This window comes from Stenotrophomonas sp. P5_A9 (assembly GCF_056400525.1).
This window is the reverse complement of the sequence record NZ_JBFULC010000017.1, coordinates 56653-152107: the sequence shown is the minus strand read 5'-3', so window position 1 is coordinate 152107 and position 95455 is coordinate 56653. Positions and strand designations below refer to the sequence as shown.

The 95455-nt window shown below is 66.8% G+C and carries 90 protein-coding genes, 1 tRNA gene, 1 pseudogene and 1 riboswitch (1 of these 93 cut by a window edge); of the genes and pseudogenes, 54 read left to right on the top strand and 38 right to left on the bottom strand.

What is annotated here, in order from left to right; genetic code table 11:
- Window positions 1-129: 129 nt before the first annotated feature.
- A complete protein-coding gene (locus AC1DR7_RS07835; protein WP_457319164.1) occupies window positions 130-579 on the bottom strand; it encodes a 3-dehydroquinate dehydratase in 450 nt (149 codons plus the stop codon).
- A 3-nt stretch (window positions 580-582) separates the two neighbouring features.
- Window positions 583-999 carry a hypothetical protein gene (locus tag AC1DR7_RS07830; RefSeq protein WP_457319163.1) on the bottom strand — a complete coding sequence of 139 codons (417 nt, stop codon included), beginning with the start codon at window positions 997-999 and terminating at the stop codon, window positions 583-585.
- Window positions 1000-1176: 177 nt separating this feature from the next.
- Between AC1DR7_RS07830 and lepB the strand changes: the two genes are divergently transcribed.
- Together lepB and AC1DR7_RS07820 are read left to right on the top strand one after the other, a co-directional pair.
- Window positions 1177-1800, top strand: a complete 624-nt coding sequence (lepB, locus tag AC1DR7_RS07825) for a signal peptidase I (protein ID WP_478051001.1) — start codon at window positions 1177-1179, stop codon at window positions 1798-1800.
- Window positions 1801-1932: 132 nt separating this feature from the next.
- Window positions 1933-3210 (top strand): MFS transporter, encoded by a 1278-nt coding sequence (locus AC1DR7_RS07820; protein WP_457319161.1) that lies wholly within the window; start codon window positions 1933-1935, stop codon window positions 3208-3210.
- On the opposite strand, the gene AC1DR7_RS07815 is transcribed toward AC1DR7_RS07820, so the two are convergent.
- Window positions 3200-4102 carry a LysR substrate-binding domain-containing protein gene (locus AC1DR7_RS07815; RefSeq protein ID WP_457319160.1) on the bottom strand — a complete coding sequence of 301 codons (903 nt, stop codon included), beginning with the start codon at window positions 4100-4102 and terminating at the stop codon, window positions 3200-3202. The two genes, AC1DR7_RS07820 and AC1DR7_RS07815, sit on opposite strands and share 11 nt — an antisense overlap.
- 14 nt (window positions 4103-4116) lie before the next feature.
- Window positions 4117-5085 (bottom strand): LysR family transcriptional regulator, encoded by a 969-nt coding sequence (locus tag AC1DR7_RS07810; RefSeq protein WP_457319159.1) that lies wholly within the window; start codon window positions 5083-5085, stop codon window positions 4117-4119.
- Between the two features lie 107 nt (window positions 5086-5192).
- Between AC1DR7_RS07810 and aceB the strand changes: the two genes are divergently transcribed.
- The 4 genes from aceB (at window position 5193) to AC1DR7_RS07790 (ending at window position 12085) form a co-directional block, all read left to right on the top strand.
- Window positions 5193-6842 (top strand): malate synthase A, encoded by a 1650-nt coding sequence (gene aceB / locus AC1DR7_RS07805; RefSeq protein ID WP_457319158.1) that lies wholly within the window; start codon window positions 5193-5195, stop codon window positions 6840-6842.
- Window positions 6843-6905: 63 nt separating this feature from the next.
- On the top strand, window positions 6906-8198 hold the full coding sequence (gene aceA / locus AC1DR7_RS07800; RefSeq protein WP_256775257.1) for an isocitrate lyase: 1293 nt from the start codon (window positions 6906-6908) through the stop codon (window positions 8196-8198).
- Between the two features lie 272 nt (window positions 8199-8470).
- Window positions 8471-9517 (top strand): GGDEF domain-containing protein, encoded by a 1047-nt coding sequence (locus AC1DR7_RS07795; RefSeq protein WP_478051004.1) that lies wholly within the window; start codon window positions 8471-8473, stop codon window positions 9515-9517.
- A 15-nt stretch (window positions 9518-9532) separates the two neighbouring features.
- The gene (locus tag AC1DR7_RS07790) at window positions 9533-12085 is read left to right on the top strand and encodes a putative peptide modification system cyclase (protein ID WP_478051005.1); all 2553 of its coding nucleotides are present in this window, start codon (window positions 9533-9535) and stop codon (window positions 12083-12085) included.
- Here the strand turns inward: AC1DR7_RS07790 and AC1DR7_RS07785 are convergent.
- Window positions 12048-12326, bottom strand: a complete 279-nt coding sequence (locus AC1DR7_RS07785; protein WP_256775254.1) for an NHLP-related RiPP peptide — start codon at window positions 12324-12326, stop codon at window positions 12048-12050. The genes AC1DR7_RS07790 and AC1DR7_RS07785 overlap by 38 nt on opposite strands.
- A 191-nt stretch (window positions 12327-12517) precedes the next feature.
- Here AC1DR7_RS07785 and AC1DR7_RS07780 point away from each other — a divergent pair, with 191 nt between their 5' ends.
- Complete coding sequence (locus tag AC1DR7_RS07780; protein WP_256775253.1) at window positions 12518-13696, top strand: putative peptide maturation dehydrogenase; 1179 nt, start codon at window positions 12518-12520, stop codon at window positions 13694-13696.
- Between the two features lie 521 nt (window positions 13697-14217).
- On the opposite strand, the gene AC1DR7_RS07775 is transcribed toward AC1DR7_RS07780, so the two are convergent.
- The 3 genes from AC1DR7_RS07775 to AC1DR7_RS07765 all read right to left on the bottom strand — a co-directional run bounded on the left by AC1DR7_RS07775 (window position 14218) and on the right by AC1DR7_RS07765 (window position 19048).
- Window positions 14218-16200 carry an acetyl/propionyl/methylcrotonyl-CoA carboxylase subunit alpha gene (locus tag AC1DR7_RS07775; RefSeq protein WP_457319565.1) on the bottom strand — a complete coding sequence of 661 codons (1983 nt, stop codon included), beginning with the start codon at window positions 16198-16200 and terminating at the stop codon, window positions 14218-14220.
- A gap of 64 nt (window positions 16201-16264) precedes the next feature.
- Window positions 16265-17875: a carboxyl transferase domain-containing protein gene (locus AC1DR7_RS07770; RefSeq protein ID WP_256775251.1), complete on the bottom strand. Its 1611-nt coding sequence runs from the start codon at window positions 17873-17875 to the stop codon at window positions 16265-16267.
- Window positions 17876-17884: 9 nt separating this feature from the next.
- Window positions 17885-19048 (bottom strand): isovaleryl-CoA dehydrogenase, encoded by a 1164-nt coding sequence (locus AC1DR7_RS07765; RefSeq protein ID WP_457319564.1) that lies wholly within the window; start codon window positions 19046-19048, stop codon window positions 17885-17887.
- Window positions 19049-19188: 140 nt separating this feature from the next.
- On the opposite strand from AC1DR7_RS07765, the gene AC1DR7_RS07760 reads away from it, so the two are divergent.
- The 3 genes from AC1DR7_RS07760 (at window position 19189) to AC1DR7_RS07750 (ending at window position 21967) form a co-directional block, all read left to right on the top strand.
- Window positions 19189-19794 (top strand): TetR/AcrR family transcriptional regulator, encoded by a 606-nt coding sequence (locus AC1DR7_RS07760; RefSeq protein WP_256775249.1) that lies wholly within the window; start codon window positions 19189-19191, stop codon window positions 19792-19794.
- A 114-nt stretch (window positions 19795-19908) separates the two neighbouring features.
- The gene (locus AC1DR7_RS07755; RefSeq protein ID WP_256775248.1) at window positions 19909-20427 is read left to right on the top strand and encodes a c-type cytochrome; all 519 of its coding nucleotides are present in this window, start codon (window positions 19909-19911) and stop codon (window positions 20425-20427) included.
- 94 nt (window positions 20428-20521) lie between these two features.
- Window positions 20522-21967: an ExeM/NucH family extracellular endonuclease gene (locus AC1DR7_RS07750; protein ID WP_457318268.1), complete on the top strand. Its 1446-nt coding sequence runs from the start codon at window positions 20522-20524 to the stop codon at window positions 21965-21967.
- 15 nt (window positions 21968-21982) lie between these two features.
- Here the strand turns inward: AC1DR7_RS07750 and AC1DR7_RS07745 are convergent, their stop codons facing one another.
- Window positions 21983-22183: a DUF3011 domain-containing protein gene (locus AC1DR7_RS07745; protein ID WP_478054967.1), complete on the bottom strand. Its 201-nt coding sequence runs from the start codon at window positions 22181-22183 to the stop codon at window positions 21983-21985.
- A 321-nt stretch (window positions 22184-22504) separates the two neighbouring features.
- A complete protein-coding gene (locus tag AC1DR7_RS07740) occupies window positions 22505-23371 on the bottom strand; it encodes an EamA family transporter (protein WP_457318270.1) in 867 nt (288 codons plus the stop codon).
- Window positions 23372-23427: 56 nt separating this feature from the next.
- On the opposite strand from AC1DR7_RS07740, the gene AC1DR7_RS07735 reads away from it, so the two are divergent.
- Together AC1DR7_RS07735 and zapE are read left to right on the top strand one after the other, a co-directional pair.
- Complete coding sequence (locus AC1DR7_RS07735) at window positions 23428-24102, top strand: alpha/beta hydrolase (protein ID WP_457318271.1); 675 nt, start codon at window positions 23428-23430, stop codon at window positions 24100-24102.
- A complete protein-coding gene (zapE, locus tag AC1DR7_RS07730) occupies window positions 24099-25199 on the top strand; it encodes a cell division protein ZapE (protein ID WP_256775244.1) in 1101 nt (366 codons plus the stop codon). The genes AC1DR7_RS07735 and zapE overlap by 4 nt, the downstream gene beginning before the upstream one ends.
- Before the next feature lie 12 nt (window positions 25200-25211).
- On the opposite strand, the gene AC1DR7_RS07725 is transcribed toward zapE, so the two are convergent.
- Window positions 25212-26033, bottom strand: a complete 822-nt coding sequence (locus AC1DR7_RS07725) for a DUF2884 family protein (RefSeq protein WP_457318272.1) — start codon at window positions 26031-26033, stop codon at window positions 25212-25214.
- A 573-nt stretch (window positions 26034-26606) separates the two neighbouring features.
- On the opposite strand from AC1DR7_RS07725, the gene AC1DR7_RS07720 reads away from it, so the two are divergent.
- The 5 genes from AC1DR7_RS07720 to AC1DR7_RS07700 all read left to right on the top strand — a co-directional run bounded on the left by AC1DR7_RS07720 (window position 26607) and on the right by AC1DR7_RS07700 (window position 33234).
- On the top strand, window positions 26607-29018 hold the full coding sequence (locus AC1DR7_RS07720; protein ID WP_256775242.1) for a ribonucleoside-diphosphate reductase subunit alpha: 2412 nt from the start codon (window positions 26607-26609) through the stop codon (window positions 29016-29018).
- A gap of 234 nt (window positions 29019-29252) precedes the next feature.
- Entirely contained in the window at window positions 29253-30272 is a 1020-nt protein-coding gene (locus AC1DR7_RS07715) for a ribonucleotide-diphosphate reductase subunit beta (protein ID WP_256775241.1), read from the top strand.
- A 455-nt stretch (window positions 30273-30727) separates the two neighbouring features.
- A complete protein-coding gene (locus tag AC1DR7_RS07710) occupies window positions 30728-31141 on the top strand; it encodes an acyl-CoA thioesterase (protein ID WP_478076438.1) in 414 nt (137 codons plus the stop codon).
- A 40-nt stretch (window positions 31142-31181) separates the two neighbouring features.
- Window positions 31182-32003, top strand: coding sequence for an NAD-dependent protein deacetylase (locus AC1DR7_RS07705; RefSeq protein ID WP_478051846.1), 822 nt, complete (start codon window positions 31182-31184; stop codon window positions 32001-32003).
- Between the two features lie 121 nt (window positions 32004-32124).
- Window positions 32125-33234: an NADH:flavin oxidoreductase/NADH oxidase gene (locus AC1DR7_RS07700; RefSeq protein ID WP_256775238.1), complete on the top strand. Its 1110-nt coding sequence runs from the start codon at window positions 32125-32127 to the stop codon at window positions 33232-33234.
- A 48-nt stretch (window positions 33235-33282) separates the two neighbouring features.
- On the opposite strand, the gene AC1DR7_RS07695 is transcribed toward AC1DR7_RS07700, so the two are convergent.
- A complete protein-coding gene (locus AC1DR7_RS07695; RefSeq protein ID WP_457318275.1) occupies window positions 33283-34215 on the bottom strand; it encodes a LysR family transcriptional regulator in 933 nt (310 codons plus the stop codon).
- 180 nt (window positions 34216-34395) lie between these two features.
- Between AC1DR7_RS07695 and aceE the strand changes: the two genes are divergently transcribed.
- The 3 genes and pseudogenes from aceE to purU form a co-directional block, all read left to right on the top strand.
- Entirely contained in the window at window positions 34396-37068 is a 2673-nt protein-coding gene (gene aceE / locus AC1DR7_RS07690) for a pyruvate dehydrogenase (acetyl-transferring), homodimeric type (RefSeq protein ID WP_478051844.1), read from the top strand.
- Window positions 37069-37177: 109 nt separating this feature from the next.
- Window positions 37178-38089 (top strand): hypothetical protein, encoded by a 912-nt coding sequence (locus AC1DR7_RS07685; RefSeq protein WP_457318277.1) that lies wholly within the window; start codon window positions 37178-37180, stop codon window positions 38087-38089.
- Window positions 38090-38156: 67 nt separating this feature from the next.
- Window positions 38157-38993, top strand: a pseudogene (gene purU / locus AC1DR7_RS07680) (formyltetrahydrofolate deformylase); the annotation flags it as partial.
- 98 nt (window positions 38994-39091) lie between these two features.
- On the opposite strand, the gene pncA reads toward purU, so the two are convergent.
- The 5 genes from pncA to AC1DR7_RS07655 all read right to left on the bottom strand — a co-directional run bounded on the left by pncA (window position 39092) and on the right by AC1DR7_RS07655 (window position 43961).
- Window positions 39092-39721 (bottom strand): bifunctional nicotinamidase/pyrazinamidase, encoded by a 630-nt coding sequence (gene pncA / locus AC1DR7_RS07675; protein WP_457318279.1) that lies wholly within the window; start codon window positions 39719-39721, stop codon window positions 39092-39094.
- 57 nt (window positions 39722-39778) lie between these two features.
- On the bottom strand, window positions 39779-40465 hold the full coding sequence (locus AC1DR7_RS07670) for an epoxyqueuosine reductase QueH (protein WP_478050950.1): 687 nt from the start codon (window positions 40463-40465) through the stop codon (window positions 39779-39781).
- Between the two features lie 70 nt (window positions 40466-40535).
- Window positions 40536-42830, bottom strand: a complete 2295-nt coding sequence (metE, locus tag AC1DR7_RS07665) for a 5-methyltetrahydropteroyltriglutamate--homocysteine S-methyltransferase (RefSeq protein ID WP_457318253.1) — start codon at window positions 42828-42830, stop codon at window positions 40536-40538.
- A 214-nt stretch (window positions 42831-43044) separates the two neighbouring features.
- A riboswitch (cobalamin riboswitch) is annotated at window positions 43045-43279 on the bottom strand.
- Between the two features lie 92 nt (window positions 43280-43371).
- Window positions 43372-43668, bottom strand: coding sequence for a HigA family addiction module antitoxin (locus tag AC1DR7_RS07660; protein WP_457318252.1), 297 nt, complete (start codon window positions 43666-43668; stop codon window positions 43372-43374).
- A gap of 11 nt (window positions 43669-43679) precedes the next feature.
- Window positions 43680-43961 carry a type II toxin-antitoxin system RelE/ParE family toxin gene (locus AC1DR7_RS07655; protein ID WP_457318251.1) on the bottom strand — a complete coding sequence of 94 codons (282 nt, stop codon included), beginning with the start codon at window positions 43959-43961 and terminating at the stop codon, window positions 43680-43682.
- Between the two features lie 365 nt (window positions 43962-44326).
- On the opposite strand from AC1DR7_RS07655, the gene AC1DR7_RS07650 reads away from it, so the two are divergent.
- From AC1DR7_RS07650 to AC1DR7_RS07595, 12 genes are all read left to right on the top strand, one after another.
- Window positions 44327-45106, top strand: coding sequence for a hypothetical protein (locus AC1DR7_RS07650; RefSeq protein ID WP_457318250.1), 780 nt, complete (start codon window positions 44327-44329; stop codon window positions 45104-45106).
- A gap of 70 nt (window positions 45107-45176) precedes the next feature.
- Window positions 45177-45746, top strand: coding sequence for a sigma-70 family RNA polymerase sigma factor (locus tag AC1DR7_RS07645; protein ID WP_256775228.1), 570 nt, complete (start codon window positions 45177-45179; stop codon window positions 45744-45746).
- A complete protein-coding gene (locus AC1DR7_RS07640; protein WP_457318249.1) occupies window positions 45743-46528 on the top strand; it encodes an anti-sigma factor in 786 nt (261 codons plus the stop codon). The genes AC1DR7_RS07645 and AC1DR7_RS07640 overlap by 4 nt, the downstream gene beginning before the upstream one ends.
- Before the next feature lie 82 nt (window positions 46529-46610).
- Window positions 46611-47570, top strand: coding sequence for an acyl-CoA desaturase (locus tag AC1DR7_RS07635; RefSeq protein WP_457318248.1), 960 nt, complete (start codon window positions 46611-46613; stop codon window positions 47568-47570).
- Window position 47571: 1 nt separating this feature from the next.
- Window positions 47572-48852, top strand: a complete 1281-nt coding sequence (locus tag AC1DR7_RS07630; protein ID WP_457318247.1) for an NAD(P)/FAD-dependent oxidoreductase — start codon at window positions 47572-47574, stop codon at window positions 48850-48852.
- Complete coding sequence (locus AC1DR7_RS07625) at window positions 48849-49616, top strand: DUF1365 domain-containing protein (protein ID WP_457318246.1); 768 nt, start codon at window positions 48849-48851, stop codon at window positions 49614-49616. Before AC1DR7_RS07630 ends, AC1DR7_RS07625 begins: the two co-directional genes overlap by 4 nt.
- Window positions 49613-50869, top strand: a complete 1257-nt coding sequence (locus AC1DR7_RS07620) for an SAM-dependent methyltransferase (protein ID WP_256775223.1) — start codon at window positions 49613-49615, stop codon at window positions 50867-50869. Before AC1DR7_RS07625 ends, AC1DR7_RS07620 begins: the two co-directional genes overlap by 4 nt.
- Before the next feature lies 1 nt (window position 50870).
- Window positions 50871-51428 (top strand): DUF2878 domain-containing protein, encoded by a 558-nt coding sequence (locus AC1DR7_RS07615; RefSeq protein WP_457318245.1) that lies wholly within the window; start codon window positions 50871-50873, stop codon window positions 51426-51428.
- Window positions 51425-52222: a DUF1295 domain-containing protein gene (locus AC1DR7_RS07610; protein ID WP_256775221.1), complete on the top strand. Its 798-nt coding sequence runs from the start codon at window positions 51425-51427 to the stop codon at window positions 52220-52222. Before AC1DR7_RS07615 ends, AC1DR7_RS07610 begins: the two co-directional genes overlap by 4 nt.
- Window positions 52219-53292 (top strand): cyclopropane-fatty-acyl-phospholipid synthase family protein, encoded by a 1074-nt coding sequence (locus AC1DR7_RS07605; protein WP_457318244.1) that lies wholly within the window; start codon window positions 52219-52221, stop codon window positions 53290-53292. The genes AC1DR7_RS07610 and AC1DR7_RS07605 overlap by 4 nt, the downstream gene beginning before the upstream one ends.
- A gap of 28 nt (window positions 53293-53320) precedes the next feature.
- Window positions 53321-53860, top strand: a complete 540-nt coding sequence (locus AC1DR7_RS07600) for a lipocalin family protein (protein WP_256775219.1) — start codon at window positions 53321-53323, stop codon at window positions 53858-53860.
- A gap of 142 nt (window positions 53861-54002) precedes the next feature.
- The gene (locus tag AC1DR7_RS07595; RefSeq protein ID WP_478050949.1) at window positions 54003-55928 is read left to right on the top strand and encodes a patatin-like phospholipase family protein; all 1926 of its coding nucleotides are present in this window, start codon (window positions 54003-54005) and stop codon (window positions 55926-55928) included.
- Window positions 55929-56146: 218 nt separating this feature from the next.
- On the opposite strand, the gene AC1DR7_RS07590 is transcribed toward AC1DR7_RS07595, so the two are convergent.
- Entirely contained in the window at window positions 56147-57517 is a 1371-nt protein-coding gene (locus AC1DR7_RS07590; RefSeq protein ID WP_457318242.1) for a helix-turn-helix domain-containing protein, read from the bottom strand.
- A gap of 111 nt (window positions 57518-57628) precedes the next feature.
- Between AC1DR7_RS07590 and AC1DR7_RS07585 the strand changes: the two genes are divergently transcribed.
- From AC1DR7_RS07585 to mmsB, 5 genes are read left to right on the top strand one after another with little or no spacing between them, the layout of a single operon-like run.
- Window positions 57629-59134, top strand: a complete 1506-nt coding sequence (locus tag AC1DR7_RS07585) for a CoA-acylating methylmalonate-semialdehyde dehydrogenase (RefSeq protein ID WP_457318241.1) — start codon at window positions 57629-57631, stop codon at window positions 59132-59134.
- Between the two features lie 19 nt (window positions 59135-59153).
- A complete protein-coding gene (locus AC1DR7_RS07580; protein ID WP_256775215.1) occupies window positions 59154-60320 on the top strand; it encodes an acyl-CoA dehydrogenase family protein in 1167 nt (388 codons plus the stop codon).
- Window positions 60317-61114 carry an enoyl-CoA hydratase gene (locus AC1DR7_RS07575; RefSeq protein WP_457321617.1) on the top strand — a complete coding sequence of 266 codons (798 nt, stop codon included), beginning with the start codon at window positions 60317-60319 and terminating at the stop codon, window positions 61112-61114. Before AC1DR7_RS07580 ends, AC1DR7_RS07575 begins: the two co-directional genes overlap by 4 nt.
- The gene (locus AC1DR7_RS07570) at window positions 61111-62286 is read left to right on the top strand and encodes an enoyl-CoA hydratase/isomerase family protein (RefSeq protein ID WP_457321619.1); all 1176 of its coding nucleotides are present in this window, start codon (window positions 61111-61113) and stop codon (window positions 62284-62286) included. Before AC1DR7_RS07575 ends, AC1DR7_RS07570 begins: the two co-directional genes overlap by 4 nt.
- Window positions 62283-63173, top strand: a complete 891-nt coding sequence (gene mmsB / locus AC1DR7_RS07565) for a 3-hydroxyisobutyrate dehydrogenase (RefSeq protein WP_478050947.1) — start codon at window positions 62283-62285, stop codon at window positions 63171-63173. The genes AC1DR7_RS07570 and mmsB overlap by 4 nt, the downstream gene beginning before the upstream one ends.
- 219 nt (window positions 63174-63392) lie before the next feature.
- Here mmsB and AC1DR7_RS07560 read toward each other — a convergent pair whose 3' ends face one another.
- The 3 genes from AC1DR7_RS07560 to AC1DR7_RS07550 all read right to left on the bottom strand — a co-directional run bounded on the left by AC1DR7_RS07560 (window position 63393) and on the right by AC1DR7_RS07550 (window position 66212).
- Entirely contained in the window at window positions 63393-65165 is a 1773-nt protein-coding gene (locus AC1DR7_RS07560; RefSeq protein ID WP_457319023.1) for a peptidoglycan-binding protein, read from the bottom strand.
- Window positions 65166-65205: 40 nt separating this feature from the next.
- Window positions 65206-65640 (bottom strand): lysozyme inhibitor LprI family protein, encoded by a 435-nt coding sequence (locus AC1DR7_RS07555; protein ID WP_478050946.1) that lies wholly within the window; start codon window positions 65638-65640, stop codon window positions 65206-65208.
- A 146-nt stretch (window positions 65641-65786) separates the two neighbouring features.
- The gene (locus tag AC1DR7_RS07550) at window positions 65787-66212 is read right to left on the bottom strand and encodes an organic hydroperoxide resistance protein (RefSeq protein ID WP_306175506.1); all 426 of its coding nucleotides are present in this window, start codon (window positions 66210-66212) and stop codon (window positions 65787-65789) included.
- A 112-nt stretch (window positions 66213-66324) separates the two neighbouring features.
- Here AC1DR7_RS07550 and AC1DR7_RS07545 point away from each other — a divergent pair, with 112 nt between their 5' ends.
- Window positions 66325-67152: a cupin domain-containing protein gene (locus AC1DR7_RS07545; protein WP_457319021.1), complete on the top strand. Its 828-nt coding sequence runs from the start codon at window positions 66325-66327 to the stop codon at window positions 67150-67152.
- A gap of 72 nt (window positions 67153-67224) precedes the next feature.
- On the opposite strand, the gene AC1DR7_RS07540 is transcribed toward AC1DR7_RS07545, so the two are convergent.
- The 3 genes from AC1DR7_RS07540 to AC1DR7_RS07530 all read right to left on the bottom strand — a co-directional run bounded on the left by AC1DR7_RS07540 (window position 67225) and on the right by AC1DR7_RS07530 (window position 69251).
- On the bottom strand, window positions 67225-67680 hold the full coding sequence (locus tag AC1DR7_RS07540; RefSeq protein WP_457319020.1) for a hypothetical protein: 456 nt from the start codon (window positions 67678-67680) through the stop codon (window positions 67225-67227).
- Window positions 67681-67838: 158 nt separating this feature from the next.
- The gene (locus AC1DR7_RS07535; protein ID WP_457319019.1) at window positions 67839-68798 is read right to left on the bottom strand and encodes a cation diffusion facilitator family transporter; all 960 of its coding nucleotides are present in this window, start codon (window positions 68796-68798) and stop codon (window positions 67839-67841) included.
- A 78-nt stretch (window positions 68799-68876) separates the two neighbouring features.
- Window positions 68877-69251: a hypothetical protein gene (locus AC1DR7_RS07530; RefSeq protein WP_457319018.1), complete on the bottom strand. Its 375-nt coding sequence runs from the start codon at window positions 69249-69251 to the stop codon at window positions 68877-68879.
- 320 nt (window positions 69252-69571) lie between these two features.
- Between AC1DR7_RS07530 and AC1DR7_RS07525 the strand changes: the two genes are divergently transcribed.
- From AC1DR7_RS07525 to AC1DR7_RS07510, 4 genes are all read left to right on the top strand, one after another.
- Window positions 69572-70192, top strand: a complete 621-nt coding sequence (locus AC1DR7_RS07525) for a lysozyme inhibitor LprI family protein (protein WP_457319017.1) — start codon at window positions 69572-69574, stop codon at window positions 70190-70192.
- A gap of 182 nt (window positions 70193-70374) precedes the next feature.
- Window positions 70375-70974, top strand: a complete 600-nt coding sequence (locus AC1DR7_RS07520) for a lysozyme inhibitor LprI family protein (protein ID WP_457319016.1) — start codon at window positions 70375-70377, stop codon at window positions 70972-70974.
- A 53-nt stretch (window positions 70975-71027) separates the two neighbouring features.
- Window positions 71028-72944 (top strand): peptidoglycan-binding domain-containing protein, encoded by a 1917-nt coding sequence (locus AC1DR7_RS07515; protein ID WP_457319015.1) that lies wholly within the window; start codon window positions 71028-71030, stop codon window positions 72942-72944.
- Window positions 72845-73414, top strand: a complete 570-nt coding sequence (locus tag AC1DR7_RS07510) for an XVIPCD domain-containing protein (RefSeq protein WP_457319025.1) — start codon at window positions 72845-72847, stop codon at window positions 73412-73414. Before AC1DR7_RS07515 ends, AC1DR7_RS07510 begins: the two co-directional genes overlap by 100 nt.
- Window positions 73415-73688: 274 nt before the next feature.
- On the opposite strand, the gene AC1DR7_RS07505 is transcribed toward AC1DR7_RS07510, so the two are convergent.
- The 4 genes from AC1DR7_RS07505 to AC1DR7_RS07490 all read right to left on the bottom strand — a co-directional run bounded on the left by AC1DR7_RS07505 (window position 73689) and on the right by AC1DR7_RS07490 (window position 74648).
- A complete protein-coding gene (locus AC1DR7_RS07505) occupies window positions 73689-73910 on the bottom strand; it encodes a hypothetical protein (RefSeq protein WP_478050944.1) in 222 nt (73 codons plus the stop codon).
- Window positions 73907-74179: a hypothetical protein gene (locus AC1DR7_RS07500; protein ID WP_457321555.1), complete on the bottom strand. Its 273-nt coding sequence runs from the start codon at window positions 74177-74179 to the stop codon at window positions 73907-73909. Before AC1DR7_RS07500 ends, AC1DR7_RS07505 begins: the two co-directional genes overlap by 4 nt.
- Window positions 74180-74251: 72 nt before the next feature.
- Window positions 74252-74443, bottom strand: a complete 192-nt coding sequence (locus tag AC1DR7_RS07495) for a hypothetical protein (protein ID WP_457321553.1) — start codon at window positions 74441-74443, stop codon at window positions 74252-74254.
- Window positions 74436-74648 carry a hypothetical protein gene (locus AC1DR7_RS07490; RefSeq protein ID WP_457321551.1) on the bottom strand — a complete coding sequence of 71 codons (213 nt, stop codon included), beginning with the start codon at window positions 74646-74648 and terminating at the stop codon, window positions 74436-74438. Before AC1DR7_RS07490 ends, AC1DR7_RS07495 begins: the two co-directional genes overlap by 8 nt.
- A gap of 225 nt (window positions 74649-74873) precedes the next feature.
- Here AC1DR7_RS07490 and AC1DR7_RS07485 point away from each other — a divergent pair, with 225 nt between their 5' ends.
- Together AC1DR7_RS07485 and AC1DR7_RS07480 are read left to right on the top strand one after the other, a co-directional pair.
- On the top strand, window positions 74874-75842 hold the full coding sequence (locus AC1DR7_RS07485; protein ID WP_478050952.1) for a phage portal protein: 969 nt from the start codon (window positions 74874-74876) through the stop codon (window positions 75840-75842).
- Window positions 75843-76156: 314 nt separating this feature from the next.
- Complete coding sequence (locus AC1DR7_RS07480; RefSeq protein ID WP_478052802.1) at window positions 76157-76543, top strand: DUF805 domain-containing protein; 387 nt, start codon at window positions 76157-76159, stop codon at window positions 76541-76543.
- A 211-nt stretch (window positions 76544-76754) separates the two neighbouring features.
- Here the strand turns inward: AC1DR7_RS07480 and AC1DR7_RS07475 are convergent, their stop codons facing one another.
- Window positions 76755-79139 (bottom strand): autotransporter family protein, encoded by a 2385-nt coding sequence (locus AC1DR7_RS07475; protein ID WP_478050943.1) that lies wholly within the window; start codon window positions 79137-79139, stop codon window positions 76755-76757.
- 249 nt (window positions 79140-79388) lie between these two features.
- Window positions 79389-81749, bottom strand: a complete 2361-nt coding sequence (locus AC1DR7_RS07470; protein WP_478076437.1) for an autotransporter family protein — start codon at window positions 81747-81749, stop codon at window positions 79389-79391.
- A gap of 900 nt (window positions 81750-82649) precedes the next feature.
- Between AC1DR7_RS07470 and AC1DR7_RS07465 the strand changes: the two genes are divergently transcribed.
- Complete coding sequence (locus tag AC1DR7_RS07465) at window positions 82650-82973, top strand: hypothetical protein (protein WP_457322435.1); 324 nt, start codon at window positions 82650-82652, stop codon at window positions 82971-82973.
- A gap of 19 nt (window positions 82974-82992) precedes the next feature.
- Here the strand turns inward: AC1DR7_RS07465 and AC1DR7_RS07460 are convergent, their stop codons facing one another.
- Both AC1DR7_RS07460 and AC1DR7_RS07455 read right to left on the bottom strand, forming a co-directional pair.
- The gene (locus AC1DR7_RS07460) at window positions 82993-83571 is read right to left on the bottom strand and encodes a hypothetical protein (protein ID WP_478051868.1); all 579 of its coding nucleotides are present in this window, start codon (window positions 83569-83571) and stop codon (window positions 82993-82995) included.
- Window positions 83568-84656: a tyrosine-type recombinase/integrase gene (locus AC1DR7_RS07455; protein ID WP_478051867.1), complete on the bottom strand. Its 1089-nt coding sequence runs from the start codon at window positions 84654-84656 to the stop codon at window positions 83568-83570. The genes AC1DR7_RS07460 and AC1DR7_RS07455 overlap by 4 nt, the downstream gene beginning before the upstream one ends.
- 125 nt (window positions 84657-84781) lie before the next feature.
- On the opposite strand from AC1DR7_RS07455, the gene dusA reads away from it, so the two are divergent.
- The 4 genes from dusA to AC1DR7_RS07435 all read left to right on the top strand — a co-directional run bounded on the left by dusA (window position 84782) and on the right by AC1DR7_RS07435 (window position 88548).
- Window positions 84782-85777: a tRNA dihydrouridine(20/20a) synthase DusA gene (gene dusA / locus AC1DR7_RS07450; protein WP_457318547.1), complete on the top strand. Its 996-nt coding sequence runs from the start codon at window positions 84782-84784 to the stop codon at window positions 85775-85777.
- Window positions 85778-85989: 212 nt separating this feature from the next.
- Window positions 85990-86352 (top strand): hypothetical protein, encoded by a 363-nt coding sequence (locus AC1DR7_RS07445; protein WP_256775201.1) that lies wholly within the window; start codon window positions 85990-85992, stop codon window positions 86350-86352.
- A gap of 72 nt (window positions 86353-86424) precedes the next feature.
- Window positions 86425-87108, top strand: coding sequence for a response regulator transcription factor (locus AC1DR7_RS07440; protein ID WP_038691087.1), 684 nt, complete (start codon window positions 86425-86427; stop codon window positions 87106-87108).
- A gap of 21 nt (window positions 87109-87129) precedes the next feature.
- Window positions 87130-88548 carry an ATP-binding protein gene (locus AC1DR7_RS07435; protein WP_457318546.1) on the top strand — a complete coding sequence of 473 codons (1419 nt, stop codon included), beginning with the start codon at window positions 87130-87132 and terminating at the stop codon, window positions 88546-88548.
- A gap of 42 nt (window positions 88549-88590) precedes the next feature.
- Here AC1DR7_RS07435 and AC1DR7_RS07430 read toward each other — a convergent pair whose 3' ends face one another.
- A complete protein-coding gene (locus AC1DR7_RS07430; RefSeq protein ID WP_478051428.1) occupies window positions 88591-89382 on the bottom strand; it encodes a M90 family metallopeptidase in 792 nt (263 codons plus the stop codon).
- A gap of 8 nt (window positions 89383-89390) precedes the next feature.
- Window positions 89391-89666 carry a hypothetical protein gene (locus tag AC1DR7_RS07425; protein ID WP_457318544.1) on the bottom strand — a complete coding sequence of 92 codons (276 nt, stop codon included), beginning with the start codon at window positions 89664-89666 and terminating at the stop codon, window positions 89391-89393.
- Between the two features lie 116 nt (window positions 89667-89782).
- Between AC1DR7_RS07425 and birA the strand changes: the two genes are divergently transcribed.
- The 4 genes from birA (at window position 89783) to AC1DR7_RS07405 (ending at window position 92464) form a co-directional block, all read left to right on the top strand.
- Window positions 89783-90760: a bifunctional biotin--[acetyl-CoA-carboxylase] ligase/biotin operon repressor BirA gene (birA, locus tag AC1DR7_RS07420; RefSeq protein WP_457318543.1), complete on the top strand. Its 978-nt coding sequence runs from the start codon at window positions 89783-89785 to the stop codon at window positions 90758-90760.
- Complete coding sequence (locus tag AC1DR7_RS07415; protein ID WP_256775196.1) at window positions 90757-91494, top strand: type III pantothenate kinase; 738 nt, start codon at window positions 90757-90759, stop codon at window positions 91492-91494. The genes birA and AC1DR7_RS07415 overlap by 4 nt, the downstream gene beginning before the upstream one ends.
- Window positions 91495-91503: 9 nt before the next feature.
- Window positions 91504-92346 (top strand): SPOR domain-containing protein, encoded by an 843-nt coding sequence (locus tag AC1DR7_RS07410; RefSeq protein ID WP_478076436.1) that lies wholly within the window; start codon window positions 91504-91506, stop codon window positions 92344-92346.
- A gap of 42 nt (window positions 92347-92388) precedes the next feature.
- Window positions 92389-92464: transfer RNA gene (locus AC1DR7_RS07405), tRNA-Thr, on the top strand.
- 44 nt (window positions 92465-92508) lie between these two features.
- On the opposite strand, the gene AC1DR7_RS07400 is transcribed toward AC1DR7_RS07405, so the two are convergent.
- From AC1DR7_RS07400 to AC1DR7_RS07385, 4 genes are all read right to left on the bottom strand, one after another.
- Entirely contained in the window at window positions 92509-93048 is a 540-nt protein-coding gene (locus AC1DR7_RS07400; protein WP_457318541.1) for a GTP-binding protein, read from the bottom strand.
- Window positions 93045-93989, bottom strand: coding sequence for a hypothetical protein (locus tag AC1DR7_RS07395; protein ID WP_457318540.1), 945 nt, complete (start codon window positions 93987-93989; stop codon window positions 93045-93047). The genes AC1DR7_RS07400 and AC1DR7_RS07395 overlap by 4 nt, the downstream gene beginning before the upstream one ends.
- Before the next feature lie 103 nt (window positions 93990-94092).
- Window positions 94093-94452 carry a roadblock/LC7 domain-containing protein gene (locus AC1DR7_RS07390; RefSeq protein ID WP_256775192.1) on the bottom strand — a complete coding sequence of 120 codons (360 nt, stop codon included), beginning with the start codon at window positions 94450-94452 and terminating at the stop codon, window positions 94093-94095.
- A gap of 74 nt (window positions 94453-94526) precedes the next feature.
- Entirely contained in the window at window positions 94527-94979 is a 453-nt protein-coding gene (locus AC1DR7_RS07385; RefSeq protein ID WP_256775191.1) for a roadblock/LC7 domain-containing protein, read from the bottom strand.
- Between the two features lie 322 nt (window positions 94980-95301).
- Between AC1DR7_RS07385 and rocF the strand changes: the two genes are divergently transcribed.
- A protein-coding gene (rocF, locus tag AC1DR7_RS07380) for an arginase (RefSeq protein WP_457318538.1) crosses the window boundary here: on the top strand, window positions 95302-95455 show its 5' portion. It continues 767 nt past the right edge of the window; the window shows 154 of its 921 coding nt (coding positions 1-154); the start codon lies at window positions 95302-95304; the stop codon falls past the right edge of the window.

Genomic DNA, 95455 nt, shown 5'->3' with positions numbered 1-95455 from the left:
CCCCATGCCCTTGGAGGCGAAATAAAGGAGGAGGGGGCGGCCGCAGGCCGACACCGGGGGACATTCGCCGGAAAGGGCATGGGGCCCAGYGCCCGACCCACCGACCGCCCCGCGTGGCGGCAATACCCCTCACGTCCCCACGTGCACGCCTTCCACGATCTCGCTGCACCCAAGATGGTCCAACGCGATCTCCAGTGCATGCATGTAACTCTGCGCGCGGTACCCGTGCGCCACACCGATACGCTGGCCCACGTCCGCCGGCAGGCACGCCTCCGGCGTCCGGGTGTCATCGTCGTGCACTTCCACGTAGACATTGTGCAGATGCGGCAGCAACCGGTGCAGGCGCACGCTGCCTACGCAGGCGCCCGGATCGAGCAGCGTCACCTCGCCGCGGCTGTGGTCGGCCACGCGCAGCGCGTCCAGCAGTTCCTGTTCGGAGCCGCAGGCGCGGATTGCCACCGTGGTGCCGGCATCGATCGCACGGTGCACCAGCGATTTCAACACCGGTGCCGGCAACGGCTGCGCGGTGCGGATCAGCGGACCGGCTGCTTCCGGCCCGCGAATGATGAAGATCGACATGGCTCAGGCCCCCTCCGGCACGACCTGCAGGCGACGCGCGGCGATCGCCAGCGACAGCCGGCAGGCATCGTCGCGGCCGCTGCTGCACACCACCCGCGCGGTCGGTGCGTGCTGCGGGTGCAGGTGGTCATCCAGCGCGTCGTCGTCGTTGCTGGCCATCTCGATGTACGGCGCCGGCAACGCCTCCAGCGCACTGCGCAGCGCCTGGCCGTAACGCGCCCACTGATGGCCATCGACGGCGGTCGTGGCAATCAGCACCAAGGCAGGACGGCTGCGCTGGGCCCGCTGCAGGCAACGCACCAGCGCCGGCAGCGAGTCGCAATCGCGGCAGGCCAGGCGGTGCCCGGCGACCCGGGCAGGCACCGGCGCGGCATCCGGCGCCGCGCCAGGCGGCGTGTGCCGGATCATCAGGATGGTCATGGAACACCTCGAACAAGCGCCCTGCGGCGCGGTGACGCCACGATGCGACCGGGGCCCGTAAAACCGCCATGCCGGTGGCCGCTTCCGCGCGTAAATATCGCGTAGCTTCTGCACCAACCACCGGGAACTTGGCCACCGCCGGCCGGTCACAACCAGACCCCTTGAGAGCGCCCTGCCATGGATAGTTCCACCGCTGCTGCCCCGAACCGGATGCTGCATTGGCTGAAGAAGGAAGCGCTCCCGCTGGCGGTGATGCTCGGCCTGCTGCTGGCCGCACGCGACTCGCTGGCCAACCACTACCAGGTGCCCAGCGGCTCGATGCAGCACACCCTGATGCCGGGCGACCGGGTGGTGGTGGACATGCGCGCCTACGGTCTGCGCCTGCCGTTCACCTCGGTTGAACTGCTGCACACCGGCCAGCCGCAGCGCGGCGACGTGGCGGTGTTCGACTCGCCGGTGGACGGCATCCGCCTGATCAAGCGCATCGCCGCCGTCGGCGGTGACCGGGTGGAACTGCACGAGGGCCACCTGAGCATCAACGGCCAGCCGCTGGCCGAGGCCGGCGCGGGCGAGATCGAGGACTTCGGCCAGCACCTGGCCCAGCTCGACCTCGGCCAGGGCGGCGGTCCGGACATCAGCGGCCTGACCGTGCCGGCCGGCAAGGTGCTGATGCTTGGCGACCACCGTGGCAACAGCGCCGACGGTCGCTATTTCGGTCTGGTGGATGCCTCCGCCCTGTATGGCAAGGCCGCGCGGGTCTACTACCGGCGCGGCGAGGGCCTGACCTGGCAGTCCCTCTAACCCGGCGCGTGATCTGAATCGAGATGTCGGACGTCTCGATCCAGACAGTCCAGGTTATGGATCGACCTGTCGGCGCTGCCTATCCTGAGCGCTGACTCTTCACTCCGGCCCGGACACACGGGCCTTACCGGCATGAATGGCGACACCGCAGCGGTCCCCGCCCGCAGCCCCCAGGCCCCCGCCACGGCAGCGGCTGCGGACCACATCCAGCAAGGCACGCCGGCGTTCCGGCGCACCGCCGCGGCACTGTTCCTGGCCGGTTTTTCCACCTTCGGCCTGCTCTACACGGTGCAGCCGCTGCTGCCCGAGTTCAGCCGGCACTTCGGCGTCTCGGCAGCCAACAGCGCGCTGACCCTGTCGCTGAGCACCGGGCTGCTGGCGGTGTCGATGCTGATCGCCGGGCTGATCTCCGACCGCATCGGCCGCCGCGGGGTGATGGTCGCCGCGCTGCTGGCCTCCAGCGTGTTGTCGGTGGCGACGGCGATGGTCGATGACTGGTCCACCCTGCTGGTGCTGCGCACGCTGCTGGGCATCGCGCTGAGCGGCGTGCCGGCGGTGGGCATGACCTACCTGGCCGAAGAAATGGACAGCCGCGCGCTGGGCCTGGCCATGGGCCTGTACATCGGCGGCAATGCGATCGGCGGCATGAGCGGCCGTCTCATCGCCGGCATCGTGGCCGACCACTGGGGCTGGCGCTGGGGCATCGGCGTGGTGTCGTCGATCGCGCTGCTGAGCACCGTGCTGCTGTGGTTCCAGCTGCCGCCCTCCCGCCACTTCCAGAGCCGTCGCGGCGGCCTGCGCGAACTGCCGGCACGCTGGCGCAGTCTGTTCGCCGATCCCGGGCTGCCGTGGCTGTTCGCCACCGCGTTCGTGCTGATGGGTGTGTTCGTCACCCTCTACAACTACCTGGGCTACCACCTGCTCGCCCCGCCCTATGGGTTGAGCCAGACCGTGGTCGGGCTGATCTTCAGCGTGTACCTGGTGGGCACCTTCAGCTCGGCGTGGATGGGGCAGCAGGCCAACCGGCATGGTCGCAGCCGCGTGCTGGCGATCTGCTACGGGCTGATCGCGCTGGGCATCGTGCTGCTGGCGCTGCCGTGGCTGGGCTGCATGGCCCTGGGCATCGCGCTGGTGACCTTTGGTTTCTTCGGTGGGCACTCGGTAGCCAGCAGCTGGGTCGGCAGCCGTGCCGGGGCGATGCGCGCGGAAGCCTCGGCGCTGTACCTGTTCGCCTATTACCTGGGCTCCAGCGTGGCCGGCGTGATCGGCGGCGTGTTCTACACGCACTGGGACTGGCTGGGCGTGTGCGGCTTCGTCGGCGTGTTGACCGTGGCCGGCGGCGCGATTGCCTGGCGGCTGCGGCAGCGCGTGCAACCGACCGCCGCCGCCGCGCTCGCGCTCAGCCGCTGACGCCCTGCAGCAGCCGGGTGAAGTGCGCGATCAGCGGCGAGGCCGCACCGCGCCGGCAGGCCACGTGCACTTCCGAACTGGCGGCGCGGTCGCTCAGGGCGACAAAACGTGCACCGTCGACCTGGATATGGCTGCACGAGGATGGCAGCACCGTCACGCCCAGCCCGGAGGCGGCCAGGCTGATCAACGTCGAGGCCTCACCGGCTTCCTGCACGATACGCGGGGTGAAGCCGGCGCTGCGGCACAATGCGATGAAATGATCGTGGATGCCCGCGCCGACCTCGCGCAGGAAACCCACGAACGGCTCATGGGCAAACAGCCGCAATGCCACTGGTGCGTCGGCGGCCAGACCGCGTACCAGCGGATGCTGGCCATGCACCACCAGCGCCAGTGGATCGCTGAACAGCTTGCGCGACATCAACGGTGCCGGCAAAGCACGTTTGCGGATCAGCCCGACGTCCAGCTCGCCGGCCATCAGCGCATCGATCTGCTGCAGCGTGTTCATCTCGCGCAGCTTCAACTGCACCTCCGGAAACTGCTGGCGGTAGGCGAAAATCGCCCGGGGAATCTGCGTGGACAGCGGCGTGGCACGGGTCAGCCCGATGCGCAGCTCGCCGGTTTCGCCGCGTTGCGCGCGCTGGGTCAGATCAATCGCGGTGTCGACCCGGGCCAGCACCTCACGTGCCTGCTCCTGCAGGACGCGGCCGGCATCGGTGAGTTCCACGCGGCGATTGGCGCGCAGGAACAGGCGCGCACCGAGCAGGGTTTCCAACTGGCGGATCTGTTGGCTGAGCGGCGGCTGCGACATGCCCAGGCGCTCGGCCGCGCGGCCGAAATGCAGGGTGTCGGCGACGGCCAGGAAGTAGCGCAGGTGGCGCAGTTCGATCGGCATGGAAGGGGCCTGCGTCAGCGCTCGGAATGACCGCTTTCATCATAGCTGCGCGGCGTGAACAGGTCCGGCTGGATCAGGTCGATGAAGGCGCGCGCCTGCGGCGACAGGAAGCGTCCACGGCGCACGATCACCCCATAGCTGCGCTCGGGGAACCAGGCGCTCATCGAGCGCGTCAGCAGCTTGTCGTGGTCGGCATCGTTGAGGCACAACGCCGGCACGATCGAGATGCCCATGCCCATCGCCACATACTGCTTGATCACCTCCCAGCCGCCCACTTCCAGCGCCACGGTGTAGGGCATGCGCTGGCGCTGGAACACCTGGTCCACCAGTCGGTAGGTGATCTGGCGCTTGGGTGGCAGGATCAGCGGATAGGCGGAGATCGCCTCCAGGGTCAGTTCCTTCACCCGTGTGAGCGGGTGGTCGGGCGGGGTGATCAGCACCTGCTCGAAACGGTAGGCCGGCGCATAGCTCAGGTCGGCCGGGACGTCGGTCATCGAGCCCACCGCCAGGTCGGCCGCATCGCTGCGCAGCAGTTCCGTGCCGTCGGCACTGATCGCGTTGTGCAGGGTCAGGCGCACGTCCGGGTGACGCTGGCGGAAGCGCTCCACGATGCGCGGCAGCAGGTACAGGATGGTCGAGCTGTTGGCGGCGATGTTGAGTTCGCCCGCGTCCAGCCCCTTCACCTTGTCGCGAAAGCTGGCCTCCAGCCCGTCCAGGTTCTCCACCAGCGGCTGGGCCATCTCGAACAGCAGCTGGCCTTCGCGGCTGGGCACCAGCCGGCGCCCGCTGCGCTCGAACAGCACCACCCCCACTTCGCGCTCCAGCGCCTGCAATTGCTGGCTGATGGCCGGTTGGCTGACGAAAAGCGCCTCAGCCGCACGCGAGACCGAACCCAGCCGGACGGTCTGGCAGAACGCCCGCAGCGGCTTGAGCCGATCGGATTTGTAGGAAAACCGGGGACTTGGCGGGCGCGGTGTGGGCATGGTGTCACGAGTATAAGCTCACCTTATGTAATGCATTGCGATAACTGTTTTGTCAAATACGGTACGGCGGCGCACGGTGAAGCCCTACCGCATTGCAGGAGCCCGCCATGTCCGCCGTCGCCGCTTTCGCCACTGCCCAGCCCACCCCGGCCGATGCCCCCGCCACCCCCGGGATCACGCTGACCACCCAGCTCGCCGGCCAGTCCGCGTTGCTGCCGGCGGGGGTACTGGCCTTGCTGGTGTCGCTGCACCGTGCGGTGGAGCCCGAGCGCCAGCGCCGGCTGCAGGCCCGGGTGGCGCGCCAGGCGTTCTTCGATGGCGGCGGGCTGCCGGACTTCCGCGCCGACACCGCGCAGATCCGCAATGAAGACTGGACCGTCGCCCCGCTGCCGGACGCGCTGCAGGACCGCCGCGTGGAGATCACCGGCCCGACCGACCCGAAGATGGTCATCAACGCGCTGAACTCCGGGGCCAAGGTGTTCATGGCCGACTTCGAGGATTCCACCGCACCGGCCTGGCGCAACCTGCTGGCCGGCCAGCAGGCGCTGATCGGCGCGGTGCGCGGCGATCTGACCCACACCGGCCCGTCGGTGGACGGCAAGCCGGGCAAGCAGTACGCGCTGCGTCCGTTCAACGAACAGGCCGTGCTGATCGTACGTCCGCGCGGCTGGCACCTGGACGAAAAGCACGTGCGCATCGACGGCCAGCCAATCGCCGGTGGCTTGTTCGATGCGGCGGTATTCGCCTTCCACAACGCGCGCACGCTGATGTGCAAACAGCGCGGCCCGTACTTCTACCTGCCCAAGCTGCAGAGCATGGAAGAGGCGGCGCTGTGGGAGACCGCGCTGTCGCACATCGAAGGCATGCTCGGCCTGCCGCACGGGCAGATCAAGGTCACGGTGCTGATCGAAACACTGCCGGCGGTGTTCGAGATGGACGAGATCCTGCATGCGCTGCGCGACCGCATCGTCGGCCTGAACTGTGGGCGCTGGGACTACATTTTTTCCTACATCAAGACCTTCCGCCGCCACGCCGACAAGGTGCTGCCCGAGCGCGGCCAGGTGACCATGACCCAGCCGTTCCTGAAGGCTTATTCGGAACTGCTGATCCGCACCTGCCACCGCCGCGGCGCGCATGCGATGGGCGGCATGGCCGCGCAGATCCCGATCAACCACGATGCCGCCGCCAACGAACAGGCGATGGCGCGGGTGCGGGCGGACAAGCTGCGCGAAGTCACCGCCGGCCACGACGGCACCTGGGTGGCGCATCCGGCGCTGATCCCGGTGGCACAGGCGATCTTCGACGAACACATGCCCGGGCCGAACCAGCACGCGGTACTGCGCCGGGATGTGCAGGTGGGGCGCGATGCGCTGATCGCCGCGCCCACCGGCACCATCACCCGCGCCGGTTTCGAGGGCAACGTGGAAGTCTGCGTGCGCTACCTGGCCGCGTGGCTGGACGGCAACGGCTGCGTGCCGATCCACCACCTGATGGAGGACGCGGCCACCGCCGAGATCAGCCGCAGCCAACTGTGGCAGTGGCTGCACGTGCCCGGCCAGCAGCTCGACGACGGCACCGCCATCGACCTGCCCCTGCTCGACGCCACCCTGGCCCAGCTTCCCGCACGCCTTGGCGACCGCAGTGCGCTGCCCGGTGCCGCCCGCATCGACGAAGCCATCGCGCTGCTGGCGCAGCTCAGCCGCCGCGATGAACTCACCGATTTCCTGACCCTGCCCGCTTACGACCGTCTGGACTGACCTGTACCGCCCGCCTCCAGCATCGCTTCACCCATTCAACGTATTCCCCCCTGGAGAAACGCCATGAGCACGCTGCCGACCGCCGAACAGATCCAGCACGAATGGAACACCGACCCGCGCTGGGCGGGCATCCAGCGCAACTACACCGCCGCCGACGTGGTGCGCCTGCGCGGCACCGTGCACGTGGAGCATTCGCTGGCCCGGCTGGGCGCGGAAAAGCTGTGGACCTACCTGCAGGAAAAAGACTTCGTCAACGCGCTTGGCGCGCTGACCGGCAACCAGGCCATGCAGCAGGTCAAGGCCGGTTTGAATGCCATCTACCTGTCCGGCTGGCAGGTGGCCGCCGACGCCAACCTGGCCGGCCAGATGTACCCCGACCAGTCGCTGTACCCGGCCGACTCGGTGCCGGCGGTGGTCAAGCGCATCAACAACACGCTGCTGCGTGCCGACCAGCTGCACCATGCCGAGGGCAAGGACGATATCGACTTCCTGCAGCCGATCGTGGCCGATGCCGAAGCCGGTTTCGGCGGCGTGCTCAACGCCTTCGAACTGATGAAGGCGATGATCGAGGCCGGCGCGGCCGGGGTGCACTTCGAGGACCAGCTGGCCTCGGTGAAGAAGTGCGGGCACATGGGCGGCAAGGTGCTGGTGCCCACCCGCGAGGCCATCGAAAAGCTCAACGCCGCGCGCCTGGCCGCTGACGTGATGGGCGTGCCGACCCTGCTGGTGGCCCGCACCGACGCGGAGGCCGCCGACCTGCTGACCAGCGACATCGACCCCAACGACCAGCCCTTCGCCAGCGGCGAGCGCACCCCGGAAGGCTTCTACCGCACCCGCAACGGCCTGGACCAGGCGATCAGCCGCGGCCTGGCGTATGCGCCCTATGCCGACCTGATCTGGTGCGAGACCGGCAAGCCGGACCTGGAGTTCGCGCGCAGGTTCGCCGAGGCCATCCATGCCAAGTTCCCCGGCAAGCTGCTGGCCTACAACTGCTCGCCCAGCTTCAACTGGAAGAAGAACCTGGATGACGCCACCATCGCGACCTTCCAGAAGGAAATCGCCACATACGGCTACAAGTTCCAGTTCATTACCCTGGCCGGCTTCCACGCCCTGAACTACTCCATGTTCAACCTGGCCCACGGCTACGCGCGCCGCCAGATGAGCGCCTTCGTGGAGCTGCAGGAGGCCGAGTTCGCCGCCGCCGATCGCGGCTTCACCGCGGTCAAGCACCAGCGCGAGGTCGGCACCGGCTACTTCGACGCGGTCACCCAGGCCATTCAGCAGGGCCAGTCCTCGACCACCGCGCTGACCGGCTCGACCGAGGAAGAGCAGTTCAACGCCGAGCGCGCGGCCTGACCGGCGCCTGCAGCTCCCCTAAGGGCGGCCAGGGAAGGCCGGCGTGACGGGCGGCAACGAGACCGCCCGTCGCCTTGTTCGGACCGCTCGACGGCCGGCGCCGCGTGGATCCGGTGGCCGCTGGCCGATCCGGAGCGCGTATGGAAGGGGGATGTGCCGGGCCGGTCGAAAAAGTACGGCGTCCGTGCTCTGAAATGGGATGAGGCGCACAGTTTTTAGGGGTGCTATCCTCATCCGCTCACCGGGGGAACGCTGGGAAGCGGGTGCACGGGATGACCGGCAAGGTTGCGGCGGCGAATGTGTGCGAACAGGAACCAGGCATCGCCCAGACGGCGATGGCTGAGATCGTGCACGCCATCCTGAGCCCGAGCGAATTCGACCTGTTCGCCGAGTTCGGCCAGGAGCGCCTCCTGCCCCAGGGTGACCACCTGTTCCATCGGGGTCAACCCGGCGACACCATGTATGTGATCGTCAGCGGTTGCATCGAACTGGACTTCGGCGAAGACCTGCTGGTGAAGTCGCTGGGGCGCAATGAATTCTTCGGTGAACTCGGCCTGCTGATCGGCGACCACCCGCGCAGCGCCGATGCCCGCGCCGTGGCCGACAGCGTCGTGCTGGAGCTGGGCAACGGCGATTTCCAGCGGCTGGTCGAACGCGACCCCGGCCTGATCGCCTATTTCCTGCGCCGCACGATCATGCGCGTGGTCAGCAACGAACAGGTCCTGATCCGGCAGCTGCGCCGGCGCAACCACGACCTGGAAACCGCGCTGGACAACCTCTACGTCACTACCCACCAGCTCACCCACACGCGCGAGCTGGTGCGCACCGACGAGCTGACCGGCCTGCACAACCGCCGCGGCCTGGCGCTGTACCTGCAGGAATGCCGCAGCCACGACGACGGCCCCCCGCAAGGCCTGCTGCTGATCGACTGCGACCGGTTCAAGCAGGTCAACGACGAATACGGCCACCAGGCCGGCGACCGCGTGCTGCAGAGCGTGGCCAATATCCTGCGTTCGGTGGCCACCGAACGGGACATGGCCTGCCGGCTGGGCGGCGACGAGTTCTGCCTGCTGCTGCGCAGCGCCGACCAGGACAGCCTGCAGCACGCCGCCGAGTTCATCCTCAGCGCCGTGCACGGCCTGATGGACCGCGCCCACGGCGTGCCCCACGTCTGTCCGGTCAGCATCGGCGTGCGCCTGCTCGAGCCCCATACCGACTGGAGCGAGTGGTACGCTCGCGCCGACAACGCGCTGTACCAGGCCAAGCGCCTGGGCGGCAACCGGCTGCACTGGTCGCGTGCCGCGACCGTCATACCCTGACGCGGGAAGAACGGCATGAATGGCGACAACGGAACGTCGACCCAGGCACCGCAGATGCGGGCGTTGTTGTTTACCGACCTGTGCGATTCGTTGATCCTGGTCGAGCGGATTGGCGATGCGGCCGCCGCCGAGCTATTCCAGCAGCACGACCGGTTGGTGCTGACGTTGCAGCAGCAGTGGAATGGGCAGCAGATCGACCGCTCCGATGGGCTGTTCCTGTTGTTTGATCGGGCGATTGATGCGCTGGGGTTTGCGCTGGATTACCAACACAACCTGCAGCGGTTGGGCGATCAGTGCGGCATCCCGATACGCGCGCGCGCAGGCCTGCATGTGGGCGAGGTGATCCTGTGGAACAACAGCGCTGAAGCCGTGGCGTTCGGTGCCAAGGCTGTCGAAGTGGAGGGCCTGGCCAAACCGATGGCGGCCCGGCTGATGCAGCTGGCGCGTCCCGGCCAGATATTGGTGTCCTCCACTGCCGAGTCGATGGTGCGACGACTCGTGGACAGACTAGGAGAGACCGGCAATGGCTTGAAATGGAAGTCGTTTGGACGCTGGCGCTTCAAGGGCGTTCCGCAGCCACTCGAAGTATTTGGCGTCCATGGGCCGTCGCTTCCGCCGCTCCAGCGTCCTCGGGCCTCTTCCAAGGCGATGCGGGATATCCCGCTTTGGCGTCGCCCGATCGCGATGGCAGCGCAGGCCACGCTGATCGTGACCACAATTCTGACCATCTGGCTGATTGCCCGTCCTGAGCCGGCGATCGCTTTTGCCGAGCGAGACTGGGTGGTGTTGGCCGATATCGAGAATGCGACCGGCAATCCGCTGTTGAATGATGGGCTCGGACAGGCGTTTCGGATCAGCCTTGAACAGTCCCGATACGTGAACGTGCTCAGCGATCTCAAGACCCGCGAYACGATGGGGCGGATGATGCGCGCGCCAGGCAGCATCATCGACCGGGCCGCCGCGGTCCAGATTGCGTCACGCGACGGTGCCAGGGCGGTGCTTGTACCGTCCGTCCGCGAAATCCACGGAAAGCTCCGGGTCTCGATTGACGTGATCGATCCGGTGAGCAAGAAGTCTGTCTATAGCGTATACGCCGATGGAAGGGGCTACAGCTCGGCGCTGTCCTCCACCGATGAGGTAGTCGCTCAATTGCGCGGCCGCCTGGGTGAAGCCCTGTCGGACGTGCAGCGGGCCTCCAATCCCCTGCCGGAAGTTGCGACGGCAAACCTGGATGCCCTGAACGCATATGCCAAGGGCCAGGCAATGTATGGCGACGACCAGGTGAGAGAGTCGCGAAAGTACTTTGAGATAGCCACCAACATCGACCCCGAATTTGCGATGGCCTGGCTTGCGCAGATGCGCGTGCTGGTTAGCCTCGGCAAGCGGGATGAAGCGCGGGACATCCTGGCGAAGGTTGACCGCCTGCGCAGTCGCCTGACGACGAGGGAACAGTTGTATCTGGACGCATGGAAGCTGGACCTGCTCTCGAACAATGAGTCCGCATCGCTGGATGCCTGGGCGACGATGGAGAATCTCTACCCTGACCATCATGGGGCACGGGTGAACCATGCCTGGGCGGCATTCCTGCTGGGGCGGTACGCAGAAGCAGAGAGTGCCGTTGCAGCTGCCGACGTTCAACAGAACCCGCTGAGGCCGGTGACGCTGCATCTGCTTGGGCGCATTCAATTGGCACAAGGAAAATTGAACGCCGCGTTGGCCACCCAGCGCCGCGCGTTGACGATGTCAAACGGTGAGACAAACAGACATATGGTGGCGGCGATCGCCGCGTCCGGTGATGTTGAAAAGGCCAGCAAGATGCTGGCGGCCATTCCAGGCCCCGGGCCTGCACAGTGGCTGGAAGGGGTCTCGCTGGACTTGGATCGCGGGGACACGGAGGCTGCTGCAGCGGCGGCAGTAGAGGCGGCTGCAAACTGCAAAGATTCTGCTTCGGTGTGCGAGTTCCTTTCCGTGGTTGCCGTCGTCACCCAGGCGGCATCGGGAATGTGTGCGTCTCGCGTTCGGGTGGAGAAGACGTTCGGGTCCCTGCTTGCCCTTGCCGGTGATCCCTCTGCCGATGATCGCGGGCAGCGGCTATTCTTCGCCGCATCGATGATGTATGCGGCACAACGGATGGGGTTGGGCGACGCATTCGCCCGTCACACGCCGCAGATGCAAACACTATCCAGTGAGATAGGCGATGCGAAGACCACTGAGCTGTTAGCTGTCGTCAAGGCCAATCAACAACGCATGGCTGGCGACCCGGCCGGCGCGGCACGTCAGCTAAAGGTGCTCATCAATGGCAATGAGCTCTTCCAGGCGCACAGTGTATTGGCGTCCGCGCTACGCGACGCCGGTGATACCCAGGGAGAGGCAGCGCAGCAGGAGTGGTTGCGAAGCCAGCGTGGGCTGGCCTATGGCGAGGTTGCAGGATCTGCGGTGCTTCGCTCGTTGAACGTCCGTGACAGCGTGGCCTATCCGCCCCGGTCGGGGTGTCCCGTCGCCAAGGCGGCGCCGGGACGAGATCCTCGTATTACTGGCCGCCCGCAACGAAGCAATGCGGCACGGTGAACATACCCTTCTCGGTGAGATGACCGGTGAGATGAGCGCGCGAAGCCAGCAGCTCTTCCACTGATGCGAGCTGGCCCGGCATGGCGCACTCGACCGCCGCTTCCGCCGCAGCTTCACTCACCTGCTTAAGCGCTTCTGCCGGGTTTGCTTGAAATGCGGCGCGGAACGCATCGTCGGTTGTCAGCAGATCCAGAAGTGCGGCAGCATCGGAAAGGGAAAGCGGTACTTTGTGATTCGCCATATGCAGAAGGTCCAGTTGTGTATGTCAGGAAGTAATGCGCAGCATCGGATGTCACGGTATCGGTATCCATAGCGGCCAGCTCTTGCCGGTCTTGAGAACGCTGCCGTCGGAAGGAGCTTCATTCAATATCCATGTGCATCCCGATTCGGTATCTTTGAAAATCGGCCAGACCTTCAGCCAGCAGGATACGCATGAACATCTCAAGGTATCGTCGGTGTTACGCCGTGGCCGTCCTCCCAGATGAGCAGCCGGTGTTCTCGCTCGACAACTTGCTGGCAGGTGGCACAGGCATCGGGTTCGAACGCCGCTTGCTGGTGCGCGCAGCCCATCTGGACGAACCTGTTGCCTTGGCGGTCCCCGCCTGCATGTTCCTCCTTCAGAGCAGTGCGGAACAGTGGCAGGCATTTCCCGAGGAGCCCGAGGAGCTTGCCTTGGTGCTGGGATTGCGGGACGTAGGTCTGCTGATCACCGAGCGGGGTGAGCCGGTCGCGGCGAGGCAGGCCGATCAGCGTGTGCGTGATGGGCATTGGTGGGCGCTTTCCGCGATCCATCACCGGCACTCCCGCTGGTCGGGCGTAGACAGCGCCGGCGAGATGGAGAAAAACCGGCTGGTCACCGCGCAGGAGCTGGTCCAGCAGTTGGGCAAGCCGCCTGCCGAGGCACCCGCCCGGGTGTCTGGTGCCATAGCACTCCCACGGCCAGCGCCGGACGCCGTCGCAGAACTGCTCGCAGGCCGCACTACCTGCCGCAACTACGCGCGTGATCGCCCGGTGCCACTGAGCATGCTGGCCGGCATGCTGCAGAACGTACTGATGGCGCAGGCCCAGGTGGAGACCGAGCCGGGCGTGCGATTCCTGAAGAAGAACGTGCCGTCGGCAGGAAGCCTCCACCCTTTGGAGGCCTACGTCATCGCTCGGGATGTGGAGGGACTCTCGCCGGGTATCTATCACTATCACGCCATCGCACACGAGCTGGGACGCCAAACCACCCAACCCGACGACCTGGACGCGCTATGCCTGCGCCTGCTGTCGGGGCAGTACTGGTTCGCCTCCGCGCATGTCATGGTGGTTCTGGTCTGCCGGTTTGGCCGCAACTTCTGGAAGTACCGCAATCATGTCAAGGCATACCGCGCCGTCACCCTGGATGTCGGGCATGTCTCGCAGGCGTTGTACACCGCCGCCACGGCGCAGGGGCTCGGTGCCTTTGTCACCGCCGCCATCAACGAATCCGAGATCGAGGGATTGCTTGGTTTCGATCCGATGGTTGACGGGGTGCTGGCCGTGTGCGGATTTGGTTGGCGCGCCGAGGCCATGACCACCGCCGAGTTGGATCCGGTGGGGCGTGTATGGGTGTCGACGGACCGGGCCTGACAGGAACAATCTACTGCGCTGCCAGGATGCTGGACGGCGAAGCAGATCTACGGCTCTTGAGGCGTGTAGCGCGATGCGCTCAGAACAGCAGAGGTGCTATTTGATGACTCTGTGGACCTGCCCAGCTTCAAACGGAAATACCACGGTCATCGCGGCCCTGTGGCTGGACGGATAGTTCACCAAGGCGTCTCGAGCCAGTTGCATTTCCGCCATGCTGGCGAGGTTGCTCATGCACAGCCAGTCGGGGCATGTATGCATCGGTATTCCAAGCCAGGCCTATCTATCGGCACGCCTGCGTTGGCTGTGGCACAAACCGGGCGCGGAAGACATCGTCCGCGCACGGGCGGTCCAGAAGTGTGATGGTCATGTGTGGAAGCACTCTCGGCGGTGCAGCAGACGTAGCGTTGGGCGCGGTCGGGGATTGATCCATCGACCGTGCACCGCTGGCTGGGTTGCACAACGCGAAGAATCAGACGCCTCAGCCGCACACTACTGGATGCTTGGCCCACCGGCAGTAACGCTTACTCCGCCTCGAAATCCACCAGCACCGCTCCATCCCCCACCTGATCGCCCGCCTTCACCCGGTACCCCTGCACCACGCCATCGGCCGGCGCCTGCAGGGTGTGCTCCATCTTCATCGCTTCCAGCACCAGCAGCGGCGCGCCGCGCTTGACCTTCGTGCCCGGAGCCACCGACGTGGCGACGATGCGGCCGGGCATCGGCGCGAGCAGGCTGCCGGCGTCGGCGACGCCCTGGTTCGCTTCGCTGACCGGATCGTGCAGGGTGAAGCGCTGCGCGCCTTCGCTGCCGAACAGATACAGCGCATCGCCATCACGCACCACGCGGGCGCGGTGCAGTGCATCACCGCTCTGCACGCGCAGGGCATCGCCCTCGAGGCCGCCGTGGGCGATCACGCGCGCATCGCCGACGGTCACCGACCACGCGCCGTCCTGCTGCTGCACCGTCACCGACTGTTGGGTGCCGCGGTGCTCCAGCGTCAACGTGCGCGGTGCACGTGCACCCAGTCGCCAGCCGTCCTGCTGCTGCCAGGGCGAATGCGGGTCACGCGCGTCGATGCGGGCCGCACCCTGGCTGCTGATCGCGGCAATGGCGGCCATCGCCCACAAGGCCGGATCGCTATTGTCCGCGTTGGGTGCCAGCGCAACCTGCTCGCGCTCGATCAGCGCGGTGTCCAGGTTGGCGGTGGCGAACGAATCGGTCATCACCAACCGGCGCAGGAACGCGGCATTGGTGGTCACGCCGACCACTTCGCACTCGGCCAGGGTCTGCTGCATGCGGCGCAGCGCGGCATCGCGGTCCACGTCCCAGACGATCAGCTTGGCGATCATCGGGTCGTAGAACGGGGTGATCGCATCGCCCTGCTCGACACCGGCGTCCACGCGGACATGCGCGCTGCCCGACGGCAGTCGCAGGTGGTGCAGGGTGCCGGTGGACGGCAGGAAGCCGCGGTCGGCGTCTTCGGCGTACAGGCGCGCTTCCAGCGCATGGCCGCGGATCTGCAGCTGCTCCTGCTGCAGCGGCAGCGGTTCACCGCTGGCCACACGCAGCTGCCATTCCACCAGGTCGGTGCCGGTGATGCACTCGGTGACCGGGTGCTCCACCTGCAGGCGGGTGTTCATTTCCATGAAGAAGAAATCGCCGTTCGGCGCGGCGATGAATTCCACCGTGCCGGCACCGACATAGTTGACCGCGCGCGCCGCATCGACGGCGGCCTTGCCCATCGCCGCGCGACGCTCGGGCGTCATGCCCGGGGCGGGGGCTTCTTCCAGCACCTTCTGGTGGCGGCGCTGCACCGAGCAGTCGCGCTCGAACAGGTAGACCACGTTGCCGTGGCTGTCGCCGAACACCTGGATCTCGATATGGCGCGGACGCTCGACGTATTTCTCCACCAGTACATGCGCATTGCCGAACGCCGACTGCGCCTCGCGCTGGCAGCTGGCCAGCGCGTCGATGAAGTCGGCACTGGCGTCGACGCGGCGCATGCCCTTGCCGCCGCCGCCGGCGCTGGCCTTGATCAGTACCGGGTAGCCGATCGCATCGGCCTGGGCACGCAGGAAGTCCGGAGCCTGGTCGTCGCCGTGGTAGCCGGGCGTGAGTGGCACGCCGGCCTTGTGCATCAGCGCCTTGGCCGCGCTCTTGTCACCCATCGCGCGGATCGCGTCGGCCGAGGGGCCGATGAACACGATGCCGGCCTCGGCACAGGCCTTGGCGAAGCCGGCGTTCTCGGACAGGAAGCCGTAGCCGGGGTGGATCGCCTGCGCGCCGGTGCGACGTGCGGCCTCCAGGATGGCGTCGCCGCGCAGGTAGCTCTCGCGTGCGGGCGCCGGGCCGATCGCGATGGCCTCGTCGGCCAGGCGCACGTGGCGCGCGTTGCGGTCGGCGTCGGAGTACACCGCCACGGTGGCGATGCCCAGGCGCTGGCAGGTTGCGATGACACGGCAGGCAATTTCGCCGCGGTTGGCGATCAGGATCTTGGTGAACATGGAGGTCTCGTGGCGCGGGCCAATGGCGGAGCAGGGGGCGGCACCTCGCGGTGCCGCGCGTGCCTTACATGCGGAACACACCGAACGCGGTCTTCTGCGCCGGCGCGTTGAGGCTGGCCGACAAGGCCAGGCCCAGCACGCGGCGCGTATCGGCCGGATCGATCACGCCGTCGTCCCACAACCGCGCGCTGGCGTAATACGGGTGGCCCTGCTGCTCGAACTGGTCGCGGATCGGGGATTTGAAGCCGTCCTCGTCCTCGGCCGACCACTGCCCGCCCTTGGCTTCGATGCCGTCGCGCTTGACCGTGGCCAGCACGCTGGCGGCCTGCTCGCCGCCCATCACGCCGATGCGCGCGTTCGGCCACATCCACAGGAAGTTGGGCGAGTAGGCGCGGCCGCACATGCCGTAGTTGCCGGCGCCGAACGAGCCGCCGATCACCACGGTGAACTTGGGCACCTTCGCGCAGGCCACCGCCATTACCAGCTTGGCGCCGTCCTTGGCGATGCCGCCGTGTTCGTACTTGCGGCCGACCATGAAGCCGGTGATGTTCTGCAGGAATACCAGCGGGATGCCGCGCTGGGTGCACAGTTCGATGAAGTGCGCGCCCTTCAGCGCGGACTCGGAGAACAGGATGCCGTTGTTGGCGATGATGCCCACCGGGTAGCCGTGCAGGTGCGCGAAGCCGGTGACCAGGGTGGCGCCGTAGCGCGGCTTGAATTCGTCGAATCGCGAATCGTCGACGATGCGCATGATCACTTCGCGCACGTCGTAGGGCTTGCGGGTGTCGGCGGGAATCACGCCATACAGCTCACTGGCCGGGTAGCGCGGTTCAACCGGGGCCTGCACGGCCAGGGCCGGCTCGGGCTTGCGCCAGTTGAGCTGGGCGATGATCGCGCGGACCCGGGCCAGCGCCTGCAGGTCGTTGTCGGCCATGTGGTCGGCAACGCCGGAGATGCGCGTGTGCACGTCTGCGCCGCCGAGTTCTTCGGCAGTGACCACTTCGCCGGTTGCCGCCTTCACCAGCGGCGGACCGCCGAGGAAGATGGTGCCCTGTTCGCGCACGATGACCGTTTCATCGCTCATCGCCGGCACGTAGGCGCCACCGGCGGTGCAGCTGCCCATCACGCAGGCAATCTGCGGAATGCCCTGCGCTGACAGGTTGGCCTGGTTGTAGAAGATCCGACCGAAATGATCGCGGTCGGGGAAGACCTCGTCCTGCAGCGGCAGGAACGCACCGCCCGAATCGACCAGATAGATGCACGGCAGGCGGTTCTGCTCGGCCACTTCCTGCGCGCGCAGATGCTTCTTGACCGTCATCGGGTAGTAGGTGCCGCCCTTGACCGTGGCATCGTTGGCCACGATCACGCATTCCACGCCCGACACCCGGCCGATGCCGGCCACCACGCCGGCACTGGGGATCGGATCGCCGTACATGCCGTGCGCGGCCAGCGGCGCGATTTCCAGGAAGGCACTGCCCGGATCAAGCAGGGCATCGATGCGATCGCGCACCAGCAGCTTCCCGCGCGCGGTGTGCTTGGCGCGGGCGGCCTCGCTGCCACCCAGCGCGGTGCGCGCCAGGGTGCTGCGCAGGTCATCGACCACCGCCTGCAACGCAGCGCGGTTGGCGTCGAAAAGTTCGCTGCCCGGTTGCAGCTGGGTGCTCAAGACGGTCATGGCGTGCCCTTACTTGGTGCGCTGGAACAGTTCGCGGCCGATCAGCATGCGGCGGATCTCCGAGGTGCCCGCGCCGATTTCATACAGCTTGGCATCGCGCCACAAACGCCCGGTCGGGTAGTCGTTGATGTAGCCGTTGCCGCCCAGTACCTGGATGGCCTGGCCGGTCAGCCAGGTGGCCTTCTCGGCCGAGTACAGGATCGCACCGGCGGCGTCCTGGCGGGTGGTGCGGCCCTGGTCGCAGGCGCGCGCCACCGCATACACATAGGCGCGGCAGGCGTTGAGGCCCACGTACATGTCGGCCAGCTTGGCCTGCATCAACTGGAAGGTGCCGATGGCCTGGCCGAACTGCTTGCGCTCGTGCACGTAGGGCATCACCACGTCCATGGCCGCGGCCATCAGCCCCAGCGGGCCACCGGACAGCACCACGCGCTCGAAATCCAGGCCGGACATCAGCACGTTGACGCCGCCGCCGACCGCGCCCAGCACGTTCTCTTCCGGCACTTCGCAGTCCTCGAACACCAGCTCGCAGGTGTTGGAGCCACGCATGCCCAGCTTGTCCAGCTTCTGCGCGGTGGAGAAGCCCTTCATGCCCTTCTCCACCAGGAACGCGGTGATGCCCTTGGCACCGGCCTCCAGGTCGGTCTTGGCGTAGACCACCAGCACGTCCGCATCGGGGCCGTTGGTGATCCACATCTTGTTGCCGTTGAGCACGTAGTGGTCGCCACGCTTGTCGGCGCGCAGCTTCATCGACACCACGTCCGAGCCGGCGCCGGGTTCGCTCATCGCCAGCGCACCGACCTTCTCGCCGCTGCACAGGCCGGGCAGGAAGCGCTGCTTCTGGTCTTCGGTGCCATTCTTGCGCAGCTGGTTCACGCACAGGTTGGAGTGCGCGCCGTAGGACAGGCCGATGCTGCCGGAGACGCGCGAAATTTCTTCCATCGCCACCACGTGGGCCAGGTAACCCATGCCGCTGCCGCCGTATTCTTCCTCCACGGTCAGCCCGAGCAGGCCCTGCTCGCCGAGCTTGCGCCACAGCGCATTGGGGAACAGGTTCTCTTCATCGGCCTGGGCCGCCAGCGGCGCGATTTCCACCGAGGCAAAATGGGCCACGCTCTGGCGCAGCAGGTCGATCTCTTCGCCGAGATCGAAATTCATGGTCGGGACGTGCATGGGGCGACTCCGCAACAGCTGGAAGGGACGCGCCGGTTGAGGTGGACGGCAAGGACCGTCCCGCGGGCGATTTGGCCCAGCGTAGCGGGGTTTGCAGAAGAAGTGAACACAAATTCAAAAATTGAACATAGAATCAACAAATGGCCTACAAACGCTCCGCACTGATGGAAGAACGCCTCGCCGGGGCCCGCGAACGGATCCTGCTGGCGACCCGTGCGCTGGTGGCCGCCGGCGGCTACCGCAACGCCCCGGTGACCGCCGTGGCGGCGGAGGCCGGGGTCTCCACCGGGTTGATTTACCGCCACTTCCCGTCCAAGGCCGAGCTGTTCGTGGAGGTGCTCACCGCCGCGGTCGAGCACGAACTGCGCATCTTTGAAGCCATTGCCGCCGAGCCATTGCCCGCCCCCGAGCGCCTGCGCCGGGCGATCACCGCCTTCGTCCGGCGGGCGCTGGCCGGCCCCGGCCTGGCCTACGCCTTCATCGCCGAGCCGGTCGATCCGGAGGTGGAAGCCGAGCGCATCCGCTGTCGCCGCTTGTTCGGTGAGGTGTTCCGGCGCATCGTCGCCGACGGCATCGAGGACGGCACCTTTCCGCCGCAGGACACCCACGTGGCGGCGGCCTGCATCGTCGGTGCGTTCACCGAAGCGCTGGTCGGTCCAACCGCGCCCAGCCGCGACGCGCACGGCGACGAACACGCGCTGGTGGAGTCGATCTGTGTTTTCTGCCTGCGGGCCGCGGGCGGCTGAGCCATGCCCATGCTGCATTGCGATAGAAAGTGGCAGCTTGCAGAGCCCCGCTGACGCTGGTCATACTCGACCGACAAGCCGTGGTCCAACGACTACCAGCCAGGGGTATAGAGAGTGCGGAATTACGACCTCGAGTTCCTGAAACGCTTTTCCATGGTCATCGCGCTGTTGATGGCCATCACGCTCGGCCTGATTCTGTTCGCTGCCTACCTGCACACCAGCATTCCCCCGGAAGTCTCCCCGTTGGCCGCCAAGCGCACTGAACAGCGCATTGCCCCGGCCGGCGCGGTCTATGCCGGCAGCACCGGCGCCGCCGCGCAGGCCTCGGCCAAGGCTGCGGCCCTGGCCAAGGCCGCCTCGCAGGTGGCCTACGGCGGTACCACCGACGGCAAGGTCATCTTCGACAACCTGTGCACCGCCTGCCATACCAATGGCGTGGGCAAGGCACCGACCCTGGACCACAGCCACTGGGATGCGCGCATCGCCCAGGGCAAGGACACGCTCTACAAGCACGCGGTGGAGGGCTACACCGGCCCGGACGGTGGCATCATGCCGCCCAAGGGCGGTAATCCGGCGCTGACCGAGGAGCAGATCCATGCCACGGTCGATTGGATGCTCGCCAACCTGAAATGACGGCTTTGCCGGATCAGGCCACCGACGCCGCCGAAGGGCGGCGTTTCACTTTATGTGGTTAGCCTTGTCGCACTTTCCTGGAGTCCTGCTTCCGATGCGCCGTACCCCCCTCGTGTTCGCCCTCGCGCTGGCGTTGTCCGGCGCGGTCCATGCCGCCCAGCCGCAGCCCGCCACCTCGCCGCAGGTGCGTCCGGCGCCGACCACGTCGGCCACGGTCACCCTGACCGCGCCGCCGACCGACTGGCGCACGCTGGATGGCCAGCAGGTGCGCATCGCCGCGCCGCTGACCCTGGCCGGCACCGATGGCCTGTCGCGCTTCGGTGAGCTGACCGTGGCCTTCGGTGGGCGTCTGTGGCAGCCGAGTGAAGTGGCCGCTCCCGGTACCGCGGGGCACGCGCAGGTGATGGCCGACAACCTGCATCGCCGGCTGGTGCTGGACGATGGCAGCGATGCCCGTGATCCTGGCCCGGCCGCCTACCTGCCGGCGGCCGCGAACCTGCGCACCGGCATGGTCCTGCGCAATATCGAAGGCATCGTCCGCATCGATCCCAAGGGCAACACCCGTCTGCAGGTGACCCGCCCGCTGAACCTGCCGGCGCTGGAACGCCCGGCGGTGCCGGTGGTGGCGGGCGCCCTGCACGTGGCGGCGTTCAACCTGGAGAATTTCTTCAACGGGGATGGTCAGGGCGGCGGTTACCCGACCCTGCGCGGCGCCCGTACCCTGGCCGAGCATCAGGCGCAGAAAGCCAAACTGGTGGCGACCATCAACGCCCTCGGTGCCGATGTCGCCGCGCTGATGGAACTGGAGAACGATGGTTACGGTCCGCAGTCGGCGATCGCCCAACTGGTCGATGCCCTCAACGCCGATCGAGGCGAGGGGGCCGACTGGCGTTTCATCGATGCCCGGCAGGGCCCGGGCGACAACCCGATCCGGGTCGGCATCCTCTATCGTGCTTCCCGCGTGACCCCGGTCGGGGCCCCCGCAGTGCTGGCGAAGGAGCCCTTCGGCGAGCGCAGCCGCGTGCCGCTGGCGCAGGCCTTCCGTGCGGGCAAGGGCGCGCCGTTCGTGGTCGTGGCCAATCACTTCAAATCCAAGGGCTGCTCCGACGCCACCGGCGCGGACGCTGACCAGAAGGACGGCCAGGCCTGCTGGAATGCCACCCGGGTCGCCTCGGCCACGCTGCTGGACCAGTGGCTGGCGACCGATCCCACCGGCGCGGGCACCCGCGATGCGGTGCTGCTGGGCGACTTCAACGCCTACGCGATGGAAGACCCGATCCGCACCCTGCACGCGGCCGGCTGGCGGGATGCGTTCGCCGTGGCCAAGGTTGAACGGCCTTACAGCTATGTCTACAACGGTATGACCGGCCGGTTGGACCACGCGCTGTTGAGCCCGGGCATGGCCAAGCGCCTGCGCGCCGCTGCGGAGTGGCACATCAACGCCGACGAGGCCGACGATGTCGGCTACCGCGACCGCAACGAAGCCGGCCCATGGCGCAGCTCGGACCATGATCCGCTGCTGCTGGGGTTTGATCGCTGATCCTGCATCGTCACTTCATCGCCAGTAGTGGCGTTCGATCCGGAAGGTGGCGCGGCACCCGTTGTCGACCCAAAGGTCGCTGTGGTCCTGGCCCCAGTCACGGCCGAACTCGCACGGCGAGCGCGAATCCCGGCTGATCAGGTGCACCGTGTCTTTTGCCGAAATCTGTACGTTGCAGCGTTGGAAGCGGTGGTCACTACTGTGGCAGCTCACCACCTCTGAATCCGGTCGGTCGCCCCCAACGGGATACGCGGGGGGATAGGTCGGGTAATGGGATGGTGGCGGGTAGGCCGGTGCGGTGAAATCAGGGAATCCCCCCAGGCTCGCACAGCCGCCCAAGGCCAGGCATGCCAGTGATGTCAGGAGTCGCGCAGAGGATGGTCGTGTCACAGGAGGCTTCCTGGCCAGTGGAGACCCGCGAGTCTATGTAGTGGGGTCCACGATCTGGCAGGTGCGAATGTGATCTCCGTCGGCGTATCAATCGAAACATCGCGTCGCGACTGCGCGGTTTGTTGCGTCAATGAGGCTGGTCGCTGCCTACCACGTGCCCCACGCGATCAACCCGATCGCGACCACGGCCAGCGCCAGGCCCACCCGGTTCCACACGCTGGTGCGCTCGCCGAAGCCGAGCATGCCCACCAGCGCACCCAGCACCACCACGCCGATGTTCATGCCGGCAAACACCACCGCCGGGCTGTCCGGCAGGTGCTGGTGGGCGCGCACGTAGAACAGGATGTTGCCGAAGTTGAGCAGGCCGAGCAGGGCGCCACCAACCCCGTTGCGCCATTGCAGGCGGGCGATCCCGCGCAGGTGGCGCCATAGCTGCAGGGCAAGCATCAGCACGAAGGCCAGGCAGAAGCTGGCCAGCAGCGCCGCCATCGAGGGCGTACCCGACAACGCCACCTTCTTGAGCAGGATGTCGACCAGGGCATAGCCCACCCACACTGCCAGCAGCCACGGCCAGGCCCGCCCGCCGGTGGGCTCGGCCGCACCGGCCCGCGGGCGCGCGCTGATACCCAGGATCGCCAACAGCCCCAATCCCAGCCCGGCCAGCTTCCAACCGTTGGCCGTCTCGCCGAACACCAGGAACGCGGCCAGCAGCGAAAGCAGCAGTGACAACCGCTGGGCCACATCGCTGCGCACGATCCCGGCGCGGGTCACCGCGCCGCCCATCATCAGGAAGATGGCCGGCAGCGCCACGGCCAGACAGAGCAGAGCGGCCCACGGCGCATGCGCGGTCTGCAGCGAGGCCAGCGAGGGTTGCAGCAGCACTGCGCTGAGCACGCTGGCGACCAGGTAATTCCAGGTCACCACCTGGGGCATGTCCAGCCGCCGGCGCGGCGCCAGCTTCAGCAGGACCGAGACCAGCACGCTGCAGAGAACGCTGAAAACCAGATAGTGCATGTACGGACCTGGCAGGGGCGGCGGTGAAGCACGCGGAGGGACGGTATTATGACGCCATGCACAATCCCCCATTTCCCCAAGAAAGCGGTGCGCTGACGCTGGACGGACCGGTCGGTCCGCTCGATGTCGTGGTCGATCTGCCCGAGGCCGATGTCGCCGTGCAGCCGGTGGTGGCGATCGTCTGCCACCCCCTGTCCACCGAGGGCGGCAGCATGCACAACAAGGTGGTGACCATGGCGGCGCGCGCGCTGCGCGACCTGGGCATCGCCACCGTGCGCTTCAACTTCCGCAGCGTCGGCGACTCGGCCGGCAGCTTCGACAATGGCGTGGGCGAGCAGGACGACCTCAAGGCCGTCGCCGCCTGGGTGCGTGCGCAGCGGCCGGGCCAGGCGCTATGGCTGGCCGGTTTCAGCTTCGGGGCATACGTCTCGTTGCGCGCGGCGGGCGACCTGCAGCCGACCACGCTGATCTCGATCGCGCCGCCGGCCGGGCGCTGGGACTTCGAGGGCATGCAGCCGCCGGCCCAGTGGCTGGTGGTCCAGGGCGAGGAAGACGAGATCGTCGATCCGCAGGCGGTCTATGACTGGCTGGACGGTATGGATGCACCGCACGAACTGGTGCGCATGCCCGATACCAGCCACTTCTTCCACCGCAAGATCGTCGACCTGCGCGGCGCGCTCATCCATGGCGTCAAGCAGTGGCTGCCCGACGCGGCCCCCGACGCGGCATGAGCGACACCGTGATGACCCCGTCGCAGCGCTACGCCGATGGCGTGGCCCGGGGCGAATGGCAAAACGACCCGGCCCAGCACGCCGCCCTGGCCGAGCTGGATCGCATCCATCTCGCGCTGGTCGACAGCGCCCAGGACGGCTGGCTGGACCGCCTCTCCGCATTCTGGAAGAAGCCCGAGCCGGTCAAGGGCCTGTATTTCTGGGGCGGGGTGGGACGCGGCAAGACTTTCCTGGTCGATCTGTTCTACGACGGGCTGCCGATCGAACAGAAGTACCGCACCCATTTCCATCGCTTCATGCGCGGCATCCACGAGCGCCTGCGCGAGCACCAGGGACAGAGCGATCCGCTGGCGAAGATCGCCCAGGAATGGCGCAGCAAGCTGCGCGTGCTGGTGCTGGACGAGTTCTTCGTCACCGACATCGGCGATGCAATGCTGCTGGCGCGCCTGCTCGAGCGCATGTTCGCCGAGGGCGTGACCCTGGTGACCACCTCCAATACCGCCGTGGAAAACCTGTACCTCAACGGCCTGCAGCGCGACAGCTTCCTGCCCGCCATCGGCCTGCTGCAGACCTACTGCGTGGAGCTGTACGCCGAAGGTACCGAGGACTACCGGATGCGGGCGCTGACCCGCTCGCCGGTGTACCAGGCCCCACGCGATGCCGGCAGCGATGCCTGGCTGGACACGCGCTGGGCCGAGCTCAGCGGTGGCCAGCCCGCCAAGCCGGGCAACATCGAGATCGAAAGCCGCAAGATCCCGGTACGCGGGCGCGGCAAGAGCATCGTCTGGTTCGACTTCAAGGCGCTGTGCGAAGGTCCGCGCGGGCCGTCGGACTACATCGAGATCGCGCACGAGTTCAACACCGTGCTGCTGGGCGACATTCCGCATTTCGACACACTCAACGAAGATGCCGCGCGTCGTTTCGTCAACCTGATCGACGAACTCTACGACCGCCACGTCAACCTGGTCTGCACCGCCACCGACTCCCCGGTCGCGCTGTACTCGGGCACGCGCCTGCAGGGCGCCTTCGAGCGCACCGCCTCGCGCCTGATCGAAATGCAGAGCGCCGAGTACCTGGGCACGCCGCACCGGGCGTGACCGGGCGGCGGTTTACGGTTTCGGCAGCGCCAGGGCATCGCCGCGCGGCTGCTCATGGGCGATGACCGGGGCGGCGTCCTCGTCGCGGTCCATCACCATCATCGCCAGGGCCTTGCCCTGGTAGCGCACTTCCAGCGACTGCTGCAGCGCATCCAGCGCCAGCACCTGGCTGCACAGCGACTGGGCCTGCGCCTCCAGCGCCTGGCCGCGGGCCTCCATCCGGCGGTCCAGGTCGGCCTCCATCTTCTCGGCGCGGGCTTCGATGCGGTCCGCGCCGCCGGTCAGCGTCGACCACATCACCCCGCGGGCCAGCGCGCCGGACATCGATTCGGCGGCCTGTTCGATGCGGGCCTCGAACTGTTCGCCGAACAGGTCCTGCTCCCAGATGCCACGGCCCAGCGTACGGCCCACGTAGTCGTGGGCATCCTTGCGCAAGGTTTCCACCTGGCGCGCCTTGCCGCGGCTGCCGGTCATGATCTCCACCGTGGCCCCCAATGCATCAAAGGCGATGTCCACCGACTCGCCGGCCACCCCGGCCACGGCCGGGACCAGCTGCCGGGTGCCCCACTCGAGCTGGCGCAGGCGCTGGGCATCGGCGGCACTGACCGGGATCGGCTGGCGGTCGATATTGAGCTCGCCGTCGTGGAAGAAGATCTCCGCCGGGACCCGGTCGCGGTTGCGCAGCCAGATCCCGCCACTGTCCACCAGCACGTTGTAGGGCGTGCCGACCCCGCACTGGCGCGAGGACAGCGCCGGCGGCGTGTTCTCTCCGGCCATCGCGGTGGCGGCCACGGCCAGGCTCAACAACAGACATCCGGTCACGGGCAGGCGCATGGGCATCGGGCAGGAAAGGGGCAGGGCGAGCGTGGCACCGGGCTGGACCGCCTGCGCGGGTCGGAAGTCACCCTGACCGCCGTCTGTTCGTTAGCGCCGCGTGATGCCGTCGTTCTGTTTTCGGCCTGCCTGTTTCTCACCGGACGTGGCTGTTCCGGCCTTGACTGCGCACTCGGTTTCGACAGGTCAAGACCATTCGTCGGCGCGTCCCAAATGCGAATCCTTGCGCCCCAAGGGATTGGCCAATTTCACTACATTTGGCGTTGACGACACCTGGTACCCCCACTATCTTGTGGCCGTCGGTACCGGCGACCACAAGTCGACGGGTAGTTCGCCTTCACGCCGATGGCCTGAAGACCTACTGACAACCGCACGTAAGTACAGCGTGCGGTGCCGGTCGCACCACTCCCGGGGGAGGGGACCTGTAACGCAAGGAAACCGCCACGCAGGCCCGCCTGCGCAGTCGCGGCCCTTGCGACGCCACAGGTCCACTCTGGGAGTCCGTGCACCGGTCCGGCGCCTGCCACGCAGGTGACGCTGTACGACCCCAAATCACGCCAAGAGGAAAACGCCGTGAGCACCGAAACCAGCGCAGCCACCGAGCAGGAAAGCGAGTTCCTTCTGACCTCGCCGCCCACGGCCAACGCCATGAGCGTCACCAAGCGCAACGGCACTACCGAACTGGTGGACCTGAACAAGATCGTGCGTGCGGTGCAGCGCTGCTGCGAGGGCCTGCATGCCGTGGACCCGATGCGCGTGGCCACCCGCACCATCTCCGGCCTGTACAACGGCGCCACCACCCAGGAGCTGGACGAGCTGTCCATCCGCACTGCCGCCCTGCTGATCGGTGAAGAGCCCGAGTACGGCCGCCTGGCTGCGCGCCTGCTGGCCAACTTCATCGCCAAGGAAGTGTCCGGCCAGGAAATCCACGCGTTCTCGCAGTCGGTCGGTCGTGGCCACGAAGTGGGCCTGATCAACGCGCGCCTGCTGGACTTCGTGCAGATCAACGCCCGCAAGCTCAACGACGCCATCGATCCGTCGCTGGACCTGCATTTCGATTACTTCGGCCTGCGTACCCTGTACGACCGCTACCTGCTGCGCCATCCGCATACCCGCAAGGTGATCGAGACCCCGCAGCAGTTCTTCCTGCGCATCGCCAGCGCGCTGAGTGAAGACGTGCCGGAAACCCTGGCGCTGTACAAGCGCATGGGCAACCTGGACTACCTGCCGTCCAGCCCGACCCTGTTCAACTCCGGCACCACGCATGAGCAGCTGTCCTCGTGCTTCCTGCTGGACTCGCCGCAGGATTCGCTGGAGTCGATCTACGCCAAGTACGGCGACATCGCCCAGCTGTCCAAGTTCAGCGGCGGCATCGGCGTCAGCTACAGCCGCGTGCGTTCGCGTGGCTCGCTGATCAAGTCGACCAACGGCCATTCCAACGGCATCGTGCCGTGGCTGAAGACCATGGACTCGTCCGTGGCCGCGGTGAACCAGGGCGGCAAGCGCAAGGGCGCGGCCTGTGTGTACCTGGAAACCTGGCATGCCGACATCGAGGACTTCCTCGAACTGCGTGACAACACCGGCGACGAATCGCGCCGTGCGCACAACCTGAACCTGGCCAACTGGATCCCCGACCTGTTCATGCAGCGGGTGGAGAGCGACCAGGAATGGTCGCTGTTCGATCCCAGCGTGGTGCCCGAGTTCACCGACCTGTTCGGCGAAGCCTTCGAGCAGGCCTACCTGCAGGCCGAAGCCCAGGGCAAGGCCCAGCGCACCATCTCCGCGCGCAAGCTGTACTCGCGGATGATGCGTACCCTGGCCGAGACCGGCAACGGCTGGATGACCTTCAAGGACAAGTGCAACCGCGCCAGCAACCAGACCCTGCGTCCGGGCAACGTCATCCACCTGTCCAACCTGTGCACCGAAATCCTGGAGATCACCTCGGCCGAAGAGACCGCGGTGTGCAACCTGGGCTCGATCAACCTGGGCAACCATTTCGATGCCCACGGCGAGTTCGATTTCGACAAGCTGGCCGACACCGTGCGCCTGGCCGTGCGCCAGCTCGACCGCGTCATCGACCTGAACTTCTACCCGATCGAAACCGCCCGCCGCGGCAACCTGCGCTGGCGTCCGGTCGGCCTGGGCTGCATGGGCCTGCAGGACGTGTTCTTCCGCAAGCGCCTGGCCTTCGACAGTGCCGAAGCCCGCGCGCTGTCGAAGAAGATCGCCGAAGCGATCTACTTCCACGCCCTGGAAACCTCGTGCGAACTGGCCCAGGAACGCGGCAAGCACCCGTCCTTCGCCGACACCCGTGCGGCCAGCGGCGAGCTGCAGTTCGACGCCTGGAACGTGGTGCCCGAAGACACCGCGCGCTGGGATGCCCTGCGTGAGCGCATCAAGGAACATGGCCTGCGCAACTCGCTGCTGATCGCCATCGCCCCGACCGCGACCATCGCCTCGATCGCCGGTTGCTATGAGTGCGTCGAGCCGCAGGTGTCCAACCTGTTCAAGCGCGAAACCCTGTCCGGCGACTTCCTGCAGGTCAACCGCTACCTGGTGACCGAGCTGAAGAAGCTGGGCCACTGGACACCGGAAATGCGCGATGCGATCAAGATGGCCGAAGGTTCCATCCAGGGCATCGCCCAGATCCCGGAAACCCTGCGCCACATCTACCGCACCGCCTGGGAACTGCCGATGCGGTCGCTGATCGACATGGCCGCCGACCGCGGCGCGTTCATCGACCAGTCCGCCTCGCTCAACCTGTTCATGGAAAGCCCGAACATCGGCGCGATGTCTTCCATGTACATGTACGCCTGGAAGCAGGGCATCAAGACCACCTACTACCTGCGCTCGCGCCCGGCCACCAAGATCGCCAAGACCACGATCAGCCAGGGCTCGCATGCCGCACCGGAGAAGGTGTTCACCCCGGACGAAGCCGTAGCCTGCTCGCTGGAAAACCCGGAAAGCTGCGAGGCGTGCCAATAAAAGGCGTGCCGGCCCACTGGGCCGGCAACCTTGGGTAGGTACCCACCGTTGGTGGGTACGAAAAAACGATCGACACCGCCGGGCCCAGCCCGGCTGCTTCACCGCTCCACCCCAAACACGCTGACACCGCCGGGCGTTGCCTCTGCCCGCGGTGCCGGAAGCCCGTCGCGCACACGCGCGGGTCTTTCGACGCTTCCCCGATCGGGACGCCGCCACTGAACCAAGGAAATCCCCATGGCAGACAAGCCAAACCAGATGTTGCTCGATCCAGGTTTTGAACTGACCCTGCGCCCGATGCGCTACCCACAGTTCTATGACATGTATCGCAATGCGATCAAGAACACCTGGACGGTCGAGGAAATCAATTTCCAGATCGACATCAGCGACCTGCACAGCAAGATGTCGCCGGGCGAGCGCCACCTGATCCACCGCCTGGTCGCGTTCTTCGCCACCGGCGATTCGATCGTGTCCAACAACCTGGTGCTGAACCTGTACCAGCACTTGAATGCGCCCGAAGCGCGCATGTACCTGTCGCGCCAGCTGTACGAAGAAGCGCTGCACGTGCAGTTCTACCTGACCCTGCTCGACAACTACCTGCCGGACCCGGACGAGCGCGTCAAGGCGTTCGCGGCGGTGGAGAACATCGACTCGATCAAGAAGAAGGCCGACTTCTGCTTCAAGTGGATCGACTCGATCCAGGACCTCAAGCGCATCGAAACCCGCGACGAGCGCCGCCAGTTCCTGCTCAACCAGATCTGCTTTGCCGCCTGCATCGAAGGCCTGTTCTTCTTTGCCGCCTTCGCTTACGTGTACTACTTCCGTTCGCGCGGCCTGCTCAACGGCCTGGCCTCGGGCACCAACTGGGTGTTCCGCGACGAGAGCGCGCACATGGAGTTCGCCTTCGAGTGCGTCGACGTGATCCGCGAGGAAGAGCCGGATCTGTTCGACGATGCGATGAAGCAGCAGGTGTATGACATGCTGGCCGAGGCGATCGAATGCGAAGTGCAGTTCGCCGAGGACGTGCTGTCCGGCGGCGTGGCCGGCATTTCCACCCGCGACATGCGCCAGTACCTGCAGCATTGCGCCGACAACCATTTCCACCGCCTGGGCATGGAGCGCAAGTACAACGTGCGCAACCCGCTGAGCTTCATGGAGCTGCAGGACGTGCAGGAGCTGACCAACTTCTTCGAACGCCGCTCCTCGGCCTACCAGGTGGGCGTGAAGGGCGAAGTCTCGTTCGACATGTCGTTCTGATTCCAGCGCCACACGCATCCACGAAAACCCCGGCCACGCGCCGGGGTTTTTCGTTTCCGAGCGGCGACGGTAGAGCCACCCCATGGGTGGCGGCCTCGTAATCCAGCACCGCGCGCAGCCACCCATGGGGTGGCTCTACCCGGACGCAGCCCCCGGTAGAGCCGAGCCACGCTCGGCTGCTCTTCTCCCCGTCCCCCAGATCCGTGCCCACCCAGCCAACCCGCTCTCGCATCCGCGCGCAGGCAAACCGTCCAGAGAAGGTTGGGCCCCCGTTGCAGGACCGTCATGCGCCATGGATGGCGCATGCGAGCCTACAGGACGTACTTGCGGCGTGTCCTGCAAYGGGGGCCCARCCTTCTCCACGCGATAGCAGACAAAACGCCAACAACGCGACACACCCACCCCACCCCCTGCCGTATCATCCGCGCCGACTCCCCCTCACACCGGCCATCCCCATGTCCTCCACCCCCGACCCCATCCCGCCCACTGAAATCAGCATGGCCGAGATCGTCTTCCCCAATCACACCAACCACCTCGGCACCCTGTTCGGTGGCCAGGCGCTGGCCTGGATGGACAAGGCCGCCTTCCTCGCCGCCGCCCGCTATTCGCGCCGCACCGTGGTCACCGCGCGGTCGGACCAGGTCGACTTCAAACTGCCCATCCGCATCGRCCAGATGGTCGAGACCATCGGCCGCATCGTCGAGGTCGGCCGCAGCTCGATGAAGGTGGAAGTGGAGCTGATCGCCGAAGACCTCCACACCGGCGAGCGCAAGCTCTGCACCCGCGGTCATTTCGTCATGATCGCCCTGGATGCCGACGGCCATCCCACCGCCGTGCCGCCGCTGCCCGACGCCATCCCCGGCCCGTAAGCGGATTGGGTTCGCCGCCGCGCGCCCCCACCTGATCAGCATGTCCAGCCCGCTCGCCGACTTCATCGACCGTGCCCAACGCCTGTTCGTCCTCACCGGCGCCGGCTGCAGCACCGATTCGGGCATCCCCGATTACCGCGATGCCGATGGCCAGTGGAAGCGCACCCCGCCGGTGACCTACCAGGCCTTCATGGGCGAGCTGGCCACCCGCCAGCGCTACTGGGCGCGCAGCCTGCTGGGCTGGCCGCGCTTCGGCCAGGCACACCCCAACGGCACCCATGCCGCCCTGGCCGCACTCGAAGCGCGCGGCCAGCTCGAGGTGCTGCTCACCCAGAACGTCGACCGCCTGCACCAGCGCGCCGGCAGCCAGGCGGTCATCGACCTGCACGGCAGGCTGGACCAGGTGCGCTGTATGGGCTGCGAGGCGCGCACCCCGCGCGATGCGTTCCAGCAACGCCTGCTCGACCACAACCCTGGCTGGGACCGGCTCGACGCCGCCCAGGCCCCCGACGGCGATGCCGATCTGGAGGGCGTGGATTTCAGCGCTTTCCAGGTCCCGGCCTGCCCGCAATGCGGCGGTCTCCTCAAGCCGGATGTGGTCTTTTTCGGCGAAAGCGTGCCCCGCGAGCGCGTCGCCGCCGTCCACGCCCACCTGGCCCAGGCCGATGCCGTGCTGGTGGTTGGCTCCTCGCTGATGGTCTATTCCGGCTTCCGTTTCGTCCAGGCGGCCGCCACGGCCGGCCTGCCGGTGGCCGCGCTCAACCTGGGCCGCACCCGCGCCGATGCGCTGCTCAGCCTCAAGATCGAGCAGCCCTGTGCCCCGGCCCTGGCCTTCCTGCTGCCGTCGGCGGCCAACGCCTGAGGGCCGACGGTGCCGCCCCACGTGTGCCACCGCGAAACTGTGATCCATCGACACGGTTGCCTCGCAGGCCCAGCAGGAGTGCAATAGCGTCCGGTTTTCCGCATTCGCCAGAGTCCCCCACTTGAGCCAGCTTTTCTCCCCCGTGTCCTTTGGCCCGCTGTCGCTGGCCAACCGCATCGTCATCGCGCCGATGTGCCAGTACTCCTCCACCGATGGTCTGGCCAACGACTGGCACCAGATCCACCTGGGCCAGCTGTCCCAGTCCGGCGCCGGCCTGCTGATCCTGGAGGCTACCGCCGTGCTGCCCGAAGGCCGCATCAGCTGGGCCGACCTGGGCCTGTGGAACGATGCAACCGAAGCCGCGCTCAAGCACGTGATCGACGCGGTGAAGCGCTGGTCGCCGATGCCCATCGGCGTGCAGCTGGCCCATGCCGGTCGCAAGGCGTCCTCGGCGCGACCGTGGGAAGGCGGCGGCGCGCTGCCGGCCTCCGACCCGCGCGCCTGGACCACCTACGCGCCCTCGGCCATTCCCTTCAGCCCCACCGATCCGGCCCCGCAGGCGCTGGACAGTGCCGGCATCGATGCGGTGGTGGAGGCGTTCGTGGTCGCCGCACAGCGCGCCGAACGCATCGGCTTGGACCTGATCGAACTGCATGCCGCGCACGGGTACCTGCTGCACCAGTTCCTGTCGCCGCTGAGCAACAAGCGCGAGGACGAATACGGCGGCTCGCTGCAGAACCGCATGCGCCTGCTGGTGCGCGTGTTCGATGCCGTGCGAGAGGCGGTGTCCGATCGCATCGCGGTGGGCGTGCGCATCTCGGCCAGCGATTGGGTCGCCGGCGGCTGGGATATCGAGCAGACCACCACGCTGGCGCATGTGCTGGACGGGCGCGGTTGCCAGTTCCTGCATGTCTCCAGCGGCGGCAATGATCCGCGCCAGCAGATTCCGTTGTCGCCGGGCTACCAGGTGCCGTTCGCTGAAGCGATCAAGGCGCAGAAGCTGCGCATGCCGGTGATCGCCGTCGGCCTGATCACCGATCCGGCCCAGGCCGAGTCGATTCTGCGCCACAGCCACGCCGACGCCATCGCGCTGGCCCGCGGCATCCTCTACGACCCGCGCTGGCCCTGGCATGCCGCCGCCGCACTCGGCGATTCGCTGGAACCGGCGCCGCAGTACCTGCGCTGTGAGCCGCGTGAAGCACGCGGCGTGTTCATCGCACCGCCGCGCTGATGCACCCGGCAGGCGGTGGCCAAGTGCCATCGCCTGCACACGCCGGCGTCAGCCGCCGTCGACCCGCCATTCGGCCGGCAGCCCGTCCACGATGTGCTGCATCAACGCACGCACCTTCGGGGTGAGATCGCGCCGATCGCTGACGCACAGGAACAGCCGCATCGGCTCGGGCAGCGCCTGCGCATCGCCGGCCTCGTTGCCTTCGAACAACGCCTGCAATTCACCCCGCGCCAGATACGGCGCGGCGACAAATGCCGCCAGCCGGGTGATGCCGCCGCCGGCCAGCGCCATCGCGGCCAACGCATCGATATCGTCGCTGACCAGGGCCGGGCTCACCTCCGCATCGAAACGCAGGCCATCGCGCACGAAGCCCCAGCGCAGGTGGCGGCCATCCTTGGGATGCCGGAACAACAGGCAGCGGTGCTCGCGCAGGGCTTCGGGCGTGCGCGGTACGCCGGTGCGCGCCAGGTAGGAAGGCGCCGCACAGAACACGAACGGCACCTGCGCGATCGGGCGCGCCACCAGGCCTTCCTCCAGCTGCGGCTCGATGCGGATGCTCACATCCACGTCTTCGCGCGCGTGGTCCACCGCCCGGTCGGCCAGCAGCAGCTCGATCGCCAGCCGCGGGTAGCGCGCCTTCAGCGACGGCAGCAGCGGGGCCAGCTTGTGGCGTCCGAAGGAGGTGCTGCAGGCGATGCGCAGGCGGCCTTCGGGGGTGGCGTCCAGGTCGGTCACCGCTGCCTGTGCGCGTTGCAGGTCGCGCTCGATGTAGCGCACCTGCGCCAGGTACAGCGCGCCGCGCTCGGTCAGCGCCAGCTGGCGGGTGGTGCGGTTGAACAGGCGCACGCCCAGATGCGCCTCGAGCCGCGCGATGTTCTGCCCGACCGCCGCGGCGCTGATGCCCAGGGTGCGGGCGGCCGCGGCCAGGCTGCCGGCATCGGCGGTACGGATGAAGCTGCGGATTGACTGGAGAATATTCATGCTGACCGCCATTCTCGCCTGTGATTGCAAAGTTTGTCTTTATAAAGAGCCAAGAGCGCCGCATCTACCGGCCGCCCGGACCGGCTCCTATGGTGGTGCTCCCTGCCACTCCGCGCGGCGGCCTCCCTCCCCGGTGAGTGCACGCCGGCCAGGAGTGGCTGCCTTTGCCGGAGATGGACCATGGACCCAGCGCTCGCCCCCCTCGATAGCGACCCCCAGGAAACCCAGGAATGGCGTGAAGCGCTGCAGGCGGTCACCGACGTGGCCGGGCGCCCGCGCGCGCACTACCTGATCGACCAGCTCAGCGACCTGGACGTGGCCCGCCATGGCGACCTGCATGCCCGGGCCTGGACGGCCTACGTCAACAGCATCCCGGTCGAGCGCCAGCCGGCCTATCCGGGCGACCTAGCGATCGAGCGTCGGCTCAACGCGATGATCCGCTGGAACGCGATGGTGATGGTGCTGCGCGCCGGCAAGCACTCCAACGTCGGCGGGCATATCGCCACCTACCAGTCGGCCGCGGTGTTGTACGACGTCGGCTTCGATCATTTCTTCCGCGGCCGCACCGATACCTTCGACGGCGACATGATCTACATCCAGGGCCACTCCGCCCCGGGCATCTACGGCCGCGCCTTCGTCGAGGGCCGCATCGATCCGGCGCGCATGGACAACTTCCGCCGCGAGTCCGATCGCGACGGCCTGTCCTCCTATCCGCACCCGCGGCTGATGCCCGAGTTCTGGCAGTTCCCCACCGTGTCGATGGGCCTGGGCCCGCTCACCGCGGCCTACCAGGCACGCTACATGCGCTACCTGGAATATCGCGGTCTGAAGGAGCACCAGGGCCGCAAGGTCTGGGCGTTCCTCGGCGATGGCGAAATGGACCAGCCCGAATCGCTGGCCGCCATCTCGGTGGCCGGGCGCGAGCGCCTGGACAACCTGGTGTTCGTGGTCAACTGCAACCTGCAGCGCCTGGACGGCCCGGTGCGCGGCAACGCCAAGGTCATCCAGGAACTGGAAGGCACCTTCCGCGCCGCCGGCTGGAACGTCATCAAGGTGATCTGGGGCGGCGGCTGGGACGCGCTGCTGGCCAGGGACAGCACCGGCCTGCTGCGCCAGCGCATGATGGAATGCGTGGACGGCGACTACCAGACCTTCAAGTCGCAGAGCGGCGCCTACGTGCGCGAGCATTTCTTCGGCAAGTATCCGGCGTTGCTCGACCTGGTCGCGGACATGAGCGATGACGACATCTGGGCGCTTGCCCGTGGCGGTCACGATCCGCAGAAGGTGTATGCCGCCTACGCCCAGGCCGTGGCCGGCAACGGCCGCCCGAGCGTGATCCTGGCCAAGACGGTCAAGGGCTTCGGCATGGGCGAGGCCGGCGAAGGGCAGAACATCAACCACCAGCTCAAGAAGATGAGCCTGGACGCAGTGCGCGCCTTCCGCGACCGCTTCGACCTGCCGGTCAGCGACGACCAGCTCGAAGACATGCCGTACCTGCGCCCGGTACCGGGCAGCGTGGAGGAACGCTACTTCGCCCAGCGCCGCCAGGCCCAGGGCGGCCAGTTGCCCGCGCGCCTGACCCACGTCGATCCGCTGCCGGTGCCGGCGCTGTCGGCCTTTGCCGCCCAGCTGCAGGGCAGCGGTGAGCGCGGCCAGTCCACCACCATGGGCTTCGTGCGCATCCTGGGCACCCTGCTCAAGGACCCGGCACTGGGCAAGCTGATCATCCCGATCGTGCCCGATGAATCGCGCACCTTCGGCATGGAAGGCCTGTTCCGCCAGATCGGCATCCACTCCTACCTGGGCCAGCTCTACACGCCGCAGGACGCCGGCCAGCTCAGCTATTACAAGGAAGCAAAGGACGGGCAGATCCTGCAGGAAGGCATCAACGAGTCCGGCGCGATCTGCTCCTGGATCGCCGCCGGCACCGCCTACAGCAACCATGGCCTGGCGACGATTCCGTTCTACATCTTCTACTCGATGTTCGGCCTGCAACGCGTGGGTGACCTGGCCTGGGCTGCCGCCGACGCACGCACCCGCGGGTTCCTGCTGGGTGCCACCTCCGGGCGCACCACGCTGATGGGCGAGGGCCTGCAGCACGACGACGGGCACAGCCACGTGCTGTCCTCGGTGATTCCCAGCTGCGTGTCGTTTGATCCCACCTACAACTTCGAGCTGGCGGTGATCATCCAGGACGGTCTGCGCCGCATGTACGTGGACCAGGAAGACATCTACTACTACATCACCGTGCTCAACGAGAACTACCCGCACCCGGCCATGCCCGACGGTGCCGAGGAAGGCATCCTCAAGGGCATGTACCTGCTGCATCCGGCCACCGCCGACAGCGATCCGGCGCTGCGCGTGCAGCTGATGGGCAGCGGCGCGATCCTGCGCGAGGTGGAAGCGGCCGCTGCGCTGCTGCAGCAGGATTTCGGCATTGCCAGCGACGTCTGGAGCGCCACCAGCCTGACCGAACTGCGCCGCGACGGCCTGGCCATCGAGCGCTGGAACCTGCTGCACCCGCTGCAGGAACCGCGCGTACCGTACGTGCAGCAGTGCCTGGCCGCGCACGCCGGTCCGCTGGTGGTGGCCACCGACTACATGAAGATCGTCGCCGACCAGATCCGCCCGTTCGTCGAAGGCCGCCGCTTCACCGCGCTGGGCACCGACGGCTTCGGCCGCTCGGACACGCGCGAGGCACTGCGTACGTTCTTCGAGGTGGACCGGCACTTCATCGTGCTGGCCGCGCTGAAGGCGCTGGCCGATGACGGGCGGATCGCGCGCGGGCAGCTGCAGGTGGCGATCGAGAAATACGGGATCGATGTGGAGAAGGTGGACCCGGCGGCGGTGTAGGCAGACCAATGCATTCACGCCATCGATAGCGCGACCCAAGTCTCTTCGGCACGACAGGGACACTGGCATGCTGGATGCCTGGTATCCAGCTGACAGCACGGAGGCAGTGATGAAGCGCGATCGACAGCCGGGCCCCGGCTTCGTCTTGTTCCTCGCGCTAGTGCTGTGCTGCGGGCTGCTGCCGTCGTGCGCCATCGCCCGCACCGAAGCCGGTCCCGGTAGCCTGCATGGCCGGTTGGTTGCGCTGGATGCCGATCCGGCACAGCCTGTGGCGGAGCGGGTGGCGGCCATGCGCGCCGTGTATGCGCACATCGCACCGGAGGTGATGCAGCCCGGCGACTGCGCGGCGTTGCCGGATGACCGGTTGCAGGATCTTTTCCAGTCCACCGCGCTGATCGCCTTCTACGCACGTGAACCAGCCACGTTACTGCGCCTGCAGTGCCTGTATGAGGCGCTGGTCGCGCGTGATCTCGCCGTGGATGACCACCACCGCAGCATGCGCGGCTCCCTTATCGCGTTGCAGCGCTTCGACCAGGCCAATGCACTCAACGCCCGCCTGCGGACGGCACCCACTGCGTTGCCGGTGATCCGTGGTCCTGCGCCGGCCGGCAGGCCACTGCTGCAGCTGGAGGGCATCGCCCACGTGCAGCGCGCAGCACTGGCCGAAGACGGTCTGCGCGTGGTCGCGGTGGTGCACCCACACTGTGGTTTCTCCCGCCGCGCGCTGCAGGCCATCATCACCCAGCCCGAATACGCGTGGCTGCGCGGTCACCTGCAACTTGTGGTGCCGATCGGGCAGGCATGGCCCGGCCAGGAGATGCTCGACTGGAACAGCACCCATCCGGACCTGCCCATGCAGCCGATGGTGCGCGATGCCTCATGGGAAGGGCTGGACACCGACCAGACACCTGTCTTCCATCTGCTCCGCGATGGCGAGGTCATCCACACCGTGGCCGGCTGGCCAACGGAAGGTGCCGATCTGCGCCGCATCCGCGCGGCACTGGACGCCGAGTCGCATTGAGTCCACGCGCTTGGTTGCATTTGAGAGCATCGTTCGCGTCGTGATGGTGCTCGCTTACACTCACACGATGCGCCCTGATTCCATCCTCACCCTGTCATGCCCGGACCGTACCGGGATCGTCTACCGTGTGTCCGGTCTGCTGTTCGACCTGGGCTGCAACATTCTCGATGCCCAGCAGTTTGGCGATGAGGAAAGCGGCCGCTTCTTCCTGCGTGTGCACTTCGATCGTGCCGCCACGCAGTCACTGGCCGATGTGGAAGCACGGATGGGGACGCTGGCGGCGGAGTTCCAGATGGACTGGCAACTGCACGATGCGCGCCGCCGTGCGCGGCTGCTGGTGCTGGTGAGCAAGCAGGGGCATTGCCTGAACGACCTGCTGTTCCGCGCACACAGCCGCCAGCTGCAGGTGGATATCGCTGCGGTGGCGTCCAACCATGACGACTTCGCCGCGCTGGCCGGCTCGTACGAAGTGCCGTTCCACCACCTGCCCGTCAACGCCGACAACCGCGCCGTGCAGGAGCAGCAGATCATCGATCTGGTTGAGCGCGAGCAGATCGACCTGGTGGTGCTGGCGCGCTACATGCAGATCCTGTCGCCGCGCCTGTGCCAGGCGCTGGCGGGCCGGGCGATCAACATCCACCACAGCTTCCTGCCCAGCTTCAAGGGCGCCCAGCCGTACCACCAGGCGCACGCGCGTGGGGTCAAGATCATCGGCGCCACCGCGCATTACGTCACCGAAGACCTGGATGAAGGCCCGATCATCGAACAGGACGTGGCGCGCGTGGACCACGCCATGACCCCGCGCGACCTGGTACGCCTGGGCAGCGACACCGAATCCGCTGGCCGGCTCTTCGCACGCTCCAAACGGTATCGGGAGCCGGCCAGCGGCCGGCACTACTCGCACGCTCCAAACGGTATCGGGAGCCGGCCAGCGGCCGGCACTACCGGAGGCACCGACCGTTGGTCGGTACGCCGTTGCGGCCGGCGCCCGGAGGTCGGCCGTCAAACAACCGCGATCTTCGCCTTCGCCAACGCCTCGCGCACCATGCCGTCGTTCGCCTCGGTCACCGGCCGGGTCAGGTCCCACAGGAACTTCACCCGGAACCCGGATTTCACTGCGTCCTGTGCACTCCACAGCACGCAGTAATCGCGCGCCAGCCCGCACACATGCACCTCGCGGATACCGCGCTCATGCAGCCAGCCTGCCAGCCCGGTGGCCGGGCGCGTGCCGTCGGGTCCATGGTTCTCGCGGAAGGCACTGTACGAGTCCACCTGCTGGCGCGTGCCCTTGCGCAGGATCAGGTCGGCCACGGTCCAGTCCACGCCCGCGTGCAACGCCGCGCCGGCGCTGCCCTGCACGCAGTGATCGGGCCACAGCGTCTGCGGCTGCGCATGCAGCAGGATCGCTTCGAACGGAAGATGTCCCGGATGCTGGCTGGCAAAGGACGCATGGTCGGCCGGGTGCCAGTCCTGGGTTGCCACCACGGTGCGGTAGCGGCGCTGGGCCAGCAAGGCGGCAATCGGTGCCACCAGCGTGTCGCCCTGCTCGCAGGCCAGCGCGCCGCCGGGCATGAAGTCTGGCTGCAGGTCGATCACCAGCAGGGCCACATCGGCGGGAGGGGCGGCGGTCATGGCAGATCCAACACAACGAAAGCGGGGCAACCAGCGTGGCGGCCCCGCGCGCGCGCGTCAATCGCCCTTGGGCGCGTCGTTGTCCTGCCCGTAATACAGCAGGCCGATTTTGATGCGCTCACGGCCGTTTTCGCGGCGGTGGCGGTTGGCATCGCGCAGCGAGTACACGCAGCCGCAGTACTCCTGCTGATAGAACTGTTCGCGCTTGCTGATCTCCACCATGCGCGCAGCGCCGCCTCCCTTGCGCCAGTTGTAGTCCCAGTACTGGATGCCCGGATAATGCGCGGCGGCGCGATGGCCGCAGTCATTGATCTGGTTCATGTCCTTCCAGCGCGAGATGCCCAGCGAACTGCTGATCACCGCAAAGCCATGTTCATGCGCATGCAGCGCAGTACGCACGAAACGCATGTCGAAGCACATCGTGCAGCGGATGCCGCGCTCGGGCGCATTCTCCATGCCGCGGGCGCGCGCGAACCAGTGGTCGGTGTCGTAGTCGGCGTCCACGAACGGCACGCCGTGCTTCTCGGCGAAGCGGATGTTCTCCTGCTTGCGCAGCTCGTATTCGCGCGCCGGATGGATGTTGGGGTTGTAGAAGAAGATCGTGTAGTCGATCCCGGAGGCGGTGATGGCCTCCATGACTTCGCCCGAGCATGGCGCGCAGCACGAATGCAGCAACAACCGGGTGTGACCATCGGGCAGGGACAGGGTGGGGCGGTCGAGCGGGGTAACGGTGGGCATGGTCATGCGGTTCTCGTCGACCGCACCGCCGGCAACGGCGGCGGTGCGGCCCTTGGGGTCATCTACAGGCGGTGGATCAGGCAGCGTTGGCGTCGGCGTGTTCCGCGCGCAGTTGGCGTGCGGCGGCCACCAGCGCTTCCAGCGCGGCACGGGTCTCCTTCCAGCCGCGGGTCTTCAGCCCGCAGTCCGGATTGACCCAGATCTGCTCGGGCCGCAGCACTTCGGCCGCCTTGCGCAGCAGCGCTACCATCTCTTCCTTGTCCGGCACGCGCGGGGAGTGGATGTCGTACACGCCCGGCCCGATCTCGTTGGGGTACTGGAAGCGCACGAACGCATCCAGCAACTCCATGCGCGAGCGCGAGGTCTCGATGGAGATCACGTCGGCATCCATCGCCGCCACCGAATGGATGATGTCGTTGAACTCGGAATAGCACATGTGGGTGTGGATCTGGGTGGCATCGCGCACCCCGCTGGCACTGATCCGGAACGCTTCCACCGCCCAGTCCAGGTACTCGCGCCATTGCGCGCGGCGCAACGGCAGGCCTTCGCGGATCGCCGGCTCGTCAATCTGGATCACGCCGATCCCAGCCGCTTCCAGGTCCAACACCTCATCGCGCAGCGCCAGCGCGATCTGCCGGCAGGTATCGGCGCGCGACTGGTCATCGCGCACGAACGACCACTGCAGCACCGTCACCGGCCCGGTCAGCATGCCTTTCATCGGGCGGTCGGTCAGCGACTGCGCGTACTGCGACCAGCGCACCGTCATCGGTTGCGGGCGAGTGACGTCGCCGAAGATCACCGGCGGCTTGACGCAGCGCGAGCCATAGCTCTGCACCCAGCCGTTCTTGGTGAACGCGAAACCATCGAGCTGCTCGCCGAAGTACTCCACCATGTCGTTGCGCTCGAACTCGCCGTGCACCAGCACGTCCAGCCCGATCTGCTCCTGGACGCGTACGCAGTGTTCGGTCTGGGTGGCCAGGAACGCATCGTAGTCGGTATCGGAGAGCTTGCCGGACTTGTTGCGGGCACGTGCCTCGCGCACGTCCAGGGTTTGCGGGAACGAGCCGATCGTGGTGGTCGGGAAGCGTGGCAGCTTCAGTGCGCCGGCCTGCGCAAGGTGCCGCTGCGGGTACGCGCTGTGGCGCTGCGCATCGGCGGCGGTCAGGCCGGCCAGGCGTGCAGCGACGACTGACTTGTGCACGCGCGGCGACTGCCGACGCGACTCGATGCGTGCGCGCGACGCGGCCAGCCCGGCCTCGGCGTGCGGTTTGGCGTCCAGCGCATCGGCCAGAAGACGCAGTTCCTGCAGCTTCTGCTTGGAGAACGCCAGCCAGCCGCGCAGCTCGTCATCCAGCTTGGTCTCCAGGTCGAGGTCGACCGGGCTGTGCAACAGCGAGCACGACGGTGCCAGCCACAGCCGGTCGCCCAGGTGGCCATGTGCGTAGCGGGCCAGTACCAGCGCGTTGTCCAGGTGGGTGCGCCAGATGTTGCGGCCGTTGACCAGGCCGGCCGAGAGCACGCGCTCGGCCGGCAGCACCTTGAGCACGGCGTCCAGTTGTTCCGGCGCGCGCACCAGGTCCACGTGCAGGCCGTCCACTGGCAGCGCGGCGGCCAGACCAAGGTTGTCCTCGAGCGCGCCGAAGTACGTGGCCAGCAGTACCTTCGGGCGTGGTACGCCGGACAGCACCGCATACGCGTGTTCGAACGCGGCGCGCGCGCTGTCGTCCAGGTCTTGCACCAACACCGGCTCGTCCAGCTGCACCCACTGCGCGCCCGCCGCTTTCAGCCCGGCCAGCACCTCGGCATACACCGGCAGCAGCGCATCCAGCAGGTCCAGCGCCGGGCTGCCGTCCACGGTCTTGGACAGCAGCAGGAAACTGACCGGTCCCAGCAGCACCGGTCGCGTCTCGATGCCCAGCGCCTTGGCCTCGCGATACTCGGCCAGCGGCTTGTCGCTGCGCAGCGCGAAGCCCTGGCCGGCCTGCAGCTCGGGCACCAGGTAGTGGTAGTTGGTATCGAACCACTTGGTCATTTCCAGGGCGTGCAGGTCATGGCCATCGCGCTGCACGCCGCGGGCCAGGGCGAAGTACCCGGCCAGCGGCTCGGCGTCGGCCAGCGCGCGGTAGCGGGCGGGGATCGCGTCGAACAGGAAGGCGGTGTCCAGCACCTGGTCGTAAAAGCTGAAATCGTTGCTCGGCGGCACATCCACGCCGGCCTCGCGCTGCAGTTGCCAGTGGCGCGCACGCAGCTCGCGAGCGGTGGCCTGCAGTGCATCGGCCGAGCGTTCGCCGGCCCAGTACTGTTCAAGCGCCCGCTTCAGTTCGCGCTTGGCGCCGATGCGGGGAAACCCCAGGTTGGTAACGGTGGTCATGGAACGTGTCCTCATTGCAGTAGCGGCATTGAGGAACGAAGGAACCGCGCGCCGACCACGCCATTGCTGCCGTGCCCGCCCCGCCAGCGACCTTCGCCCCCGCGGGCGAACCGGATGTCGTGGAGCGGACGCACGGGGGCAGCGCCACGCGGACGGCATGGCGGCAGGCCCCGGCAACCTCCCCGCGGACGTTCCAGGTCGAATCAGGGGACGGTCGTGTCCCCCGGCCGGGGCCGGTATTCGGGCTGATGGACACAGGCGCGCTGCGCCTACCTACTACCTGCCGCTTCCCAGGCGGTCAGGCCCAGTGCTGTTGGCAGGATTCGTTTCCATTCACCGCTGCGGGGCAGCTCCGGAATGGGCGCGCGAGGCGCCTTCACCGGATTCCCGTTTAAATCCATCCCTTCATCTGCATGAAGCGATGGATACCTTCGGCCCGCACAAGGTAGGCCGAAGGCGGGCGGTGGTCAAGGGGCGTCAGGACGGGAGTGATGCAGGGGGACGTCACGGACGATGCGATGTCGTCGGCAGCGAGCGCCGCTCAGGCCGCGTGGTGGTAAGGCTCGATGCGCGCCAGGACGTCGGCCAGTTCGTCCCTGGCCGTGGCCGCGTCGTGGGCCATCTGCAGGTTGAGCCAGAAGGCATCGCTGGTGCCGAAGAAGCGCGCCAGTCGCAATGCCGTGTCGGCGGTGATGCTGCGCCGGCCCGCGATGATCTCGCCGATGCGGGTCTGCTTCACATCGATGGACTTGGCCAGGCGGTAGGCCGTCATGCCGAACGGGGTGAGGAACTCCTCCTGCAGGATTTCACCCGGGTGCGGATAGGGAATCGAACGCATGTAGGCAGTCCTCAGTGGTAGTCGCAAAGCTCTACGTCGGCAGGGCCTGCATCGGTCCATGTGAAGCACAGTCGGTACTGGTCGTTGACCCGAATGCCGTGCTGACCCGCACGATTGGCACGCAGTGGCTCCAGTCGATTGGCTGGTGGAATGCGCAGGTCATCAAGCCGAACGGCGGCATCCAGCATGGCGAGCTTCCGCAGTGCAACGCGTTGGATATCCTGGAATTTCCGGATGCGCCTACCGATGAACACGCTCTTGGTAGTGATGCACCGGAAAGAGACGATGGGCATGACGAATTTCCGTGATTTTCATGATATCGCTCGGCAGTAGTATCGTCAATCGAGACTATTTGGATCCATTCCTTCGCACGCCGGTTTATCAGACAGGCCTCGCTCTTGATGCTCTCGGAGATTTGCGTACGCGAATGCGCATGCGGTCACGTCAGCGCGGCGCGAGTCATCGATTTCAGGTATCGATCCTGCGGGTTCGTCGGGCTCGGGGTTTCCGCGCAGGCGCCGCCCTGCTGAAGCCGTCTGTTTTCGTCACCACCGCATCGTTTTTGCAAACCCAGGGAACCTGCTTACGCGCCAGGTCCCACTGCATCCGCCGCGCCGCTGGCTGCGTATCTGCCCACGACCCCCACGTGGAGCCACGCATGCGCCGTCCCCCGATGCCCTCGTTGCTGTTGCTGCTGCTGTGCCCGGTGCTGCCCGCCGCCGCGCAGCAGGTGCAACGCCAGGAAGGCCGCGCCTACGCGCCGGCCGATGGCCGCCTGCTGTATCGCGAGACCCACTGGTTGCAGGGGCCGCCGTCTGCACGCGCGCGGCTGGTGCTGTACCGCTGCGCCGACGGGCGCGCCTTCGCGCGCAAGTGGATGACCCCGCAAGGCAACGCGCAGACCCCGGACTTCGCCTTCGAGGATGCCCGCAACGGCTACCAGGAGGGTCTGCAAGGCAGTGCCGCCGGGCGCACCGTGTACGTGCGGGAAGGTGCAAGCGCCGAGCGGGTCAGCCGTGCCATCGCGATTCCGTCCGATGCGGTGGTCGATGCCGGTTTCGACGCGGCCGTGCTCGGCCACTGGGAGGCCCTGCAGGCCGGGCGCCCGGTGGCCTTCCAGTTCCTGCTGCCCAGTCGCCAGCGGCTGGTCCCGCTGAAGCTGCAGCGCAGTGCGGCGGTGAGCTGGCAGGGTCAACCGGCCGAACAGCTGCAGATGCGCCTGGATGCCTGGTTCGGCTTTGCGGTGCCGGCGGTGAACCTGGTGTATGCCCGCAACAGTCCGCGCCTGCTGCAGTTCAGCGGCACCGGCAACGTGCGTGATGAGCGCGGCCGCTACCCGCAGGTGCGGGTGGAGTTCCCCGAGGCGCCGGTCGCTGCGACCGCCGCAGAACTGGGCGCGGCACGCCAACAGCCGCTGGTGCGCACATGCAGCGGTTGAACGCCCCCTTGCAGAGCGCGTCCGCAGCGACGACGATGCACTCTGTCCCCCTGCCGACATTGAGCCTGCGATGCCTGAGCTGGACACTGCCGAATCCGGCGCCGCGCGGCGCCTTGATGACCTGCTCGGCCGGGTCGCCGCTGGCGATCGCCAGGCATTCGAGTCGGTCTACCAGTTGGCGTCGGGGCGCCTGTTCGCGATCTGCCTGCACGTGCTGCGCGACCGCAGCGATGCCGAAGAGGTGCTGCAGGACGTATTTACCCGTGTCTGGCACAAGGCTGCGCAGTTTGATCGTGCCAAGGCGGGGGCCATGACCTGGTTGTCGATGATGGCGCGCAACCGCGCGATCGACCGCCTGCGCGCGGCGCCCCCACGTCCGCTGGATGATCTGTCGGTGGCCGATGAAATTCCCGATTTCGCCCCGCAACCGGCGCAGGTGGCCGAACAGGCCTCCGATCGACAGCGCTTGGACGGCTGCCTGGACACGCTGGAACCGCGTCGGCGCTCGCTGATCCGGTTGGCGTTCCTGGAGGGCGCCAGCTATGAGGAACTGGCGCGCCGGATCGGCTCGCCGCTGGGCTCGGTGAAGAGCTGGATCCGCCGCGGCCTGGGCCAACTGCGGGTGTGCCTGGAACAATGAACCTCCGCGACGGCCACGATCTGCCTGACGACGGCCAGCCGCCCAGTGCCGACATCCTGGCCGGCGAGTACGTGCTCGGCGTGCTCGACGCGGACCAGCGGGCGGACGTGGAACGTCGCATCGCCAGCGACCCCGGATTTGCCCGGCTGGTGACGCAGTGGGAACACCGCCTGGCCCCGATGCTGGACGCGATGGGCAGTGAAGTGGTCCCGGCGCATCTGTGGCCGCGCATCCGCACCTCGCTGGGCTGGTCGTCGGTATCGACGAATGCACCACGTGCGTGGCAGCGCACCGGATTCTGGCAGGGCATGACCGCGTTGGCGGCCGTGGTGGCGCTGGTGGCGGTATTCAGCCGTCGCGACCTGGAGCCGGTGACGCCGGTGACCACGCCGGTGGCGGTCACACCGACCGCGCCGCCGACACCCGCCGAACCGCAGCAGGCGACCCGACCGGTCACCCCGTTGCTGCATGACGATGGCAGCCCCGGCTGGCTCGCGTCGGTGGACAAGGCCCAGGGCAAGGTGCTGATGGTGCCGGTGCCGACGGCCGCCGATGCGGCCGGACGCGCGCCCGAGCTGTGGCTGATTCCCGCCGGCGGCACGCCACGCTCGCTGGGCCTGGTGTCCATCAACCGCGCCCACACCGTGACGGTGCCCGATGCACTGCGTGATGCGCTGGTGAACGGATCTGTGCTCGCGGTCACGTTGGAGCCGGCCGGCGGTGCGCCGCAGGGTGTCCCGACCGGGCCGATTGTTGCCAAAGGCGACATCGCCACGCTGTAAAACGCGATTTATTTCCGGATTCGTGCATCCGGATGGCCCTGATTCCCGTATCTCCTGACAAGAACGCCAGGAGATGCGCGAAATGTCGGCCGGACCCGCCACTGCTGCAGCACGCAAGCCCCGACGTGGCCCTTGGGCCACCGTGCGGCGCTGGTTCGATACCAGTGCCGACACGCCGGTGGCAGCCGAGGCGGCCACGCGCGTGGACTGGCTGCGCGCGATCCCGTTCGCGGCAATGCACCTGGCCTGCTTCGCCGTCATCTGGGTGGGCGTGTCGTGGGTAGCGGTCGCTGTGGCGGTGGCGCTGTACGCCGTGCGCATGTTCGCGATCACCGCCTTCTACCATCGCTACTTCTCGCACCGCACCTTCCGCACCTCGCGCGTGGTGCAGTTCGTGTTCGCGCTGATCGGTGCCGCCAGCGTGCAGCGGGGGCCGCTGTGGTGGGCCGCGCACCATCGCAACCACCATCGCCACACCGATACCGCCGCCGATCCGCATTCGCCCTCGGTGCATGGCTTCTGGTGGAGCCACATGGGCTGGTTCCTCACCACTGAAGGGTTCCGCACCGACTGGGACCGCATCCCGGACCTGGCCAAGTATCCCGAACTGCGCTGGCTGGACCGCTTCGACACCCTGGTGCCGGTCGCGTTGGCGGCCGCGTTGTTCGGCCTGGGCACGCTGCTGGAACACATCGCGCCCTCGTGGGGCACCAGTGGCGGACAGATGCTGGTGTGGGGCTTCTTCATTTCCACCATCGTGCTGTTCCACGCCACGGTGACGATCAACTCACTGGCGCACCGGTTCGGCCGGCAGCGCTTTGCCACCGGCGACGACAGCCGCAACAACCTGTGGCTGGCGCTGCTGACCTTCGGCGAAGGCTGGCACAACAACCACCATTTCTTCCCGGGCACCGCACGCCAGGGTTTCTACTGGTGGGAAGTGGACGTCACCTGGTACGGCCTGCGGCTGATGGCCGCGCTTGGCCTGGTGCGCGATCTCAAGCCGGTTCCGGCCTGGGTGCTGACCAAGGCGGAGCACTGACATGCGCATCGCAGTCATCGGATCGGGCATCGCCGGCCTTGCCAGTGCCTGGTGGCTGGGCCAGCAGCACGAAGTGACGCTGTTCGAGGCCAACGACTATCTCGGCGGCCACACGCACACCCATCAGGTACACGTGGACGGCCGCACGCAGGCGGTGGACACCGGTTTCATCGTGTTCAACCCGCTGCACTACCCGCTGTTGAGCGCGTTGTTCGATGAGCTCAACGTCGCCTCGCAGCCGACCACGATGAGTTTTTCGGTGCATAGCGAGCGCAGTGGGCTGGAATACAACGCCACCTCGCTGGACGGACTGTTCTGCCAACGCCGCAACCTGGTCTCGCCGCGCTTCTGGGGCATGCTGGCCGACCTGCGCCGCTTCTATCGCGAGGCGCCCGCGCTGCTGCTCGGTGACGACGAGGGCCCGTCGCTCGGCGACTACCTGAGCGCCGGCAAGTACGGCCGTGCGTTCATCGATGAGCACCTGCTGCCGATGGCCTCTGCGCTGTGGTCCTCGCCGACCGCCAGCCTCACCGCGTTCCCCGCGCGCTACCTGGTGCAGTTCATGGCCAACCACCAGATGCTGCAGGTCAGCGGCCGGGCGCCGTGGCGGGTGGTGCAGGGCGGGTCGTCGCGCTACATCGAGGCGATGCGCCGGCGCTGGCAGGTCCGCGAGCGGCTGGATTGCCGGGTGTTCGGGGTGGAGCGTCACGAACATGGCGTGCGCGTGCACAGTGCGGCCGGGCTGGAGGGGTTCGACCAGATGGTGCTGGCCTGCCACAGCGACCAGGCGCTGGCGCTGCTCTCCGATGCGGACGCGGCCGAACGCAGCGTGCTCGGCGCGATCCGCTACCAGCCCAACGAGGTCGTCCTGCATACCGATGCAAGCCTGCTGCCCCGCAACCGCAAGGCGTGGGCGGCGTGGAACGCGCATGTGCCGGCCAGCCCGCTGGCGCCGTGCACGGTCAGTTACCTGATGAACCAGCTGCAGGGCATCGATACGCCCACGCCGCTGGTGGTCACCTTGAACCGCACCGCGGCGATCGACCCGAGCAAGGTGCTGCGCCAGCTGCAGTACGCCCATCCGGTGCACGACCATGCCATGGTGCGTGCGCAGCAGCGCTGGGCCGAGATCCAGGGACGGCGCCGCACCTGGTTTGCCGGCGCGTACTGGGGCTGGGGCTTCCACGAAGACGGCATCCGCAGTGCGCGGCGCGTGGTCGATGCGCTGCAGACGCTCGATGCCGAGTCGTATTGGCCGCTGTCGCAGGCCCTGCCGGCATGACCGCCAGTGCGCTGTATCGCGGTCGGATGCGCCATCGCCGGCACGCGCCGCACGCGCACGCCTTCGGCTATCCGGTGGCGCAGCTGCTGCTCGACCTGGATGAGCTGGACACCGTGTTCCAACGGCGCTGGCTGTGGTCGGTGGGTCGCCGCAACGTGGCCGAGTTCCGCCGCAGCGACTATCTCGGCGATCCCGATCAGCCACTGGCCGATGCAGTCCGTGCGCGCATCACCGAGGCATTGGGCCGCGCGCCATCGGGGCCGATCCGCCTGCTCACCCACCTGCGCTACGCCGGCCATGTGTTCAACCCGGTCAGCTTCTACTACTGCTACGCCGCCGACGGCATCACGCTGGAGTGCATCGTTGCCGAAATCACCAACACGCCGTGGAAAGAGCGGCACGCCTACGTGCTGCCGGTGACCAGTGCCGATGCCCAGGGCCGCGCGCTGGCCTGGGAATTCGACAAGCAGTTCCACGTGTCCCCGTTCATGCAGATGGACTGCCGCTACCGCTGGCGCTTTACCGCCCCGGGCGATGACCTGCACGTGCACATGCAGGTCTGGCGCGAGGGGACGCGCCAGTTCGACGCCGACCTGGTGCTGCAGCGGCGTCCCCTTACCGGTGCCGGCCTGGCCGGCGTGCTGCTGCGCTATCCGCTGATGACCCTGCAGGTGGTGGCGGCCATCCATTGGCAGGCCCTGCGGCTGTGGCTCAAGCGCAACCCCGTCCACGACCACCCTTCGCTTGCTGGAAAACGCCCATGAACGACATGACCCGGCCTGCCGCGCTGCCGATGCCCAGCGCGCTGGAGCGCTTCCTGCGCACGCGCCTGCTGGCCCAGCTCGCCCCGCTGCACGATGGCTGCCTGCAGCTGCGCGATGCGGCCGGCGACGTGCTGCTGGGCGATCCCGCCGCGCCGTTGCGCGTCACCGTGTGGGTGGACGATCCGGCGTTCTACCGCGCGGTGGCCGCGCAGGGCAGCGTCGGTGCCGGCGAGGCCTACATCCGTGGCGACTGGCGGTGCAGCGACCTGGTCGCGCTGGTGCAGTTGCTGGTGCGCAACCGCGACCTGCTCGATGGCATGGAGCGTGGCGTGGCGCGCGTGGGCGGCTGGCTGCTCAAAGGCTGGAACCGGCTGCGCCGCAACACCCGCGAAGGCAGCCGCCGCAACATCGCCGCGCACTACGACCTGGGCAATCCGTTCTTCTCGCTGTTCCTGTCCAGCGACCTGATGTACTCCTCGGCCCTGTATGCCGCGCCCAGCGACCCGCTGGAGGTCGCCTCGCGACGCAAGCTGGCGCGCATCTGCGAGCAGCTGCAGCTCACCGCCGAGGACCACGTGGTCGAGATCGGTACCGGCTGGGGCGGCTTCGCGCTGTACGCCGCCGCCGAGATCGGCTGCCACGTCACCACCACCACCATCTCGGTGGAGCAGTACACGTTGGCCAAAAAGCGCGTCGAAGCGGCCGGCCTGCAGGACAAGGTGACGCTGCTGCTCAAGGACTACCGCGACCTGGAAGGCCAATACGACAAGCTGGTCTCCATCGAGATGATCGAGGCGATCGGCGCGCAGTACCTGGACACCTACTTCGGCACGCTCACCCGCCTGCTCAAGCCGGACGGGCTGGCCCTGCTGCAGGCCATCACCATCGAAGACCAGCGCTACGAACAGGCGCGGCGCAGCGTGGACTACATCAAGCGCTTCGTGTTCCCCGGCAGCTTCATTCCCTCGATCAACGCGATCATCGCCGCCAAGACCCGCAGCAGCGATCTGCAGTTGATCGGCCAGCACGACTTTGGCCAGTCCTACGCGCTGACCCTGCGCGACTGGCGGCAGCGCTTTCTGGCGCAGCTGCCGGCGGTGCGGGCGCAGGGCTTCGATGAGCGTTTCATCCGGATGTGGGAGTTCTACCTGGCCTACTGCGAAGGCGGCTTCCTGGAACGTTCGATCGGCGTCTCGCACCTGCTGATGGCGCGCCCGGGCCATCGCCCGCCGCTGGCCGGAACGGCCGCCTGAGATGCTGCGCTTCTGGGCCAACGTGATCGGCAACCAGCTGGTGTGGCTGTGTGCGGTGATCGGCGCGGGGCACGGCCTGCGCTGGCCGGCGCTGCTGGCGGCGGCGGTGTACGTGGGCAGCCAGCTGGCGCTGTCGCCGCAGCCCGGTGTCGAGATCCGGCTGCTCGGCGTGGCCCTGCTGTGCGGGCTGCTGGTGGATGGCGTGGCTGCCGGCTCGGGCTGGGTGCGGTACGCCGCCGGCAACGATCCGGCCTGGCTGGCGCCGGTGTGGATCCTGGCACTGTGGGCCGCGTTCGCGATGACCCTGACGGTGTCCTTTGCCGTGCTGCAGCGGCACCTGCGCATCGCCGCCCTGGTCGGTCTGCTGCTGGCACCGCTGGCGTACCTGTCCGCCGCCCGTGGCTGGGCATCGGTGAGCTTCAGTGAACCGCACTGGCGCGGCGTGGTCCTGCTCGGCATCGGCTGGTCGATGGCGTTGCCCTTGTTGGCGGCCTGCGCGCGCCACTGGCAGCGCACGCCCTCGCGCCCCCTTACTGATGGATCGGGAGAACACGCATGAAGCTGTTGTGGTGGGTGTGGCTGTATGCCGCGGTGATCATGAGCTGGGGGTGGTGGTGGCAGCGTCGCCACCAGAACATCGGCGTGGTCGATGTGCTCTGGGCCAAAGGCGTGGGCGCCTCGGCGCTGCTGCTGGCCCTGCTTGGCGACGGTGCCGCCGCGCCGCGCATCACCCTGGCGGTGCTGGGCGGGCTGTGGGGATCGCGGCTGGCCCTGCATCTGTGGCACCGCGTACGCAGCGAACCCGAGGATGGGCGCTACCAGCACCTGCGCAAGCACTGGAATGGCCACCAAGGCAAGATTTTCGGCTTCTTCCAGTTCCAGGCGCTGTTGATCGTGCTGTTCGCGCTGCCGTTCGTGGCGGTCACCCACAACCCGCAGCGCGATGGGATCGGCTGGATCATCGGCGCGGTGGCGGTCTGGCTGCTCAGTGTCGGTGGCGAAGCCATCGCCGACCGCCAGCTGGCGCGCTTCCGTGCCAATCCGGCCAACAAGGGCAAGACCTGCCGCGACGGCCTGTGGCGCTACTCGCGCCATCCCAACTACTTCTTCGAATGGCTGCACTGGTTCACCTACGTGCTGCTGGCGGTGCAGTCGCCGCTGTGGTGGCTGGCGTGGTCCGGCCCGCTGGTGATGTACGTGTTCCTGCGCTGGGTGAGCGGCATTCCGTTCACCGAGGCGCAGGCGCTGCGGACGCGCGGTGAGGACTACCGCGAGTACCAGCGCACCACGCCGATGCTGTTCCCCTGGTTTCCCTCCCGCACATCGCACCCCCGCAAGGAGCCGTCCCCGTGAATGCCGCCAGTGACTACCTGCCCGCGCCCGACCACGCCGCAGGCCTGACCGGCCTGGCCGAGCGCGGCCTGCTGCCAGACGCGCTGCTGCGCCTGGGTATCCGCCGCCAATGCGAGCAGCGCCTGCGCGAGGAACTGGCCGGTGGCCAGGAGGCACAGTCGCAGCGTTTCGCCGAGCGCATCGCCGGGCTCTCGCACAGCGCGGTGGCGCTGCACGTGGATGCCGCCAACCGCCAGCACTACGAAGTGCCGGCGCGCTTCTTCGAGCTGTGCCTGGGCAAGCGCTTCAAGTACAGCAGCTGTTACTACCCCACCGGCACCGAGACCCTGGACGAAGCGGAAGAGGCGATGCTGGCGCTGTACGGGCAACGCGCGCAGCTTGCCGATGGCCAGGACATCCTGGAGTTGGGCTGCGGCTGGGGCTCGCTGACGCTGTGGATGGCCGAGCACTATCCGAATGCGCGCATCACCGCCGTGTCCAACTCCAACAGCCAGCGCGAGCACATCCAGGCGCAGTGCCGCCTGCGCGGCCTGGTCAACGTCACCGTGCTCACCCGCGACGTCAACCACCTCACGCTGGGCGCAGGGACGTTCGACCGCTGCGTCTCCATCGAAATGTTCGAGCACATGCGCAACTACCAGCAGCTGCTGCAGCGCATCCACGGCTGGCTGCGTCCGGAGGGCAAGCTGTTCGTGCACATCTTCGTGCATCGCACGCTGATGTACCCCTTCGAGACCGACGGCGAAGACAACTGGATGGGCCGCCATTTCTTCACCGGTGGCCTGATGCCGGCCGCCGATACCCTGCTGTGCTTCCAGCAGCACCTGCACCTTCAGCAGCGCTGGCTGCTCGACGGTACCCATTACGAACGCACCGCCAACCATTGGCTGGCCAACCAGGATCGCGAGCGCGATGCCGTGCTGGAGGTCATGCGCCAATGCTACGGCGCGCCGTCGGCAGCGCTGTGGGCGCAGCGCTGGCGCATGTTCTGGATGGCCTGTGCCGAACTGTTCGGTTACCAGAATGGCCAGCAGTGGCAAGTGGCCCATTACCTGTTCGCCCGCCCGTGAACATCCCACGTCCCCCGAGGAAATCGCCATGTCGATCCGTGCCGTCGTTCCGCTGCTGCTGGCCAGCCTGATGCTAGGCTGCGGCGGCAACACCCGTCCCATCCCACCGGTGGCCGAAGTGGACGTACCGCGCTTCATGGGCGACTGGTACGTCATCGCGCATATCCCCAGCCGACCCGAGCGCAACGCCTTCGATGCGGTCGAGTCGTATGCACTGCGCCCGGACGGTCGCATCCAGACTACCTTCCGCTACCGCAAGGGCAGCTTCGATGCACCGGTCAAGACCATGCATCCGGTTGGCACGGTGAAGCCGGGCACGAACGGGGCCGAGTGGGGCATGCAGTTCATCTGGCCGATCAAGGCCGAGTACGTGATCGTCTACCTGGACGCGGACTACCAGCAGACCATCGTCGGACGCAGCAAGCGCGATTACGTGTGGCTGATGTCGCGCACGCCGAAGATGTCCGACGCCGACTACAACAAGGCCACCGCCCGTATCGCCGCGCTCGGCTACGACCTGTCCAAGCTGCGGCGGGTACCGCAGTCCGGCGGCGTGAAGCAGCCGTAACGGCGGCGCCGTTCTCAGGCCCTGAGAAGACCGTCGGCGATACTGTCCCCCTGGCCCCGCTTGAACATCCCGTCACCGTGCGGGCACACGCGGGCGCCACACTGCAGCAGCACGGAGGCGCCGGAGGCCCACGGACGGGGGCATGCGCGGGCAGGGCGCGCGGTGGGTGGACAGAGGGCGCGACGTGGCGGACAAGTACTGCGATCTGGTCATGAAGGGCGGCATCACCAGCGGCATCGTGTATCCCAACGCGGTGCTGTCGCTGGCCCGCCAGTACCGCTTCAAGAACATCGGCGGCACCTCGGCCGGGGCGATCGCCGCGGCCGTTGCCGCGGCCGCGGCGTGTGGCGACCGTCGTCGCCACAGCGGCGAGGCGGTGGCCGATGAGGTGGGCTTCCCCGGGCTGGCGGCGGTATCGGCGCAACTGTCCACGCGCGGCTTCATCTACAGCCTGTTCCAGCCAGCCCCCGGCGCGCGCACCGCCTACCGGCTGCTGGTGATGCTCACCGGCAAATCCAGCCTGCCGCGCAAGATCGCCTGCCTGCTCGCGGCGGTGTTCGCGATCGCACCGCTCGAACTGCTGGCCTCCCTGGTCGTCCTGCTCGGTATCGGCTGGCTGGCCGCCGGCGTGGACGGGGTACTGGCCACGTTGCTGCCGTCGCTGCTGTGCGCGTACGGCGCCGGCGTGCTGGCGTCGGCGCTGCGGGTGGCACGGGTGGCGCGGCGCAACCTGCTCGGCCTGTGCGATGGCAGCACCCAGGCCGGCGCTGCCACGCCCGCGCTGACCGACTGGCTGCACGAGCGCCTGCAGACGCTGTCGGGCAAACCCCTGGGACAACCGCTGACCTTTGGCGACCTGCACCAGGCGCCACGCTACCTCGGCGAACCCGCTGCCGAGCAGGCGATCAGCCTGAAGATGATCACCACCTGCATCTCGCATACCGAGCCGCGCACGCTGCCGTTCAGTGCCGCGCACTTCTGGTTCGTGCGCGAGGAGTTCGCCCAGCTGTTCCCGGCCAGCGTGGTGGACTGGCTGATGGCACAGGCCGGCGCGCCCGAGCACATCGACGGGCGCGACTATTACCGCCTGGTGGATGGGGACCGGCTGCCGGTGCTGGTGGCCACGCGCATGAGCCTGAGCTTCCCGCTGCTGATCAGCGCGGTGCCGTTGCATGAGCCGGCGCGACGCGAGCGGCGTTGTGAGCCCGCGGTGGAGACAGCAACGAGACGCGAAAAGAGTACCGTCGCCGAGAGCATGGAAGGGCTGACCCGCGGCGGGCAGAACTGCGGCCCGGCGATCACCGCCTTCCGCGTGTGCTGGTTCTCCGATGGCGGCATCAGCAGCAACTTCCCCATCCACCTGTTCGACGCCGCGTTGCCACGCTGGCCCACCTTCGGCATCAACCTGGTGTATCCGCGCCATGCCGACGCGGTCAGCGTGCTGGACATGGGCAAGGACCCGATCGAACAGGCGGTGTTCCTGCCCACCGAAAACCGCCAGGGCTGGCAGCGCAGCTACCATGCCATCGCCCAGCCGCTCGCCGCGGCGGAGATGGCCGGCTTCCTGTTTTCCATCGTGTCGACCATGCAGAACTGGCGCGACGTGCTGCAGGCCCGCGCGCCCGGTTACCGCGACCGCATCGTGCACGTATCGCTGCACGGCGACGAAGGCGGCATGAACCTGGACATGCCGCAGGATGTGCTTGGCCGCATCGCCGCCAAGGGCAGCGTGGCCGGTGAACGCTTCTGCGGGTTCTCCTTCCAGAACCACTACTGGATCCGCTGGCGCAACCTGGCCTCGGCCTACCAGCGCTACACGCTGGAAATCGCGCGCACCGACGACCCCGACCAGCGTGTGGCGGCCTGGACCGACGCCTACCAGACCGTGGCCCTCGGCGAACCGCCCCCGCCGTCGTACCGGCTGACCTCGGAGGACAAACGGCGTGAATCGCAGCGGTTGTGGCGGCACATGGTCGAGCAGGGCCAGCACTGGGAAGACCTCGGCCCGGACCTCACCGAAGGCGCCCCGCGCCCGCTGCCGCAGATGAAGGTCACGCCGATTTATTGAGCCGGGACAGCGCGCTTCCCGATCCGGTAAAACCGACCGTTGGTCGGCTGCTCTTCGCACCGGGGTCGAACCTTCCTGGCGTCGGAGGGTAGTCGACCAAYGGTCGACTCTACGGTGGGGTCGAACCTTCCTGGCGTCGGAGGGTAGTCGACCAACGGTCGACTCTACGGTGGGTCGAGCCTTCCTGGCGCTGGATGCAAGTCGGCCAACGGTCGACTCTACCTGCGGCCGGGCAGCTGCGCGAAGGCGCGTTGCATGCAATCTTCGCGCGGGCACACCCGGCAGCCCGGCCCGATCGACACCGAGTTGCCCGGGCTCTGGATGTCCAGGCCGCGCGAATAGATCAGCCGCTCGGCATGCTGCAGATCGCAGCCCAGCGCCACGGCGAAGGTCTTGCGCGGCTGCCCATGCCCGATCGGACCGCTGCTTACCTGCCGCGCCAGCCAGAAGTGGCGGCGCCCGTCGGGCATGCGCGCGGTCTGGGTCAGCACCCGGCCGGGCTGGTTGAACGCCTCGTAGACGATCCACAGCGGGCACGAGCCGCCCACCTGTGAGAAGTGGAAATCGGTGGCCGAATGCCGCTTGGAGACATTGCCGGCGCGGTCCACGCGGATGAAGAAGAACGGCAGGCCGGGTGCGCTGCGTCGCGCCAGCGTGCTCAAGCGATGGCAGACGGCCTCGAAGCCCACGCCGAAGCGATGGGCCAGCGCATCGATGTCGTAGGCGCTGTGCTCGGCGGCGCGCAGGAACTGCGCATACGGCATCACCAGTGCACCCGCGAAGTAGTTGGACATGCCGATCCGCGCCTGCGCGATCTGCTCGGCGTCGCGGAAGCCCGCGCGCGCGATCACCGCATCGATCTGCGCTGCATAGCCCAGCAACGCCAGCTCGGCCGCCATCTGGAACGCCTGCTGGCCCGGTTCCAGATAGTCCGGCAGCCACAGCGTGCGGCTGCCGCCATCGTAGACCCGCTTCTCGCGCCCGGCCTGCAGCGGCGCCACTTCGGCCAGCACGCCGTGGCGGTCGGCCAGCAGCTGGCGCAGGCGGGGGGCGACATGCCCGGCCACCAGCCCCCACTCGCCGAACAACTGCTCGGCCAGGTCGTCCAGCTCGGGGATGTGGTTGTGCATGCGGTTGAAGAAGTCGCGCACCTGGTCCCCGGCCGGTAACGCCTGCCCGGCATGCACATCGCCCAGCTGGAACTCCAGCGCGGCGGCATGCTCGCGCAGCATCAGGTGCCGGCGGTGCAGGTCGAGCAGGGCGCGGCTCACCTGTGGCAGGTTGCCGGCCATCGCGCGCAGCTCGGTGCTGCTTACATCGTCCAGGCCCAGGTCGCGCAGCGTCTCGCCGAGCGCCTCCTGCAGCGCGCCGGGCTCATCTACGTCGAACAGGTCGGTAACGTCGCCCAATACCTCACGCAGCCTGGCCTGCACCGCGGGGGTGAGCGGGCGCTTGTTACGCTCGATCTGGTTCAGGTAACTGGCCGACAACCCCAATGCCCGCGCCAGCGCGATCTGGCTGTAGCCGCGCTGCTCGCGCAGCTTGAGCAGGCGCAGGCCGATCTGGCGTTGGACGGGCTGGCTATTCACAGAATTCACAAGAATCGTAGCGGGCATTGGCCAGATTAAGCGCATACAGGCCGGAAATCGAGGGTGGCACTGTGAATAATGCCAACAACTTTCGACCCGCCGGGATTGTCCATGACTGTTGCAGCGCCCCGTATCCGCATGTTGATCGATGGCCAGTTCATCGAATCGACCAGCTCGCATTGGCAGAACGTGGTCAACCCGGCCACCCAGGACGTGCTGGCCCAGGTGCCGTTCGCCACCCCCGGTGAAGTCGATGCCGCCGTGGCCTCTGCCAAAGAAGCCTTCAAGACCTGGCGCAAGACCCCGATCGGCACCCGCGCGCGCATCTTCCTGAAGTACCAGCAGCTGATCCGCGAGAACATGAGCGAGCTGGCCCACATCCTCAGCGCCGAGCAGGGCAAGACCGTGCCGGACGCCGAAGGCGATGTGTTCCGCGGCCTGGAAGTGGTCGAGCACGCTGCCGCCATCGGCAACCTGCAGCTCGGCGAACTGGCCAACAACGTGGCCAACGGCGTGGACACCTACACCCTGCTGCAGCCGCTGGGCGTGTGCGCGGGCATCACCCCGTTCAACTTCCCGGCGATGATTCCGCTGTGGATGTTCCCGATGGCCATCGCCACCGGCAACACCTTCATCCTCAAGCCGTCCGAACAGGACCCGATGGTCACCATGCGCCTGGTCGAACTGGCGCTGGAGGCGGGCATTCCCAAGGGCGTGCTCAACGTCGTCCACGGCGGCGAAGACGTGGTCAACGCGATCTGCGACCACCCGGATATCAAGGCCGTCTCGTTCGTCGGTTCCACCCGCGTCGGCACCCACGTGTACAACCGCGCCTCGCTGGCCGGCAAGCGCGTGCAGTGCATGATGGGCGCCAAGAACCACGCCGTGGTGCTGCCGGACGCGAACAAGGAACAGAGCCTCAACGCGATGGTTGGCGCTGCCTTCGGGGCCGCCGGTCAGCGCTGCATGGCCGCCTCCACCCTGGTGCTGGTCGGCGAAGCGCGGGAGTGGGTGCCGGACCTGGTCGCCAAGGCGAAGACGCTCAAGGTCAGCGCGGGCAGCGTCAGCGGTACCGATGTCGGCCCGGTGATTTCCTGCGCCGCGCGTGAACGCGTCGAAGGCCTGATCGCCTCGGGCGTGGAGCAGGGCGCCAAGCTGGTGCTCGACGGCCGCAACCCGCAGGTGGACGGCTTCGAGAAGGGCAACTTCGTTGGCCCGACCATCTTCGCCGGCGTCACCCCGGGCATGCGCGTGTACGACGAGGAAATCTTCGGGCCGGTGCTGGTGATCCTGGAAGCGGAGACGCTGGAAGACGCCATCGCACTGATCAACGCCAACCCGAACGGCAATGGCACCGCGCTGTTCACCCAGTCCGGTGCGGCCGCGCGCAAGTTCCAGGAAGACATCGACGTCGGCCAGGTCGGCATCAACGTGCCGATCCCGGTGCCGGTGCCGCTGTTCTCGTTCACCGGTTCGCGCGCGTCCAAGCTCGGCGACCTGGGCCCGTACGGCAAGCAGGTGGTGATGTTCTACACCCAGACCAAGACGATCACCTCGCGCTGGTTCGATGACGAGACGCTGGGTCATGGCGTCAACACCACCATCAGCCTGAAGTAAGCAACAACGGAGTTCGACCATGAGCCACTCGATGACGACGGAACTCGACGAAGCGCAGCAGGCCTATAGAGAAGCCGCGCGCGACTTCGCCCAGGCCGAACTGGCGCCKCACGCCGCGCGATGGGATGCGGAGGGCATCTTTCCGCGCGAGGCGATCGCCAAGGCAGGGGAACTCGGGTTCTGCGGTTTGTACATGGACCCCGAGGTAGGTGGCAGCGGCTTGAGCCGTCTGGATGCCGCCGTCGTCATCGAGGAGCTCGCCAACGTGGATCCGTCCACGGCGGCCTATGTCAGCATCCACAACATGGCGTCGTGGATGGTGGCCAAGTGGGGCCAGGAGAGCCTGCGTGCGGAGTGGGGTGCAGACCTCTCGTCCGGCACCAAGCTGGCTTCGTACTGCCTGACCGAGCCAGGTGCCGGCTCGGATGCAGCCTCGCTGAAGACCAGCGCGGTGCGCGATGGCGACCACTACGTGTTGAATGGGTCCAAGGCCTTCATCTCCGGCGCCGGTGCCACCGAACTGCTGGTGGTGATGGCGCGCACCGGCGGTGCCGGCGCAGGTGGCATCAGCGCGATCGCGGTGCCGGCCGACCTGCCGGGCATCAGCTACGGCCGCAAGGAAGAGAAGATGGGCTGGAACAGCCAGCCCACCCGCGGCATCACCTTCGAGAACGTGCGCGTCCCGGTCAGCCACCTGTTGGGAGAGGAGGGTGGCGGCTTCAAGCTGGCCATGAAGGGTCTGGATGGCGGGCGGATCAACATCGCCGCCTGCTCGCTGGGTGCGGCCCAGGGCGCACTGGATGCGGCGCGCCGCTACATGGGCGAGCGCCGCCAGTTCGGCAAGGCGCTGGCCGAGTTCCAGGCATTGCAGTTCAAGCTGGCCGACATGGCCATCGAACTGGTCGCCGCGCGCCAGATGGTGCACACCGCCGCGCGCAAGCTCGATGCCGGGGCCAGCGATGCCAACGTGTGGTGCGCCATGGCCAAACGTTTCGCTACCGATGCCGGTTTCAACATCTGCAACGAGGCGCTGCAGATCCACGGTGGCTACGGCTATATCCGCGAATACCCGATCGAACGTCTGCTGCGCGATTCGCGCGTGCACCAGATCCTGGAAGGCACCAACGAGATCATGCGGGTGATCGTGGCCCGCCACCTGCTCAACACCGAAGAGGAACTGCGATGATGGATTGGCGTACGCATGAACATGTCGGCCTGAAGGTCGAGGCCGACGGCCACGTCGCGGTCATCACGCTCAACAAGCCGCCGGCCCACACCTGGACCGTGCACAGCTTGTCCGCGCTGCGCGACCTGGTTGGTGCGCTCAATGCCGACAAGGCCATCTACGCCCTGGTGATCACCGGTGACGGCGAGAAGTTCTTCTCGGCCGGTGCCGACCTGAAGCAGTTCGCGTCAGGCGACAAGGCTGCCGCACGCGAAGCCGCACGCCGCTTCGGTGAAGCCTTTGAAGCCTTGTCCGGTTTCCGTGGCGTGTCCATCGCCGCGATCAACGGCTATGCGATGGGCGGCGGCCTGGAATGTGCGCTGGCCTGCGACCTGCGCATCATCGAAGAACACGCCCAGGTTGCATTGCCGGAGGCCACCGTCGGCCTGCTGCCGTGCGCCGGCGGCACCCAGAACCTGCCGCGCCTGGTCGGCGAAGGCTGGGCCAAGCGCATGATCCTGCTCGGCGAGCGCATCGATGCAGACACCGCGCTGCGCATCGGCCTGGTCGAAGAGAAGGTCGGCAAGGGTGCCGCCAAGGCGCTGGCGCTGGAGTGGGCGCACAAGGCCGGCAAGCAGAGCCCGACCAGCATCGCCGCCTGCAAGACCCTGGTGCAGGCCACCCGCACCGGCACCCATGGCTCGGCGCTGGTGGCCGAGCGCGAAGCCTTCGTCGATCTGTTCGACAGCGCCGACCAGGTCGAGGGCGTGAGCGCCTTCCTGGAAAAGCGCGCCGCGCAGTGGAAGAACGCATGAGCAGCGCCGACGCCAGCGACGAAGCACCGGTGCTGTTCGAAGAGCGCGCTGCCGACAATGGCACGCGCATCGGCATCGCCACGCTCAATGCCCCGCGCACGCTCAATGGCTTCTCGTTGCCGATGGCGCACCTGCTGCGCGAGCGGCTGCAGGCCTGGGCCAACGATGACGGCATCGCGTTGGTGGTGTTGCAGGGCGCGGGCGAGAAAGCCTTCTGCGCCGGCGGTGACCTGCACAGCCTGTATCGCAGCATGGTCGACTACCGCGCCAGCGGCAGCACCGACATCCGCGACAACGTCTATGCCGCCGAATTCTTCGACGTCGAGTATCGCGTCGATTACGCCATCCACACCTATCCCAAGCCGATCCTGTGCTGGGGCCATGGCATCGTCATGGGCGGTGGCATCGGACTGATGTCCGGCGCCAGCCACCGCGTGGTCAGCGAGCGCTCCAGGCTGGCGTTCCCTGAGATCACCGTGGGCCTGTTCCCCGACGTGGGCGGCAGCTGGTTGCTGCCGCGCGTGCCGGGCCGGGGCGGCTTGTTCCTGGCGTTGACTGGCGCACCGCTCAATGCCGGCGATGCCATCTATGCCGGCCTGGCCGATATCCACATCGCCGAGGCGCAGCGCGAGGCCGTGCTCGCCGCCCTCGCCGAGGTGCATTGGAGCACCGAGGCCAAGCGTAACCACGACCAGCTCAGCGCACTGCTGCAGCAGCATGCCAGCGACGCGGCCACCGGCCCGCTGCTGCGCAACGCGGCCGCCATCGATGCGCTGTGTGACGGCGACGATGTGGTTGCCATCGTCGATGCGGTCCTCGCGTTGGAGACCGAGGACGCCTGGCTGAAAACCGCACAGGCCATGCTCGCCGCCGGTGCGCCCGGCTCGGCCCGGCTTGCCTTCGAGCTGCAGCGCCTGGCCGAGGGCCTGTCGCTGGCCGAGGTCTATCGCCTCGAGTACATCGCCGCCCTGCATGCCGCCGCCCACGGCGATTTCGCCGAAGGCATCCGCGCCCTGTTGATCGACAAGGACCGCAACCCGCAGTGGCAGCCACGCGCCCTGGCTGACGCCACCGCGCCGTGGGCCCAGACCTTCTTCGCATCCCCCTGGTCTGACGCCGCGCATCCGCTCGCCGACCTCGGTACCACCGTTCCTGAAAGGAGCCTCGCATGAGCCGTATTGCATTCATCGGGTTGGGCAACATGGGTGGCCCGATGGCCGCCAACCTGGCCAAGGCTGGCCACGCCGTGCGCGTGTTCGACCTGGTGCCTGCCGCCGTGCAGGCGGCGGTCGACGCCGGCGCCGCCGCCGCGCACTCCGCGCTGGATACGCTGACCGACGCCGAGATCGTGATCTCAATGCTGCCGGCCAGCCGCCATGTCGAAGGTGTCTACCTCGGTGATGATGGCCTGCTCGCCGACATCCCCGGCGGCGCGCTGGTCATCGACTGCAGCACGATCGCCCCGGCCACCGCGCGCAAGGTCGCCGAGGCCGCTGCCGCGCGTGGCCTGCAGATGCTGGACGCGCCGGTCTCCGGCGGCACCGCCGGCGCCCAGGCCGGCACCCTTACCTTCATCGTCGGTGGCGAAGCCGATGCGCTCGAGCGCGCGCGCCCGTTGCTGCAGGCGATGGGCAAGAACATCTTCCACGTTGGTGCCAGCGGTGCCGGCCAGGTCGCCAAGCTGTGCAACAACATGGCCCTTGGCGTGATCATGGCCGTGACCGGCGAATCGATCGCCCTCGGCGTGGCCCACGGGCTGGACCCGAAGGTGCTCTCGCAGATGATGGCGGTCAGCACCGGCCGCAGCTGGGCCACCGAAGTGTGCAACCCGTGGCCGGGTGTACTCGAAAACGCACCGGCATCGCGCGGCTACAGCGGCGGTTTCGGCAGTGACCTGATGCTCAAGGACATGGGCCTGGCGGTGGAAGCGGCGATGAGCGTCGGTGCCTCCATCCCGCTGGGCGAACTGGCCCGCAACCTGTATTCGATGAACCACCAGGCCGGCCGCGGCAAGCTGGATTTCTCCAGCGTCGTGCAGCTGATCGCGAACGAAAAATAACGGGTGGTGCCGGCCGTTGGGCGGCAACCTCGTGAACCCTGAAGTATGCGTGGAGCCGGCCAGCGGCCGGCACCACCGGGGAATCCCCTGGGAATCGGCCATCGGTCGGTGCCCCGGAACCAGACGCATCCCGTGGCAGTGCCCCGGGATCCACCGCGGTGGGATGGGCGGTTTCCCGGCTTCAACGCCAGGTAGCCGCCCATTTTTGTTGCAGGCGGTTCAGGCCATCGCGGTGCGCGGACCGTGCTGCTGGGTCTGCTGGTCGATCTGGCGCTGCTCGCGCTGCTGGTCACCGGCGACCTGCGCACGCTCGCTGCTGTCCTGCAGGGACTGGTTCACCGCCTCGGCGGTCGGCACCGGCGCCCCGTTGCGGTTCAACGCCGATTCGTCGCGCATCGCATTGGCCTGCACCGTGCGCGCCATCGAACCGTCCTGGTTGAACTCCACCCGGTCGATGGTGTGCTGCCCGGCGCGTACCGCTTCCACGGTCAGCGCGCCGGCCAGGCGTTCGCTGTGCTGGCCGGAGGGAATGCCGCGTGCCGCTTCGGCTTCATGCACGCGCATCAGCGTTTCCATGTACAGCACGTGCTGCGGATTGCCCGGATCGGACAACGGGCGCACGCCAGTGCCTTCAGGCTGGGTGGGTGCCGCAGCAGGTACTTGCGCGCCATCGCGCTGTGGCGCGGCCGGCGTGGCCATCGCCGCGCGGGTGGCCGCATCGACCACGCCCGTGGCCTCCAGACCATGCGCGGTCTGGTAGGACGTCACGGCTTCGCGGGTGCCCGCGCCCAGGTGACCATCGACGCCGAGCGGCCGTCCCTTGGCGTCGGTATGACCCTGCGCGGCCAGCTCGGTCTGCAGCTGGCGCGCCTCACGGTCGATCGCCGCCAGCGTTGCCGGGCCGGCCTTGCCATCCACCGGCTCCAGCCCGTGCGCGCGCTGGAACGCTTCCACCGCCTGGCGCGTATCGGCATCGAAACGCTTGTCCGCGTTCAGTGCCTTGCCCTCGGCATCGGTATAGCCCAGCACCGATAGATTGGCTTCCAGCTTGCCCACCTGCTTGCCCTGCGACCCTTCCTTGAGCACCTGCGACGCCGCAGCGGGCCTGGCCGGCTGGATGTGCTCCAGCGCGGTGCGGATGTCCGGATCGCGGCCCTCGCCACCGGGCGAATAGTCCGGGCTGCTCACCTTGGTGTGCGCCCGATCCATCGCGTCCTTGTTGGTCGCGTAGGCATCTTCGTAACCCACCGCGATGTCGGCGGCCTTGGGCCCGTCGTAGTAGCGGTAGCGGGAACGGATGTCGCTGGCTTCGTCGCGCAGCGCCTGGTAGTCGCCGCCGTCCTCGAGCACCTTCTGCAGTCGCGGCAGCTGGCTGGGGAGCTGGTTGGCGGTCTTGGCCAGCAGGCTGATCGCCTCGAAGCGGTGCGCCTCGGTAATCTGGCTGCCATGCGCATCCACGATGTCCATCGCGGTCTTGGTCGCGTTGCGCACCTGCGGATAATCGATGTGGCTGTGGATCCACTGCTTGCCTTCGTTCGACCCGGCCCACGCGTTGATGCTGTCGCGGGTGCCTTCATCGAGGAAGCGGATCGAACTGCGACCCTGCAGGCCATTGCCATGGCTGAGCAGGTCCGCACGCAGGTCGGCGCGGTCCTCGGTGAAGGGCAGGTTGTGGCTCTTCGCATAGGCCTGCGCCTGGTCGATCACCGCATCCACGTAGGTCTGCTCGCCGGCCTGCAGCGGGCGGCTTTCGATCGCGCCCACCGGCCATCGGCCACGCTGGCCGAAGTCGACCTGGATCGCGCCCAGGCTGTAGCCGCTGTTCTGCGCCACGCTGCCGACCACGCCCCAGTCCGGCTCGCGCAGGCCCTGGGTGATGCCGGCAATGGCCAGGTGGTAGGAAGCCGGTCCGCCTTCGGTGCCACGCCCGACGGAGAAATACACCGCGCCGGAGGTGGCATCCAGATTGTGCGTGTCGATGTTGGTGGGCATGACATACATCCTTGTGTCGTAGGAGAGGAGGCGCCTGCGATCAGTCGAGCAGATCGAGGTACCGCTGCAACTGGTCGGCGCGTGCGCTCAGGCGCAGCATGTCGGTCTGGCTGCCCTGGAGGTTGCCGGGCTGCGAATCGTCATACAGCACCGCTTCCAGGCGGCCATCGAGATCGCGCGAGGTCAGCCAGGCGCGCTGCGCGGCGACCAGCTTGGCTTTGCGCGGCGCATCGAGGCGTGCCTGCAACTGCTTGTAGACCCGGTTCAGGCGCTGGTCCTGGCGGGTCTTCTCCTGGGAGATGCACGCAGCCTGTTCGATCGCACCGTGGGCGCGTTGTTCGCAGCTGGTGTAGGTCGCGCTGACGCCCTTGGAGGCGGCGGGGGCCGCCGCGGTTGCAGCGGTCGCGGTGGCACTGGCCACTAGGCCTGCCAGCAGCAGGGCGCGCAGGGGAATACGGGTGTACTGGGCCAGCATGTAGTGCTCCACCATTCCATCGTTGGTGGCCGAGTATACGAAGCCTGTCTGACGGCTGCCGTCACATGATTGACGGCGAAAACCACTGCGGCGGACCGGGCATCGCCCGGCCCGCCGCAGGCCGATCAGAACCGCTTGTGCCGYGCTCAGAGCACGGTCAGGGTCACATCGATGTTGCCGCGGGTCGCGTTGGAGTACGGGCACACGATGTGGGCCTTCTGCACCAGTTCTTCGACCTGCTCGCGCGGCAGGCCCGGCACGTTGATCTGCAGCTCGGCCTGGATGCCGAAGCCGGTCGGAATCTGCCCGATGCCCACCTTGCCGGTGATCGTGGTTTCGGCCGGCAGGGCGACCTTGGCCTGGCCAGCCACGTACTTCAGCGCGCCCAGGAAGCAGGCCGAATAGCCGGCGGCGAACAGCTGTTCCGGGTTGGTGCCCGGGCCGCCGGCGCCGCCCAGCTCGCGCGGGGTGGACAGCTGCACGTCCAGCACGTTGTCGGAGGAGGTGGCGTGGCCTTCACGGCCGCCGGTGGCGGTGGCAGTGGCGGTGTACAGAATGGTTTCGATGGACATGGGAATCTCCTGCGGGATGGACGGGGGGTGAGCCAGTTGGCAGGGGTACTTTGACCCATCCTTGGGTACGGTGGGTTACATTTCGTCTACCAAACTTGATCAAGAGTCCAGCATGGTCGATCGCCTGCAATCCCTGCTCAGCCGCTTTGCGGTCAGCGCCGAGGTCTTCCACGCCGGCCCGTTGTGCGGCATCAACGACCTGGCCGCCGACGGCGAACGCGGCCAGCTGCACCTCATCCGCGACGGACAGGTGCGTCTGGAGCATGCCGACGGCAGCGTGCTGCAGATCGACCGGCCCAGCGTACTGCTGTACCCGCGCCCGCTCGCCCACCGCTTCGTCACCGACGCCCGGCGCGGCGCCGATTTCGCCTGCGCGCATCTGCAGTTCGAAGGCGGCGGCAACAATCCCGTCGCTGCCGCGCTGCCTGCGGTGATCTGCCTGCCACTGGACGCGTTGTACGGTGGGCAGCCGGTACTGTCGCTGCTGTTCGAAGAAGCCTTCGCCCAGCGCTGTGGCCGCCAGGCCCTGCTCGACCGTCTGTTCGAAGTGGTGCTGATCCAGATCCTGCGCGCGCTGATGGAAAGCGGCCAACTGCGTGTCGGACTGCTCGCCGGCATGGCCCATCCGCGCCTGCGCCACGCACTGGTGGCCATGCACGAGGCCCCGGCCGATGACTGGACGCTGGAATCGCTCGCCCATCGCGCCGGCATGTCGCGCAGCGCCTTCGCCGACAGCTTCCGCGACACCATCGGCAGTACCCCGGGCCAGTATCTGCAGGGCTGGCGCACGCGGCTGGTGCAGCAGGCCTTGCGCAAGGGGCAGCCGCTCAAGCGCATCGCCGTGGACGTCGGCTACGGCAGCGAGGCGGCGTTGTCGCGCGCGTTCAAGGCGCAGACCGGGCATTCACCGCGGCAGTGGAAGCAGGCTCTGTACGCTTGAAGACCTGTACGCCGCTTAGTACCGCAGCGGATAAACCGACGAGGTTCCGCCGGTCTATCGCATCGACGCCTGTTAACGCGGGTCCGTTGGGAAATCGTGGCCCATCCGGTACGTGTAGCCAGTCAGGTCCCAGCGACCGCCGTGGCCGCTTGATGGTTCCACCCATCGGTAGCTCCAGCTCTGGCGCGTGCCATCAGGCAGCGTGTTCTCCACTTTGTGTTGCCCGCCGGGATGACCGGTTTCGGGAAGACCGCCGGGAGGCAAGGGGGTGTCCGATGCGCTACGTATCGCACCGATGAAGTGACTCATCCGTTCGACAGTGACAACACCATTCCGGCCTATCGGCACACGATCCGGGGATCGGGCCGCGATCCAGTCCAGAATTCTGGCGCCCTCGACCTGTTCTGCCTGGTAGATGTGACTGATCACCATGACGGTCGTTCCCGATGCAGACGCTGCCGATGACAGTGACGCGATCCCGGCAGTGGTGAGGCACATGGCAAGCAGTAAGGGCAGTTGTTTTCTCATTGGGCCTGCTCCTTTTTCGTCACATCGAAAATTCAATGTGTTTCGCCGCGCAAAACTGGCGGCATCAAGAAGCTACGACAGCGACGTCGTTTCGCCCAATTCCGAGTCTCGATCGTGCAGCCGGCTCACCTTTGCCGATCCTATCGGGTGGCTGCGCGTCAGATCGCCCACTCCCGATCCGTGGTGAACATGATCGTCAGCCACCGATCGGTGGACTCCTCACCCAGCGCCTCGCCGATTTCATCGCGCAACCGGTCCCACTCGATCAGCGCACGCGGCGGGTCATCGGCGCGCACGACGAAGAACAGCTCGATCTGCTCGCCACGCCCGACCTTGGCCACGTAGCTGCGGTACTCGAGGAAACCGTGCCGGGCCACGATGGCGCGCGCCACTGCATCCACGTGCGCCTGCAGGTCCAGCGGCGTGATCAGCAGGATGTCCTTCAGCGCCTGGCGCACCGTGCCCAGCGGGGCCACCATCACGAACAGGCAGACCACCAGCAGGATCGCCGGATCGATGTACGGCACCAGCCACGCCCACGGTGTTCCGCCCAGCAGCCAGCCACCGACGAAGGCGACCAGGTAGGCGGCGGACATGCTCGCGGCCACCACCCAGTTCTTCGCATCGAGTGCGATGAACTCCGAGCCGATGGACCGGTTCGCGCGGCGCACGAACAGCGCCAATCCGGTTTCGGCGACGATCGAGATCACTGCGAAGAGGATCGCCGGCCCCAGCGCGATCTCGCGCCCGCCGGACATCAGCGCATCCACCGCATTGACCGCTGCATACAGCGCCGCCCCGATCATCAGCGTGCCGCTTACGCCCAGCACGATCGGCTCCAGGTGCCAGAAGCCCATGGTGAAGCGCTGGTTCAAGCGCGACTGCAAGGCATCCACGTTCGTGGAGAGGCTGATCAGGCGTACCACCAGCAGCGACAACCAGGTCATCACCACATCGATCAGCCCGTAGATGCCATCGAAGATGATCAGCGAGGAGTTGGCCAGCAGGCCGAACCCCACCGCCGCGGCGGCCATCGTCAGCGAGGCGGCGATGGACAGGCGCAGCACGCCCTGCTCGGTGGTGGGGTCGAAGGTGTGGGGGCGAAGCAGGGCAGTCATGGGTGTTCTGGGCGTGGGGCTGCGATGGCCCATTGTCCGCTGTTGCGCTGGTCGGCGGTGAAGACTACTGCGACCAGGTCATTCGCCGGCCTCGGCGCGCGCCCCTGCTGCACGGGGCGCGCGGCATGGCGCCGTCTGCACCTCGCCCGTGCCATTGCCGCGCAGGATACTGCCGACCAGCGACTTCCAGAACGCCGACGGATCATCTTCATTGACCGTGCCCTGCACGAAGATCGGCGGCGGCAGCCCGGCCCGTCGCATGTCGCTCTCAACGCTGAGCCGCGCGCCCTGCAGCCACTGCCCGAAGATCACCAGCTGCGGCGCGATCTGCTGCAACACACAGGCCTCGGCAAAGCGCGCCCCCAACTGGCGCTCGGCGAACGCGCCCACAAGATCGTAGCGTCGCCACTCCAGCAGGCCGATGCCGCATTCCAGGCGTCCGGCGAGCTCCACGCGGATGGGACCGCGCCGTCCAATGGATCGGGCAATGCCCTGTCGCCTGCGCTCATCCCCTCCCATCACCAACATCCTGAGCATGCAGGGTCCCTTTCATCCGTCGAGCCGATGATTAGGAGCCGCATGCGCCCACTCGATCCATCAGGCACGTCTGATTCGCGCGGGCCCGCCAGCGGCCGCGCGCCCAAGTCAGCCCGTTCGCCGTGGGTGATTTACAATCGCTCCGACGACGCGTCTGCGTCGCCGCTGGCAGGACGCCAGTCCGGCGTTTCGCTGATGTGGCAGGCCATGCGGCCATCAACAAGGAGAGGTTGGTAATGCATGCAGAGCGCAATCGTAGGGACATCCCATTCATCGGCTCCGGGAAGGGACGTTGGATGACCTTGGCGTTGGGCTTTTCCCTCGCTGCCTGCCAGGCCCCCCACGCCGGCGAGGGCACGCCGACCGGCCCCGCTGCCTCCTCCAGCGCGGCCGCGCCGGTGCCCGCGGCAGTGCCGACATCCGCCGCCCAACAGGCGCAGGCCGCAGGGCAGCCATCCCATGGACTGTCCGCCGCCGACCTCGCCATGGAGGCAGAGGATATGGGCCCCGATGTCCCCGACGACTCCTACCGCCGCGCCAACCTGCGCCCGCACTACAGCGCGTGCGTGGATGCCAGCGATGCGGTGACGCCCGCGTTGCAGGCGTGTGGCGATGAGGAGCTTGCCTGGCAGGAGCACCGCATGGTCGAGGCATTTGGCAAGATCGCCGACGGTCCGGATGGTCGGTTCAAGGATGAGGTGATGGACGACCAGGCCGCCTACATGCTCGATACGAAACGTCACTGCAGCTGGAACCCGGCCGAAGACGGCCAAGGCCAGATGCTGGATGCACAGTCGTGCCGGATCAACCGTACCGCCAATCGCGCCGATCAACTGGAAGCGCTCACGTTGAGGTGATCCCTCGCAACGCAGACTCGGGACGCGCCGGTGAGGTCCTGGGCCGAAGCAGTGTCGCGGCGGGCAATCGGCAACCCGCTGGCCCCGGATCGCAGCGTCGCAACAGGAAGCTGCGCAGAATGGAAACACGACAGTAGACAGTCGTGCCGGCGCCGTCTGGCACTCAAAAGGAGAAGCACAAAATGCAGATGTTGCGCAAAGGTTCTGAGTGTCACCGCGCCATCGTCGGCGGGCGTCGCTGGACGGCCCTGGTCCTGAGCATCGGGCTGGTTGCGTGTCACGCATCCGATTCCGGTCAGGCCACGCCGGCAGGAGCGGTCGCATCGCCCGGCGCTGCCACGTCCGGACCTGCCGAGGTGCACCGGCCCGCCCCGCAGCAGGCCCCTGAGGTTGAAAGCACGGCCGCTGCTGCCATGGACGACGACGTGTCGCCGCGCCGCCCCGATGATTCCTACCGGAAGGCAAATCTCCGCCCGTCGTACGACACCTGCGTGGATGCCAGCGGAGGTGCTACGCCTGCGTTGCAGGCGTGTGGCGATGAAGAGTTCGCCTATCAGCGCAGCCGTCTGCGCGCCGCGTTCGCCAAGATCGTGGAAGGTCCGGATGGCAAGGAGAAGGATGCGCTGATGGACGCGCAGGCGGCCTACATGGACGACACCGATCGCTATTGCACCTGGAACCCCGAAGAAGAGGGGCAGGGTCAGATGCTGGATGCGCAATCGTGCCGGCTCAACCGCATGGCCAACCGCGCCGATGAGCTCACGTCCATCACGTCGAAGTAAACCCCAGCGAAGGAGTGCCGCAAATGGATGTCGTGACTGAGGCAAAGCAAAGGATGGAACACTGGCACCGCGGCCAGACCTCCGCGCATTTTGAAACCAGCGGCCGTGGTCCTGGTCATGTGTCCACCGGGGCAGGCGATCATGGTGGCGTGTCGTACGGCAGCTACCAGTACGCCACCAACGTGGGCGGCGCGGCGGAGTATGTGGCGAGCTCCCGCTACGGCAACCGATTTGCGGGTCTGCAGCCGGGTACACCGGCTTTCACCGAGCGCTGGAAAGAGGTCGCCAAGGCCGACCCTGCGGGCTTTGCACAGGACCAGCACGACTTCATCCAGCACAAGTATTACGACGTTCAGATGAGCCGCCTGCAGAAGGCCGGCGTGGACCTCTCCGGGCGCGGTCCGGCGGTGCAGGACGCGCTGTGGAGTACATCGGTGCAGTATCGGGGACTCACCCTGCCGGTTTTCCGGAAGGGGCTTGCCGAAGCGCATGGAAAAGACTTCAACCTCGCTGCGCTGACCGATGAGCAGATCGTGCGTGCCGTGCAGGATTACAAGCACGCCAACGTGCAAAGGCATTTCGAGAGTTCCCCGAAACAATGGGACGCGTTGCGCGACCGCGCGCTCAATGAGAAGGCCGAGCTGGTCTCCCTGGCTCGCTACGACCATGTCAACCACGCGCCGCAGAATTACCAGGGCAAGAGCTACGAGCAGGCCTTCGGCGAGCCGGCGCATCGTCCGTCCGCAGCGCGTGGCGGCCGTGCAGCGATGGCCGATGGGATGCTGGTGCAGGGCGAGCGGGGCGCCGAGGTCCAGGCGTTGCAGCAGAAGCTGGTCCAGGCCGGCTACACCGGCAAGGACGGGCAGGCGTTGAACCCTGACGGCAATTTCGGCGCCAATACACAGCACGCAGTGCGTGAGTTCCAGAAAGCGCAGGGACTGCAGGAGGATGGAAAAGCCGGGCGTGCCACGCTTGCCGCACTGGCCGGCGCGGTGCGTGAGCCGGCGGCCACGCCGCCACGCAGTGAGGCCGTCCCGCCGCAGCGACAGCCCAGTCCTGGCGCCGAGCACGGCGGCGCCAGGACGGCCGCCGCGCCCGGGGGCGACCGCATCACCCTCGTGGAACCGTTCGGCAACGTCACCGCCAACCGGGTCATTGCCCACGGCATGTCGGGTGAGGCGGCATATCGCGAGATGAAGATCCACCACCCCAACGCCAACAGCGAAGCGGTGCGGACCGGCAACGCCAGCAAGGCCGACCGCCCGTCGCAGATCGTGGAAGGCGAACTGGAAACTGTTCGTACCCGTGGTGATAGAAATGGCATCCCGCTGGTCCACAAGGATCTGATCCTGACCGACCCGGACGGCGTCCGCCGCGTGATGATCCCCAACCCGGTCGCCGGCTACGTCCAGGTCAACGCGGACAAGTGGAACTCCATCAGCATCTGGAGCCATCCCCCGGGCGACCCGCAGCGCGAACTGGTGGGCCAGGTGCTGCATGGCGCGCGCGGTACCACGCCGTACAAGACCGGCGACTTCGTGGAGTACGGTGCGCCGTTGATCCGCCAGTCCGATGCCGGCACGCCGGGTGCGGTGCATGCGCATATCGAGCTGGAGCCGGACCAGTTCCGCCGCTATCTGGGCGATGTGCTCAACGACCGCATCACCTTGGGCGGCACCGTTCACGCACAGGGGCCGCAGGCAGCACAGGCCGCGCACGCCGCGCGGACCACCCCGATGGCCGATGGCGTGCTGATCCAGGGCGAGCGCGGCGACGAGGTCAAGGCGTTGCAGGGGAAGCTGTCGTCGCTGGGGTATCAGGGCGCAGACGGCAAGCCGCTGGCGGCCGATGGTGTCTTCGGCAAGGACACCTGGCGGCGGTCAAACAGTTCCAGTCTGCCAATGGCCTGGACGATGACGGCAAGGTCGGCCGCAAGACACTGGCGCAGCTGGACGCGCCGGCGGCGGTAAGGGCGGGGGCCCAGCCGACCACGCCTGCGACCCCGGCCAAGGCAGACCCGATTGCACCGCCGCCGGCGCCGCCGAGCCTGCGCGATCCGTCCCATCCCGAGCATGCGCGCTTCGGGCAGGCGCTGGAAAAGCTGCAGGTGCTGGAGCAGCAGCGGGTCGCTGCAGGTCTGGCGCCGCTGTTCGCCAACCCGCAGGAAACCGAACGCGCCGCCGGCCAGCTCGCCTACGAAAGCAAGGTCACGGGCATGCGCCAGATCGACCACGTGGTTGCTCGGCCCGATGGCAGCGGCTTGTTCGCGGTGCAGGGCACGGTGGGCGACCCGGCCTCGGTGCGGACCTTCGTGGATCGCACCCAGGCCGTGTCGCAGCCGGTGGAAGCCAGCACGCGGCAGGTGGAGGATCTGGACAAGCAGTTCGGCCAGCAGGCACAGGAACAGGAGCAGGCGCAGAGCCGGGCACGCGGACAGTAGCGTCGCCGCGGGCGACCACGCCGCCGGCCGTGTTGTTCAGGCCGGCGGTGTAAACTATTGATCTCACTGGCAATGCCGGTCTTTCCCCGATACGCCGCCCGATGACGTCCGCCACCGCCCGTTACGCCGCCTCCCTGCGCCTGTCCGTCGCCCCGATGATGGACCGGATCGACAGGTAGATATGTCAAGGGTTTCGGGGCGTCTGGCACAATTATGGCGCTGACCGCAGCTGCAATCGAAGAAGGGCCGCCCATGGGCGGCCTTTCTTATTGGGTCAGGCGGCGGTCGCTTTGCGCTGCCCATCCCACCAGCTGGCCACGTCCCGCGTGTCGTACACGTCACCTGTGCGCGGCGGCAGCAGGCCGGCGGTGTGCTTGTTGGCCATGGTCTTGGGTTTGGCCATCGGGAAGTAGGTCGCCCGCAGCTGTTCGAGGGTCATGGTGGCGCCGAACTGTCCGTACAGCAGCCAGAACGTGCCGAAGCCGTGCGGCCTCATGCGTCACCGCCGGCAAGACGCAAGCCCAGCTGCACCACGTTGCTGCCGACGACGGGCAATGCATCGAACCTGGGCTGCAGGCCATGCATCTTGTGCCAATGTGCCCACGCCAGATCGAAGGTCGCGCATTTCAGCGTCTTGCTGCATCGGCATTCGATGAAGTGGCCACCTCTCGCCTCCAAACGCCGCCCGTCCAAGATGTAACGCGCCGCATGCCCCGCCGGACACGGGGGTAGCGCCCGAGGTGCTGTCTGCTGCTGCTGTGTCATGCTGCCTCCCTCAGCCTGGCCGCCACGGCGCTCGCTGCGCCGCAGGAGAACCAGACTGCGATCATCGGGCGCTCAGTCATGGGCGGCCTCCTTTGGATGTGCACAAGCAGGGCAGTCGGCCGCGAGTGCAGCGGCGATGGCCGCGATGTAGACACCCTTGCCGAGCGGGCTGACGCCGGCCAGGATCGACGCAGCGACGTGTGGCAATCCTGCGGAATCGTATTCGCCCGCGAGGAAGCGGCGGGCGGTATCAAGGTCAGCCACGGGCTTCCTCCCAATCGGTCAGGGTGAAGGCTGCACCGCAGTTCCTGCACTCGTAGTCGCGGCTGGCGCCAAAGTGGTCGTTGTACTCGGCGTCATCCTTCACGTAGGTGCGAACGCATGGTGGAACGTCGGTGAAGTCGAGGCATCCAGTCGACTCACAATCCGGGCAACGTCGGCGCATGTCGCGCAGCATCAGTTCAAGCATGGGCCGCTCCCCGGCGCACAGCCATTCGCGAGCGCCTGCGCAGCCGTTGCGGGATCTGGCCAACGGCCAGGCCGCTGTGACGCTGACGCGCCGGCCGGGTTATCCAGAGGTGGTGCAGCAGGGCGCCGCCGGCGGCGGGGCCCAGCAGGATCAGCAGAAGCTCAGCCAGCTGCACGACAGCTGCGGCGGTAAGGAAGACCTCAAGCGCGCCGAGCGCCGGCCAATATCGAGGCGTTTACCTTCGGTGACGCCACGCCCGTACTGGAATCGCGGGGCATCCTCGACTATCTGGAATGCTGGCAGAGCGGGCGCTACTACGAGCCGCCAGTCGACCTGCACGGCTTGTCCCGCACCACCCGTGCCAACCCCTACCTGCAGAGCGGTCTGACGTTCAAGCGCAACATGTTGGTCCGAACCTACCGGCCCCACAAGCTGCTCAGTCGGGAAGCGTTCGCGCAGCTGGCCATGGACTACACCACCTTCGGCATGGCCTACGTCGAGCGGCGGCGCGCAGTGTCCGGGGCCGCGCACGCCTTGGCGGTACCGCTGGCTCAATACATGCGCCGTGGCGTCGAGGCCGTGGAGTTCTTTCAGGTCCGTGTTGGCGGCATCGAGCACGAGTTCACCCACGGCGAGGTGTTCCAGCTGCGCGAGGCTGACCCTGACCAGGAGATCTACGGGTTGCCGGAATGGATGTCGGCGGTACAGTCGGCGTTGCTCAACGAATCGGCCACGCTGTTCCGGCGCAAGTATTACAACAACGGCTCACACGCCGGGTTCATCCTTTACCTGACCGATCCGCAGGCCGAGGACGGGGACGTGCAGAATCTGCGCGAAGCACTGCGCCAGTCACGCGGCCCCGGCAACTTCCGCAACCTGTTCGTGCATTCGCCGAACGGGAAGAAGGATGGCCTGCAGCTGATCCCGGTCAGCGAGGTTGCCGCGAGGGACGAATTCGCCGGCATCAAGAGCATTACCCGCGACGACATGCTCGCGGCACTGCGCGTGCCGCCGCAACTGCTGGGCATCGTGCCGCAAAACAGCGGTGGTTTTGGCTCTATCCGCGACGCGGCGACGGTGTGGGCGGCCATGGAGCTGGCCCCGCTGCAGACGCGCATGACCGCGATCAATGAGTGGCTGGGCGAGGACGTGATCCGGTTTGATCCGTTCGATTTGGGGGTAGCGGCGGGATGAACGCGGCCAATTAGCGTCAAGGCAGTCCGCAATTCGGACAAGGAAGAGAGGAAGAGCGGCGATAGGCTGCTGGCGCGGGAGCAGGTTCCTCTGCACGGAGTTGTGAGAGATCCGCCAAGCATGTTGGCTGGAGCGAGAAGATTGGCATGCTTGGTTGCAATGCCCTGGCGCTGATCAGTTGGTGTTGTTACGCGAGAGGGTGCATCGACTTTGCAACTTGTTGTATGGACGATGCGCCCGATGCATCCAAGACTACGACAGGGCGTGTCATATGGCGTCTTAGAAGTCGAATATACCCATGAGGATTAGAGTAGTTGATCAAAAGTATCATTTCCCCAATGTTGCGTCCGTTTGAGTATTACGCGAAGTTCTCGGGGCGCTCCGGGCTTAAAGAGTATTGGTTGTTCCATCTATTTTTTCTCTTAATTGCATTGGCACTTGAGGCCTTTAGCATAATTTGTTCTGCGCTTGCGCCGGAGCCTGTGGTCTGGGCCTGTATCGCACTGAAGATATTGGTATACCTGCTATTCGCCATCCCCCTATTGGCAGTGAATGTTCGTCGCCTTCATGATTTGGATCAAGGGGCTTGGCTCTTGTTGCTCCACTTCGTTCCGTTTGGTGGACTGGTAATACTGTTTTGGATGTGTATCCCCGGTACGGTTGGGGGAAATCGGTTTGGGCCAGAGCCTGGCGTGATTTGAATGCTGCGCCCTGTTAGTCCCTGACTTCGTTTGGCTGCCTTGTATATGGAAGGATTCTCGGAAATTAGCGGCTCTAAGGGCGGCCTCACTGTAGGGACTTGTCAGGTTGAAGGCGGTATGACTGAAGCGACGAAGTGCTGTTTCTTGTCGTGTGATAGCTAGTCAGTGTTAACGCAAAGAGCCACCTCAAGGGTGGCTCTTTCTTTATGCATTACCAGCTGTAGCTCATGCCCAACTGCGCACTGGTCTGGTGATAGCCGCTGGCCTGTTGCCTGGCCAACCCGGCCCAGGCCCCGAACCCGTTGGCAAACTTCAGCGAGGCACCCGCGCTGACTTCCGCACGGCTTCGGGGAATACGCGCGTCCACGCGCTCGTCGTCCATCCACACCTGCGACTCGGCGCGGGTGCGCAGCCAGTTGGCCGCGATATAGGGCTGTACATCCGTGCCACCACCGCCCCATCGGGTCACCCCGGACAGGCGCAGGCCCACTCGGCCGTACAGACCATCGGCATCCTGCGTGGTCACCACCGTGCCATTGGCCTCAGTGTGGCGCAGGTCATCCCACCGGTTGTAGCCCACCTGCAGCTGCGGCTCCAGGAAGATCCCACCGTTCTGCGAGCCACCCACGCGGAAGGCGTAGCCGGTTTCGATGGCGCCTTGCCAGCCGCGACTGTCGTACCGCTCGGTAGCAAGTGCCACGCCTTCAACGCGATTGCGGAACTGGGCGCGCTGCAACGAACCGTCCAGGTAGAAGCCGGCATACGGGTCCACTCCGTTGCCTGCACGCCACGTTCCGTAAACGCCCAGTGCTTCGCCCTTGACCTTGCCACGGGCGTAGTAACCGCTCAGCGGGTTGGTGGAGGTGCTGGTGGCATTGCCGCTGGACAGCATCACGCCCGCGCCGCTGCCGGCGTCATTGCGCCACACATCCGCGCCAACGCTCAGGGACTGGCTATTGCCGTGCACATCAAGCTGGCGGCTGACCGCATCGAAACCGGTGCGTGACCCATCGACCCGTGCCCAGGCGCGGCCGCTGTTCTGGCCGGCGTGACGGTCGTGATAGCCCAGGCGGAACAACGTCTGCGTTGCCTGCAGATTGGCCAGGTAGGCGCCACCTTCCGGGCGCAGCACAGGTACCGGCGGCTCGACCGGATCCACGGGATCGACCGGATCGACCGGATCGACCGGATCAACGCCACCGCCGCAACCGGGCAGTGTCGGGTCGGCATCGCAGGGGTCCGGGGCAGTCGGCAGTTGAGATCGCAAGTACCAGTTACCCGCATCCTTGAAGAGGAAGTAGTCGTACTGACCACCCACCGCGCGGCCGGCCAGGTCAAACTGGCCATTGGAGGCGCCGGCCACCGTGATCAGTTCGATGCCATTGACCGTCTGTGCGCCGGCGCCGCCCACGTTATTGACGCGCACGTTAGTCTGGCCGCTGGTGTCGCCGCCGATAACGAGTTTGTCCGAGACAGCGTCGTCGCCAGCCAAGACTGTATTGAACAGAAGCGTGCCGCCGTTGCCGCTGTAGTTGCCGCTGACGTTCAAGGTATGGAACGCGCTGCCGTCGCCGAGTGCTATCTCGGCACCGGCCCCCAGCGAGAGCGTGCCGGTGGAACTATTGTCGCTCAATTGCCAGCGTGCGTTCTCCAACGCCATGGAGGTGACATCGCGCGTCGCACCCGTCAACGCTGCTCCGTTGACGAGAGAGACGTCGATAAGACTGGCTCCCGCATTGTCGATGTTGCCTTCCAGCTGACTGCTATCGACAGTCAGTCTCACCACGGCCTCATCGCCGTTGATCAGCACTATGTTGCCGTCGCCACCACGGAGATGGGCGCCATTGCGAATAGTAAATGCTGCGAGGAATGGATCAAGGCTTCCATCTGCATCGATATAGATGGCTGCGCCAGTTCGGCCTTCGACAGTAGATCCATCAATGACAACTTCAGCGGGGTCTTCAGGAGTGAAGCGGACATCGAATTGGCCGGCAATGCCGTATGTATCGCCGATAATTACGCTGCCATTGCGTGCAAGCACACTTGCGCCGCCCGAAATCCAAAGACCTGTGCCAGCGTCAAACGGATCGCTGGCTGATATGGCACTGCCATCAACGCTGCTGGCGTCCAGCTCGAGCGTGGTGCCACCGGAAACTACGGCGCCTATACCCGTGCCAAATAGACTGCTACGCAGGATACGTGCTACTCCGCCGCCGTTGGCGCCAGAGCCAGCCGAATAATTGAGGCTAAGCGCACGCCCAGAGTCGCTACGGACCATTGCGTCCGCCATCTGGAGATTCGATCCTCCAACCACCCGGATTCCCATGGGTGAACCCGACGCTGGGATAAAGGCGGTGGATTGGCTGAACGTGACGCTGGAGTTTGCATCTGCGTTGACGGCCAACGTACTGGCGCCTGCGCCGACGACAAGCTCTGCGCCGCTCAGCAGCCAGCTCTCAGGGGTGTCCCCTGCGTTGACTTCGGCTCGCTGTCCGGGGCCGAGCGTGGCTGCCACGCCAGGACCAGCCAGGCTAAGAAGTACACATGCCCACAGCGTATTGAACTTTGCAGGTTGTCGCGTGGAAAGTCTGTTCATCATGAAGTTCCATCAGGGGAATGATGCCGAAGGCCAAAGCCGAAGCTGTCTTCTGGAAATGGTCGCAACATCTCGGCGCGCCGAGATGTTGCACCTGACGGAAAATATGATCCATACAACTAGTTGCAATCGCCCCGGGGTGCTCGGTTGAGATCAATCGATTGATACCACTGAAAGCGATCTCCGACCAGGCGAAAACAACGGCGCCGTCTATGGGCGGCGCCGCATTGCATCAGCAGTTGCAGATTCTTACCAGCCGTAGCTCATGCCCAACAGCGCACTCGTCTGGTGGTAACCACTGGCCTGCTGCCGGGCCAACCCCGCCCAGGCGCCAAACCCATTGGCAAACTTCAGCGAGGCACCCGCGCTGACTTCCGCACGGCTACGGGGGATACGCGCATCAACGCGCTCGTCGTCCATCCACACCTGCGACTCGGCGCGGGTGTGCAGCCAGTTGGCCGCGATGTAGGGCTGCACAGCGGTCCCGCCGTCGCCCCATCGGGTCACCCCGGACAGACGCAGGCCGACGCGGCCATACAAACCATCGGCGTCCTGCGTGGTCACCACCGTGCCGTTGGCCTCGGTGTGGCGCAGATCGTCCCAGCGGTTGTAGCCGACCTGCAACTGCGGTTCCAGGAAAATCCCGCCGCTTTCTGCACCGCCCACGCGGAAGGCGTAGCCGGTTTCGATGGCGCCTTGCCAGCCGCGACTGTCGTACCGCTCGGTAGCAAGTGCCAAGCCTTCAACGCGATTACGGAACTGGGCGCGCTGGACCGAACCGTCCAGGTAGAAGCCGGCATACGGGTCCACTCCGTTGCCTGCACGCCAGGTGCCGTAGACGCCCAGTGCTTCGCCCTTGACCTTGCCACGGGCGTAGTAGCCGCTCAGCGGGTTGGTGGAGGTGCTGGTGGCATTGCCGCTGGACAGCATCACGCCCGCGCCGCTGCCGGCGTCATTGCGCCACACATCCGCGCCAACGCTCAGGGACTGGCTATTGCCGTGCACATCAAGCTGGCGGCCGACCGCATCGAAACCGGTGCGTGACCCATCTACCCGTGCCCAGGCGCGGCCGCTGTTCTGGCCGGCGTGACGGTCGTGATAGCCCAGGCGGAACAACGTCTGCGTTGCCTGCAGATTGGCCAGGTAGGCGCCACCTTCCGGGCGCAGCACAGGTACCGGCGGCTCGACCGGATTCACGGGATCGACCGGATCGACCGGATCAACGCCACCGCCGCAACCGGGCAGTGTCGGGTCGGCATCGCAGGGGTCCGGTGCAGTCGGCAGCTGGGAGCGCAGATACCAGTTGCCCGCATTCTTGAACAAGAAATAGTCGTACTGCCCGCCGACCGCGCGGCCCACCAAGTCAAACTGGCCGTTAGAGGCGCTGGCCACGGTAACGAGTTCAATGCCATTGATCGTCTGCGCACCGGCCCCGCCCACGTTGTTGACCCGCACGTTGGTCTGGCCGCTGGTGTCGCCGCCGATGACCAGCTTATCCGAGGCGGCATCGTCGCCGGCCAGCACGGTGTTGAACAGCAGCGTGCCGCCGTTGCCGGTGTAGTTGCCGGTGACGTTGAGGGTGTGGAAGGCGCTGCCGTCGCCGAGAGCGACTTCGCCGCCAGCGCCCAGCGCCAACGTGCCCGTGGAGCTGTTGTCACTGAGCTGCCAGCGTGCGTTGTCCACGCGCATCGAGGTGATGTCACGGGTAGCACCGGTCAAGCCGGCGCCATTGCTGAGCGCCACATCGAGGGTGCTGCCAACGGTGTTGAGAATATTGCCGGTGAGGCGCGAGTCGTCGATGTTGAAACCGATGATGGCATCTGGGGCTTCGACAAACAGCAGGTTCCCGTTACCGCCAGCGAGTTCGCCGTTGTTCCTTACGGTAAAGACCGCGGCGGTCGGCGGGGAGGTTGTGGCGCGCGAGGGCGCGACGTAGATCCCCGATCCGGTACCGCCTTCGACGCGTGATGCATCGATCACGACATTGGATGACCCGCCTACATTGGTGTCGACCGCATACATGCCATCTCGCGCACCGATCACGGCGCTGCCGTTACCGATGAGAACATCCGCCGTACCGATCACCAGCAGCCCATTGCCACCAGTCAGAGTCATTGAGCCATTGGCAAGCCCTTCCACCCGTGTGGCATCCAGCGTGAGTAATGCTCTCTGGCCCGCCTCGGTGGTTGAGACGCTTGCCCCCAAGCCAAGGCCGGTGAGCGTGCTCCTGCGTACCGTCGCTTCGGACGAGGGCAGCCCGCCGGTGAAGGTGGATGCCAGCGACAATGCCCGGCCAGTGGCATTGCTGATTACAGAGTCCTGGATGTCAGCCTGAGAGTTAGAAAGGCGGATGGCACCTGTGCTGGTATTGCCCGTGACCTGGCCACCTGACAAGTTAAGGATTGAGCTGTCAGTGGCGTTGATGCTCAGCGTCTGGCCGCCCGGAAGGACCTGTAGGTTCGCCCCGGTCAATGCCCAACCCTCCGCCGTATCGCCGGGCTGAACCGTCCCGGATTGGCCCGGTGTCAGTGTGGCCGCCTGTGACGTGGCGGTGAGGGCAAGGGTGGCTGTGATGGCAACCGAGAGGGTGGTGCCTACTGCGAAATTCATAATGATCTCCAGGGGGGGCGCACCGTGCGGATCAATGAGTAACCCCGTACGGTGAAATAAATGTGATCGGCCGCGCTTCTAGGTAGCGCAGTACCACGGCCACGTCGCCTCATCGGGGGGGCAGAGCGGAGCGGAGCGCAGTGTGCGCGGTCGAGAAAGTGTGATCCATGCAACAAATTGCAATTGATCAGGCGAATCTGAACAGGTGGAGGTTTGGCGCTGCGCAGGCAGCTGTTGACCTAGCGCGCGCACTCGTCTCCCCTCCACGCCTGCGCACTTCTTGGGGTGCTTTTTCCGCACTTCCTGCAGCACGGCCCAGCCCCCGCCCTGTATGGGTCTTTGCCAGCCTTCAGGGACCGACCGGCCCTGCGGTTCCCTGCGCGAGAGGGGGCGTTTTCGGACCTTCCCATGCCTGAGCCGGCGCCCCAAAAAAACAGATGGCCACGGGAAAATGGCAATCAAGCAATCGATACACCGGATGCACGCGGCAAGTGATTGATTGTAAAGGATATGTGGTGATTGCTTTTGGGGGCAATTTTGAGCAATTTCCGAACGGGGAACTTGCAATGTCATTGATTCATAAGGAAATTATTTCAGGCCCGGATTGCCTTCCCGAAAAGCAATCAGGTTGCTTGGATGTTGCCTTATTATTGCCATTGATATAGGTACATAAGTTATTGTATTTAAAGTAATTTATTGGACTTGGTGCGGGGTGGTTGCAAAAATTGCTCATTCCCCGTGGTCATCGGTTTTTTTCCTTAAACGGGCGGGGACGCGCCGGCGTCCACTGTGGTCGCTCTCTCGCTCTCTCGCTCTCCCCGGCGCCGCCCTTCAACGCCGTCAGGACGATCCCCAGCTTTGTCGCAGTCGTTGCGATGGCCAGCCGTATCCTCTCCGCCTATGACGCTGCCCGACGACTTCGAATGGAAGACCCCGCATGGCGCCCTCGGCCCGGACACTTTGCTCGAGCATCGTGGCGTCGCTGTCGTCCAGATGCATCACAGCATCGATGGGGTATGGCGAGCGACCTTGGGGCGCTACAAGTTCCCTGCAGACGGGCTGCGGGTGTGTACCGACTACGATCAGGGCCGCAGCGGTGCCGAGACCTGGGTGTGCCGGCACCAGGTACGACTACGTGCGGACGTGGACAAGATTGTCCAGTGGCGTGAGGCCGTGCAGGGCAACCGTTTGCTAAAGGAAACGTTGCCGCATCCATTTCCTTGAGGCAGCGCCCTGCAGGGAGTTAGGCGACGGCCTGCATCAGCCGCTCGATGAAGAACTGCAGGGAGCCCGCGACCCCCGATAGCACCTCATGGCAGAACGTTGGATCTGCCAGCAAGATCGAGCCGATGATTGCGAAACCAGAAGATGCAATCACTAGGTCAGAGCTGGACGCCAATGACGCGGGAAGAACGACCTCTTGATGGTGTCTGATCACACCGAGCAAGGTTGATATCCGTGCGTCGGTGAAGGCGTGGGATCGCTCAACCTGTTGTTTGAAATCTAGAAGCTCTTCGTGCACAGCTTTTACGTGCCTATCTAGCTCATCGATCTTGTTAGGGAGTTGGCCCCCTATGCCGTATATGGATCCGAATGAGCTGGAATCAGGCAGGGGTTTCGGCGCAAAGTCGGCGGGAGTGAGGTGTGCCACCTTGAGCGCATTCCGCGCGCCAGAGAATGCTGCGAGCATTGAGATGAGTGCCCCCCCGATGACCAGGATCAAGCCGAGGTAAGTAATGGACCTGACCGGATAGTGCGTGGCCAGCAGCAGCGATAGTGCGATCACCAAAAGAGCCGTGACCACGAAATATAGATACTTCATGGCTTAGTTTCCTCGTTTCGAGTCGATGACGGCTCTCTGTGTAAAGATTCTGGCCGAAGCTGCGTGTACCGCTTCAACTCGTTCCAAGAAGTGTGAAGCGTTACCGCCGCCACCTCGGGAATATCGTAGCTCTGCTCAAACAATCGAGATGTGGCCTCGTGGCGAAGGTCGTGGAAGCACAGGTCGACAATCCCCAGGTCGCTGCAGGCGCGGGTGAATGAGGTGCCTACGGATTTTGAGTTGAAGGGGAAGATGCGGTCGTCGCCCTCGATCCGCGGCTGGCGCTGTACCAGCGCCCAGGCATCGCCGAGCAGCGGGAACGTCCGGTGATTACCGATCTTGCTGCGCGGGTGCTTGGCATCCCTGAGCATCGCCGTGCGGTTCTTTGTGTCGAGGTCGGACCACTGGAGTCGGGTGATCTCGCTCTCGCGCTTCGCCGTCAGGATGGCGAAGGTGATGATGTCGCTCATGGGGATCACAGAGCGCCAGGCTGCGGCAGCGTAGTGCTCGTGCAGTCGCTGCAGTTCTTCCGCAGTGGGGCGCCGGTCGCGTTGCTTGGACTTGCCCACCAGCTTGAACAGCCGCAGGACGGGCCTTGCCTCTGCCACAGGGTCCGTCGCCGACTTCACGCCTTTCATCGGCCCGGCCAGCTTGAGCAGCTCCGACAGGAACCCCAGCTCAACGTTCATGGTCGCCGGCGCGCAAGGGGGGATAATGTGCCCCTTCGCATTCATGTGGTTGCCTTGCACGCGACGGCGCGCATGCTCGATCACATCGGTGGCCGTCAGGTTTCGGGCCACGATGGTGCCTAAACCCTCACGGATGCGGCTGAGGTTGCCTGCTTGGGTAGCGCCAAGCGCCTTCACCGAGGCCAGTTCATCGGTCCGCCAGTCGATCAGCTGATCGATGGTCAGGTTCTCGCCGGGTGTACCGCCGCGAGCCTCGTAGTCGGCCTGYTCGCGCTCGATGCGTTCCGCCCAGGTCTTGGCGGCAGTTTTGGTTGGGAAGGTGCGGTATTGGTCTTTGTGGCCCTTGCGGCGCACCATTGCGCGCCAGCGGCCGTTGCGGTTTTGCAGCGTTGCCATCGTTGTGCCATTCCATGTTGTGCCAATCCATCGCTGGCACAAAAATGCTACAGCTGATTGGGAATTACCGGGCAAAACCGGGAAAAATCGGGTGTAACTGTGTATCCCTATATCGTCTTAAGTGCATGAAAACATTGAATTCCGAGCAGATCCGCCTGTGCGTGGCCCCCATGATGGACTGGACCGACCGCCATTGCCGGTACTTCCACCGGCTGCTGGCACCGGGCGCACGGCTGTACACCGAGATGGTCCACGCCAACGCGGTGATCCACGGCGATCGCGAGCGCCTGCTCGGGTTCGACGGCAGCGAGCATCCGCTGGCGCTGCAGCTGGGCGGCAGCGATCCGATCCTCCTCGCGCAGGCGGCGCGCATCGCCCAGGACTGGGGCTACGACGAGGTCAATCTCAACTGCGGTTGCCCCTCTGATCGGGTCCAGGCCGGGCGCTTCGGTGCCTGCCTGATGCGCGAGCCGGTGCTGGTGGCCCAGTGCGTGGCGGCCATGGTCGCTGCGGTCGACATCCCGGTCACGGTCAAGTGCCGATTGGGTGTTGATGAGGACAACGACTACGAAACCTTCGTCAACTTCGTCGATCAATCTGCCAACGCCGGTAGCGCGATGTTCATCGTGCACGCCCGCAACGCGTGGTTGAAGGGCTTGTCGCCGAAGGAGAACCGCGAGGTGCCGCCGCTGCGCTACGACTGGGCGCACCGGCTCAAGGCCGACCGCCCGGCGCTGCAGATCGTGCTCAACGGCGGTCTGGCCACGGTCGAGGCCGCGCAGGCCCAGCTGCCCGCGCTGGACGGGGTCATGCTGGGCCGTGCCGCCTACCACGACCCCTACGTGCTGCATCAGCTCGAGGCGGCCCAGACCGGTGCGGCGCTGCAGCCGCGCGAGGCACTGCTGCGCGCCATGCGTCCCTACATCGAGGAGCAGCTCGGCCGCGGCCTGGCCCTCAAGCACATCACCCGCCACCTGCTCGGCCTGTTCCACGGCCAGCCGGGCGGCCGGGCGTTCCGGCAGGTGCTCAGCGAAGGCGCGCATCGCGCTGGCGCCGATTGGGACCTGATCGAGCAGGCGCTGGCGATCACCCGCGCCCAGGCCGAACGCGTCGCTGCGTGAGCCGCGTCACCTTGTCTGCTTGACAAGGGGCCCACTTTAGCCGCCAATGTTCACTTAGATGAACGGAGTGGGGGCCCAATCGGAAAAGTTCAGACCGGATTCACTGCATAAACCCAAGAATTCGCTAAGGATTTGTAAAACGCCGGCTGATGCTGGCGGTTGCCGATTCACAACTTTTGAACGTTTAGCCGCGCTCCGCTAGGATCAGACCGATGTTCTCCGTGACCTGCCACCGCCGTCTTGCCGTCCTCGCCCTGCTGGCGACGGGCGCCGCTGCCGCCATCGGCAGTGCATCGGCACAGGAGCATGATCCGGCACGCGCCGAGATGATCCGGGCCTCCCGGGGCGCACCGCCGGAACGGTCGCTGTCCGATGCGGTCCGCCGCGTCCAGCGCACCACCGGCGGCCACATCCTGGGTGCCGAGCGGGTGCCCTACGACGGTCGCGACATCAACCGGGTCAAATACATGGACGACCGCGGTCGGGTCCGCTACATGGACGACCCCGCGCCGGCACGTTCACAGCCCCGCGCACCACGATCGGATATGTCTTCACTACGCGGCGATAACCCCTGAACAGGGATAGTTGTCCGTAATCATCTGTATTCCACTGGCCTCAGGCCATACCCAGGACACTAGGGAGAGTTCATGCGTATCCTTCTGGTCGAAGACGAAGCCCCGCTGCGGGAAACACTGGCAGCCCGGCTCAAGCGCGAAGGCTTTGCCGTCGATGCCGCGCAGGACGGTGAGGAAGGTCTGTACATGGGCCGCGAAGTGCCGTTCGACGTGGGCATCATCGATCTGGGCCTGCCGAAGATGTCGGGCATGGAACTGATCAAGGCGCTGCGCGACGAGGGCAAGAAATTCCCGGTGCTGATCCTCACCGCACGCTCGAGCTGGCAGGACAAGGTCGAGGGCCTCAAGCAGGGCGCCGACGACTACCTGGTCAAGCCGTTCCATGTCGAAGAACTGCTGGCCCGCGTCAACGCGCTGCTGCGCCGCGCCGCTGGCTGGAGCAAGCCGACGCTGGAATGCGGCCCGGTCGCGCTGGATCTTGCCGCGCAGACGGTCAGCGTCAGCGGCAGCAACGTGGACCTCACCAGCTATGAGTACAAGGTGCTCGAATACCTGATGATGCATGCCGGTGAACTGGTCTCCAAGGCCGACCTCACCGAGCACATCTATCAGCAGGATTTCGATCGCGATTCCAACGTGCTGGAAGTGTTCATCGGTCGCCTGCGCAAGAAGCTCGACGCCGATGGCGAACTCAAGCCGATCGAAACCGTGCGTGGCCGCGGTTACCGTTTCGCGATTCCGCGCAACGAGGGCTGAGCCCTGCAGGGCGATTGAACGATGTCAGGCCGTCTGTGGTTCTTCAAACGCTGGCGGCCGCGCTCCCTGCAGGCGCGCCAGTTGCTGGCCGCCTCGGTGGGCCTGGTCGCGTTCCTGGCCATCGCCGGCTACGCGCTGGATGCGGCCTTCGCCGATACGGCGCGCGCCAACCTCCAGGAGCGCCTGAAAAACTACGCCCGGGCATACGCGGCCGGGATCGACTTCACCCGTGACCGCTCGCTGTACATCCGCGAGCAGCCACCGGATCCGCGCTTCGACATGCCCGGCAGCGGCCTCTACCTGCAGGTCGTGATGCCCGAAGGCAAAGGCAACTCGTTGTCGGCCGAAGGGCCGATGCTGCCGAGCGCCGGCCTGCTGGCGCCGCTGCGGGAGGTGTTTGAAGGCCCCCTGCCGATGGTCCAGATCGATGGCAGCCAGGGCTCGGTGTATCGCTATGGCATGGGCCTGGTCTGGGATGCCGAAGCCGATCCAACCACTGAATTTCCGTACACCATCTATGTGATGGAAGACTCGCGCGCGCTTGGCGCGCAGCTGCGCGTCTTCCGTGGCCGCGTTTGGTTCTGGATGGGCGGTGCCGGCCTGATCCTGCTGATGCTGCAGACCGTGATCCTGCAGTGGAGCCTGCGCCCGATGCGGCGCGTGATCACCGAACTGACCAAGGTGCAGCGTGGCGAAACCGCGCGCATGAGCGAGCGCCACCCGCGTGAGTTGGAGCCGCTCACCGACAGCATCAACGCCTTCATCGAAAGCGAGCGCGAAAACCTCGAGCGCCAGCGCAACACCCTGGCCGACCTCGCGCACAGCCTGAAAACACCGCTGGCGGTGCTGCGCACCCAACTGGACAGCGGCGCGCAGGACCAGGACCTGCGGCAGGAATTCGACGTGCAGCTACGGCGCATGAACAACCTGGTGTCCTACCAGTTGGCGCGCGCGGCTTCGTCGGGCCACAAGCTGTTCTCGGCGCCGCTGCCGATCGAGTCCAACGCCGAAGAGATTGTGCGCGGGCTGGAGAAGGTCTACGCCGGCAAGGGCGTGCTGTGCGAATTCGATATCGATGAAGCCGCGCGCTTCCATGGCGAACCGGGCGATCTTCAGGAGCTGCTCGGCAACCTGCTGGAGAACGCCTTCAAGTGGGCCAACCGTCGTGTGCTGCTCACCGCCAAGCCGTTGCCGGCGCCGGGCGCACGGCGTGCCGGGCTGGTGCTGTCGGTGGATGATGATGGCCCGGGCATTGCCCCGGAGGACGTTGCCAAGGTTCTGCAGCGTGGCGTGCGCGGCGACGAGCGCGTACAGGGCCACGGCATCGGCCTGTCGATCGTGCAGGACCTGATCAAGGATTACCGTGGCGAACTGCAGGTCAAGCGTTCGCCCGAACTGGGCGGTGCGCGTTTCGAAGTGAAGCTGCCGCCCGGGCCGTAAGGTCCGTCAGTTCCGGACATTGCATCGACCAACGGTCGATGCCTACCGGGGCGTGGTGACGTGCAGGGCAGCGGATGACGGTTGGTGGTTGTCCGCCAGGCCCGGCGGCTCGCCGTAGAAACGGCGCAGATGCGCGGCAACCGTCGGCATCTCCTGCTGCAGCAGATCCGGCGCGGAGAAGTGGTACTCGGTGACCACCGCGAAGAATTCTTCCGGGGCTTCGGCCGCATACGGATCGATCAACGTGTCGCGGCCGCGATCGACCTGCGCGCAGAACGCGTCGTAGGCGGTCTGGAAATCCCTGGCCCATTGCCGCTGCCAGTCGCGCGGCAGCGGCGGGGTGCCATCGATGGCGCCGTCCAGTGCGTCGATCTTGTGCGCCATCTCGTGCACGGCCACGCAGTAGCCGGCATGCGGATCGGCGATGTCGGCCTGGATATCGGCCCACGACAGGATCAGCGGGCCGCTGTCCCAGGATTCGCCGATGAGCTCGTCATCCCACTCATGCAGCACGCCGGCGGCATCGACATGGCTGCGCTGCACCCGGAAGGCATCGGGATAGACGATCAGCTGCGACCAGCCGCGCAGGCCAACCTCACCCAGTTCCAGCAACGGCAGGCAGCACAACGCGGCCAGCAGTACGCCGTCGCCTTCGTCCAACTGCAGGTTGCCGACCGGGCTGATGGTTTTTTCGTGCAGGAAGCGCGCACTCAGGGTGTGCAGACGCTCGCGGCGTTCCCCGTCCAGTCCGCGCAGCCACGCGGCGCGTTGGCAACTTTGCTGCCACAGGTCTGCATCAATGGCGCGCGGCGTGCGCCGCAACCAGCCCCACATACGTTCGATCAGCGGAACATGCCCGGCAGGAAGCTGTGCCACTTCGGCGCGCGCAGGCGCGGCAGCACGTCGTCATCGCTGCCGCCGCCACCCGTGCTGCCGCCGCTGGCGGCGCTGGGCTTGGCCGCAGGCGCACGTGCCGCCGGTGCGGCTGCAGGCGCGGTGCGCTCGCTTTCGGCCGGCGAATACACGCAGCCGCCCCGCCCCGTGCTGGTCAGCGCATCGGAAGCGTGCGCGGCCAAGGGGGCCATCAGCAGGATCAGGCAATGGGCGAACGGGCGCATCGTCGACATCCGGAAGGCGGGTCAGCTTTCGATTCTAGCCCGATTCAGCGCCGCGATTGGAAGCCCTCCGGCAGGCAGCGGATCGGGCTTTCCCGCATAATTTTCCCGATCACCTGATGGAAGCTGCCGTGGACGACCGCCAACTGCTGGCCAAACTGGGCGCCGGACGCCTGTCCGGCGATGCCCTGGCCCGCGAACTGGGCCAGACCCGGGCTGCAATTTGGAAGCGGATTCAAGGACTTAGGGCGGCCGGCGTGGAAGTCGAAGGGCGCGCCGGTGAGGGCTATGGGCTTACCCGGCCGTTGGACCTGCTGGAACCGGAGACCATCCGCGCCGGCTTGCCCAAGGTCACCCAGGCCCTGCTGCAGTCGCTGCAGGTCGCCTGGACTGTGGACTCCACCAACGCTGAATTGCTGCGCTGCAGCGCGCCTGAACAGGGCGTTCGCGTCCTGCTGGCCGAGCGCCAGACCGGCGGCCGTGGCCGTCGCGGCCGGACCTGGGCCTCGCCACTGGCCGCCAACGTCTACCTGTCGGTGCTGCGCCTGTTCTCCGGTGGCCTGGTCCGCCTGAGCGGCCTGAGCCTGGTGGCCGGCATCGCGGTGGCCGAGGCGCTGCACGACCTGGGCTACGTGCAGGCAGGGTTGAAGTGGCCGAACGATCTGATGGTGGACGGACGCAAGCTGGTCGGCCTGCTGGCCGAGGGCGGCGGCGAATATGCCGGCCCGGCGCGCGCGGTGATCGGTATCGGCATCAACGTCCACATGCCGGCGGCATCGGCGGCGCAGATCGCCCAGCCGTGGATCGACCTGGACACCCTGGCCGGCGCGCCGGTAGACCGCAATACCGTGGTGGCCGCCGTGCTGGCGCGGCTGTTGCCGGCGCTGGAAACCTTCGATGCGCAGGGGCTGGCGCCGTTCCTGCCGCGCTATGCCGAACTGGACCTGCTGCAGGGCAAGACCGTGCGCGTGGAGCAGGGCGGACAGTGGCGCGAAGGCGTCGCGCTGGGGCTGGCCGAAGATGGCGCGCTGCGCGTGCGAATCGATGGCGTGGAGCAGCATGTGCATGCCGGCGAAGTCAGCGTGAGGGCGCAATGAGCGACTGGTTGTTCGACCTGGGCAATTCCCGGTTCAAGTTCGCACCGTTGCAGGGTGCGCGTGCCGGCGATGTGCAGGCCTGGCCGCACGGTGCCGAAGCAATGCCCGCCGACGCGCTGCAGGCGCTGCCCAGTGGCGGGGTGGCCTATGTGGCCAGCGTTGCCGCGCCCGCCCTGACGCGCAGCATGCTGGCGATCCTGCAGGGGCGCTTTCAACAGGTTCGGGTGGCGCGCACGCAGGCGCGCTATGCCGGGGTGCAGGTGGCCTACGCCGACCCAGGGAAGTTCGGCGTGGATCGCTTCCTGGGCCTGCTGGCCGTGGCCGAACGTGGCGAAGCGGTGGTGGTGGCCGGTGTCGGCACGGCATTGACCATCGATCTGCTCGACGCCGACGGGCTGCATCGCGGCGGCCGCATCGCGGCCTCGCCCACCACCATGCGCGAAGCGCTGCATGCGCGTGCGGTGCAGCTGCCGGCCACGGGCGGGGACTACAGCGAGTTCGCCAATGACACCGCCGATGCTCTGGCCTCCGGCTGCGACGGGGCGGCGGTGGCATTGATCGAACGCAGCCGCCTGCAGGCGGCCGAGCTGCTGGGCAGCATGCCGACACTGCTGGTGCATGGCGGTGGCGCACCGGCCTTGATGCCGCTGCTGGTGGATGCGCACTTCCAGCCGGCGCTGGTGCTCGATGGCCTGGCGCGCTGGGCCGTGCACCAGCCTGCGGACGCAGGGTAGGATCCCCGCATGCTGACCCGTGCCCTGATCGTCGTGCTGGCCATCCTCAACCTGGGGGTGGCGTTGTGGTGGATGTTGCGTGGCGACCCGGTGCCGGCCGCGCCCGCCCCGACTACCGGCGTGGCGCAGCTGCAGTTGCTGCCGACCACCGGTAGTCCGCCGCCGGCCGCCAGGGTGGCGGCCGCGCCAACCCAGGCATTGGATGATGTGACGCCCGAGCCGACGCCGGCGCCGGCGCCGGTCGCCACGCCCGCTGCGGCCATCACCGAGCCGGCGACCGCCAGCGTGACTGCAGCGCCGGCACCGACGTCGACACCTGCCGTGGTCCCGCCAACCCCTGCGCCGGCTGTCGCACMTGCGGCTGCTCCCACGCCGGTCGCCGCCGCGCCGGCGCAATGCGTGAGCCTGGGGCCCTTCGCCGACCGTGCCGCCGCCCAGGCCGCGCAGGCCAAGGCCGGTGCATCACTGCGCAGTACCCGCCTGCGTGAGATCGCCGATGCCGGGGCTACCCGCTACCGGGTGCTGCTGCCAGCCGCCGCCAGCCGCGACGAGGCACAAGCCACGGTCAAGCGGATCGTGGCGGCCGGGGTGAGCGATTACTACATCATTGCCCAAGGCGAAGAGACCAACGCCATCGCCCTGGGCCAGTACCGCAACCGCGAGGGCGCCGAACGCCGCATGGCCGCACTCAGCGCCGCCGGCTTCAACGCCCGCATGGTCGCCAGCGGCGGTGATGGCAGCGCGCAGTGGTGGTTGGATGCGACCCTCGCCGATCAGGCCGACCCCGGTGCGGTGCGCCAACGCAGCGGCGCGGCCCAGCAGCGCTCGCTGGACTGTGCGCGGTTGCGCTAGAATTCGTGCTCCGCGACGGCCCATGCCGCTCGCCGTGCCTTTGCCGGCATAGCTCAGTTGGTAGAGCAACCGCCTTGTAAGCGGTAGGTCCCCAGTTCGAATCCGGGTGCCGGCACCATTTCCCGCATCGCCCTTCCGCCCGACAGGGCCCGCTTGCGAGCGTTACTGCGTCTGCGCGTACCGATACGACAACAACGACTTCACCAGGAACGTCACCTGCGTGGCCGAGCGCGCATCCACGCGCATCACCGGCAGGCGGAAACCGGCATCCAACAGCGCCTGCCGCACGTCGGGCACCAGCAGCTCGGGATGTTCGTCGGTGCGGGTGATGCCCACCGCCAGGCTGGCCTGCGGCGCGATCCGCGAGAACTCGTTCAGCAGTTCCACCGTTGAAGCGATCGGCTCGGGGTGGCGCGCGCTGACCAGCACGATCACCCCCAACGCGCCTTCGCAGACCATCGGCCACATGAAATCCAGGTAGCGTTGGCCGGGCACCCCGTAGATGTGCAGCAGTTCGCCGTCGTCCAGCTCGATCGAGCTGTAGTCCAGCGCCACCGTGGTTTCGACCTTGTCACCGTACGCGTCTTCGCTCAGCGGCATTTCGGTGCTGACCGGCTCGACATCGGAGATCGCGCGTACCGCGGTGGTCTTGCCCGCGCCCATGCCACCGACGAAAACCAGCTTGTTGGCGGGCTGGCTCATGATGCGGCTCCCTGGAACAAGGTGAGGCCGAAGCGTCGCGCCACCCAGGAGAAGAAGCGTGAATCGGTGGTGTCGCCGCGGCGTTCAGAACGGGTCACGGGGGCTTCCTCGGTCAAGGCAAGGCCACTGGCAAGGGCGGCCGAAAAGAGCAACTGGGCGGTGTCGTGCGGTATGCCACAGGCACCGGCCAACGCGCTGGCACGCCACGGGCGCGCGTGCAGGCGCGCGATCGGCAGCAGCCAGTGGCCGGGCACATCCTCGGCATTGAGGTCGGGCCATTGGCGCAGCCGCAGCGAGGCCTGCCCGGCCGCTGCGGGCAGCAGTTCGGGACGATGGCGGGCAATGCAGAAAAACAGCGCTTCGAACGAATGCCGCTGCGGCAGTCGATACGCGTACTGATGCTGGAAGGTCTGCGCATCGATGGCGGTCGGCGACCAGGTCGCATCGTCCAGTTGCGCGGCCACCTCGGCCAGCGTGGTGGACGCGGGCAGGGCGATGCTGCGTGTGCCCGGGTCGACCAGCAGCGTCATCGCACCGCGTTGCAGCAGGTGCATGCCGGTCGACGGTGCACCGTGTTGGGCCAGCTGCAGCAGCAGCGGCGTGCCCTGCGCCGAAGCAGTCGCCTCCGGTGCGGCCAGCAGCAGCGTGGAGAGCTGTTCGTTGAGATCGCGGACGGTGGCGCCGTGCGGCAGTTCACCGCGCGCGCTGGCATCGAAGCGGCGCGCGATGACCAACGTCGGTACGCCCTGCGCACGCGCCTGGGCAAGCGCACCGGCGCCGGCGGCATGGTCCAGGCCGATCACCAGCAGGTCCACGGTCTGCGCGGACCACGCCTGCAGGGCCACGTCCAAGCGCTCGGCGAGCAGCATCGAGCTGGCCAGCTTGAGCCGGGTCTGGTGCAACAGATCGAGCCCGATCGAGGCGATCTGGAAGGTACGCATGGGGGTTTTCATGGGGGTGCCAAAGCGGCCGGTCATCGCATGCCTTGGGCACGCTGCGGCGCGGAGATCCCGCGCGGCCTGCGCCGCACGGGACATGCATCGATCAGCTGAAGTCCAGGGTCTTTTCGAAGGCCTTCAGTTCGTGCCGCGACATCGCCAGATTGGCCTTGGCGCGGTCCATGATCACGTACAGGAACAGCACCGGGTTGCTCTCCAGCGGGCGGATCAGGTGGTACTGGGTGCCCAGGCTGATCAGGATGTCTTCGATGCTGTCGGCCAGGCCCAGCTGCTCGGCCACGCGACGCTTGGTGCGCACCACGTCGGTGTTGCCGGCCGCGGCCAGTTCCAGGTTGATATTGCCGCCGCCGACGGTGGCCAGGGCCATGCCGCTATCACTGTCGACCAGGGCCGCGCCGACGAAACCGGCGACCGCGTTGAGCTTTTCCAGATTGAGATTGGACATGAAAATCCTTGTGAGTCAGGCAAAGAGGTAGACAGGCCGAAGACCCGTCCGAAGGCACTGCAGAAAGAGGACGATCAGGCGGCGCGAGCGCGCAGCACGGCTTCAAGACGGGTGGCGCATTCGCGCGCATGGAACAGCAGCACGGCCATGTTGAGCGCATGTGCGCCCACGGCGGTGAGGGTCAGCGGCTTGTCGCCCTGGATGCGGATCAGCACCACGTTGCCCTGGCGCGTACAGATGGTGGCGTAGTCGGCTTCGCTCAGCGCCAGTTCGCGCGAGACGGTCTCACCCAGGGTGAGGAACGAGTTGGCCATCGCGGCGAGGCGGCGCCCGTCCACGTCCAGTGCCGAATCCTCGGCCACGGCGCGGCCATCGGCGGTGGACAGCATCAGCAGGGAAATGCCGCGCTCGCGTTCGCGCGCCTGCGCGAATGCGGCCTGGATGCGGTCGATGTCATACAACTGTCGGGCCGGCTGGCTCTCGCCGCTGGCACTGCGGACAATCTGGTGAATGGTACTGCGCTGCACGTACTGCCCCCTGGCACACGACGAAACACGAACCAATCCGTAATGGATTAGTCAATCAGTACTGCGAAGAAGTGTGAAATGTAGCACGGTATTTTTGCCTTCACGGGTAACGCAGGATGAACCGCGTGCGCGTCGACGCGGGTGTCAAAGCATTGACGCGCAAGGCATTCCAGCCGCGTCGCCCTACGCTCAGTGGCGCGCAGCGCCGTCGACGGTCATCGGCAACCTGTCTGGCTTGCCGGTACTGCTGCATCGCCGCGAGTCGTCCCATGCCGGGCTGGCTAGACTGTGGCTCTTTTTCCGCATTTGCAGGAGGCACCCCATGGCCACGTATTCCCCGGTTTCCCTGATCGGCGTTCCCACCGATATCGGGGCGGGCCATCGCGGCGCGGGCCTGGGGCCGGACGCCCTGCGCATCGCCGGGCTGGCCGAGGCATTGACCGCCCGGGGCGTGGACGTGCGCGACGTGGGCAACC

Excerpts from the sequence above, each read along its gene's own strand:
- AC1DR7_RS07835 (WP_457319164.1), bottom strand. The coding sequence starts at position 579 with ATGTCGATCTTCATCATTCGCGGGCCGGAAGCAGCCGGTCCGCTGATC.
- AC1DR7_RS07830 (WP_457319163.1), bottom strand. The coding sequence starts at position 999 with ATGACCATCCTGATGATCCGGCACACGCCGCCTGGCGCGGCGCCGGAT.
- lepB (WP_478051001.1), top strand. The coding sequence starts at position 1,177 with ATGGATAGTTCCACCGCTGCTGCCCCGAACCGGATGCTGCATTGGCTG.
- AC1DR7_RS07820 (WP_457319161.1), top strand. The coding sequence starts at position 1,933 with ATGAATGGCGACACCGCAGCGGTCCCCGCCCGCAGCCCCCAGGCCCCC.
- AC1DR7_RS07815 (WP_457319160.1), bottom strand. The coding sequence starts at position 4,102 with ATGCCGATCGAACTGCGCCACCTGCGCTACTTCCTGGCCGTCGCCGAC.
- AC1DR7_RS07810 (WP_457319159.1), bottom strand. The coding sequence starts at position 5,085 with ATGCCCACACCGCGCCCGCCAAGTCCCCGGTTTTCCTACAAATCCGAT.
- aceB (WP_457319158.1), top strand. The coding sequence starts at position 5,193 with ATGTCCGCCGTCGCCGCTTTCGCCACTGCCCAGCCCACCCCGGCCGAT.
- aceA (WP_256775257.1), top strand. The coding sequence starts at position 6,906 with ATGAGCACGCTGCCGACCGCCGAACAGATCCAGCACGAATGGAACACC.
- AC1DR7_RS07795 (WP_478051004.1), top strand. The coding sequence starts at position 8,471 with ATGACCGGCAAGGTTGCGGCGGCGAATGTGTGCGAACAGGAACCAGGC.
- AC1DR7_RS07785 (WP_256775254.1), bottom strand. The coding sequence starts at position 12,326 with ATGGCGAATCACAAAGTACCGCTTTCCCTTTCCGATGCTGCCGCACTT.
- AC1DR7_RS07780 (WP_256775253.1), top strand. The coding sequence starts at position 12,518 with ATGAACATCTCAAGGTATCGTCGGTGTTACGCCGTGGCCGTCCTCCCA.
- AC1DR7_RS07775 (WP_457319565.1), bottom strand. The coding sequence starts at position 16,200 with ATGTTCACCAAGATCCTGATCGCCAACCGCGGCGAAATTGCCTGCCGT.
- AC1DR7_RS07770 (WP_256775251.1), bottom strand. The coding sequence starts at position 17,875 with ATGACCGTCTTGAGCACCCAGCTGCAACCGGGCAGCGAACTTTTCGAC.
- AC1DR7_RS07765 (WP_457319564.1), bottom strand. The coding sequence starts at position 19,048 with ATGCACGTCCCGACCATGAATTTCGATCTCGGCGAAGAGATCGACCTG.
- AC1DR7_RS07760 (WP_256775249.1), top strand. The coding sequence starts at position 19,189 with ATGGCCTACAAACGCTCCGCACTGATGGAAGAACGCCTCGCCGGGGCC.
- AC1DR7_RS07750 (WP_457318268.1), top strand. The coding sequence starts at position 20,522 with ATGCGCCGTACCCCCCTCGTGTTCGCCCTCGCGCTGGCGTTGTCCGGC.
- AC1DR7_RS07740 (WP_457318270.1), bottom strand. The coding sequence starts at position 23,371 with ATGCACTATCTGGTTTTCAGCGTTCTCTGCAGCGTGCTGGTCTCGGTC.
- AC1DR7_RS07735 (WP_457318271.1), top strand. The coding sequence starts at position 23,428 with ATGCACAATCCCCCATTTCCCCAAGAAAGCGGTGCGCTGACGCTGGAC.
- zapE (WP_256775244.1), top strand. The coding sequence starts at position 24,099 with ATGAGCGACACCGTGATGACCCCGTCGCAGCGCTACGCCGATGGCGTG.
- AC1DR7_RS07725 (WP_457318272.1), bottom strand. The coding sequence starts at position 26,033 with ATGCGCCTGCCCGTGACCGGATGTCTGTTGTTGAGCCTGGCCGTGGCC.
- AC1DR7_RS07715 (WP_256775241.1), top strand. The coding sequence starts at position 29,253 with ATGGCAGACAAGCCAAACCAGATGTTGCTCGATCCAGGTTTTGAACTG.
- AC1DR7_RS07705 (WP_478051846.1), top strand. The coding sequence starts at position 31,182 with ATGTCCAGCCCGCTCGCCGACTTCATCGACCGTGCCCAACGCCTGTTC.
- AC1DR7_RS07695 (WP_457318275.1), bottom strand. The coding sequence starts at position 34,215 with ATGAATATTCTCCAGTCAATCCGCAGCTTCATCCGTACCGCCGATGCC.
- aceE (WP_478051844.1), top strand. The coding sequence starts at position 34,396 with ATGGACCCAGCGCTCGCCCCCCTCGATAGCGACCCCCAGGAAACCCAG.
- AC1DR7_RS07685 (WP_457318277.1), top strand. The coding sequence starts at position 37,178 with ATGAAGCGCGATCGACAGCCGGGCCCCGGCTTCGTCTTGTTCCTCGCG.
- pncA (WP_457318279.1), bottom strand. The coding sequence starts at position 39,721 with ATGACCGCCGCCCCTCCCGCCGATGTGGCCCTGCTGGTGATCGACCTG.
- AC1DR7_RS07670 (WP_478050950.1), bottom strand. The coding sequence starts at position 40,465 with ATGACCATGCCCACCGTTACCCCGCTCGACCGCCCCACCCTGTCCCTG.
- metE (WP_457318253.1), bottom strand. The coding sequence starts at position 42,830 with ATGACCACCGTTACCAACCTGGGGTTTCCCCGCATCGGCGCCAAGCGC.
- AC1DR7_RS07660 (WP_457318252.1), bottom strand. The coding sequence starts at position 43,668 with ATGCGTTCGATTCCCTATCCGCACCCGGGTGAAATCCTGCAGGAGGAG.
- AC1DR7_RS07655 (WP_457318251.1), bottom strand. The coding sequence starts at position 43,961 with ATGCCCATCGTCTCTTTCCGGTGCATCACTACCAAGAGCGTGTTCATC.
- AC1DR7_RS07650 (WP_457318250.1), top strand. The coding sequence starts at position 44,327 with ATGCGCCGTCCCCCGATGCCCTCGTTGCTGTTGCTGCTGCTGTGCCCG.
- AC1DR7_RS07645 (WP_256775228.1), top strand. The coding sequence starts at position 45,177 with ATGCCTGAGCTGGACACTGCCGAATCCGGCGCCGCGCGGCGCCTTGAT.
- AC1DR7_RS07640 (WP_457318249.1), top strand. The coding sequence starts at position 45,743 with ATGAACCTCCGCGACGGCCACGATCTGCCTGACGACGGCCAGCCGCCC.
- AC1DR7_RS07635 (WP_457318248.1), top strand. The coding sequence starts at position 46,611 with ATGTCGGCCGGACCCGCCACTGCTGCAGCACGCAAGCCCCGACGTGGC.
- AC1DR7_RS07630 (WP_457318247.1), top strand. The coding sequence starts at position 47,572 with ATGCGCATCGCAGTCATCGGATCGGGCATCGCCGGCCTTGCCAGTGCC.
- AC1DR7_RS07625 (WP_457318246.1), top strand. The coding sequence starts at position 48,849 with ATGACCGCCAGTGCGCTGTATCGCGGTCGGATGCGCCATCGCCGGCAC.
- AC1DR7_RS07620 (WP_256775223.1), top strand. The coding sequence starts at position 49,613 with ATGAACGACATGACCCGGCCTGCCGCGCTGCCGATGCCCAGCGCGCTG.
- AC1DR7_RS07615 (WP_457318245.1), top strand. The coding sequence starts at position 50,871 with ATGCTGCGCTTCTGGGCCAACGTGATCGGCAACCAGCTGGTGTGGCTG.
- AC1DR7_RS07610 (WP_256775221.1), top strand. The coding sequence starts at position 51,425 with ATGAAGCTGTTGTGGTGGGTGTGGCTGTATGCCGCGGTGATCATGAGC.
- AC1DR7_RS07600 (WP_256775219.1), top strand. The coding sequence starts at position 53,321 with ATGTCGATCCGTGCCGTCGTTCCGCTGCTGCTGGCCAGCCTGATGCTA.
- AC1DR7_RS07595 (WP_478050949.1), top strand. The coding sequence starts at position 54,003 with ATGCGCGGGCAGGGCGCGCGGTGGGTGGACAGAGGGCGCGACGTGGCG.
- AC1DR7_RS07585 (WP_457318241.1), top strand. The coding sequence starts at position 57,629 with ATGACTGTTGCAGCGCCCCGTATCCGCATGTTGATCGATGGCCAGTTC.
- AC1DR7_RS07575 (WP_457321617.1), top strand. The coding sequence starts at position 60,317 with ATGATGGATTGGCGTACGCATGAACATGTCGGCCTGAAGGTCGAGGCC.
- AC1DR7_RS07570 (WP_457321619.1), top strand. The coding sequence starts at position 61,111 with ATGAGCAGCGCCGACGCCAGCGACGAAGCACCGGTGCTGTTCGAAGAG.
- mmsB (WP_478050947.1), top strand. The coding sequence starts at position 62,283 with ATGAGCCGTATTGCATTCATCGGGTTGGGCAACATGGGTGGCCCGATG.
- AC1DR7_RS07560 (WP_457319023.1), bottom strand. The coding sequence starts at position 65,165 with ATGCCCACCAACATCGACACGCACAATCTGGATGCCACCTCCGGCGCG.
- AC1DR7_RS07555 (WP_478050946.1), bottom strand. The coding sequence starts at position 65,640 with ATGCTGGCCCAGTACACCCGTATTCCCCTGCGCGCCCTGCTGCTGGCA.
- AC1DR7_RS07550 (WP_306175506.1), bottom strand. The coding sequence starts at position 66,212 with ATGTCCATCGAAACCATTCTGTACACCGCCACTGCCACCGCCACCGGC.
- AC1DR7_RS07545 (WP_457319021.1), top strand. The coding sequence starts at position 66,325 with ATGGTCGATCGCCTGCAATCCCTGCTCAGCCGCTTTGCGGTCAGCGCC.
- AC1DR7_RS07540 (WP_457319020.1), bottom strand. The coding sequence starts at position 67,680 with ATGAGAAAACAACTGCCCTTACTGCTTGCCATGTGCCTCACCACTGCC.
- AC1DR7_RS07535 (WP_457319019.1), bottom strand. The coding sequence starts at position 68,798 with ATGACTGCCCTGCTTCGCCCCCACACCTTCGACCCCACCACCGAGCAG.
- AC1DR7_RS07525 (WP_457319017.1), top strand. The coding sequence starts at position 69,572 with ATGCATGCAGAGCGCAATCGTAGGGACATCCCATTCATCGGCTCCGGG.
- AC1DR7_RS07520 (WP_457319016.1), top strand. The coding sequence starts at position 70,375 with ATGCAGATGTTGCGCAAAGGTTCTGAGTGTCACCGCGCCATCGTCGGC.
- AC1DR7_RS07515 (WP_457319015.1), top strand. The coding sequence starts at position 71,028 with ATGGAACACTGGCACCGCGGCCAGACCTCCGCGCATTTTGAAACCAGC.
- AC1DR7_RS07505 (WP_478050944.1), bottom strand. The coding sequence starts at position 73,910 with ATGAGGCCGCACGGCTTCGGCACGTTCTGGCTGCTGTACGGACAGTTC.
- AC1DR7_RS07500 (WP_457321555.1), bottom strand. The coding sequence starts at position 74,179 with ATGACACAGCAGCAGCAGACAGCACCTCGGGCGCTACCCCCGTGTCCG.
- AC1DR7_RS07490 (WP_457321551.1), bottom strand. The coding sequence starts at position 74,648 with ATGCTTGAACTGATGCTGCGCGACATGCGCCGACGTTGCCCGGATTGT.
- AC1DR7_RS07475 (WP_478050943.1), bottom strand. The coding sequence starts at position 79,139 with ATGAACAGACTTTCCACGCGACAACCTGCAAAGTTCAATACGCTGTGG.
- AC1DR7_RS07470 (WP_478076437.1), bottom strand. The coding sequence starts at position 81,749 with ATGAATTTCGCAGTAGGCACCACCCTCTCGGTTGCCATCACAGCCACC.
- AC1DR7_RS07465 (WP_457322435.1), top strand. The coding sequence starts at position 82,650 with ATGACGCTGCCCGACGACTTCGAATGGAAGACCCCGCATGGCGCCCTC.
- AC1DR7_RS07460 (WP_478051868.1), bottom strand. The coding sequence starts at position 83,571 with ATGAAGTATCTATATTTCGTGGTCACGGCTCTTTTGGTGATCGCACTA.
- dusA (WP_457318547.1), top strand. The coding sequence starts at position 84,782 with ATGAAAACATTGAATTCCGAGCAGATCCGCCTGTGCGTGGCCCCCATG.
- AC1DR7_RS07445 (WP_256775201.1), top strand. The coding sequence starts at position 85,990 with ATGTTCTCCGTGACCTGCCACCGCCGTCTTGCCGTCCTCGCCCTGCTG.
- AC1DR7_RS07440 (WP_038691087.1), top strand. The coding sequence starts at position 86,425 with ATGCGTATCCTTCTGGTCGAAGACGAAGCCCCGCTGCGGGAAACACTG.
- AC1DR7_RS07435 (WP_457318546.1), top strand. The coding sequence starts at position 87,130 with ATGTCAGGCCGTCTGTGGTTCTTCAAACGCTGGCGGCCGCGCTCCCTG.
- AC1DR7_RS07430 (WP_478051428.1), bottom strand. The coding sequence starts at position 89,382 with ATGTGGGGCTGGTTGCGGCGCACGCCGCGCGCCATTGATGCAGACCTG.
- AC1DR7_RS07425 (WP_457318544.1), bottom strand. The coding sequence starts at position 89,666 with ATGCGCCCGTTCGCCCATTGCCTGATCCTGCTGATGGCCCCCTTGGCC.
- birA (WP_457318543.1), top strand. The coding sequence starts at position 89,783 with ATGGAAGCTGCCGTGGACGACCGCCAACTGCTGGCCAAACTGGGCGCC.
- AC1DR7_RS07415 (WP_256775196.1), top strand. The coding sequence starts at position 90,757 with ATGAGCGACTGGTTGTTCGACCTGGGCAATTCCCGGTTCAAGTTCGCA.
- AC1DR7_RS07400 (WP_457318541.1), bottom strand. The coding sequence starts at position 93,048 with ATGAGCCAGCCCGCCAACAAGCTGGTTTTCGTCGGTGGCATGGGCGCG.
- AC1DR7_RS07395 (WP_457318540.1), bottom strand. The coding sequence starts at position 93,989 with ATGCGTACCTTCCAGATCGCCTCGATCGGGCTCGATCTGTTGCACCAG.
- AC1DR7_RS07390 (WP_256775192.1), bottom strand. The coding sequence starts at position 94,452 with ATGTCCAATCTCAATCTGGAAAAGCTCAACGCGGTCGCCGGTTTCGTC.